This window comes from Lentzea sp. NPDC055074 (assembly GCF_053608005.1).
The window spans coordinates 56,373-145,137 of the sequence record NZ_JBSGUQ010000007.1 but is presented as its reverse complement, the minus strand read 5'-3'; the positions used below and the strand labels follow the sequence as shown (position 1 = coordinate 145,137).

Sequence of the window (88,765 nt, the reverse complement as noted above, 5' to 3'; positions counted from 1 at the left end):
CCGACCGGCCCACACGCTCGCTGGTTCGCACCCTGTTCACTAACCCACCCCCCGTGGTTTGGGGGCTGGGCGGGTTGGCCCCCCGGCCGAGCCCGCACGTCACTTGCCGGTGATCAGGTCCACGCCGAAGTACACGGCGAACATCAGGGCGAGGCCGGTCATCAGCCAGCCCGGCCAGCGGCCCTTGCAGACGCGCAGCACGACGAAGGACACGAGGCCCGCGCCGATGCCGTTGGTGATCGAGTAGGTGAACGGGATGATCGCGATCGTGAGGAAGACCGGGATCGTGTAGTCCGTCTCCTGCCAGGGGATCCGGCGGATCTGGGTCATCATCAGTCCGCCGATCACCACCAGCGCCGGGGCCGCCGCCTGCGCGGGCACCACCGTCGCGAGCGGCGTGAAGAGCAGTGCCACCAGGAACAGACCGCCGGTCACCACCGAGGCCAGACCGGTGCGGGCGCCTTCGCCAACGCCCGCCGCCGACTCCAGGAACACGGTGTTCGGGGCGGACCCCGTGACGCCACCGGCGATCGCGCCCGCGCCGTCGACCATCAGGATCCTGCCCATGCCCTCGACCTTGCCGTCCTTGGTGAGCCCGGCCTCGTCCGACACCGACGTGATCGTGCCCATGGCGTCGAAGAAGCCGGACAGCACCAGCGTGAACAGGAAGATCGTCGCCGCGATCACGCCGGCGGACACGAAGCCGCCGAACAGGTCCACGCGCCCGAACAACCCGAAGTCCGGTGAGCTGACCACTGAGTCCGGCAGCGACGGGGTCACGAGCCCCCAGCCCTCGACGTCGAACGCGGCGTTCACGCCGATCGCGACGAGGGTCGCCACCACGATGCTGATCAGCACGGCACCGGGCACTCCGCGCGCCATCAGCACGATCATCAGCAGCAGGCCCAGGCAGAAGATCGCGATCGGCCAGCCGCTCAGGTGGCCGTCGATCCCCATCCGCACCGGCACCGTCGAGCGCGCCGCGTCCGGCGTGCGGGTCACGAAGCCGGCCGAGACCAGTCCCACCAGTGCGATGTAGAGCCCGATGCCCACGGTGATCGCGATCTTCAACGGCTCCGGGATCGCGTTGATGATCCGCTCGCGGACCCCCGACGCGGCCATGATCACGATGCAGATGCCTTCCAGCACCACGAGACCGAAGGCCTGCGCCCACGTCATCTCGGGTGCCATCTGGAAGGCCACCACGCCGTTGACGCCGAGACCGGCGGCGATGGCGAGGGGTGCGTTGCCGACGAGTCCCATGAGGACGGTCATCACGCCGGCGGCCAGCGCCGTCGCGGTGGTGATCTCGGCGATGGTGAGCTTGGCCCCGGTGATGTCCGCGGACGCGCCGAGGATCAACGGGTTCAGCAGCACGATGTACGACATCGCGACGAACGTCGTGATGCCACCGCGCACCTCACGGCCCAAAGAGCTGCCACGTTCGGTGATGCGGAAGAACTGGTCGAGGGCCGACGTCGATTGTCGGCTCCGTAACTGGGTCATGGAGGACGGCCTTTCCCATGCCGGTGGGCGCGTTCCAACGCCGGAACGCGTTTGTGCGATGCAAGCTCCGGTCAGCAGAAGGCTTGTGGCCTAGTAGTCGATGCGAGTCGCGAGGCCCAACCACGCGGTGAACGGGGCGTTGTCCTCACCCGTGGAGATCTGGTGCACAGGAAGGTCCCAGTCGGAACGGGACTTGCTGAACAGCTCGTAGAACTCCCGGTCGTCGAACCCGGCCGCCGCCGCGTCGTGGCGGTCGGCGGCGTAGATCACCTTGTCCACGCGCGCCCAGAGCGCGGCGGACAGGCACAGGGGACACGGCTCGCACGAGGAGATCAGCGTGCAGCCGGTCAGCTTGAAGTCACCGAGCGCCTGGCAGGCCGCGCGGATGGCGACGACCTCGGCGTGGGCGGTCGGGTCGAGGTTCGGCGTCACCTGGTTCACGCCGGTGGCGATCACCTCGCCGTCGCGGACGATCATCGCGCCGAACGGGCCTCCGCCGGAGGCCACGTTCTGGGTCGCGAGGTCGATGGTGGCGAGCAGATGTGCTTTCACAGCAACGAACTCCAGAGATTCTAAGTACCGGTGAGGTGTTCCGGACGGACCGGGACGCGGGTGAGCGCCAGGCCGGTCGCCGCGCGGATCGCCGCCACGATCGCCGGGGTCGACGAGATGGTGGGTGGTTCGCCGACGCCGCGGATGCCGTACGGGGCGTGCGGGTCGGCCAGCTCGAGCACGTCGATGCTCATCGGCGGCATGTCGAGCACGGTGGGAATGAGGTAGTCGGTGAAGGACGGGTTGCGCACCTTGCCGCCGGAGGTCTGGATCTCCTCCATCACCGCGAGGCCGAGGCCCTGGGCGGACCCGCCCTGGATCTGGCCCACGACGGCCTGCGGGTTCAGCGCCTTGCCCACGTCCTGCGCGCAGTCCAGCGCCACCACGCGCACCAGGCCGAGGTCGACGTCCACGTCCACGACGGCGCGGTGGGCGGCGAACCCGTACTGGACGTGGGCGTTGCCTTGTCCCGTCTCGGGATCGAGCGCCTCGGTCGCGCGGTGCCGCCACTCGGTGGTCTCGTCGATGATCTCGTCGCCGATGTCCGTGCGACCGGCCAGACGATCGAGCACCAGAGCGCAGGCGGCCTTCACAGCACCGCCGGTGACGTACGTCTGGCGCGAGGCCGAGGTCGAGCCGCCGTTGCCGATCGTGGTGTCCATCGGCAGCACGGTCACGCGCTCGATGCCGAGCTCGGTCCGCACGATCTGCTGCATGATCGTCACCAGGCCCTGGCCGACCTCGCACGCGGCGGTGTGCACCGCGGCGGCCAGCTCGCCGTTGACCATCGAGACCCGGACGCGGGCGGTCGAGTAGTCGTCGTAGCCCTCGGAGAAGCAGATGTTCTTGATGCCGACCGCGAACCCGACGCCGCGGACGACGCCCTCGCCGTGCGTGGTGTTCGAGACGCCTCCCGGCAGCTCGCGGATGTCCGACGACGTGCTCGCGGGCAGTGGCTTGTCCTGCACCAGCTTCAGCAGTTGCGCGACGGGCGCGGCCGAGTCGACGACCTGGCCGGTCGGCATCACCGAGCCCTCGGTCATCGCGTTCCGGACGCGGATGTCGACCGGCGACATGCCGAGCGCCTCGGCGAGCTTGTCCATCTGGGACTCGTAGGCGAAACCTGCCTGCACAGCGCCGAATCCGCGCATCGCGCCGCACGGCGGGTTGTTCGTGTAGAGGCCGTACGCGTCGATCGTGACGTTGTCGACCTCGTACGGACCGACGCCGAGCGTCGCCGCGTTCGCCACGACAGCCGGAGTCGAGGAGGCGTATGCGCCACCGTCGAGGTACATGCGAGTGCGGATGTAGACGAGCTTGCCGGTGTGGTCCGCGCCGTGCTCGTAGTACAGCACGGCCGGGTGCCGGTGCACGTGCCCGTAGAACGACTCCTCGCGGTTGTAGACCATCTTCACGGGCTTGCCGGTGTGCAGGGCCAGCAGGCACGCGTGCACCTGCATCGACAGGTCCTCACGGCCACCGAACGCGCCGCCGACGCCCGACAGCGTCAGCCGCACCTGTTCCTGCGGCAGGCCCAGGGCGGCCGCGATCTGGTCGCGGTCGACGTGCAGCCACTGCGTCGCGATGTACAGGTCGACCGAGCCGTCCTCGGCCGGCACCGCGAGCCCGGACTCCGGCCCGAGGAACGCCTGGTCCTGCATCCCGACCTCGTACCGCCCGGACACCACGACCTCGGCCTCGACGTCCTGCGAGCCGCGCCGGATCGGCACGTGCCGCACCAGGTTCCCGCCGGGGTGCAACGGGGTGTCCTGCGCCGCGGTCTCCATGTCCACCACGGGTTCCAGCACGTCGTAGGTCACGACGATCTTCTTCATCGCCCGCTGCGCGGTCTCCGGGTGGTCCGCGCCGACCAGCGCGATCGGCTCACCCTGGTAGCGCACGACGTCCACGGCGAGCACCGGCTGGTCCTTGTGCTCCAGGCCGTACAGGTTGCGGCCGGGTACGTCGGAGTGCGTCAGCACCGCGTACACACCCGGCGTCTTGAGCGCCTCGGTGATGTCCACCGACGTGATGCGGGCGTACGGGTGCGGTGAGCGCAGGGTCGCGCCCCAGATCATGTCCTCGTGCCACAGGTCGGACGCGTAGGCGAACTCGCCGCGCACCTTGAGGTTGCCGTCCGGGCGCTGCGGCGACGTCCCGATGCCACCCGACACCGCGGAGGTGAGTTCGGCGGGAGTGAGGGTCATCGCGCTGCCTCCTGGAGCTTCAGGCTGGCCGCGGAGAGCTCACGCGCCAGTTCGTCGGTCGACGCCGTGAGCAGAACTCCGTCCCGCACCACGACCTCACCGCCCACGATCAAGAGTTTCAACGGCGGGGGAGTCCCCAGCACGAGTGCCGCGACCGGGTCCGCGATCCCCGCGTGGTCCAGTCCGGACAGGTCCCACACGGCGAGGTCCGCGACCTTGCCCGGTTCGATCGAGCCCAGCGAGTCCGCGCGGCCCAGCACCTGTGCGCCGCCCATCGTGCCCATCCGCAACGCCTCGCGGGCGTTCATCGCGGCAGGTCCGCCTCGCTGGCGTGCCTGGTAGAGAGCGGAACGCAGCTCGACGACCAGCCCACCGTCCTCATTGGACGCGGCGCCGTCGACGCCGAGCCCGACCGGGGCGCCGGCGTCCAGCAGGTCGCGGACCGGAGCGATCCCGGTGCCCAGCCGCCCGTTGGACGTCGGGCAGTGCGCGGACCCGGTCGAGGTCGCGCCGAGCCTCTTCACCGCGTCGGAGTTGAGGTGCACGGTGTGCGCGAGCCACACGTCCGGGCCGAGCCAGCCGAGCTGCTCGGCGTACTCCGTCGGCGTGCAACCGTTCTCCGCCAGGCACTGCTCCTCCTCGTCCACGGTCTCGGCGAGGTGCGTGTGCAGCCGGACGCCGTGACGACGGGCCAGCGAGGCCGCGCCGGTCATCAGCTCGCGGGACACGGAGAAAGGTGAGCACGGTCCGACGGCCACCCTCACCAGCGCGTCGTCCGCGGTCGAGTGGTGGTCGCCGATCGCCTGCTCGGTCGCGATCAGCGCGGCCTCGGTCTCCTCGACCAGGTTGTCCGGCGGCAGTCCGCCGTGCGACTGGCCGCGGTCCATCGACCCGCGGATCGCCTCCAGCCGGATGCCGATCCGCCGCCCCGCCGACACCAGCGCGTCGAACACGTCGCCGCCGCCGGACGGGAAGACGTAGTGGTGGTCGGCGGCCAGCGTGCAGCCCGTCAGAGCGAGCTTCGCGAGGCCTGCCGACGCCGCCGCGTGCGTCACGGTGTCGTCCAGCCCGCGCCACACCGGGTACAGCGCGGTCAGCCACTCGAACAACGTGGCGTCGGTCGCGAGCCCGCGCGTCGCCCACTGGTAGAGGTGGTGGTGGGTGTTGATCAGCCCCGGCGTGACCAGGCACGACGACGCGTCGACGTAGGTGTGCGACTCGTGGGGGCGAGGCGCGGGACCGGAGCCGACCGACACGATCCGGCCGCCGTCGACCACGACGTGCCCGGACGCGTGCTCCGTCCCTGCCTCGTCCACGGTGGACACCGCGCAGCGGTCGAGGACGATCATCGGCGCGACGCCGCCAATCGCACGGCGTCCAGGATCTTCTCGTAGCCCGTGCACCGGCAGAGGTTTCCGGCGAGCGCCTCGCGGATCTCCGGGTCGGACGGGTTCGGCACGCGGTCGAGCAGGTCGTGCGCCTGCACGACGAGTCCGGGCGTGCAGAACCCGCACTGCACCGCGCCCGCCTCGACGAACGCCTCCTGCACCGGGTCGAGCTTCTCGCCCTCGGCCAGGCCCTCGACCGTGCGCACCTCGCGGTCCTGCACCTGCCCGGCCGCGACCAGGCACGCGCACACCGGCACCTTGTCCAGGTACACCGTGCACGACCCGCACTCGCCCTGTTCGCAGGCGTTCTTCGAGCCGGGCAGTCCGAGCCGCTCGCGCAGCACGTACAGCAGCGACTCGCCCTCCCACACGTCGTCGGCCTGGCGCTGCTCGCCGTTGACCGTCACGTTCACGCGCATGCCCGCTCCCCGTCCAAGAGTTCCTGCCAAGCCCAGCCGAGCGTCCTGCGAGCCATCACGGCCAGGGCGTGCTTGCGATACGCCGCCGACCCGCGCACGTCGTCGATCGGCGACGCGGCCCGCGAGACCAGCTCGCCGAACTCGCGCTTCACCGAGTCGAGCAACGGCTGGGGGTTCCTGAAGTCCACCGCCGAGGCCAGGAACTGCTCGGCCTCGGGAGCTCGTCGCGGCGTCGGAGCGGCGGACCCGACCGCCGCGCCGACGCGGTTCTCCTCGGGGAACAGCGAGATCCCGAACGAGCACACCGCGATCACCATGGCGTTGCGCGTGCCGACCTTCGAGAACTGCTGTGGCCCCTGGGCAGGCGTGAGGTGAACGGCCACGATCAGTTCGTCCTGCTCCAGCGCGTTCCTCTTCACCCCCAGGTAGAACTCGGCGGCGGGGATCATCCGCGTGCCGCGCACGGAGGCCACCTCGATGACCGCGTCGGACGCCAGCAGCACCGGGTGCGTGTCCCCGGCGGGCGAGGCCGCGCCCAGGTTGCCGCCGACCGTGCCGCGGTTGCGGATCTGCGGCGACCCGACCGTGCGCGAGGCCATGGCGAGTCCGGGCAGCTGGGCGCCGAGCTCGTCGATGATCCGCGCGTACGGCACGCCCGCGCCGACGCGCAGGCCGTCCGACCACTGCTGGAGCTCGGGGACCCTGGTGAGGTCGAGCAGGGCGGAGGGCCGTCGGTGGTCGTAGTTCAGCTCCACCATGACGTCCGTGCCGCCGGCGATCGGCACGGCGTCAGGGCGCTGGGCTTTCAGCTCCAACGCCTCCGCAAGCGTTTCCGGTCGAAGGAAGTCCATCGTCAGCTACCTCGGTAGGTGGAGTAGGCGAACGGCGACAGCAGCAACGGCACGTGGTAGTGCTGCGCCGGATCGGAGTAGTCGAAGGTGAGCACGACCTCGGGGAAGAACGGCGCCGCCTCCGAGGTGTCGAACACCAGCCGGTAGACCCCGGCTTCCAGGCCTTCACCCCAACCGGTGATCCGGCCGTCGGTGTTCGTCTCGGCGTTCGCCACTTCCGACCCGTCGCGGCGTCGCAGCGACACGGCGATGCCGGCGAACGGCCTGCCGCGTGCCGCGTCCAGCACGTGCGTGGAGATCGTCACTCGCCCTCCCATCTGGTTGTGAGCCAGTACACAGAGGCACGGCTGTCTTCCTCTACGGCAGAAGTACATGAATCGCCGGGCTCCTGCATGACGAGTATTTGTGCTTTCCTACAAACACGAATGGACGAAAGTGACCTGTCATGTTGCTGCTGCGGACGTTGCTGCAGATGCCGGAACTGCGCCTGAGCCTGCACACCGGTGAGGACCAGCTCGACCGCACCGTCACCCGCGTGTACGGAACGGAGCTGCCCGACCCCAGCCGGTACCTGTCCGGAGGGGAGCTCGTGCTGTCCGGCCTGCTCTGGCACCACGGCCCGCAGGACTCCGAGACGTTCGTCCGCTCGCTCGCCTCGGCCCGCGTCGCCGGTCTGGCCGCGTCCGAGACCGAGAACCGCGCGTTGCCCGACGACCTGGTCGACGCCTGCGAACGCCACCACGTGCCGTTGCTCGAGGTGCCCGTCGACCTGTCGTTCGCGACCATCACCGAACGCGTCTCTATGGAACTGGTGGGGCTCTCCCGCCACCGCCGCCTGCTCAACGTCGTCGCGGAGGGCTCCGGCCTACCCGCGCTGCTGCTCGCCGGCGGCCACGAGCTCGGCGCGTCGTGCTGGGTGCTCTCGACGGCGGGCCGGGTCGTCGCGGGCGGCGAACTGCCGGACCGCCTCGCCCTGGTGAAGGAGTTCCTGCAGGCCGACCGCCTCCCGAAGACGGTCAAGGGAGTCACCCTCGTGCCCGTCTCCGAACGCGGCGGCACCCGGCTCACCAGCTGGATCCTCGTCGTCGGCGGCAGCGCCCAGCAGGAGGCCGCCACCGAGCTCGCGTCGCTCGTCGGCCTGGAGAGGCTGCGCGAGGCGCAGGGCCGCCAGATCGAGAACCGCACGGCCGCGCCCCTGGTGTCCGCCGTGCTCAGCGGCTCGGCCGACGTCGAGTCCAGGCTCGCGGCGGCCGGCCTGGAACGCGCCCAGCTGAGGATGATCAGCGCGGTGACCTCCGACCAGCGGACCGACCTCGCCGCGGCCGTGCTGGAGGAGGCGCTGCCGCAGGCCCTCGTGACCCCCGTCGGCGACACCGTCTACGCGGTGGCGAAGGCCGGCGACTCGCAGCCCGACGACCTCCGCGAGTCGATGCGCGTGATGGAACCGGGCCTCGGCTCCTCCCGAGTGCTCGTCGGCATCAGCTCGCCCGTCACGTCCCGCGGTCTCCGCGGCGCCGCGGAGGAAGCCACGCACGCGCGCCGGTTGGGCGAACGCCGTGGCGGCCGCACGTGTGTGGTGGCGGGCGAAGAGATCGCACTGCACCAACTGCTGCTCGCGGGCGTGCCGGAGGAGCTGCGCACCTCGTTGCGGCGCCGGCTCCTCGGGCCCGTGCTGGACTACGACGCCGAGCACGGGTCGGATCTCGTGGGCACGCTGAAGGTGTTCCTGGACTGCTCCGGCTCGTGGACGGCGGCCGCGGCCCGGTTGCACGTCCACGTCAACACGTTGCGCTACCGGGTGGGCCGCGTGGAGGAGCTGCTCGGCGCGGACCTCGCGGAGTTCGAGGCGCGCGTGGACCTCTTCCTGGCGTTGCAGGCGGGGTAGCTTGGCACGGTGCCCGACCATCGGCCGATAGAACGAATCGCGGCCGACCTTCGTCGCGTGCGCCGGACGCGGGCCGGGTTCGAACCCGGGGCGTCGGCCGCGAAGAAGATCGGTGCTCGTCAGGCCTACGACGCGCTGCTCGTGCAGGCCTGCGCGGCGCTGGAGGTCGAGCACCACCTGCTCTCCCTGCCCGAGGGCGTGGACCGCGAGATCGAGCGGTTCCGGGTCGAGGAGCGTCTGAGGAGTCTCGGTTTGTCACTCTGATGGCTGATGTCACTTGAGCCTTCAGGCTGATGCTGGGGCGGCCGTGCGCTTCCTACTGTTCCGGGCATGAAGACCGCCGCCTTGCTCGTGGGCCTGCTGCTGGCCGGGATCTCCGGCTGCGCCGTAGCGCCCAGCATCCGCGTGGTGGTCGAGGGAACGGGCACGACCGACCAGCTCACCTACACGTTCCCCGGTGAGGAGGAACGGACCCTGCGCAACCCCGACCTGCCGTTCGAGCGCATGGGCAAGCGCAAGGGGAGGGTCGTCGTGCGGCTCGAAGGGGTGCACGGCGAGCTCACCTGCAAGATCATCGTCAACGGCCGGCAGGTGCGGTCGTCGACCTCGAGGTCCGGTGCCGCGCTCACGTGCGATCACTCTATGGCCGTCTGATGAAAGCGGAGGAAAGCCCGTAGCTTCAACGTGTCGGGGAGGTACGGGTGAACAGTGACGTGCTGGCTGTCGAAGCCATCGGGGTCATCAGGGGCAAGAACGACGTACCACCGCGCTTGCGGCCGCCCGCGCCGCCGCGGCACTTCGTGGGCAGGGACGCCGAGCTGGCGGGCATCAGGGCCGGGGTGACGGTGCTGCACGGCGCGGCCGGGGCGGGCAAGACCGCGCTCGCGTTGAAGTGGTTGCGGGACAGGGGATCCGGTGCCCAGCTCTACCTCGACCTGGCCGCGCACGACCTCGGCCGGGTGCTGCGGGCGTTCGGCCTGAACGCCGACCCCGCCGACGAACCGGCGGTGTTCCGCAGTCTCGTGCTGCGTCGCCAGTTCACCCTGTTGCTGGACAACGCGGACTCGGCCGAGCAGGTGACGCCGCTGCTGCCGGCGTCCGGCACCGTGCTCGTGACGAGCCGCCGGAAACTCGACCTGGGGCAGGAGATCGAGGTCGGTCCGCTGCCCGACGACGGACGGCTCGGGCCGCTGCTCGATCTGTCCTATGTGGAGCTACCGGAACGGCAGGCGCGGCTCTACCGGCTCTGCGCGTGGGAGCCGGACGCGTTCGGCGTGCCGGTGGCGGCGGCGATCGCGGGGGAGCCCGAATGCGACGTCGAGGACGCGCTGGACGACCTGGTGGAGAAGTCGTTGCTGACCGAGGTCGGCGACTACGCGTTCCGGTTCCATGATCTCGTGCGTGCCCATGCGCGCGCACAGCGCTATCACTAGAGAAGTAGGCTCGGAGCGCTGAACGCCAAGCGCTCCGGTGAACGAACTTCCTTGCCAGTAAAGGGTTGTCCACACCGCCCGTCCCTTTCGGGGATCCGAATTGGTCATATCCTTCGCGTCATGCCGAAGGATTTCCGGGCCACGACGCTCGAACGCGCCATCGGGCGGCAGCTGGCCGGGTGGCGCGCCGAACGCGAGCTGAGCCTCACCGAGGCCGGCCAGCGCGTGGGGTTCAGCAGCGCCAAGCTGTCCATGATGGAGAACGCGGTGCAGCCGTCGGCGCCCGTCGACGTCATGGCGCTCGGGTACGTCTACAAGGTGCCCGCGGTGGAGTGGCAGGCCGTGGTGTCGCGGGCGCAGCACGCGGAACGGGAGCGAGCGCGCTCGTCGGGCGGCGGGGTGGTGTTCGACCCGGCGGCGGACTTCGCGAACCTCGTGTTCGAGGCGACGCTGCTGCGGGTGTTCACGACGGACCTCGTCCCGGCGGTGTTCCAGCTCCCCGGCTACACGGACGCGGTGCTGCAGTCCGACGACCCGGTGCGCACGGCGCGGCTCGCGATGGTGCGGGAGGCGTGGGCCTCACGGCGGCACGACAAGGACCCGTTGGTCGCGCACGCCGTGTTCCCGGAGGCGGTGCTGCGGCACGTGATCGGCGGGCCGCGGGTGATGAAGGCGCAGCTGCTGCACCTGATGGAGGTCAGCGAGCACCCGGCGGTGAGCGTGCGGGTGGTGCCGAGGGGCGCGGGGGCGTACCCGGCGATGGGGTCGCCGTTCACGTTGCTCGGGTTCCCGCACCGGCAGCACAACGACGTGGCCTACCTGGAGACGTTCATCAAGGGGGAGTACGTCGAGGATCCGGAGCTGACGCAGGAGTGCGCGTCGAGGTTCGCGAGCCTGCAGGAGGCGGCACTCGGGGAGGGCGAGTCGCTGGAACTGATCGCCGAGGCCGCGGCTGACCTGTAGAGATGTCGGATTCCTGAGAAAACTCCTGTTCGCCGCCCAGCAGGGGAAGGATCAGGGCGCACGCGATCCGACAGACATCCTCTGGCAAGGAGGCGGCATGTACCGCAGATTCGGTGTCCTGCTCGCGGCGGTCCTGGGCGTCACGCTCACCGCCGCGGCGCCGGCCACCGCAGACGGTTCGAAGAGTTTCCCGACCGAGTTCGCGCTGCCCAACGGCTGGCAACCGGAAGGCATCGCGATCAGCGGCACCAAGGCCTACTTCGGGTCACGGGCCGACGGGTCGATCTACGCGGCCGACCTGCGCACCGGCAAGGGCAAGGTGCTCGCGCAGGGGCCCGGCACGCCGTCGCTCGGCCTGAAGGTCGACGACCGCAAGCGGCTGTGGGTCGCGGGCGGCACCGGTGGCGACGCGCGGGTCTACGACACCCGGTCGGGCAGGTTGCTGGCGAAGTTCCAGTTCGCGACCGCGGACACGTTCGTCAACGACGTCGTGCTGACCGAGAGGTCGGCGTGGTTCACGGACTCCCGCAAGGCAGTGCTCTACGAGGTGCCGTTGAGCCTCAAACCGCACCGCACGCTCGCGCTGACCGGCGACCTCGTCGTCACCCCCGGTGCGACGAACCTCAACGGCATCGTCACCGGGCTCGACGGCGGACTGATCGTCGTGCAGAGCAACACCGGAAAGCTGTTCCGGGCCGATCCTCGGAGCGGGAAAACGGCCGAGATCAATTTGAGCGGTCAAACACTCACCAATGGCGACGGTCTGTTGCGTGAGGGGCGGCAGTTGTACGTGGTGCAAAACCGCCTGAACAAAGTCGCGCGCTACACGCTGAGCCGTGATGGCGCGACGCTCGCGGCGGAACGCACGGACCCGCGGTTCGACGTTCCCACGACGGTGGCGGCGTTCGGCAAGCGGCTCTACCTGCCGAATGCCCGGTTCAGCACGCCTCCGACGCCGGAGACGACCTACACCGTCGTCGCGGTCGAGCGGCCGTAGGAACGGGACGACGGAACTAGCCCGTACGGGGGTTCTCACTAGGGAAGAACCCCCGTACCGGGTGTTGCTGCAGTCACTCGACTGGGTAGCCTGCCAACCGCGTAGTGCGTGTGATCGCTGTCATTGGGTAACGATGATCTCTCGCCGTAACCTAATTACAGCCGAAGGAGTTACTCAGGTAACCCGCAGCGCTAGCCGTGGGACACAGGAGACCGTGAGAGCGCTGTGAACGAGAAGAGCGGTTACACACCGACCAACTACCGGACCATTCGGTCCCGGCTGGCCGGTGTCGTGGTCGTTCCCAGCGTGGTGCTGCTGGTCATGTGGGCCGTTTTCTCCTCTTACACCCTTTTCGACGGTTTCTACATGCGGTCGGTCGCGGCCGGGGTGAAGGGCGCGACGATCCCGTCCGTCGATGCGCTCGCGGGCCTGCAGAAGGAACGGCAGCTGACCCTGGAGGTCCTCAGCGACGCCGAGGGCGTCGACAAGGGCGGCCTGAAGCGCCAGCAGGGCGTCACGGACGAAGCGGTGCGCAAGATGAAGGACGCGCTCGCCGAGCTCTCCGAACCCCAGGACACCGTCGACCGGGTCAACGCGCTGAACTCCGTGCTGGGCGAGCTGCCGCAGCAGCGCGCGAACGTCGACTCGGGGTCGGCGAACCAGCAGGCGGTCTACGACTACTACAACAGCCTCCTCGACTCGGGCATCGCGCTGCTGTCCCGGCAGGCGCGTCTCGTGCCCGATTCGGAGGCGAGCCAGGCGAGCGTCCAGGCCATCACGATCTTCCAGGCCTCGGACTGGCTCTCGCGCGCCGCCACGATCGGGTCGCGCGGGTTGCTCAACGGCACGCTCACCGCTCCCGAACGCGTCGAGTTCGCCCGGCTGACCGGCGCCTACCACTCGGGCCTCGACGCCACGATCCCGTTCGCGCTCGAGCAGCCGCGCGTTCAGTACGACCTGCTGCGCGGCAGCGCCGAGTACCGGACGCTGCTCGACCTCGAAGGCAAGATCATCAACGGCGACACGGCGGTCACCGACGCGCGGTGGCGCGGGGCCGCGAGCCCCGTGCACGACAACCTCGTCGGGCTCGCCGTCACGCAGGCCCGCGACGCCGCCGACCTCGGTCTCGACAAGGCCGACAGCCGGGTCGCCGCGGTGCTGATCGGCAGCCTCATCGCGTTGCTCGCGGTCGTCGTCGGCATCGTGCTCGCGTTGCGCATCTCGAACCGGCTCGTGTCGAAGGCCCTCGTGACGCGGCTCGCGTCGCTGCGGGAGGACACGCTGCGGCTCGCGCAGGAACGGCTGCCGCACATCGTCGCGCGCCTGCGCGGCGGCGAGCAGGTGGACGTCCACCGCGACATGCCGCCGCTCGACTACGGCAACGACGAGATCGGGCAGGTCGCCGACGCGTTCAACGCCGCCCAGTACACGGCCGTGGCAGCGGCGGTGAAGGAGACGCAGGCACGCGAGGGCGTGAACCGGGTCTTCCTCGACATCGCGCACCGCAACCAGGGGCTCGTGCACCGGCAGATCAAGCTCCTCGACAAGCTCGAACGCGAGGAGGAGCACCCCGAACGGCTCGACTCGCTCTTCCAGCTCGACCACCTGGCGACCCGCGCCCGCCGCAACGCGGAGAACCTGATCATCCTCGCCGGCGAGCAGCCGGGCAGGCAGTGGCGCAAGCCGGTGCGGCTGAGCGACGTCATCCGCTCCGCCGTGGCCGAGACCGAGCAGTACGTCCGGGTCAGGGTCAACCCGGTGCCCGACCGCGCCCTGGTGGGGGTGGCCGTCGCCGACACCATCCACCTGCTCGCGGAGCTCGTCGACAACGCGACGGCGTTCTCGTCGCCCCGCTCGGAAGTGACCGTCCACTCGAACGCCGCGCCGCACGGCCTCGTGGTGGAGATCGAGGACCACGGCCTCGGCATGACGCAGGAAGAACGTCTCCAGGCCAACGCGAAGCTCTCCAACCCGCCCGACTTCGAGACGATGGCGTTCCGCGGCGAGTCCCGCCTCGGGCTGTTCGTCGTCGCCCGGCTGGCCGCACGGCGGGGCATCAAGGTCGAGCTGCGCGACTCGCCCTACGGCGGCACGGTCGCGTTGTGCGTGCTGCCGCCGAACATCGTCGCCCCGCACAACACCGCGGGGGACATCACCGAGACCACGCAGATGCCGGTGCGGTCGTTCCACGACACGTACCACGGGCACACCGAGGACCACCCGAGCTTTCCCGTGAAGGTGAATCCCGAAGTGCAGGAGGCACTGAACGCGGGGCTGAACGCGCTCGTAGAACCTGGTATGAGCGCACTCGCACCCGCGGCAGGTCCCGCAGCAGATGCATCGGTGGACGAATCGACCCCCGCGGCACCTCCGGCCCAGGACGGGAAGGCACCCCTTCCCCGCAGGAAGAAGCGGCAGAACCTCGCGCCGCAGCTCATGCAGTCCTCGGAGGAGCCGCCACACGCCGAGCCGGTGATCGGCGACAGGTCGGCCGAGCGCACCCGTGACGGGTTCGCCGCGTTCCAGCGGGGTACCCGTGACGCCCGGCTGACCGACGACTGGAGATCAGAAGGAGCCCCCTCGTCATGAAGGACACTGCAAGCCAGCACGGCGAACTGAACTGGTTGCTGGAGGACCTGATCCAGCGAGTGGTCGGCGCCCGCCACGCGGTCGTGCTGTCGGCGGACGGACTCCTGCTCGGCCGTTCGGCCGGGCTGTCCCGCGACGACTCGGAGCACCTGTCCGCGATGGCGTCGGCGTTCCAGTCGCTCGCCCGCGGGACCGGCCGCCATTTCGGTGGTGGAGCCGTTCGGCAGACCATCGTGGAGATGGAGCACGCATACTTGTTCGTGACCGCTGCCGGTCACGGCGCCTGCCTGGCCGTGCTGGGTGAGGAGGACGCGGACATGGGCATGATCGCGTACGAGATGAACATGCTGGTCAAACGCGTTGGCACGTACCTCTCGTCGGCTCCTCGCGCGGAGACCGCGACCGTGCCCTCGGCGCGTGAGTCGCGCTGATGACCGCGCGGGAGGACTGGTGGTACGACGAGGCCGCGGGGCCGCTGGTGCGGCCCTACGCGATGGTGCGTGGCCGCACCCGGCCGAACGCGCCTGACCTCCACCTCGTGACGCAGGTCCGGGCGTCCTCGTTTGCGTCCGACCAGACGTCGCTGACGGTCGAACATCGCGAGATCATGGCCCTGTGCGCACGCCCGCTCTCGGTCGCCGAGGTAGCCGCCTACCTCGACGTGCCGCTCGTCGTGGTGAAGGTCCTGCTGTCGGACCTCATCGAGCGCGGTGACGTGCTCGTGCAGACTTCCTCCCCCAAGGTTCCCGACAGGGATCTCCTGCAGGCCGTACTGGATGGTGTTCGTGGGATCTGATGGCCAGCTGACCGTGCCGACCGCGGTCAAGATCGTCATCGCGGGCGGGTTCGGCACCGGCAAGACCACGATGGTCGCGTCGGTGTCCGAGATCCCGCCGCTCCGGACCGAGGAGCTGCTCACCGAGGCCGGCGTGCACGTCGACGACCTCGCCGGCATCGAGGGCAAGGACACCACCACCGTCGCCCTCGACTTCGGTCGCATCACCATCAACACCAAGGTGGTGCTGTACCTGTTCGGCACGCCCGGACAGAACAGGTTCTGGTTCATGTGGGACGAGCTGGCGACCGGTGCGATCGGCGCCGTCGTGCTCGTCGACACCCGGCGGCTCGACTCGTCGTTCCCGTCGATCGACTTCTTCGAGCACCGCGGGATCCCGTTCATCGTCGCCGTGAACTGCTTCGACGGGTCGCAGCTGTACGCGGTGGACGAGGTTCGGCACGCGCTGGACCTCGACGAGCAGATCCCGGTGGTGCTGTGCGACGCGCGGAACCGGGAGTCGTCCAAGGCGGTGCTGGTCGAGCTGATCCAGCACTCGATGAACCGGCTGGCCGCGGTCTAGCGGTCGCTGACGTGGTGCGCGTCCGCCGGCCAGGTGCCCGTGCGGACGACGTGCCCGGCGATGCGCAGCGCCTCGGGCAGCGGGACCGTGTCCGCGTCCGGGTACTCGTCGGACTGGCCGTTGGACAGCACGAAGCCGTCGCTGGTCGCCGAGGCGCCGGGATCGGTGGCGTGCTCGCCCGCGTCGCCCTCGCCGTCCAGCAGCACGAGCATCGCGCGTTCGGTGTTGGTGACGAACGTGAGGGAGCGGCCGGACCCGCTGGTGAGCCAGGTTTCGAGGTGTCCGGCGTCGATGCGGGCGCGAAGAACGGCGCCCACCTCGTCTGGTGCGAGGGGGACGCCGTCCAGGGCCCAGCTGTCGGTCACTTCGGTTCGTCGCCGCGGAGGCGGCGCACTTCCTGGAGGAGCTGCCGCACGTCGTCAGCGGCGTGTCCCACGAAGTCGACGACCGCGTCGAGCCTGGCGTCGGGGGACGTCCACTTGTCCTGCCCGACGAAGACCTCCACGTACATCTCGTGATCGAGATCCGGGTCGCCGTCGAGACGAACGAAGCTCGGACCGCCGGTCGCTCCGCGGGTTTCGAGGAACGTCGTCCACGGCCGCGGCGCCACTTCGAGAGCGCGCCGCAACCTGTGTTCGATCTCGTCGAGGTCGTTGACCGTGAGCCCGTCGCTCATGCCGCTACTTCGCGTAGTTGTGGAACCCGCGGCCCGACTTCTTGCCCAGCAGGCCCGCGTCCACCATGCGCAGCAGCAACGGCGGCGGCGAGTAGAGCGGCTCCTTGAACTCGTCGTACATCGACTCGGCGATGGCCTTCGTGGTGTCGAGGCCGATCAGGTCGGTGAGGCGCAGCGGGCCCATCGGGTGCGCGCAGCCGAGCACCATGCCGTTGTCGATGTCGTCGGCCGAGGCGAAGCCGGACTCGAGCATGCGGATCGAGGAGAGCAGGTAGGGGATCAGCAGCGCGTTGACCACGAAGCCGGCGCGGTCCTGCGAGCGGATGACCTCCTTGTGCAGGGTCTCGCGCACGAACGTCTCGGCGCGGTCCTGCGTGGCGGCGCCGGTCAGCAGGGACGGCACGATCTCCACGAGCTTGAGGACGGGCACCGGGTTGAAGAAGTGCACGCCGATGACCTGCTCCGGGCGGCCGGTGGCCATGCCCAGCTTCATGATCGGGATGGACGACGTGTTGGACGCGAAGATGGCGTCCTCGTCCGTCACGACCTTGTCGAGCGTGGTGAAGACGTCGGTCTTGATCTGCTCGTTCTCGGCGACCGCCTCGACCACGAACTGCCGGTCGGCGAACTCGCCGATGTCGGTGGTGAACCGGATGCGCCCCAGAGCGCCGTCGCGGTCCTCCTCGCTGAGCTTGCCGGACTTGACGCCCCTGGCGAGCGAGGTGGCGATCCGCCCCTGCGCTGCCTCGGCCGCGCCCGCGTTGACCTCGACGACGATGACGTCGAGACCGGCGCGTGCGCTCACTTCGGCGATTCCGGAGCCCATGAGGCCGGAACCGACGACTCCCACACGTTGAATGTCACTCACGCGACCGATCCTGCCACGAGTGGCTCGAAACGAGGTCGCGGAGCGTCTCCTGCACGGTGAACGCGTAGTCGCCGACCGGCCGGTAGCCGAGGCGCTCGGCCGCGGAGGTGTCCAGGACGAAGCCGCGGTGCCACGGGTGCAGGCCCGCTTCGGCGTGGTCCAGCAGGATCTCGTGCCACGACCAGCCGAGCGAGCCAGCGATGATCCGCGAGATCTGCAGGCCGTTCGGGGCGTCCGGGTCGGCGGCGTTCAGCACCCGCGCGCCGGGGCGCAGAGCGGCCGTCTCGATCAGCGCGGCCAGGTTCGCGGCGGCGGTCGGGTGGTCGACGCCCTCGCCGCGGGAGGCCAGCACGACGACCCGGTTCCCGGCGAGGATCCGTTCGACGAAGTACCGCTCCAGCGGGCGCTTGTTGCCCGGACCGTGCACTTTGGACGGTCGCAGCACGGTGACCGGCAGGCCGCTGTCGAGCAACGTCCGTTCCGCCGCGACCTTGTTCGGCCCGTAGCCCTCGCGCGTGAACGGGTCCGAGTCGAGCGGCGCGAGCGTCGGCTGGTCCTCGGTGACCGGGCCGTCGAAGCGGGGAGCTTCGGCGGAGTTGACGTGCCTGCCGCGGGAGTCCGCGTACACGGCCTTGGCGGAGATCATCACGGTCGAGACCGCCTTGCGCGCCAACGGCAACAGCGTGCGTGCGTCGGCGGCCGAGTAGCAGAGGGTGTCGACCAGGAGGTCGGCTCCGTCGCCCATCGCCCGGGCCAGGGCGCGGGGATCGGTGCGGTCGACCTCGCGGCCGGGGGCGTCGACGGTCCAGCCCGCCTGCCGCAGACGCCGAGCGGCGGCACGGCCGATGAGGCCCGTGCCGCCGAGGATCAACGCTCGCCCGCTCATGCGGGCCATCAGATCAGAGGCCGAGACCCAGGCCCTCGGTCAGGCCGCCGACGCCGTCGAGCAGGTCGAGGTCGGTGACGCCGCCCAGGACATCGCCACCCAGCACGTCGCCACCCAGCACGTCGCCGCCGAGGACGGTGCCGACGGTGCCGTCGACGACGCCGTGGACGGTGTCGTGCACACCGTTGACCGGCGCGACGTCCGGGACGACGTCGTGGACGAGGTCGGTGACGGTCGTGACGTCGGTGGTGACGGCGCCGAGCACGCCGGGCACGCCGTCGACGGAGACGACGTCGGTCACGCCGGTGACGGTGCCGATGACGCCGCCGACGTCCGCCACCCCGGTCACCGTGCCGAGCACGTCGCCGGTGCCGGCGAGACCCGTGACGCCGGACAGGTCGGTGACGTCGCCGAGGTTCGCGACGTTGCCGAGGTCCGCGACGCCGCCCAGGCCGGCCACGTCGCCGAGGCCGGGGACGCTGCCGGTGACACCGTCGAGGGTGTTCGACACGTCGCAGTGGCCGGACAGGTCGCCGGCGAAGCCGTTGGCGGCGTCGAGGTTCGCGAGACCCGTGAGGGCGTTGTAGGACGAGAGTCCGTCGACGTCCGCGATCGAGGCGGCGTCGAGCACCAGCGGGAGGATCTCGTGAACGTCACCGGGGGTGATGTCGCTCAGGCCGCAGGCACCCAGGACGCCCTCGGGGTCGAGGTCGAACGCCTGCAGGGCCGCCGGGTCGTTCAGGAGGTTCAGGGCGAACTCCTGCAGCGTGGCCGGCTGGGCCTCCTGCGGCACGGCCGCCGGGGTGACCGGGGCGGGCGCGGCGGGCTGGACGGGCTGCTGCGGCGTGGCCAGCTGGATGTCCTGCTGCATCATGGAGTGGAGCTCCTAGGCGGGGTCGGGGGATGTCGCCAGGAACCGTATTGAGATCAACATCCCCTCACATCGGGTGTGATCCCTAGACTTCGGGCGGCTGAAGTCCTTAGGGGCCGAAGGTCACCCGTTAGGGGGACGCGGCACCTCGTTAGGGGCACCGCGTCCACCCGAACCGCTCGCCTGCTCAGTCGAGCTCGGCCTCCGCCTTCGCAATCGCCGCGAACTCCTCCTCCGGAGCGTTCGCGACCAGGTGGTGTCGACTGTAGAACCAGTAGTACGCCACGGCGACGAGCACGATGCCCGCCGTCACAGCAGCAGCGACCTCGTCCACGAAGAACGTCGCGATGACGGCCGCGACGGCGAGAACGAGAGCCACGCTCGTGGTCACCACGCCGCCCGGAGTCCGGTACGGGCGAGGCAGGTCCGGCGCCGTCTTCCGCAACACGATGTGCGACACCATCATCAGCACGTAGGACAGCGCGGCACCGAACACCGCGATGTTGATGAGCCGCGCGCCACCGGTCACCGGGTCGATCGTCTTCATCGTCGTCGCCAGGACGAAGCCGATCGTGCCGGGCACGATCAACGCCAGGTACGGCGTCTTGCGCTTGCCGGTCTTCGACAGCCAGCGCGGCAGGTATCCCGCGCGGGACAACGCGAACAGCTGGCGCGAGTACGCGTAGATGATCGAGAAGAACGACGCGACCAGACCCGCGAGGCCGACGTAGTTCACGAGCTGCGCCAGGAACGTGTCCCCGCCGTAGGCCGCCCGCACCGCCTCGGGCAACGGGTTGCCGGACGCCTCCAACACCTTCGAGCCCGCACCGCCGGGCGCCACGAGCAGGATCGCCGCCGCGAACACCAGCAGCACGACCATCGCGCCGATGATGCCGCGAGGCATGTCCCGCTTGGGATCCCGCGCCTCCTCGGCGGCCAGCGGCACGCCCTCCACCGCGAGGAAGAACCAGATCGCGAACACGATCGCGCCCCACGCCCCGGTGACGCCCATCGGCAGGAACGAGCCGTCGCCGATGTCGAAGAGCTTCGCCGAGTCGAACTTCGGGATCATGCCCGCCACGAACGCGACCAGCGCCACCACCGCGACACCGGTGATCACGAACATCACCCGCAGCGCCTCGCCGACGCCGTAGAGGTGGATGCCGACGAACACGATGTAGCAGGCGAGGTACACCGGCCAGGTGGCGTCGAGCAGACCGAGAGCCTTGATGTAGTCGCCGATGAACACCGAGATCGCCGCGGGAGCGATGGCGTACTCGATCAAGATGGCGATCCCTGTCGCGTACCCGCCCAACGGGCCGAGCGCGCGCCTCGCGAATCCGTAGCCAGCGCCCGCGACGGGCAGCGCTGAGGCCAGTTCGGCGAGACCGAACACCATGCACGTGTACATCGTCGCCATCAGGATCGTGGCGACCAGCATCCCGCCCCAGCCGCCCTGGGCGAGGCCGAAGTTCCACCCGGCGAAGTCGCCGGAGATCACGTACGAGACTCCCAGCCCGGCCAGCAGGACCCACCCCGCCGCGCCACGTTTGAGCTGTCGGTGCTCCAGGTAGTCGCTGCTCACCTTCTCGTACTCGACGTGCTTGGCCATATGGACTCCTAATAGTCCTTTAAGCGGTGGTTGAGGGTGGCGCTCGTCACCCGGCGGTGTCAAGATGGAGCCGTCAATGGCTCGCAGACATACCTTTGGAGGAACGCGGAGATGCTGACCGTCGAGGAGTTGCGCGTGGCCGTGGACGCCGGTGAGATCGACACCGTCCTGGTCGCGATCGTGGACATGCAGGGTCGCCTGCAGGGCAAGCGGTGTGCCGCGCAGTACTTCCTCGACGAGGTCCTCGGCCACTCCGCGGAGGGCTGCAACTACCTGATGGCCGTCGACGTCGAGATGAACCCGGTCAGCGGCTTCGAGATGTCGAGCTGGGAGCGCGGGTACGGCGACTTCGTGATGAAGCCGGACGTCGAGACCCTGCGCCGGGTGCCGTGGCAGGAGGGCACCGCGCTCGTCATGTGCGACGTCGTCTGGGAGAACGGCGACCCGGTCGTCGCCTCGCCGCGCCAGGTCCTGCGCAAGCAGCTCGACCGGCTCGCCGCGCTCGGCCTCGACTGCTACGTCGGCACCGAGCTCGAGTTCATCCTCTTCGACGACTCCTACGAGCAGGCCTGGAACGCGGGCTACCGCAACCTCACACCGTCCAACCAGTACAACGTCGACTACTCGTTGCTCGGCACCGCGCGCGTGGAACCGTTGCTGCGCGCCATCCGCAACGGCATGACGGGCGCCGGCATGGTCGTCGAGTCGGCCAAGGGGGAGTGCAACCCCGGCCAGCACGAGATCGCGTTCAAGTACACGACGGCGCTGCGCACGTGCGACCAGCACGCGATCTACAAGAACGGCTCCAAGGAGATCGCGTCGCAGCAGGGCAAGGCGCTCACGTTCATGGCGAAGTACAACGAACGCGAGGGCAACTCCTGCCACATCCACCTCTCCTTGCGCTCCAAGGAGGGCGAGCCGGTCTTCGCCGAGGGCCACGGCATGTCGAAGCTGATGAAGCACTTCCTCGCGGGCCAGCTGGCCGCGTTGCGGGAGTTCACCTACTTCCTCGCCCCGAACATCAACTCCTACAAGCGTTACGTGCAGGGCTCCTTCGCGCCGACGGCTGTCGCGTGGGGACGGGACAACCGCACGTGCGCGCTGCGCGTCGTCGGCCACGGGCACTCCCTGCGGTTCGAGAACCGGGTGCCCGGCGGTGACGTCAACCCGTACCTCGCGGTGGCGGCGCTGATCGCGGCCGGCCTGCACGGCGTCGAGCAGGAGCTGGAGCTCGAGGACGAGTTCGTCGGCAACGCCTACGCGTCCGACCGCCCGACGGTGCCGACGACGCTGCGCGAGGCCGCGGACCTGTTCGCGGCCAGCGAGATCGCGCGGTCGGCGTTCGGCAAGGAGGTCGTCGACCACTACCTGAACGCGGCGAAGGTCGAGCTGGCCGCGTTCGACGCGGCGGTCACGGACTGGGAGAAGGTACGCGGGTTTGAGCGCCTCTAAGCCCCTCATCGGCATCAGCACGTACCTGGAGCGCACGCGCTTCGGGCACTGGGACGTGGAGGCCGCGGTGCTCTACCGCGGCTACCTCGACTGCGTGGTCCAGGCGGGCGGCAACCCCGTCATGCTGCCGCCGGTCGGCACCTGGAACGCCGAGACCCTCGGGTTCCTCGACGGCCTGGTGATCGCGGGTGGCGCCGACATCGACCCCGCCACCTACGGCGCCGAGAAGCACGAGCTGACCGGCGAGCCGCGCCGGGACCGCGACGAGGCCGAGTTCTCGATGGTCGAGGCCGCGCTGAAGCTCGACCTGCCGGTGCTCGGCGTGTGCCGGGGCATGCAGGTCCTCAACGTCGCGCTGGGCGGCACGCTGCACCAGCACGTCGAGGGCCACAATCCGGCGCCCGCCGTGTTCGAGCACACCGAGATCGCCGTCGCGCCGGGCACCGCGCTGCACCGCGTCCTCGGCGATCGAACGACCGTTCAATGTCATCACCACCAGTCGCTGGACCGGATAGCCGACGGCCTCAAGGTGACGGCGCAGGCCCCCGACGGCACGGTCGAGGCCGTCGAACTGGAGGGCGCGCGGTTCGTCGTCGGCGTCCAGTCGCACCCGGAGCAGGACATCGAGGACCTCAGGCTGTTCGAAGCACTCGTCGACGTTTCAAGGAGCAAAGCGTGACCTTCGACGTCATCAACCCGGCCACCGAGAAGGTCGTGCGGACCGTTGCGCACACCACTCTCGGCGACACGGACGCGGCGATCGGCCGGGCGCAGAAGGCGTTCGAGAGCTGGCGGACCGTCGCCCCCGGCGACCGCGCCCGGCTGCTGCGGAAGTTCGCGGAGATCGTCGACTCCCACGTCGAGGAGCTCGCGCTGCTGGAGGTCGAGAACTCCGGCCACACCATCGGCAACGCGCGCTGGGAGGCGGGCAACGTCCGGGACGTGCTGCAGTACTACTCGGCCGCGCCGGAACGCCTGTTCGGCAAGCAGATCCCGGTCGCGGGCGGGCTCGACGTCACGTTCCACGAGCCGCTCGGCGTCGTCGGCGTGATCGTGCCGTGGAACTTCCCGATGCCCATCGCGGGCTGGGGGTTCGCGCCCGCGCTCGCGGCCGGCAACACCGTCGTGCTCAAGCCCGCCGAGATCACCCCGCTGACCGCGATCCGCCTCGGCGAGCTCGCGCTCGAGGCGGGCATCCCCGAGGGCGTCCTCCAGGTGCTGCCGGGCAAGGGCAGCGTCGTCGGCAACCGGTTCGTCACGCATCCGTTGGTGCGCAAGGTCGTCTTCACCGGCTCGACCGAGGTCGGCAAGCAGATCATGGCGGGCTGCGCGTCGCAGGTGAAGCGGGTGACGCTGGAGCTGGGCGGCAAGTCGGCGAACATCGTCTTCGCCGACTCCGATCTGGAGAAGGCCGCCGCCACCGCGCCGTACGGGGTGTTCGACAACGCCGGGCAGGACTGCTGCGCGCGCTCGCGGATCCTCGTGCAGGCCGGCGTCTACGACCGGTTCATGGAGCTGCTGGAGCCCGCGGTCAAGGGCGTGAAGGTCGGCGAGCCCGGCGACGATGCGACCGAGATGGGGCCGCTCATCAGCGCGGCGCACCTGCGCAAGGTCGCGTCTTACGTCCAAGACGACGCCCCGATCGCGTTCCAGGGCGCCGCGCCGGAAGGACCGGGGTTCTGGTTCCCGCCGACGGTCCTCACACCCGCCTACGACCACCCGACCGTCTCCGAGGAGATCTTCGGCCCGGTCGTCGTCGTGCTGCCGTTCACCGACGAGGCCGACGCCATCCGGATCGCGAACGACTCCGAGTACGGCCTGTCCGGTTCCATCTGGACTCAGGACGTCGGCCGTGCGATCCGCGTCTCGCGGGCCGTCGAGGCCGGGAACCTGTCGGTGAACTCGCACTCGTCCGTGCGCTACTCGACGCCGTTCGGTGGCGTGAAGCAGTCCGGGCTGGGCCGTGAGCTCGGTCCCGACGCGCTCGACTCGTTCACCGAAGTCAAGAACGTCTTCATCGCCACCTGATGCCGGGCAAGTCCGAGCAACGAGGAGAACAAGAGATGGTGCAGCGACTCGAGGGCCGCGTGGCCGTCGTGACGGGTGGCGGCAGCGGGATCGGACTCGCGACCGCGCGGAGGTTCGCGAGCGAGGGCGCGAAGGTCGTCGTCGCCGATCTCGACCCCGCGTCCGGCAAGGCCGCGGCGGACGAGGTGGCCGGGCTGTTCGTCCAGGTCGACGTGACCGACGAGGAACAGGTCAAAGCGCTTTTCCAGACCACTGTGGACACTTACGGCAAGCTGGACATCGCGTTCAACAACGCCGGTATCTCGCCGCCCGACGACGACTCGATCCTCACCACGGGGCTCGAAGCGTGGGAGCGCGTCCAGAAGGTGAACCTCACGTCGGTTTATTTGTGTTGCAAGTACGCCATTCCGCACATGCAGGCCAACGGCAAGGGCTCCATCATCAACACGGCGTCGTTCGTGGCGACGATGGGCGCGGCGACGTCGCAGATCTCCTACACGGCGTCGAAGGGCGGCGTGCTCGCGATGTCGCGTGAGCTCGGCGTGCAGTTCGCGCGCGAGGGCATCCGCGTCAACGCCCTGTCTCCCGGCCCGGTGAACACCCCGCTGCTGCGGGAGCTGTTCGCGAAGGACCCCGAGCGCGCGGCGCGGCGGCTCGTCCACGTACCGCTCGGTCGGTTCGCCGAACCCGAGGAGATCGCCGCGGCGGTCGCGTTTCTCGCGTCCGACGACTCGTCGTTCATGACCGCGTCGAACTTCCTCGTGGACGGCGGCATCGCCGGCGCGTACGTGACACCGCTCTAGCCGTGGTGGAGCACGCGCAGGAGGCGTTGTTCCGCCCGGTGCGGGCGGGCAACGCCTTCGAGGAGACCGTCGAACGGCTCATGCAGTCCATCCGGCTCGGCGTCGTCGCGCCGGGGGAGCGGCTGCCGTCCGAACGGGAGCTGGCCACCCGGCTCGGCGTGAGCCGGGTGACCGTGCGCGAGGCCATCAGGTCGTTGCAGGAGAACCATTTCGTGGAGTCCCGAAGGGGACGGTACGGCGGCACGTTCGTCAACGAGGTGCTGCCGAAGTCCGCGCCCGGCAAGGAGTTCGGCGACCTCCACGACGTGCTGACGCTGCGCAGGGTGCTCGAGACCGGTGCCGCGGAGACGGCCGCGGGACGGTCGCTGGGCCCCGCCGAACGGCGCGGGCTGCGCGCCCGCCTGGAGGAGGCGTCCACTTCAACGCTCGCGGAATATCGGCGCAAGGACTCGCGGCTGCACCTCGCGATCGCCGAGGCCACCGGATCCGCGGCGCTGACCGCCGCCGTCGCCGAGTCGCGGATGCGCGCGAACGAGCTGCTGGACCACATCCCGCTGCTCGAACCGAACCTCGCGCACTCCAACGCCCAGCACGAGCGCATCATCGCCTCCATTTTGGACGGAGACCCCGTCACGGCGCGTCAGGCGATGGCCGAACACCTCGACGGCACCGCGTCGTTGTTGCGCGGCTTCCTGGTCTGACCGGTCAGACTCCGTCGATTGCAGCAGTGTGGGAGAGTGGCCAGGCAGGTTGCGGGCAACATGAAAACGTTTACAGGTTCAAATGTCCTGTTGTCATGCGAATTCCGCATGGGACAAGGCTTGGCCTGAGCCTTGCGGACAGTTACCGTCCGAATACCTCGGGGACTTGCAGCGCGAGGAGCTGTTGATGCCAGGGTTGCGCAAGGTGTTTCGCGACGCCATGGGCCGGGTGCACTCACTCCGTGTTCTGTCCGCCGCGGGCATGGTGAGTCTCACGAACTTCAGGATGTCCGTGGAGGCGCTCAGAGAGGTCAAGATCTGGGGGCCGAACGTGACGGCGCTGCGCCGTTCCGTCCGGCTGAACCCCGACGGCGTCGCGATCGTCGACGACCGCGGGTCGGTCACGTACCGGCAGCTCGACCGGCGTTCCAACGCGATCGCGCAGGGGCTGCGCTCGCTCGGCGTGCAGCACATGCACGTCGTCGCGCTGATGTGCCGCAACCACCGCGGCATGGTCGAGTCCCTGCTGGCGTGCGCGAAGCTCGGCGTGCGCGTGCTGCTCGTGAACACGGGCTTCGGCGCGCCGGTCGTCCTGGACCTCCTGCAACGTGAGCGCGCGTCAGTCGTCATTCACGACGAGGAGTTCACGCCGCTGTTCCACCAGCTGCCTCCGTCGATCCCGCGCTGGCTGTCGTGGTCGCGCGACGGGCTCGACCGTCGCACGCCGACACTCGACCAGCTGGTCGCCAAGGCGCCCCGCGGCGAACTGGAACCCCCGCGCGAACCGGGCGTCGTGATCCAGCTGACCTCCGGCACGACCGGCACCCCCAAGGGCACCGCCCGCGAGATCAAGTCGGTGCTCACCGCCTCGGACTTCCTCGACCGGATCCCGATGCGCTCGGGCGAGTCGACGTTCATCGCCGCGCCGATCTTCCACTCCGTCGGCTACTCGCACCTGACCCTCGCGATGTCGCTCGGCTCGCGCGCGGTGCTGCACCGCCGCTTCGACCCGCGCAAGACGCTGTGGTCGGTGCAGGGCCAGCGCTGCACGACGCTCGTGCTGGTGCCGACGATGCTGCAGCGGATCATGGAGCTCGACCGGCACGTGATCGACTCGTTCGACCTGTCGCACCTGGACGTCGTGTTCTCCTCCGGCGCCCCCATCGCGCCCGACCTCGTGCAGCGCACCCAGGCCGTCCTCGGCCCGGTGCTCTACAACCTCTACGGCTCAACGGAAGTCGCCGTCGCCACCGTCGCCACACCGGAGGACCTGGCGGCCGCGCCGTCCAGCGTCGGCCTGCCGCCGCACAACTGCGTGGTGCGCATCTACGACGACGAGGGCAACCGCGTCACGCGGTCGTTCGTGACGGGCAAGATCTACGTGCGCGGCTCCCTGACCGTCGACCTGTACACGGACGGCTCGCAGAAGGAGTCCATCGAAGGGCTCGTCGCGACCGGCGACCTCGGGCACTTCGACCCCAGCGGCCGGCTGTACTTCGACGGCCGCGAGGACGACATGATCGTGTCCGGCGGCGAGAACGTGTACCCGGTCGAGGTCGAGAACCTGCTCATGACGCACTACCGCGTGCGCGACGCGGCGGTGCTCGGCGTGCCGGACCCCGAGTACGGGCAACGGTTGCGCGCGTTCGTGGTGCCGGTGGCGGGGACGCGGATCGACGTCCGCGAGCTGCGCGAGTTCGTGCGCACCCGGCTGGCCCGGCACAAGGTGCCGCGGGAGGTCGTGGTCGTGCCGCAGCTGCCCCGCAACGCGACCGGGAAGGTGCTGCGGCGCCAGCTGCTGGCGATCAGGCTCGGGCCGCAACCGCACTGACGGATGGGCGGAACGCACGCCACCGCAGAACGAGGGGACTAATCCGGCGGGGGCGCGCGTTCCTGGTCTTGGGGAGCGCACGACCCGTGTCGGTCGTCGGGGAATCGGATGACACGGGTCGTGCGCTCGGTCGGTCACCGCTCGAAGCGGTCACCCCTGTCGCCGCGATCGCCGAACGGACCGCGCTGCTCGAAGCGGTCGTTCCCGCGATCCGGTCCGCGTTCGCCGCGCTCGTACATCCGCACCTGGCCGGGTCCGCCGCGGTGGTCGAACCTGTTCGCGGCGACCGCTCCCACGATGCCGCCGCCGAGGACGAGCCCGAGCAGGCCCACGGCGACCAGCTGGGTGGCGCGGTGGCGCACGAAACGCCTGCCTCGGCCCGGAGACGCTGGCACGGCGGCCACGGGGGCCGCGGGTGGAGGAGGCGGTGGTCCCGTCGGTGCCTCCGCGGTGGTGGCGGTGGCGGGTGCGGGTTCCGCGGGTGCGGGCTGCGCCGCGGGTTGCTGGGCTGTCGGTTGCTGGGCCGGAAGCTCGGCGGTCGGCTGCTGACCAGGTGTGGCCGGTGCTTCGGCCGGCAGCGGGGTCGTCGCCTGGTCCCGTGCAGGCTGGGCGGCCTGCGGTTCGTCTCGTGACGGCTCCCTCGGTGGAGGCGTCTGTCCCTGCTCGCTCATGTCCTCAACGATGCGCCGTTCGGCTGAGCTGGGGCTGACAGCCACCTGTTCGTTTCCTGAAGCCCTCCAGGATCGCGCTGGGAGTTCATCACGGGCCTGGAACCAGCGAAAACGTGCCGCTGGTCGGCGTAGGTGGCGCCGAAGAGCTCCTCGTCGAGCACCCCGGTCCACAGGAAGTGCAACGTCGTGCGCGTGCCGTCGCGGGCGTCGCGGCGGGCGTAGTGGTCGCGCAGATCGGCGTAGAGGAGGCGCAGTTCGTCCCGGTTGGACTCGGTGAGGCGGACCGGGCATTTGACGACCAGGTCGTACATGTCGGTGCTCCATTCGGCGGGCCGGGGACACCAGCGTGCTCGCCCCGGGCTCTCGGTCGCATCCGAAAAACCACTCAGAAGCGTGTACGTAGGTGTCGCGCCGAGAATCCGGTTGCGCCGACCGGCTTCAATCGGGGGCATGGAACTCGTACCCCTGCGCAGGGAGTTCGCCGCCGCGATGGCCACGGCCAGGCCGAACGACGCCGAGGTCGACCGGCTCACCGGCACCCACGCGACGTTCACGCTGGAGGACTACGAGGCGTACATCGAGCGCACGCTGAACGACCCGAACCGCTACACACGTGCGATAACGGAGGACGGCGAGTTCCTCGGCGAGGTCGTTCTCACCGTCAACCCGCCCAACCGGTCGGCGGGCCTGCGGATCGCGATGTGGGACGGCTTCGGCAAGGGGTACGGCTCGCTCGCCGTCCGGCACGTCCTCGACCACGCGTTCGGCGAGCTCGGCCTGCACCGGGTCGACCTGGAGGTGTACGACTTCAACGACCGGGCGATCCACGTCTACGAGAAGCTGGGCTTCCGCGAGGAGGGCCGGTTGAGGGACGCCCTGCTCTGGGACGGCGTCTTCCACGACGCGATCGTCATGTCCATCTTGAGCACCGATAACATCTGAACCGCAATCATCATCTCTGATCTAGGAGTCACCGTGTCCGAGTCGCGCCCAGCAGTCGCCCAGAACCCGCCGCGCGTGGTGGTTCCGGCTGGGACGACGGCGGGCACGGCCGTGCGCGAAGCCGGCCTGCCGGGCAAGGGCTCCGACGCGATCGTCGTCGTGCGCGACGCCGAGGGCCACCTGCGTGACCTGTCGTGGACCCCGCAGGTGGACGTCGAGGTCGAGGCCGTCGCGGCCGACACCGAGGACGGCCGCAGCGTCGTGCGCCACTCCGCCGCGCACGTGCTGGCGCAGGCCGTGCAGCAGCAGTTCCCCGAGGCCAAGCTCGGCATCGGCCCGCCCGTGAAGGACGGCTTCTACTACGACTTCCAGGTCGAGAAGCCCTTCACCCCCGAGGACCTGCAGGCGCTCGAGAAGCGCATGAAGCAGATCATCAAGTCCTCGCAGCGGTTCTCGCGCCGGGTCGTCGAGTCGGTCGGCTCCGCGAAGACCGAGCTCGCGTCCGAGCCGTTCAAGCTCGAGCTCGTCGACATCAAGAGCGACGTCGACACGAGCGAGGTCATGGAGGTCGGCGGCGGCGAGCTGACGATCTACGACAACCTCGACCCGCGTTCCGGTGAGCAGGTCTGGGGCGACCTGTGCCGCGGCCCGCACGTGCCGACGACCAAGCACATCCCGGCGTTCAAGCTCACCCGCGTGGCCGCCGCGTACTGGCGCGGCAACGAGAACAACCCGCAGCTGCAGCGCATCTACGGCACCGCGTGGGAGTCGCAGGAGGCGCAGGACGCGTACCTGGAGCGCCTGGCCGAGGCCGAGCGCCGCGACCACCGCAAGCTCGGCGTGGAGCTCGACCTGTTCTCGTTCCCGGACGAGATCGGCTCCGGCCTCGCGGTGTTCCACCCCAAGGGCGGCATCATCCGCAAGGCGATGGAGGACTACTCCCGCCAGCGGCACACCGAAGAGGGCTACGAGTTCGTCTACTCGCCCCACATCACCAAGGGCAACCTGTTCGAGGTCTCCGGCCACCTCGACTGGTACAAGGACGGCATGTACCCGGCGATGCACCTCGACGCCGAGCTGAACGAGGACGGCACCGTCCGCAAGCCGGGCCAGGACTACTACCTCAAGCCGATGAACTGCCCGTTCCACGACCTGATCTTCAAGTCGCGGGGCCGTTCGTACCGCGAGCTGCCGCTGCGCATGTTCGAGTTCGGTGGCGTCTACCGGTACGAGAAGTCCGGTGTGGTGCACGGCCTGACCCGCGTGCGCGGCATGACGCAGGACGACGCGCACATCTTCTGCACCCGCGACCAGGTGCGCGACGAGCTGAAGTCGCTGCTGACGTTCGTGCTGGACCTGCTGCGCGACTACGGCCTCGACGACTTCTACCTGGAGCTCTCGACCAAGAACCCCGAGAAGTACGTGGGTGCGGACGAGATCTGGGACGAGGCGACGGAGACCCTGGCGTCGGTGGCCCGCGAGTCCGGTCTGGAGCTCGTGCCCGACCCCGGTGGCGCCGCGTTCTACGGTCCGAAGATCTCGGTGCAGTGCCGTGACGCGCTGGGCCGCACCTGGCAGATGTCGACGATCCAGCTCGACTTCAACCTGCCGGAGCGGTTCGAGCTCGAGTACACCGGGCCCGACGGCTCGCGCGTGCGCCCGGTCATGATCCACCGCGCGCTGTTCGGTTCGGTGGAGCGCTTCTTCGGCGTGATGACCGAGCACTACGCGGGCGCGTTCCCGGCGTGGCTCGCGCCGGTGCAGGTCATGGGCATCCCGGTGACGTCCGAGAACGCCGACCACCTGTTCGCCGTTCGCGAGGTGCTGCGCAAGAAGGGCATCCGGGTCGACGTGGACGCCTCGGACGACCGCATGCAGAAGAAGATCCGCAACCACACCATGCAGAAGGTGCCGTTCATGCTCCTGGCCGGCGCCAAGGACGTGGAGGCGAACGCGGTGTCGTTCCGGTTCCGCGACGGCACGCAGATCAACGGCGTGCCGGTGGAGCGGGCCGTCGAGCAGATCGTCGAGTGGGTCGGCCGTCGCGAGAACGCCTCGCCCACGGCGGAACTGCTCTCGTGACGCCTGAGTTCTCCGAGCAGGCCGGTGTGGGGGTCCACGACGCGTTGCAGCGTCTGTGGACCCCGCACCGCCTGTCGTACGTGCAGGGCGCGGGCAAGGCCGACGGTGACGAGCCCGCCGGCTGCCCGTTCTGCCGCGTGGTGGAACTGTCCGACGAGGACGGTCTGATCATCGCGCGCGGGGCCGAGGTGTTCGCGCTGCTGAACCTGTACCCGTACAACCCCGGCCACCTGATGGTGCTGCCGTACCGGCACGTGGCGGACTACACCGAGCTGACGGTCGCGGAGACCGCCGAGCTCGCGGCGTTCACGCAGAGGGCCATGAAGGTCGCGCGGCACGTGGCGTCGCCGCACGGGTTCAACATCGGCATGAACCAGGGCGTCGTCGCCGGCGCCGGGATCGCCGCCCACCTGCACCAGCACGTGGTGCCGCGGTGGGGCGGGGACGCGAACTTCATGCCGGTCATCGGGCACACCAAGGTGCTGCCGCAGCTGCTGGGGGAGACCCGTCAGCTGCTGGCGGACGGCTGGAAGGCCGTCGACTGATCGCTTAGCGGTGCTTATCTGTTGACTTTCGATAGATCGCAGGCGACAGTAGGGCCTATGCCTCGCCTACTGCTGCCCTTGATCGGTTGCGTCCTCCTCGCCGCGCTCGGCGTCGGCGCGCTCATGTACGCCCAGTACGACGATGCCCCGGGCCTCGGGCTCATCGCGTTCGTGCTGATTTTCGGTGCCATCGCTCTCGCTGTTCGCGCGGTATTGCGAGCTAAACGAGGCGTTTAGTCGGCGTGCCCGTGATTGAAAGCCGTACTAATTCTTGGACAAAAGAGTGACAAAAACCACTCACGTTGTCCTGCCTGGACAATCAAGGTTGTTTCCACATGGCAAGTAATAGGTTTCGGTTGCTTCTTTCGGGTGCATTTGACCAGTCGATCGAGACGTAACAGCAGCACAAAGCGATTCCAGGTAGGTGAGATCACCCACCTGGAGGTGTCAACTGCGAGTCAAGTCCCCGCCTATGGCCGATCGTCTCACCGTGTGCGAATGGTTACGGTGCGAACATGACCGCACCTGAGCGTTCGCGATTAGCGAGAGAGCGGCTTTCGCGTGAACTACGCCGGTTGCGCACCGAGGCGAAGATGACCGGCACGGCCACCGCCCGTGCCACCGGGATGAGCCAGTCAAAGCTGTCGAAGATCGAGAACGGCATGCTGCTCCCGTCTGTGACGGACGTGGAGCGTCTCGTGGCGGAACTGGCCGCCGCGAGGGAGACGCGCATCGAACTGGTCGAACTCGCCAGGTCGCTGCACGCGGAGGCGGAGACCCGCCGCGTCGTGCTGCACCGAGGAGCGCACCGCCACCAGCAGACGATAAGCCGTGTGGAGGCGCGGGCCGCGACGTCGAGGTTCTTCCAGGTCAACCTGGTGCCCTCGCTGCTGCAGTCCGAGTCCTACCTGCGGATCGTGCTGGGGACGATGCCGCATTCGGAGCAGGAGGCCGCGGTGGCCGCCCTGCGCACCCGCCGTTCCCGGATGGACGACCTGGCGAAGCAGTTCGTGTTCGTGCTCAACGAAAGCGCGCTGCGCTGGCGGATGGGCTCGGCCGAGTTGATGGCGGAACAGGTGGAACACCTGGCCGCGATCCAGCGCCGCCCGAACGTCCGTCTCGGCGTGGTGCCGTGGTCGGCCGACGCGAACGTCGTCGCCCTGCACGGATTCCACATCTACGACGAGCGCGTCGTCACGGTCAGCGTGCTGACCGGCAACGCCACCATCACCGACCCGTTGGACGTGCGGGAGTACCTCGCGCTGTTCGGGCGGCTGGAGCGGCTGGCGGTGCGAGGGGAGGAGTTGCAGGGGTTGCTCAAGCGCATCGCCGAGGACCACCGCCGGCTCGGGTAGTACGCCGCGGCCGGCGAGGGGTCCTGGGGGAAGGATCCGAGGAGAGGGGGCGGGCGGGCTGTTCGCGGGTGCCGGGTGGCGCCTGACGGCCCGCCTCCCGGCTTCGGCCGGAAGCGGGGGTTCGTGTGGTCGCCGTCGCTCGGCTGCCCTGCGAGGGTCCGCTCACCGGTGCCTGCCGCCCCGCTTGTCGGTCGTCCTATCCGTCTGCTGTCCCGCCCGTCTGCTGTCCCGCCCGTCGGTCGTTCCGCTTGTCGGTCGTTCCGCTTGTCGGTCGTCCTACCCGCCTGCCGTCCCGCCTGTCTGCCGTCCCGCCCGCGCCCACGCGCGTGATTCCCGGACGTTCCGCGTCAGGTCCGCCCAGCGGGCACCCATCCCCGCCGATCCACCCGTCGCGCCTCACCCGCGAGCGGTGCGTTTCACCAGTCCAGCTAGGCTGCGACTGCCATGCTGAACATCTTCGCTCGCGCGTCCGTCTCGCGCGTCACCGATCCGATCGGGGCGTGGCTGCTGGCGCGTGGCCTCACGCCCAACGCCGTGACCGTGGGCGGCACGATCGGTGCCGTCGCGAGCGCGCTGTGGTTCATTCCCCGCGGGCAGCTGTTCCTGGGCTGCGCGCTGGTGACCTTCTTCGTGCTGCTCGACCTCATCGACGGCGCCATGGCGAGAGCGCAGGGGCCCACGAGGTTCGGGGCCGTGCTCGACGCCACCTGCGACCGCATCGCGGACGGGGCGTTGTTCGCGGCGCTCACCTGGTACGCGTTCGACACCGGTGACCGGTGGACGGCGGCGGCCGGGTTCATCTGCCTGGTGGCCTCGCAGGTCATCTCCTACGTCAAGGCTCGCGCCGACGCGTCCGGGCTCTCCGCGGACGGCGGGCTGGCCGAGCGGGCCGAGCGGTTCATCGTCGCGCTGATCGGCGCCGGGGTGCAGGGGCTGGGTGTGCCCTACCTGATGGCCATCTCGCTGTGGCTGCTCGCGGCGATGACGGTCGTGACGGTGCTGCAGCGGATCCTCGCCGTCGCGAAGTCCGCGCGGGAGGCGGCGTGAACCTCGCGACCCTCGGGTACAGCGCCGGGTGGCGGCTGATCCGCCTGCTGCCGGAGTCGTGGGCGCGCGGGCTGTTCCGGGCCGGCGCCGACTACGCGGTGAAGCGCGGTGGCGCGAGCATCGAGCAGTTGCGCACGAACCTGAAGCGCGTCGTGCCGCAGGCCGGTGAGGACGAGCTCGACGACATGGTGCGCGACTCGCTGCGGTCGTACGCGCGGTACTGGTGCGAGGCGTTCCGCCTGCCGTCGATGGACCTCAAGGCGGCCTACGAGAAGTGCGACTCGCAGGTGTCCGGCGTGGAGAACCTCGACGCGGCTCTCGCAAACGGCACCGGCGCGGTCGTGGCGCTGCCGCACAGCGGCAACTGGGACATGGCGGGTGTCTGGCTCGTCGGCCACTCCGGCACGTTCACGACGGTCGCCGAGCGGCTCAAGCCCGAGTCGCTCTACCGCAAGTTCGTGGAGTTCCGCGAGACGCTCGGCTTCGAGGTGCTGCCGCTGCACGGCGGCGACCGTCCACCCGCGACGGTGCTGGCCGAACGCCTGCGCGCCAACAAGGTCGTGTGTCTGCTGGCGGACCGGGACCTGACGTCGTCCGGTGTGCCGGTGACGTTCTTCGGCGAGCAGACCCTGATGCCCGCGGGCCCGGCGCACCTGGCCTCGACGACGGGCGCCGCGCTGCTGCCGGTCGGCTGCTGGTTCACCGAGGACGGCTGGCACTTCCGCATCCACCCGCCGATCAAGGTCAGCAACGTCCAGACCGCCACGCAGGCCGTCGCGGACGTCTTCGCCGCCGACATCGCCGCGCACCCCGCCGACTGGCACATGCTGCAGAAGCTCTGGCTCGCCGACCTGCCGGAGAAGCGCCGCGCCGCCCTGGCCAGGAGGCTCGCCCGGTGAAGGTCGGGATCGTCTGCCCGTACTCGCTCGACGTGCCGGGGGGAGTGCAGGCGCACGTCGTCGACCTCGCGCGCGCCCTCATCGGCCTCGGGCACGACGTCAACGTCTTCGCGCCGGCCGACGACGACCAGGCGCTGCCGCCGTTCGTCACCTCCGCCGGCCGCGCGGTCGCCATCCCCTACAACGGGTCCGTGGCACGCCTGAGCTTCGGTCCGGTCTCCTACGCGCGGGTCCGCCGCTGGATCGACGAGCACCAGTTCGACGTCCTGCACCTGCACGAGCCGACGGCGCCGTCCCTGTCGTTCCTGGCGCTGGTGGTCGCGGACGGCCCGATCGTCGCCACCTTCCACACCTCGACGCCGCGCTCCAAGATGCTGTCGGCGTTCCAGCCCGTGCTGCAGCCGTTCCTCGAGAAGGTCACCGCCCGCATCGCCGTCTCCGCGCTCGCGCGGCGCGTCCAGGTCGAGCACCTCGGCGGCGACGCGGTGGAGATCCCGAACGGCGTCGACGTCGACTTCTTCGCCTCCGCGTCCACTTTGGACGGCTACCCGCGCTCCGGCGGCACGATCGGCTTCGTCGGCCGCTACGACGAACCGCGCAAGGGCATGCCGATCCTGTGGGAGGCGTTCGGCCTGATCGCCGACGAGTTCCCGGACGTGCGCCTGCTCGTCGTGGGCCGCGGCGACAACCCGTTCGACGGCCCGCACTCCGACCGCGTGGACCTGCTCGGCCAGGTCAGCGACGAGGACAAGGCCCGCATGCTGCGCTCGCTCGACGTCTACGTCGCCCCGAACACCGGCGGCGAGTCGTTCGGCATCATCCTGACCGAGGCCATGTCCGCCGGCACCGCCGTGGTGGCGAGCGACCTCGACGCGTTCCGCCGCGTGCTCGACGACGGCAAGGCGGGCGCGCTGTTCCCGGTCGGCGACGCGCACGCCCTGGCCGACGCGCTGCGCTCGGTGCTGCGCGACTCCGCCCTGCGCGCCGAGTACGTCGACCTCGCCTCCCAGCGGGTGCAGGCGTTCGACTGGTCGGTCGTCGCGAGCCAGGTGCTGCGCGTCTACGAGAGCGCCATCGCCGCCGACCCGCGCCGGGTGAGCGAGGCATGACCACGTTGATCATCCGATCGGACACCGGCCAGCCATGACCACCGCCGTCGTCGTTGTCGTCCTGACCCTGCTGTTCGCCGCCTGGGTCCTGTCGATCGCGAACCGCCTCGACCGCCTGCACGTCCGCACCGACGCCGCCTGGGCCGCGCTGGACGCCGCCCTCGCCCGCCGGGCCGTCGTCGTCCGGGCGCTGCTGGACCCCGCGCTCTCCGCCGCCGCGTCGAAGGCCGAGGCGGCGTCCCGCGCCGACCGCGAACAGGCCGAGAACGAACTCTCCGGCCTGCTCGGCGCCCTGGACCGCTCGGCCGTGGCGCAGGCACTGGCCTTCGAGCTCGCCGACGCCGAGGAACGCGTGGTGCTCGCCCGCCGCGTCCACAACGACGCCGTCCGCGACACCCTGCTGCTGCGCCGCCGCCGGGTGGTCCGGTGGCTGAGGCTCGCGGGCACCGCTCCGCAGCCGTCGTACTTCGAGATCGCCGAACCCACGGCCCCTTCCGACGCGGTGATGCTCAAGCCCCGCCCGTCCGCACGGGTGGTCCTGACCGACGCCGGGGGCCGCGTGCTGCTGTTCCACGGCTTCGACCCCGCCCGCCCCCAGGAGCTGTTCTGGTTCACCGTCGGCGGCGGCGTCGAGGAGGGCGAGGAACTGCGCGAGGCCGCGGTCCGCGAGGCCTTCGAGGAGACCGGCCTGAAGCTCACGTCCGAGGAGCTGGTCGGCCCGATCTGGCGTCGCCGCGCGGTGTTCAGCTTCGACGGCGAGACGTTCGACGCCGAGGAGTGGTTCTTCCACGCCTCCGTCGAGGGCGACCTGACGATCGACACGTCGGGGTTCAACGACGTCGAGGAGACCAGCATCTCCGGCCACCGCTGGTGGAGCGCGGAGGAGCTGGAGTCCACAGAGGACACGGTGTACCCGGTGCAGCTGGCCGAACTGCTGCCCGCGCTCAGCCAGGACTGGGACGGTCAGACCCGTCCTGTGCGCTGACGTCGCGCCAGTGGTCGAGCTTCGCCCGGGTGGAACGCACGTCGGGATGACGCTCGCCGAGCACCCTGATCTGGTCCGCCAGCAGGATCTCGAACTCCTCCACGGCCTCGGTGTGCCGGCCTGAGAGCCCCAGGTGCTGCGCGAGGCTCCACCGGTTCAGCAGCGTGCGCTGGTGGTCCGGGCCGAGCACCCGGAGCTGGTCCTCCAGCAGGTCTTCCAGCCGGTCCGCCGCGTCGTCGATGTCGCCGGCGGAGGCCAGGACGGCGGCGAGGCCGTAACGCGCGTCCAGCGTCCTCTCGTCATCGGGACCCACCGCGCGTTCCAGGTCGCGCACCAGCATCTCGAAGGACTCCACCGCACGGTCGTGGAAACCGGCCTTCGCCTGCGCGTACGCGAGGTTGTGGCGGGTGGTCCAGGTGATCGTGTCGTGCGGGCCGAGCACCCGCACCTGGTCGAAGTACAGGTCGCGCAACGCCTTGGCCGCCCGCGCCCGGTCACCCGACTCGCCGATCCAGTGGGCCAGGTTGTTGCGGACCCTCAGCGTCTCGCGGTGGTCCTGCCCGAACACCCGGGTCACGTCGTGGAGCAGGCCCTCGTACTCCCGCAGCGCCCCGGCCGCGTCGCCTCCCTCGCCACGCCAGGCGGCCGCGTTGTTGCGGCTGAGCAAGGTGTCGAGGTGGTCGGGACCCAGGTTCGCCGACGCGGTGGCCCGGAGGTCGTCGAAGTACCGGGCGGCCTCCGCGTGGTGGCCCGACTCGCCGAGGCTCCGTCCCGCGCGGAACAGCACGAAGTGGGCGGTCGGGCTCCACAGGCGGGTGCCGCCCGCGTCGGCGAGCGCCTTGGCGTTGGCTCGCAGCACCTGACCCCGCAACGGATCCGTCACGCCGTCCGGCCACGCCTGCTCCAGCGCGTCCGCGGCGGCCCTGACCACCGCGCCGGCCCGTTCGCCCGACAGGGCCTCACGGGTGGCGCGCTGCACGAGCGCGTGCACCCGCACCGACCCCTCGCTGAAGCCGACGAGGCTCAACCGGTGCAGGCAGCTGAGCCCGTCGCGGGCGTCGAGCTCGTCCACGCCGAGGAAGGCGAGCATCACCGGCGTGGTGAAGACCGCGACCGGGATCCCGTTGGGGTCCAGCACACTCGCGACGTCGAGCAGCGGCCGTACCACCGCGGTCCGGGCGAGCCGGTCGGCCTGCTCGACCGCGAGCGACCAGGTCGCCGCGCTGGGGTCGAGCCGCCGCGGCAGCAGGGCCCGGTACTGCGCGCACGACACGTGCTCGTCCAGCATGTTCGCCGCGGCCTGGGCCAGCGCGACCGGCAACCCGCCGAGGTCGCGCACCAGCCCGTCGTCGTCGAGCAGCTCGGGCCGGTCGGCCAGAGCCGTGCGCAGGTAGGCGATCCCCTCGGCCTCGGTGAACGCCTCGACGTCGACCAGCCTGCGCTGGTGCCCGCGCAGCACGGCGTCGCGGCGCAGCGTCGTCACGACGACCTGACCGTTCGCCGGAGGCCACAGGTCGTCGAGGTCGGCGGGCGTCCTCAGGTCGTCCAGCACCACGAGCCACGGTTCGTGCGTGCCCGCCAGCCACTCCAGGAACGTCCGCGCGCCCCGCTCGGGGTCCTCGACGCCGAACAGCTTCGCGGCCACGTCGGCGTACCCGGCGACGATCGCCTCGCGCGAGCTCGCCGTGACCCACACCAGCAGGTCGACCTCACCGGCGGCCCACTCCCGTTCGGCGTGGTCGGCGGCGAGCTGGCTCTTGCCCACCCCGGACAGTCCGGACAGCACCGTCACCGGCGCGCCGAGGTCGGCGGACCGCTGCTGGAACGCGGCCGCGCGCGGAGGCACCAGGCCGCACCGCAGCGGGAGGGTGGCCCGCTGCGGAACGGGGTGCTGGTGGTGGTGGAAGTCGCCGGTGAACGCGCCGACCTGCAGGACCATGCCGCTCACGTCTCCGTGCACGGTGTTCTCCACGGACTGCGCGGGCAGGTCGGCGTCGTCAGGCATCAAGAACCATTATCACCACTAGACGGCGGGGATGACCGCCGACCCGTAGGCGTCCCGCGTCTTGTCCTTCTCGTCGTGCATCAGGTAGAGCGCGAAGTTGTCGACCCCGATCTCCTTCAGCTCCTGCAACCGTTCGACGTGCGCCGACTCCGGCCCGACGAGGCAGAACCGGTCCACGATCGCGTCCGGCACGAAGTCCGTGGACCGGTTGCCCGCCTTGCCGTGGTGGGAGTAGTCGTAGCCCTCGCGGTCCTTGATGTAGTCCGTCAGGGTCTTGGGCACGGCGCCCGAGTCCCCGTACCGCGCCACCAGGTCCGCGACGTGGTTGCCGACCATGCCGCCGAACCACCGCAGCTGGTCGCGCTGGTGCGCGAGGTCCGTGCCCACGTAGGCCGGTGCCGCCACGCACATCGTGATGGCCGACGGGTCCCGTCCGGCGGCCTGCGCGGCCTCGCGGACCGAGCCGATCGTCCAGCGGGCGATGTCCGGGTCGGCGGTCTGCAGGATGAAGCCGTCGGCCTGCTCGCCGACCATCTTCAGCGCCTTGGGACCGTACGCGGCCATCCACATCTCGAGCTTTCCGTTGCGCACCCAGGGGATCTGCACCGCGGTGCCGTGGTGCTCGACCTCCCGTCCCTCGGCCAGCTCCTTGATCACGTGCATCGCCTCGCCCAGCGTCGCGAGCGTCGCGGGCTTCTGGCCGATCACGCGGCGGGCCGAGTCACCCCGGCCGATGCCGCAGACGGTGCGGTTGCCGAACATGTCGTTCAGCGTCGCGAACAGGGAGGCCGTCACGGACCAGTCGCGCGTGGACGGGTTCGTGACCATCGGGCCGATGATCAGGTCGCGGGTGGCGGAGAGCACCTGCGAGTAGATGACGAACGGCTCCTGCCAGAGCACGCAGGAGTCGAACGTCCAGCCGTAGCGGAAGCCGCAGTCCTCGGCCGCCCGGAGGCCCTCCACCACGTCCCGCGCCGGCGGGTCGGTCTGCAGCACTACACCGAAGTCCACGGGTGACCGCCTTTCTCAGACGAGGTACTGGTTGAGGTCGCGGGACACGAAGCGGCCGTGGCCCGTCGAACCGTGGTAGGCGCCGTCCGCGATCACCTTGCGGCCGCGGGAGAACACGGTGTCGACCTTGCCGGTGACCTCGAAGCCCTCGTAGGCCGAGTAGTCCACGGCCATGTGGTGGGTCTCCGCGGAGATCGTCTGCGACGCCTTCGGGTCGTAGATCACGACGTCCGCGTCGGCTCCCGGTGCGATCACGCCCTTGCGCGGGTACATGCCGAACATCCGCGCGGGAGTCGTGGAGACGATCTCGACCCAGCGTTCGCGGGTGATCTCGCCCTTCACGACGCCCTGGTGCAGCAGGTCGACGCGGTGCTCGACGCCGGGCATGCCGTTGGGGATCTTGGAGAAGTCGCCGACGCCGAGCTGCTTCTGGTCCTTGAAGCAGAACGGGCAGTGGTCGGTGCTCACGACCGAGAGGTCGTTGGTCCGCAGCCCCCGCCACAGCGACGACTGGTGTTCCTTGGGCCGCAACGGCGGCGAGGCGACGTACTTGGCACCCTCGAAACCGGGCTTGGCCAGGTCCTCCAGCGACAGGTAGAGGTACTGCGGGCACGTCTCGGCGAACACGTTCTGGCCGGTGTCCCGGGCGGCCGTGACGGCGTCGAGAGCCTGCGACGCCGAGAGGTGCACGATGTAGAGCGGGGAGCCCGTCACCTTCGCGAGCTGGATCGCGCGGGACGTCGCCTCGCCCTCCAGCTCCGGTGGCCGGGTCAGGCCGTGCTGCACCGGGTCGCCCAGGCCCGAGGCCAGCGCCTGCGCGACGAGCTGGTCGATCGCGATGCCGTTCTCCGCGTGCATCATGATCGTGGCACCGGTCTCGCGCGCCTTCTGCATGGCGCGCAGGATCTCGCCGTCCGTCGCGTAGAAGACGCCGGGGTAGGCCATGAACATCTTGAAGCTGTTCACGCCCGCCGCGATGCAGGAGTCCATCTCCTTGAGCGACTCGTCGGTCACGTCGGAGATGATCATGTGGAAGCCGTAGTCGACCGCGCAGTTGCCGTCGGCCTTGGTGTGCCACTTGTCCAGAGTGGACAACAGGCTGCTTCCCTTGGGCTGCACGGCGAAGTCGACGATGGTGGTCGTGCCGCCCCACGCCGCCGCGGTCGTGCCCGTCTCGAACGTGTCGGCGGACTGGGTGCCGCCGAACGGCATCTCCATGTGCGTGTGCGCGTCGATGCCACCGGGGATGACGTACTTCCCGGCGGCGTCGATCACCTCGTCGGCCTGCACCTCGAACCCCGGCGTCACCAGGGCGGCGACGTGCTCGCCCTGGATGAGCACGTCGGCGGCGTGCGAGCCGGTCGCGTTGATGACCAGGCCGTTGCGGATCAGAGTGCTCACGGGTTCACCAGGCCCTCGTAGGTGTCGGGGCGGCGGTCGCGGTAGAACGCCCACGTGTCGCGGACCTCGGTCAGCAGGTCCAGGTCGAGGTCGCGCACCACGAGCTCTTCCTCGGTGTCCGACGCGGCGTCGCCGACGAGCTGCCCGCGCGGCGAGACGAAGTACGTCTGGCCGTAGAAGTCGTTGTCGCCCAGCGGTTCCACGCCCACCCGGTTGATCGCGCCGACGAAGTACTCGTTCGCGACGGCCGCGGCGGGCTGCTCCAGCCGCCACAGGTACTCGCTCAACGACCTGCTCGTGGCCGACGGGTTGAACACGATCTTCGCGCCCGCGAGGCCGAGTGCGCGCCAGCCCTCGGGGAAGTGGCGTTCGTAGCAGATGTAGACGCCGATCCGGCCGACCGCGGTGTCGAACACTGGGTACCCGAGGTTGCCGGGCTTGAAGTAGAACTTCTCCCAGAAGCCCTTCACCTGCGGGATGTGGTTCTTGCGGTACTTGCCGAGGTACGTGCCGTCCGCGTCGATCACGGCCGCGGTGTTGTAGTAGACGCCGGGCTGTTCGACCTCGTACATCGGCACGATCAGCACGATGTTGTTCTGCGCGGCCACTTCCTGCATCAGCGCCGTCGTGGGCCCGTCCGGGATCGACTCGGTGTAGGAGTAGTAGTCCGCGTCCTGGACCTGGCAGAAGTACGGGCCGTAGAAGAGTTCCTGGAGGCAGAGCACCTGTGCGCCCTGGGATGCGGCAGCGCGGATGTGCTCGACCGCGTTCGCGATCATCGACTCCTTGTCGCCCGTCCACTTCTGCTGGACGAGCGCCGCCCGGATGATGTTGCTCACCTGGTCGTCTCCTTTGCCGAGTTGTCCTTCAGAGCGAGGAAGACCAGGAAGCCGGCCGCGAAGCCGACGACCCAGTTGTAGTCGTAGAGGGGCTTGAGGAACCCGATCAGCCCGCCCTCGGGGAACGGCCCGCCGTGGGCGCCGCCGACCGCGAGCACCGAGCCCACGAGCGTCGCCACGACCGCGCGCCAGTTCCAGCCGCTGTTGAACCAGTAGGCGCCCTTGCCGTCCATGTAGAGGTCGGCGAGCTCCAGCCGCGTCTTCTTGATCACCCAGTACCCGGCGACGAACACGCCGGCCACCGAGGCCAGCAGGCCGCCGTAGAACCCGAGCCACGCGAAGATGTAGATGTTCGGGTCGGAGATCAGCCGCCACGGCTGGATCACGATGCCGATGACACCGGTGATCAGGCCGCCGACCGCGAACGTGATCTTGCGCGGGAAGGCGTTCGAGAAGTCGTAGGAGGGGCTGACGACGTTCGCCGCGAGGTTCGCCGAGATCGTGGCGAGCACCAGCGAGACCAGCGCGACGACCACGAGGAACGTGTTGTCGAAGCGCGAGGCGAGCTCCGCCGGGTCCCAGATCGGCTCGCCGTACAGCGCCTGCGCGCCCGACGTCGTCAGGATCGCCACGATCGCGATGAACGACATCGTGGTCGGCAGACCGAGGATCTGGCCGGTCACCTGCTTGCGCTGGCTGCCGCCGAACCGCGTGAAGTCCGGCATGTTGAGGCTGAGCGTCGACCAGAACGCGATCATGCCCATCAGCGCGGGGAAGAAGAGCTTCCAGAAGTCAGGGCCCCAGCCGAGCTTGCTGGGCGCGTCGAGGATCGGCCCGAAGCCGCCCGCCTTCACCAGCACGTAGCCCAGCAGGATCAGGAACCCGACGCTCACGAGCGGCGCCGTCCAGTTCTCGAACCGCCGGATCGCCTCCATGCCGCGCCAGATCACCAGCATCTGCACGACCCAGAAACCGAAGAAGCACAACCACAACGTCCACGGCTGGCCGCCGATCGACGACGCCTTGGTCCACCCCTCCCCGGTCAGCCGACCGATGATCACGTGCAGCGCCTTGCCGCCGACCCACGTCTGGATGCCGAACCAGGCGCAGGCGATGAACGCTCGGAGGAGTGCGACGAGGTTCGCGCCGCGGACGCCGTAGAAGGCGCGGGCGAACACGGGGAACGGGATGCCGTACTTCGTGCCCGCGTGGCTGTTGAGCAGCATGGGGACGAGCACGATCAGGTTGCCGAGCGTGATCGTCAGGAACGCCTGCACCCAGTCCATGCCGATCGCGATCAACGACGCCGCGAGCGTGTAACTGGGGATGTTGTGCGCCATGCCCATCCACAGCGCGAAGAAGTTGTACGTCGACCATGTCCGCTTCTCGACGGGCACGGGGGCGAGTTCGGGGTTGAAGAACCTGCTGTCCTTGATGGGACCTGTGTCGCTCAGTTCGACGCGGCCATCGGGTGTGACCTGGGGCGGTGAGGACTCGACTGCCATCGTTCAACCCCCTGTTACGCTGCTGAAACAACGCCATCCCGGTCGGATTCCATCCCGGAATCCTGGGTCCGCCGCTGCAGGTGTGGCAGTGTCAGAGTGTCCACTCTTGTCATGATCGGCGCACATTGTGTTCCACTGGCGTGCATGGGGATGTCACGGCGGGCCTTGCTGGCGGCGGGCGCGGGCCTGGTGGGAGCGGCCGGAACGTACGGCGCGCTGACCCCGCGAGGCCGTCGTCTGCTCGGGTGGACCGGCCCCGACGGAGTGGTGCCTTCGGTCGAGGCCGTACCCGTTCAGCCCACGCCGTGGGGCGCGTGGATGGGTGCTTCCGGCCCCGTCGTGCTCGTGCTGCACGGGCGCGGCGGCAGCGTGGCGTGGTGGGAGGAGCTGGGGCTGCCCCGGTTCCTGAACGGGCGCGGGTTCCGGTGTGCGGTGCTCAACGGTCGTAACGACTACTGGGTCTCGTTGGAGCCGCCCGTGCCGTTCGAGGCCGCGTTGGGGGTGTCGATGGGCGGGTTCGGGGTGCTGGACCTCGCGTCCCGGCAGCCGGTGAAGGCCGTGGCGGCGATCAGCCCGGCGGTGTTTCCGTCGTGGGAGGACGCCGAGCGGATCGACGGGTTCGCTTCGCGTGAGGTGTGGGAGGCGCACGAACCGTTGCGGCACACGGACAGGATCACGTCACCGGTCGGTGTGTGGTGCGGGCGGGAGGATCCGTTCCACGATCCTGCGCGGGAACTGGCGGGCGCCGTGGGTGCTGTTGGCTCGTTCGAGCACGGTGAGCACGACGTCGGCTATTGGCGGCGGGTGCTGCCGGAGGCGTTGGAGTTCATCGGGCGGCGACTTTGAGCCGCACCACGGCCGTGCCCGCCTTGCGGTCGTGCCACGTCCGCGTGCCGCGCAGGTCCAGCGCCTCCGCCACGGACAGCACCAGCAGCACGAACCCGGCCACCAGCAGCAACGACCCCGCCGGCCCCGTGCTGATGTGCTCGCCGACGACCACCCAGGGCTGCTGCCACCCGAGGCCCGCCATCAGCGCCGGCTCCCGCCACCCCAGCCCGGTCAGCACGAGCACCACGCCCGCACCGGGCAGCGCGGTCGTGATGAGCGTGCGCGCCAGCGCCCGCCTGAAGGTCAGGCCGGACGCGGGACCCACGACCCGCAGCCCCGTCAGGGCCTTGCCGAGGGTGTTCAGCCGGAGCAGCAGTGCGTCGTACACCGCCGCGCAGAGCACCACCAGCACGGGTTCGTGGACCAACGGCCACGCCACGACCAGCACCAAGAGCCAGTCGAGCACACGGGCGATCAGCCGACGAACGAGCATGATTCACGCTAAGCGGCGAAAGTCCGTCATAAGTGGTCAGTTCATGGCCAGTTGGCGAGCGAACTCGGCGACCCACCTGCCGTTGTCGCGCCTGGTCGAACGCGAGGTCAGGCCGTCGGCCGCGAACGCCTCGACCTCGGCGGGCGTGAGCGGCCACGGCGGACCGTCCGGGTCGGGACCCTCGTCGCGCGCCACCGCGAGGACCAGCAGCGTCGAGCCGGTCAGCGACGAGACCCGCTCTGCCGCCTCGGCGTGCAGGTTCACCGGAAGCGCCTGCACCGTCATGTTCTCCACGACGAGGTCGAACGCGCGGTGCCACTCGGCGGGCGGGTCCAGCAGGTCGGCGACCACGTAGGACACGGAGGACGACGGGTAGCGCTCCTGGACGGTCGCCACGGCGGTGGGGGAGATGTCGAACGCGGTCACCTCGAACCCGAGCGAGGCCAGGAACTCCGCGTCACGGCCGTAGCCGCAGCCCACGACCAGCGCGCGCTGGCCGGTGCCGTCGACGCCGTTCGCCCACTCGACGAGGTGCGGTTGCGGATGGGGAACGTCCCAGGGGACGGAGGCGGTGCCGGCGACCGCCTCCGCGTAGAGGTTCTCGAACCATCCGGTGGGGTTGGCGGCCTGCAGGCGGCGAGCGTCGTCATCAGCGGACATGACGACAACCCTGTCAGGTCACCGCGCGGCGCGCGCCCGAGTTACGTACTCCACCAGGCCGTCGTCCGCCGGCCACCCGATCTGCGAGCTGATCGACGCCTTGTTCTCGTCCCACGACCGCTGCGCCGCCGCCTGCACGGCCGGGTCGCCGCCGGTGAACCTCGCACCCAGCTCGTCCCACTGCCGCGCCAGCTCGACGACGCGCGGGTCGTCCGGGGGAGTGCCGTCGGCCAGGTGCCGACGCAGCTGCCCGACCAGGTCCAGCCACGACGCCTTCAGCGCCTCCACCGCCTCCGGGCCCATCGCCGCCGCACGCGACCGGAGGTCACCCAGCTGGTCGGCGGTGAAGTAGCTCTCCTACACGGACATCATCTCCAAAGTGGACAGAAGGGACTCGGTGGTGTGCCCGTCGAGCAACGCGGTCAGCCGCGACCGCAGTGCGTCCACCTGTCGTGCTCGCGCGTTCAAGGAAGCCAGCTGGGCCTCGAAGAGCGGGCGCAGCGAGTCCGAACGGGACAGTGCCGATCGGACGTCTTCCGGAGAAAGACCGAGCTGGCGCAACGATCTCACCTGATAGAGGCGGCGGACGTCGTCCGGTGTGTACCGACGGTGACCGGATGGCGTGCGCTCGGAGGCGACGACCAGTCCGATCTCGTCGTGGTGGTGCCGCGTGCGGACTGTCAGTCCGCTCGCTTTGGCCAGGTCACCGACGCTCCAACGGGTCACACCACGACCGTAGGACCTCCCGTGGCGGGAGGTTCGACCCCTGAACACCCGATCGAGCGGGTTAATTCGCGAACCGAACGCGCCGATGAAATCGAAGATCGGTCCCCAAACCAGATTGAGGAAAACTGTGTCTCGTTCCGGACTGTTCCGTGCCGCCGCCCTGCTCGCCGCCAGCGCCGCCCCGCTCCTCGCGGGTTCCGCCAGCGCCGCGGAGCTTCCCCAGCTGGGCGCCGGCGTTCCCGAGGTCGGCGCGGACAAGCTGATCGGCGACGCCTCCCAGCACGCCAACCCGCTCGAGTCGGCCAGCGCCGTCCAGCTGCCGCACGTCGGTACGCCCGTCGGTGCCGACCTGCCGGTTCCCGCGCTTCCGGGCGCCGCGCAGGAGCGCACCATCCCGGCCCCCGCCGTCCCGCAGCTCGGCACCCTCCCGTCCGTGCCGCACGCCCAGGACCTGACCGGCAACGCGCACGTCGGCGACCTGCGGGCCCCGGCCCTGCAGGACCTGCCGACCAACGGCGTCGTGCCGAACGCAGGCGTTCTCTCGGGTGTTCACCCGACGATCAACGGCTGAGTTCCCACGTCGAAAATGGGCCCGTGCGCGCTCACGGGCCCATTTCGTGGACCAGCAGGGCGACGTACAGCGAGAGCACGGACTCCGGGTCCTCCAGCGAGACGCCGAGAACCTGCTCGATCCGCCCCAGCTGCTGGTAGTAGGCAGTGCGCGAGAGGTGGGCCGCCGCGGCCGCCGCCGACTTGTTGCCGCCGTTCTCGCACAGGCACCGCAGCAGCTCGACCAGCCGGGAGCCCTGCGCCGAGTCCCGCGCCAGCAACGGCCCGAGCTCGCGGTCCGCGAACGCCCGCACCCGTTCGTCCTCGCGCAGCAGGTGCAGCAGCCCGCGCAGCCGCACGTCGTCGAGCCGGTGGTAGAGCTGCGATCCCGGTGCCCGCAACGCCGCCCCGGCCACGTGCGCGGCCTCGCCGAGCGAGCGCCGAACGTCCGTTGTGGACGTCACGGTCGTGCCGACGGCGATGACGACGGAGGACGCCGCCGTGCGGTGCACCTCGCGTGCGACCTTGCGCAGAACCCCTTCCACACCAATGGTCATCGGCACCGAGAGCAGCGCACGCACCGAGGTGTCGTCCACGACGCCGACGAGTGCCGCGACCGTGACCCGCCGTGCGGCCAGCGCCGTCGCCTCCGCGAGATCACGCAGAACCTCCTGCGTGGCCAGCGTTTGTCCCTGCAGCACGGACACCGGGCGGACCGCGACGCCGATCAGCTGCCGTCGTTCCAACGGCACGCCGAGCGCCGCCGCCCGCGCGCCGAGGTCCGGTGACTGGGGCGACTGACCGAGCAGCTGGGCCAGCAACGTCCGGTGCGTCTGCCGTTCCAGCGACTCCCGGTCGCGCGCCACGAGCCGATGCACGGCCAAAGCCGACGCGGCGCGCTCGGCCACCACGACGTGCCGGTGCGGTGGTGGCTCGGGCGAGACCATCACGAGCCGGCCCCAGTCCGCGCCCCGCGCCCCGACGATCGTGATCAGCCAGCCGGACGCGGTGTCGTAGGCGGTCCGCTCGGACACCGTGACCGCACGGGAGCGCGCCGCCCAGTCGTCCAGCAGCGCCGCGGGGTCGTGCCCGGCCGCGTCGTAGGCGAGCACGTCGTGGCCGAGCGTCTCCAGCACGACCGCCAGCCCGGACGTCCGCGCCACCTCGCGCAGCACCTCGGACGGTTCGGCGCCCGCGACCGTCAGCGCCGTGAACGTCTCGTGCACCTGCTCGGCCGCTCGCAGCTCGGCGAGCTGGGCCTCCACGATCAGCCCCACGACGGCCTCGGTCACGGCGACGTACCTGGTCTCCTCGGTGAGCGTGACCAGCGGCAACCCGTGCCGCTCGGCCTCGGTGACGAGCGCGGCGGGCACGTCGTCGCGCCACCTCCGGCCGAGCTCGACGATCAACCCGGCGCAGCCCACGGCGGCCAGTTCCTCGACGTACCGGGCGAGGCCGGACTCGGGCAGCATCACGCCCGTCGTGAGCACCAGCTCGCCGCCGCGCAGCAACGGCGCGATGTCTGCGATCTCCGCCACATGCACCCATCGCACGCGTCGCGACAGACCGGCGGACCCCGCCACCAAACGCGGCCTTCCCTGCCGGATGACCGGCAGAGCGACGACTTCGGCGACCGTCGGGTACATGGACACAACGTAATGCCAACCAGCCGATCCGGGTACAGGTTGTGCATGGCGGCGAACTGCGGACCCCAGCAGACTCCGAAGTGAGGCGGAGACCCCCTGGAGGACGTGATGGCCCACAAGGAGCTGCTGGCACGACACCGCGCGGTGATGCCGAAGTGGCTGGCCCTCTACTACGACGAGCCCATCGAGATCGCGAGCGCCAGCGGGCGCCGGGTGACCGACCGCGAGGGCACGACCTACCTGGACTTCTTCGCGGGCATCCTGACCAACGCCATCGGCTACGACGTCGCGGAGATCAGCGACGCGATCCGCAGGCAGGTCGACACGGGCGTGTTCCACAGCTCGACGCTGTACCTGATCAAGAACCAGATCGAGCTCGCGGAGAAGGTCGCCGAGCTGTCCGGCATCCCGGACGCCAAGGTCTTCTTCACCAACTCCGGCACCGAGGCCAACGAGACCGCGCTGATGCTCGCCACCCAGGCGCGCCGCAGCGAACAGGTCCTGGCGCTGCGCAACAGCTACCACGGTCGTGCGTTCGCCACGATCGCCATCACGGGCAACCGCGGCTGGTCGGCGTCCGCGTTGTCGCCGATCAAGGTCAGCTGGGTGCACGGCGGCTACCGCTACCGCGGTCCGTTCAAGGCGTTGAACGACAAGGACTACATCAAGGCGTGCGTCGAGGACCTGCGCGAGGTCATCGAGGTCACCACGTCCGGCGACGTCGCGTGCATGATCGTCGAGCCGATCCAGGGCGTCGGCGGCTTCACCTCCCCGCCCGACGGGCTGTTCCGCGCGTTCAAGGACGTGCTGGACGAGTACGGCATCCTCTTCGTCTCCGACGAGGTGCAGACCGGCTGGGGCCGCACCGGTGAGCACTTCTGGGGCATCCAGGCGCACGACGTGGTGCCGGACGCGATGACGTTCGCCAAGGGCCTCGGCAACGGCCTGGCGATCGGCGGCCTCGTCGCGCGCGGCGACCTGATGGACACGCTCAACGCGAACTCGATCTCCACGTTCGGTGGCAACCCGATCTCCACGGCCGGCGCGCTCGCCACCATCGACTACCTGCTGAGCCACGACCTGCAGGCCAACGCGGCCAAGCTCGGTTCGCGACTGCTCGGCGGCCTGCGCGAGCTCGCGGAGAAGCACCCGGTGATCGGTGACGTGCGCGGCAAGGGCCTGATGGTCGGCGTCGAGTTCGTCGGTCCCGAGGGCGAGCCGAACGCCGGTGCCGCGGCCACCGTGCTGGCGGAGTCGAAGGCGCTCGGGCTGCTCGTCGGCAAGGGTGGCCTGTACGGCAACGTGATCCGGCTGGCCCCGCCGATGACGGTCACCGAGGACGAGCTCGAAGAGGCGCTCGGAATCCTCGCGCAGGCGGTGGAACGGGCGTGATCAAGCACTGGATCAACGGCAAGCCCTGGGACGACGCGCCTGAAAGGCTCGGCGACGTCTACGACCCGACGACCGGCAAGGTCGCGCAGCAGGTCGCCTTCGCCTCGGTGTCCGAAGTGGACGCTGCCGTCGACGCGGCTGCGGAAGCGTTTGCGTCGTGGCGCACCGCGTCCCTGGCCCAGCGCTCGACGGTGATGTTCAAGTTCCGCGAGCTGTTCAACGAACGCAAGGGCGACCTGGCGAAGATCGTCTCGGCGGAGCACGGCAAGGTCGTGTCCGACGCGGCCGGTGAGATCCAGCGCGCGCTGGAGTCGGTCGAGTACGCGTGCGGCATACCTCAGTTGCTCAAGGGCGGCTTCAGCGAGAACGCGTCGACCCGCGTCGACGTCTACTCGATCCAGCAGCCGGTCGGCGTGGTCGGCGTGATCTCGCCGTTCAACTTCCCGGCCATGGTCCCGCTCTGGTTCGTGCCCACCGCAATCGCTTGCGGCAACACCGTGGTGCTCAAACCGTCCGAAAAGGACCCATCCTCGTCGAACTTCATCGCCGAGCTGTTCGCCGAGGCCGGGCTCCCGGACGGCGTCCTCAACGTCGTGCACGGCGACAAGGTGGCCGTCGACCGGCTGCTCGAACACCCGACGGTGAAGGCGATCTCGTTCGTCGGCTCGACCCCGATCGCCCGCTACGTCTACGAGACCGGCACCGCGCACGGCAAGCGCGTGCAGGCCTTGGGTGGCGCCAAGAACCACATGGTCGTCCTGCCCGACGCCGACCTCGACCTGGCCGCGGACGCCGCGGTGTCCGCCGGTTTCGGCTCGGCGGGGGAGCGGTGCATGGCGATCTCCGTCGTCGTCGCCGTGGGCGAGGTCGGCGACTCGCTGGTCGACCGGATCAAGTCGCGGATCGCGGACGTGAAGGTCGGTTCCGGCTCGTCCTGCGAGATGGGACCACTCGTCACCGGCGTGCACCGCGACAAGGTCACGTCCTATTTGGACGCCGGCGTGACGGCGGGGGCGGTGCTCGCGGTCGACGGCCGCGACCACCCGATCGACGGCGACGACGGCGGGTTCTGGCTCGGCCCGACGCTCTTCGACCACGTCGGCACGGACATGACGATCTACACCGACGAGATCTTCGGCCCGGTCCTCTCGGTCGTGCGCTGCGGCACGTACGAGGAGGCCGTCGAGATGGTGAACTCGAACCGCTACGGCAACGGCACCGCGATCTTCACCAACGACGGGGGCGCGGCCCGCCGGTTCCAGAACGAGATCGAGGTCGGCATGGTCGGCGTGAACGTGCCGATCCCTGTGCCGGTGGCCTACTACTCGTTCGGCGGATGGAAGGAATCACTGTTCGGCGACGCACACGCGTACGGGCCGCACGGCGTGCACTTCTTCACGCGCTCGAAGGTCGTCACCTCGCGTTGGCTCGACCCTTCGCACGGCGGCGTCAACCTCGGGTTCCCGCAGAACACCTAGGCGCTGTCCTGCAAGTTCGTTCGGTGACAGGCGCGGGCGAGAGACCCGGAGGCGGTGCCGCTGCGATGCCCTCATACCGGGCGTATTCGGGCGTTGCCGCCTCCGGGTCCCTCGGCCGCTACTGCCGCCCAACGAGACTTGCAGGACAGCGCCTGGAGGCCTGCCCTCTCATCGGTCCGTCTTCGCACGCGAAGATGGACCGATGAGTTTTGTGGAGAGGGTCCAGCGGGCGATCAGGCTGACCGAGGAGCTCAACCTGCTGCGGTACGCCGAGCAGGAGGCGATCCGCGCGGCGTGGAGCGAGCTCACCGGCCAAGTCGTCGACGAGAAGTTCCACCTCATCCCGCCCGTGTACTCCGACCACGGCGTCAACATCCGGGTCGGGCGCAACGTCTTCGTCAACCAGGGCTGCCGTTTCAACGACATCGGCGGGATCGAGATCGGCGACGACGTGATGCTCGGCCCGAACGTCAGCCTCGTCAGCTCCGGCCACCCGCTCGAGCCGGACCGGCGCCGCACCGGCATCACCGCGGCGCCGATCCGGATCGGGCGCAACGTCTGGATCGGCGCCTCCGCGATGGTGCTGCAGGGCGTGACGGTCGGCGAGGACGCCGTCGTCGCCGCCGGAGCCGTGGTCACCCGCGACGTCCCCGTCCGCACCCTCGTGGCCGGCGTGCCGGCGGTGGTCGTGAAGGAGATCGCCTGAGTCACCTCGCCCGTGCCGCCAGCCCTTCCGGCAGCGGGTCGTAGCGAGAGAAGTGGCGCGTGAACGTGCCCGTGCCCGACGTCAGCGACCGCAGCTCGATCGCGTACCGCAGCAGCTCCGACGACGGCACCTCGGCGCGGATCACCGTGCGCCCGCCCTCGCCCGCCTCGGTCCCGAGCACCCGCCCGCGCCGTCCGGACAGGTCGCCCAGGACCGTGCCCAGGTGTTCGTCGGGCAACCGGATCGAGACCTCGTCCATCGGCTCCAGCAGCTGGGTGCGCGCGGCGGACGCGGCCTCCTTCAACGCCAGCGCGCCCGCTGTCTGGAACGCCGCGTCCGACGAGTCGACGGAGTGCGCCTTGCCGTCCACGAGCGTCACGCGGACGTCCACCACGGGCGTGCCGTCGTTGAGGCCGCGTTCGAGCTGGGCGCGGACGCCCTTCTCCACGGACGGGATGAACTGGTGGGGGACCGAGCCGCCGACGATCTTGTCCACGAACTCGAAGCCGGAGCCGCGGGGGAGCGGTTCGACCACGATGTCGCACACCGCGTACTGGCCGTGACCTCCAGATTGCTTGACGTGCCGGCCGTGGCCTTTCGCCGGTCCGGCAAAGGTCTCGCGGAACGGCACGCGCACCGGTTCGGTGTCGATCTCCGCTCCTCCGGCGCGGAGGCGGGCCAGCACGACGTCGGCGTGCGCCTCGCCCATGCACCACAGGACCATCTGGTGCGTCTCGGCGTTGCGGTCGAGGCGCAGGGTCGGGTCGCTCGCCACCAGGCGGCTCAGGTTCCGGGCCAGGTTGTCCTCGTCGCTGCGTGTGCGGGGCACGACGGCGATGGGCAGCAACGGTTCTGGCATGTCCCACGGCGCCATGAGCAGCGGCTGCTCGGGCGCGGACACGGTGTCACCGGTCTCGGCGGTGGTGAGCTTGGTGAGAGCGCACAGGTCGCCGGCCACGCAGTACGGCACCTCGCGCAGCGTCGAACCCAGCGGCGAGTAGATGTGGGCGACGCGTTCGTCGGCGTCGTGGTCCTCGTGGCCCCGGTCGGCCATGCCGTGGCCGGAGACGTGCACGGGACGTTCGGGGCGCAGGGTGCCGGAGAAGACGCGGACCAGCGACACGCGGCCGACGTAGGAGTCCACCGCGGTGCGGACCACCTCGGCGACGAGTGGCCCGTCCGGGTCGGCGGCCATGCGGGGCTGCGGAATGCCCTCGACGGACGTCACGTCGGGAACCTGGTGCTCCAGCGGTGACGGGAATGCGCGCGCGATGCCGTCCATCAACTCCGTGAGCCCCATGCCGGTCGCGGCGCACACGGGCATCACGGGGTGGAACGAGCCGCGCGAGACGGCGGTCTCCAGGTCGGCGATCAACGTGTCCTGGTCGATCTCCTCGCCGGACAGGTAGCGGTCCATGAGGGTCTCGTCCTCGCTCTCGGCGATGATCCCCTCGATCAACGCCGCGCGCTCGTCCGGGTAGTTGTCACCGGACGTCAGCAGCCCGACGAGAGAGTCGTCCTCCTGCATGTACAACGGCACTACGCCCGCGCCGAACGCCGCCTGGCACTCGATGACCTCGTTGCCGAAGTTCGCACGGTGGTGGTCGGTGCGTGTGATGACCACAGCGCGGGGCATGCCGACGAGAGCGCACTCCTCCCACAACGCGATGGTGGCCGCGTCGACGCCCTCGAAAGCGTTGACAACAAAAAGGGCCGCGTCCGCGGCCCGTAAACCTGCCCTGAGCTCACCCACGAAGTCGACGTAGCCGGGGGTGTCGATCAGGTTGATCTTGATGTCCCCGTGCTGGATCGGGGCCACGGCGAGGCCGACCGATCGTTGTTGTCGCACGGCGGCCGGGTCGTGGTCGCAGACCGTGGTGCCCTCAGTGACCGATCCCGCGCGGGTCAGGACACCGGTGGCGGCGAGCAGGGCCTCGGTGAGCGTCGTCTTGCCCGCGCCGGAGGGGCCCACGAGCACGACGTTGCGGACCTTGGCCGGGTCGTCCACAGCGACCGCGCCTGCCGATGAGCCGTTGTCGGAGTGCTTGCTTCCCATGGCGACCTCCGTCAAGTCGTAGTGTTCGATCTCACACCCGTTGACGGTCGGGGACAACCCCGCAGACCCGACTGGTCGCCCACCGACGTTCACAGTCACCCGAGTGAGCAGGCTCACCACCTGCGGTTGATCAGTAAGTGGCCTTCTGTTTCGGGGCGCCAGTGGCTTGGGCGAGGGGGCCACACCGGACGTACGCTCGCCTCACCAAGACTTCCCCTCGGAAAGGTTGCCCAGGTGAGCACTGATCAGGTCACGGGTACTGCCCGCGTCAAGCGCGGCATGGCCGAGATGCTCAAGGGCGGCGTGATCATGGACGTGGTCGACGCCACCCAGGCGAAGATCGCGGAGGACGCGGGCGCCGTCGCCGTCATGGCCCTCGAGCGCGTGCCCGCCGACATCCGCTCCCAGGGCGGCGTCGCGCGCATGAGCGACCCCGACCTGATCGACGGAATCATCGACGCCGTCTCCATCCCGGTCATGGCGAAGGCCCGCATCGGTCACTTCGTCGAGGCCCAGGTGCTCGCGTCGCTCGGTGTCGACTACATCGACGAGTCCGAGGTGCTCACCCCGGCCGACTACGCGAACCACATCGACAAGTGGGCCTTCACGGTCCCCTTCGTCTGCGGCGCGACGAACCTCGGCGAGGCCCTGCGCCGCATCACCGAGGGCGCGGCCATGATCCGCTCCAAGGGCGAGGCCGGCACCGGTGACGTCTCGAACGCCACCACGCACATGCGCAAGATCCGCCAGGAGATCCGCCGGCTGCAGAACCTCCCCGAGGACGAGCTCTACGTGGCCGCCAAGGAGCTCCAGGCCCCGTACGACCTGGTGGTCGAGGTCGCCCGCGACGGCAAGCTCCCCGTCGTGCTGTTCACCGCCGGCGGCATCGCCACCCCGGCCGACGCCGCGATGATGATGCAGCTCGGCGCCGAGGGCGTGTTCGTCGGTTCGGGCATCTTCAAGTCCGGCAACCCGGCCCAGCGCGCCGAGGCCATCGTGAAGGCGACCACCTTCCACGACGACCCCGACGTCATCGCGAAGGTGTCGCGCGGCCTGGGCGAGGCCATGGTCGGGATCAACGTGGACGAGATCCCGGAGCCGCACCGTCTCGCGGAGCGCGGCTGGTAGGTCTCTGACGAGAGAGGCGCGTCCCCACATCCAGGGGACGCGCCTCTCTCGTTGTCAGGAGCCGGACGTGAAGCAGTACAAGGTCTTCGTCTCCGGGTAGCCCAGCGCCAGCACGGCGTCCTCGCCGCACAGGTACTCGTCCGAGGCGCCCGGCACCACCTTGGCCTTGATCGCCTCGGGCGTGCCGCAGTCCACCGCCCTGTTGTCGATCTTGAGCTCGTCGCCGCTGAAGTCGTAGCAGTGGCCGTCGAGGTAGACCGGGATCAGGCAGAGGTTCTCGTCGCTGAACACGCCGCCGCTGTAGGTCGCGTACTCGCCGGGGTCGGCGCCACAGCTCTCGGTCGCGGAGCCCAGGACCTTGCTGACCGTGTAGTTGTGCTGCCCGTCCCCGCACGGGAGCTTCTCGTACCTCATGCGGGCCTCGGTGCCGGTCAGATTCAGGCAGTCGCCCGCCGCCGTGCCCCCGGACGCCACGGTCAGGTAGGCGGCCGTGGACAGCGCCACGAGCAGCAGGACACCGCAGAGCGAGGCGACGACGAGGCCGGCCCGGGAGGTCCTGCGCGCCGGTGGTGGCGGGGCCGGGGCACCGGCAGGCGGCGCGATTTGGGCGGGAGGTGCCCAGGGGTTCGCCGGCTCGGCCGGCACCCGCTCAGGCGACTCGGCTCTGTCCGGATCGGACGCGTCGTCGCCGGACGGCGGGGTGGGCGGAGTCATGGAAGCCCCCAGGGCGGCTCGGACGCGGATGTGGTCGTCTGGCCGACGTGAGCCGTCCCCCCAGACGACCACATCCTAAGGTCACGTGCGCGCCGGTTCCGAGAGGCCGGACAACGACTTCGGCAGCGGTTCGTGGTGCAGCACGCCGAGCCGTTGCGTGGCACGGGTGAGTGCCACGTAGAGCTCGGCGGCACCGCGCGGGCCGTCGGCCAGGATGCGTTCCGGGGCAACGACCAGCACCGAGTCGTACTCCAGGCCCTTGGTCTCCGAGGCGGGCACGGTGCCGGGGACGCCGGGCGGTCCGATCACGACGCTCGTGCCCTCGAACTCCGCCTCCTGCTTGGAGAACTCCTCGATGGCGGCGGGCAGCTCGTCCGCGGTCACCTGGCGCGACCACGGCTGCACGCCGTTGGCGCGCACCGACTCCGGCGCCCGGACGTCCGGTGCGAAGTCGGCCAGCACCTGGGCGGCCACCGCCATGATCTCGGCCGGCGTGCGGTAGTTCACCGTCAGCGAGCGGTACTCCCAGCGGCCCGGCACGTACGGGTCGAGCATCTGGCCCCACGACGTGGCACCCGCCGGCGCACGACGCTGTGCGAGGTCGCCCACCACCGTGAAGGAACGGCCCGGGCAGCGGCGCATCAGCACCCGCCAGTCCATTTCGGACAGTTCCTGCGCCTCGTCGACCACGACGTGCCGGTAGGTCCAGGCGCGGTCGGCCAGGGCCCGTTCGACGAGCGTGCGCTGTTCGTGGTCCTCGAAGCGCTCGGCGAGGTCCTCGGCGAACATCATGTCCGAGGCGAAGAGGTGGTCCTCGTCGTCCATGTGGTCGAAGCGGCCGACCATGCCGTCGAGCACCTCGGACGCGTAGCGGGCCTCGGCGGCGCGTTCGGCGGAGGCGGCCTGGTCCTCGGCCTGCTCGGTGCCGTCCTTGCCCAGCAGGTCGTGCAGCTCGTCGAGCAGCGGCACGTCCGAGATCGTCCACGGCTCGCCCTCGGCGCGCAGCAGCGACGGGTCCGCGCCCGCCGTCGCGAGCTCCTCGGCGGACGCGTACAGCGTGCCGAGCAGCTCGAACGGCGTCATGATCGGCCACAGGAAGTCGAGCGCGGCGATGAACGAGTCGTCGTCGGCGAGGTCCTTGACGAGGCCCGAGCGCATGTCCTCCCAGGCCTGCTTGTCGGAGCGGGACATCCAGCCCTTGCCGATGCGGCCGATGGCGCGCTCGGTCAGGACGTACGTGACGATCTCGCGGAACACCGCGCGGGCCTCGTTGTGCGGCAGGCCGCTGTCGCGCGCCTCCTGCCGGGCCCACTCGGCGACGTCCGCGCCGATCTCGACGACGACGTCCTTCATGCCGATCGGGATCGGCTCGGCGGGCACGCGCTGCCGGGCCGCCACAGCGGCCTTCAGCACGTCCACCATCGTGCGCGACCCCTTGATCCGGGCGACTGCCGGTGTGTCCTCGGCGGTCGCGAGCAGGCCGGGCAGCAGGCTGCCGGTGGTCGAGAACACCACGTCGGACTCGCCGAGCGACGGCAGCACCCGGCTGATGTGGTTGAGGAACGCCGGGTTCGGGCCCACGACGAGCACGCCGTGCCGTTCCATGCGCTCCCGTTGGGTGTACATCAGGTACGCGACGCGGTGCAGCGCCACGACGGTCTTGCCGGTGCCGGGGCCGCCCTCGATCACCAGCACGCCGGGGTGGTCGAGCCGGATGATCGCGTCCTGCTCGGACTGGATGGTCGCGACGATGTCCCGCATGCCCGCGCCGCGCGGCGCGTTCAGCGCCTCCAGCAGGGCCACGTCGCCCTGCTCCTCGCCGAGCTTGCCGAACACCTCGTCGGTGAAGCCGGCCACCGAGCGGCGGCGGGTGAGGAACTGACGGCGCCGGCGCATGCCCTCGGGCGTCGCGCCGGTCGCGGTGTAGAACGGCCGCGCCGCCGGTGCCCGCCAGTCGAGCAGCAACGGCTCGAAGTCGTCGAACTCGTCGAACAGGCCGATCCTGCCGATGTAGGAGATGGTCCCGTCGGCACCGTCGAGCCGGCCGAAGCACAGCCCGTAGTCGGCCACGTTCAGACGCTTCATCTCACGGTGACGGGCGCGCACCTCGTTGTCACGGTCCATCGCGGTCTCGCCGGTGCCACCCAGCGCTGACTGGTACGCCGCCTTCACGCGCGTACGTTCGCCATCAAGCCGTGCGTAGAGACCGGCCACGTAGTCGCGTTCGGACTGCAGTTCTTCTTCGTAACCCACGTGCTCCCCAGTGCGCCTGGTTTTCTTGCTTGAGGCGATGAGTGTGAACGATGGACGGGGTCTTGTGGCAAGGCCCCCTCTCTGCTATACGTTTGAATGGAAGAACGGGCCGGTCGCACGCGCGACCCGGCCCGTTTCTCGTTGGCGCGACGGCCGCGTCGCTGGTCATCATGGCCAGGTGAACGTGCCTTTCCGCTGGGACCTGGTGACGCCTGACCGGCTCGGGTCGCTGCTCGACGACGTCGCGGTCCCCGAGGTGGGCTACCTCACCGAGCTGTCCCGGTGCGCGGGCAAGGTCCTGGCGCGCGGCGGCAACGGGGACGCGGTGTTCGTCGGGCGGTCGCTCGACTCGATGTTCGACCTGCTCGGGGGCGCGCTGGAAGGCACTGACCAACGGCTCGCCCGGCTGCCGCTGTCGTTCCGGCGCCGCCACGACTACTCGCGTGCGGAGGTCCTGCGGGCCAGGGAGATCCTCGCGGACATCGGCGTCACACCCGCCTCGCTGGCCCGCCGCGCCCGGCCGGTGACGTTCGTCGACGTGGTCTCCTCGGGCTCGACGTTCACCAGCCTCTTCACCCTGCTGGACGACTGGGTCGCCGAGGAGCACGAGACCTGGCCGGTGATTCGCCTCAAGCTCCGCTTCGTCGGGGTGACGGCCGCGGGCCGGACCAGCCCGAACACGTGGCGGTGGCACGATCACGCCGACTGGACGAGCAGGCTGCCCGCCGCGTCGGTCGTGAACGTGTCGCTCGACAGGGCGACCTGGTCGTACTTCGCCGACCATCAGCGGAAGGTGACCAAGTCCTTCGGGCCGAACAGGTGGGTCGGCGGCGCGGCCGAGATCGGACGGGACGAACGCACCCGCGAGGCGCTGGCCGAGGCCGTGCAACTCGTGGCGCTCGGGCGCACCAAGGAGGTGCGCCGGATGATCGCCCGCGGCATGGACGGCGAACCCGCGCTCAGCGAACCGTGGCTGCGCACCCTCCAGAGCCGTCTGAGCTAGTGGTGTGGCTCAGAACGTGGGCGGCGCATCCGCGCCCAGCAGGGCGCCTCGCGGCACCGCCCCCACGCCCCCGTACAACCAGTACGAGGACGTGGGGGCGGCACCCCGAGACACCCGTCTGACCACGAATACACCGGCAACGTTCTGAGCCACACCACTAGACGGTGTGCTCCATGACCATCATCGCGGTCGTCCCAGGCTCCAGCGCCTTGCAGATGTGCGGCACGTCGCCGGGATACACGATGTAGTCACCGGGCCCGAGCTCGATCGGGTCGTCGGCGAGACCAGCCAAGCACCGGCCGGTCGCCACGATCATGTGCTCGATGCTGCCCGGCACGTGCGGCAGCGACTCGCGGGCCCCGCCCGGTTCGAGGGCCAGCCAGTAGATGTCGTGCTTGGTGCCCGGACGGCACGCCGCCAGTAGCGTCGCCGAGTAGTGCGCGCGCTCGGAGTGGATGACCGGGCCTTCGCCCGCGCGGATGACCTGCACGCGCGGGACGGCGGGTTCGACGAGCCGGCTGAACGGGACGCCCAAGGCCACGCCGAGTGCCCACAGGGTCTCCACGCTGGGGTTTCCGGCGCCGGACTCCAGCTGGGAGAGCGTCGACTTCGCCACGCCGGCCTTCTTCGCGACCTCGCTCAGCGACATGCCGGTGCGATCGCGCTCACGCCGGAGGTTGGCCGCGATGAGGTCGAGTGGTGCGTTCGACACAGAAGTCCATCCGTTCGTCTTGACGAACACCGATCCCAGGTGTTCATCTTAATGGGTGGTGCGTTCGATCTGGCGAACTCTTGATGCTGTGCTCCTGCGTGACGTGGCCGCAGTGGCGTTGGGTGCCGCGGTGACCGGTGCCTCCTTCGGCGCGATCTCGGTCGGTTCCGGCCTGCCGTGGTGGATGCCGGTACTGATGTCGCTGGTGATCTTCGCGGGCGGCTCGCAGTTCATGGCCGTGGGGATCGTCGCCGCTGGTGGCAGCCCTGCCGCCGCGGTGCTGGCCGGGCTCGTGCTCAACGCGCGGCACCTGCCGTTCGGGCTCGCGATCGGGGACGTGCTGGGCAAGAGCCCGCTCGCCCGGATCGTCGGCAGCCACCTGCTGATCGACGAGTCGACGGCCTTCGCGATGGCGCAGAAGGACCCCGCGAGAGCGCGTGCGGCCTACTGGGCGTGCGGCGTGGCGTTGTTCTTCAGCTGGAACACCGGGGTGCTCGTCGGTGCGCTGGTGGGGCAGGCGATCGGCGACCCGATGACGTTCGGTCTGGACGCGGCGTTCCCGGCGGCACTTCTCGCGCTCACGCTCCCCGCCCTCAAAGACAAGGCGACGCGCAATGCGGCGCTCGCGGGCGGTGCGATCGCATTGGCGACGACGCCGTTCCTGCCCGCAGGGGTGCCCGTGCTGCTCGCGCTCGCCGGACTGTTCGTGTTCAAGACGAAGAAGGAAGAGCCGTGCCCGTCACCGCAGTCCTGATCCTGGCCGCCGGCACCTTCGCGATCCGCCTGGCCGGACCGTTGTTGCGCGACCGCGTCACGTTGCCCGAGAAGGTCCGCGAACTGATGTCGGCGAGCGCCACCGTGCTGCTGTTCGCATTGGTGGCGGTCTCGGCGCTGACGAACGGCAAGCAGTTCGGCGGTTGGGCGCTCGCCGCCGGAGTCGCGGTCGGCGGGCTCGCGGCGTGGCGGAAACTGCCTTTTGTCGCAGTGATTGTTCTTGCTGCGGTGACGACTGCGGGACTGAGGTTCGCGGGCGTGGCGTAGAACTTCTGAGGAAATGGAGTACCGGCTATGGGGGACATCGCGCCGAGGGAGCTCATCACTCTCGCCGATGGCGAGGGGAACAGCGTCACCGTCACCGTTCTGGGGCGCGATTTCCGGCGGGGCGGCGCGCTCGACGCCGAGATCGTGGTCAGGACACCTTTCGTGTCCGGCCGCGTCGATTTGTGGCTGACCACCTCGAAACTGCGGAGGTGGGCGGACGCGGTGAACAGGCTCGGTGCCGGCGAGGACGTCGCCTGGATGGAGATGGACAGGGGGCCGTCCGTCTGGATCAAGCTCAGTGGCGAGCGTGACTGCCCAGAGGTCGTGGTGGAGGACGAGACGACGTCCATGGTCACCGTGCGAGTGCCGATCGCCCCTCCGGACGACTGGATCGCCGACCACCAGCAGCGGGTGCGCCGGGTGATGGCGCACTGGGTCCCGCTGTTGTCGGCGGATGAGCTCAGTGCTTTCTGACGTGTGAGAAAAGCAGGTTCGTGTGCACCTCCGTCACCTCGCGCCGGCTCGTGAACTTGTCGAGCACGAGCCGTTGCAGATGACCGACGTCGGACACCGCGACGTGCACCAGGAAATCCTCGGGACCCGTCACGTGGGACAGCGCGAGCGTTTCCGGGAGTGAGAGCACGTACGCCATGAACGGGTCGACGATCTCCTTGGTGTGCGGCCGGATCTTCACCGCGAGCATCGCCTGGACGTGCTGCCCGACCGCGTTCGGATCCACCTCGGCGTGGTAGCCGGTGATCACGCCGCGCTCCCGCAACGCCCGGTGCCGCACGACCGCCGTGGACTGCGCGACGTTGACGCGTTCGGCCAGGTCCTTGTTCTGCAGCCGCGCGTCCTTCCGCAGCTCCCGCACGATGGCCTCGTCGATCGAATCCAGCACGGCTGTTCTCTCTTCCGCCGAATCGCCTGCGGTGTTTCGCCCGCCCTCCCGAGGAAGTCTCCACCATTCGGGCCATGACGCGCATCGAGACCATCGCAGTGCACGGCGGCCGCGACGACCTCGCGGAGCTCGGCGTGCACGCTCCTCCCATCGACCTGTCCACCACCTACCCCGTGCCCGACCAGGCGCTCGGCGGGGAGGCACTGGGTGAGTGGGCCACCGGGGCCGCGCGGGCCACCTCGCCCGTCTACGCGCGGCTGCACAACCCGACCGTGGCCCGTTTCGAACAGGCGCTCGCGGCTCTCGAGCACACCGAGACGTCCGTGGCGTTCGGCAGCGGCATGGCAGCGGTCACCGCCGTCATCCAGGCCGCCTGCGTGATGGCGGGGAAACCGCACGTCGTAGCCGTGCGACCGTTGTACGGCGGCACTGACCACCTGCTGTCGTCCGGTCTGCTGGGCGTCACGACCACGTACGTGGAAGCGGGTCTGGTGTCCTCCGCGATCCGGCCGGACACCGGGCTCGTGGTCGTCGAGACCCCGGCCAACCCCAACCTCGACCTGGTCGACATCGAGCACGTCGTGCGCCAGGCAGGCTCCGTGCCGGTCATGGTCGACAACACCTTCGCGACGCCGATCCTGCAGAACCCGGCGCTGCACGGCGCCTCCTACGTGCTGCACTCCGGCACCAAGTACCTGGGCGGGCACGGCGACGTGCTCGGCGGTGTCGTGGCCTGCTCCGAGGAACGCGCGGCCGCGTTGCGGCAGGTCAGGATCATCACCGGCGCCGTGCTGCACCCGCTCGGGGGCTACCTGCTGCACCGCGGGCTCGCCACACTGCCGTTGCGCGTCCAGGCGGCCTCGAAGTCCGCGGCGGTGCTGGCCTCGCGACTGGCCGAGCACGACGCCGTGGAGTTCGTGCGCTACCCGTCCGCGTCGCTGCAGATGCGCGGCACGGGCGCGATGATCGCGTTCGGCGTGCACGGCGATCCCGTCGAGGTGGTACGCCGGCTGAAGCTCATCACCCCGGCCGTCTCACTGGGCTCGGTCGACACGTTGATCGAGCACCCCTCGGCTTTGACCCATCGCCTGGTTCCCGGCGAAGAACTGCGGGCATCCGGCGTTCCGGACAATTTGCTGCGCATTTCCGTGGGACTCGAGCACGTCGAGGACATTTGGTCGGATCTGAACGCGGCACTCTGTGACGTCGCTTACGTTAAGTCTTCCCCAGGTGATTTCTTGGTGATGACCGCCACTCGCTAGGGTTCCCCGCAATCGGCGCGTCGGGGCGCGGGAGGTTCCGACGCGAGCATTTTTCCGTTTTCGGAAGGAACCTCCTCGTGAGTTCTGTGGAAACTGATGCGGACGGCTACACCAAGGCGCTGAGCAAGCGTCAGGTGCAGATGATCGCAATCGGTGGCGCTATCGGCGTCGGCCTTTTCCTGGGTGCGGGCGGACGTCTCGCCACAGCGGGGCCGTCGCTGATCCTGTCTTATGCGGTGTGCGGCCTCGCGGCGTTCTTCGTCATGCGCGCGCTGGGCGAGCTGGTGCTCCATCGGCCCGTGTCCGGCAGCTTCGTCGAGTACGCCCGCGAGTTCATCGGCCCGTGGGCCGGCTTCACGTCGGGCTGGCTGTACTGGCTGAACTGGGCGATGACGGGCATCGCCGAGATCACCGCCATCGCGATCTACATGCACAAGTGGTTCCCGGACCTGCCGCAGTGGATCACCGCTCTCGTCGCACTGGTGGTCCTCGTGGCCATCAACCTGCTGTCGGTGAAGCTCTTCGGTGAGCTGGAGTTCTGGTTCTCCGTCATCAAGGTGACCGCGATCGTGGTCTTCCTGGTGGTGGGCACGGGCCTGGTCATCGGCAACGCGGACATCGGCGGCACCACGGCGTCGGTCTCGAACACCCTCGGCCACGGCGGGCTCTTCCCGGCAGGCGTCGGCATCGCCCTCATGACGTTGCAGGCCGTCGTCTTCGCCTACGCGGCCATCGAGCTCGTCGGTATCGCCGCGGGCGAGACCAAGGACCCCGAGAAGGTCATGCCGCGCGCCATCAACGGCGTGGTCTACCGCATCGCGGTCTTCTACGTCGGTTCGGTGCTGCTGCTGACGATGTTGTTGCCGTGGGACCACTTCACCGGTACCGAGTCGCCGTTCGTGACCGTGTTCTCGGCGCTGGGCATCCCGGTGGTCGGCGACATCATGAACGCCGTCGTGCTCACCGCCGCGCTGTCCTCGTGCAACTCCGGTCTCTACTCGACCGGCCGCATCCTGAGGTCGCTCGCGCAGAAGGGCGAGGCGCCCGCGGTCACCGGCCGCATGAACTCCCGGCACGTGCCCTACGGCGGCATCCTCTTCACCGGTGTCGCCTACCTCTTCGGCGTGGTGCTCAACTACATCGTGCCGAAGGAGGCCTTCGACATCGCGATCGCCGTCGCCTCGCTCGGCGTCGTGTCGACCTGGGCCACGCTGATCATCTGCCAGCTGCGGTTGCGCAAGAAGGCACTGGCGGGCGAGATCGAACGGCCCTCCTATCGGATGCCCGGCGCGCCTTACACCTCGTACGGAACGCTGGCGTTCCTCGCGCTGGTCATCGGGCAGATGGCCTTTGCCGGAACAGCCGAGAAGATCGCGTTCTGGTCCATTCCGGTGCTGGCACTGCTGCTGTTCCTCGGATGGCGCTTCGTGAAGTCGCGCGAGACGCAGCAGAAGGAACTCGTCAGCGTCGACTGACCTCGCGTTTTCAAGGCCTCCTCGTCCCGGGGCGAGGAGGCCTTTTTGTACCCACTAATGTTCCTCCATGACTTTCGACTTCACCGACCGTCTGGCCCCGTTCCGCGACAAGGCCGTCGAGCGAGGAATCCCCGAAGAAGACGTGGATCGGTGGTTAACGCTGACGCGTCCCTGCGCGACGCTGACGCAGAGCGGGGAGGGACCGGTTGTGGGCCGGTTCGGGGGCCCGCTCCTGCTCCCGGCGGACGTCCCGGACCCCGCCGAGCCCTTCGTCGCCACCATCGACCTCGCCGCACTGCCTTCCGGCTTCACGGACCTGGCGCTCCCACGAGACGGCCAGTTGCTGCTGTTCGCCTTCCCCGAGGACGAGGGTGAGTCCGTGAGCATGGGCAGCGCGATCTACGTCCCCGTCGGCACGGCCGTGGTGGAGCGGGACCTCCACGCCTGGAACGAGCACGACATCGACGACTACGAGACGATGTTCAAGGAGTTCCCGCAGGGGCCGATGCGCGCGATGGCCGATGTCTCCTTGCCCAACCACCACGCGTTCCCTGTCCGCGGGGAGAACAGGGCCGGCCCGATCCCCGGCCACCCACGTGCCGAGGACCTCGTCGACGTCTGGCAGGACACCCGTGAGGGCATCAACACCGAAGGGTCGCTGCAGATCGGCGGCTACGCGGACGAGGAAGCCGTCTACACCGATCCGCTCGGCGCCGTCGTGCGTCGTGCCGTGAGGTCGGCGGAGAAGGGCAACTGGGACGGCCCGGTGTCGGATGACGTCGCCGATTGGGTGCTCCTCGCCGACTGGTACGCCGGTGCGGACGTGTACGGCTGGGAGAGCGCCACCGTCCACTGGGGGATCCAGCGCGAGGACTTGGACGCGCGACGTTTCGACCGCGCCTTCGCCCAGGTCTTCTACAACCCCTGATCCGGCTCGAATATGCTGGTGAACATGGTTGTCGCTGCTCCTCCCGTCATCGGCGTGCTCGCCCTTCAGGGTGATGTTCAAGAACATCTCGTGTCGCTCGCGAAATGCGATGTGACCGCACGGCCCGTGCGGCGCGCCGAAGAGTTGGACGAACTGGACGGGATCGTCATCCCCGGCGGCGAGTCGACGACCATGAGCAAGCTGCTCGACACCTTCGAGCTGCTGGAGCCGCTGCGCGCGAAGATCAAGGCGGGCTTCCCGGCGTACGGGTCGTGCGCGGGCATGATCCTGCTGGCCAACGACGTGCTCGACGGCCGCGAGGACCAGCATCAGCTCGGTGGCCTGGACATCACCGTGCGTCGCAACGCGTTCGGCCGGCAGATCGACTCGTTCGAGACGGACCTCGATCTGGCCGGTGAGACCGTGCACGCCGTGTTCATCCGTGCGCCGTGGGTGGAGGCGGTGAGCGGGGACGTGGAGGTCCTCGCTACGGTGCCTGTTACGGCTGAGGCGGGCGATGCCGCCGGTAGGATCGTCGCGGTCAGGCAGGGCACCGTGCTGGCCACGGCGTTTCATCCGGAGCTCACGGGGGATGAGCGCGTCCATCGCCTGTTCGTGGACATGGTTCGTGGTTTGACTGGTTCGGAGGAGAAATGAGCGGCCACTCCAAGTGGGCGACCACCAAGCACAAGAAGGCCGCCATCGACGCCAAGCGCGGCAAGCTCTTCGCGCGGCTGATCAAGAACATCGAGGTGGCGGCCCGCACCGGTGGTGGTGACCCGGACGGCAACCCGACGCTGTTCGACGCCATCCAGAAGGCCCGCAAGAACTCGGTGCCGCTGGACAACATCGAGCGCGCCCGCAAGCGCGGCGGCGGTGAAGAAGCCGGTGGCGCCGACTGGCAGACCATCATGTACGAGGGTTACGGCCCCAACGGTGTCGCGGTGCTCATCGAGTGCCTCACGGACAACCGCAACCGCGCCGCCACGGAAGTCCGCACGGCGATGACGCGCAACGGCGGTTCGATGGCCGACCCGGGCTCCGTGTCGTACATGTTCAGCCGCAAGGGCGTCGTGATCGTGCCGAAGGCGGGCACGACCGAGGACGACGTGATGATGTCGGTGCTCGAGGCCGGTGCCGAGGAGGTCAACGACCTGGGCGAGGCCTTCGAGGTCGTGTCCGAGGCGGGCGACCTGATCCCGGTCCGCAAGGCGCTGCAGGACGCCGGCATCGACTACGAGTCGGCCGAGTCGAGCTTCCTGCCGTCCGTGTCGGTGCAGCTCGAGGCCGAGGGCGCCAAGAAGATCTTCAAGCTGATCGACGCGCTGGAGGACTGCGACGACGTGCAGAACGTCTTCGCGAACTTCGACGTGTCGGACGAGGTCATGGCCGAGGTCGGCTGACCTTCGAACGCCAGGGAACGCCGGTCACGCGAGTGGCCGGCGTTCTCTGCTTCTCACCTGAGTTCGAGGCGGCCGCCGTCGAGGTCCTCGGCCTGCACCTGCTTCCACGCGACGTCGTCGACGCCGAGCGCGTCGAGCAGGAACGCCCACGCCACCCGCCGGATCACCGCGACGCGCTCGGGGTTCTCGTCGGTCGTGTCGGTGGCGTTGTAGCGGTGGATGCCGCCGAGCGAGTGCTCCCCGCCGAACAGGGTCAGCAGGGCGCGGGAGCCGGGGCTGTGGTGGTGCACGTCGGTGAACCAGTCCGGGCCGCGCTTGCCGAGCAGCGACTGGTCCTGGTCACCGGCGACCGTGAGGAACGGCGTGGTCTGCCGGGTGAAGTCCGGCGACATGAACGAGCCGAAGTTCTCCTGCGCGAACGGCGTCAGGTTGTCGCCGCCCAGGCCCGTCGCCGCGAAGAGCACGCCGGCCTTCACGCGGGGGTCGGTCAGATCCGGGCCGGGGCGCCCGTCCGCGTCGAGGACGCGTGCGCCCAGCAGCATGCCGACGGTCTGCGCGCCCCACGAGTGGCCTGCGACGGCGATGCGGTCGCGGTCGGCGCGCTCGGAGAGGCCGGGTACGGCGGCGAGGAGCTGGTCCAGGTCGTCGAGCACCCGCTGGACGTCCTGGACCCGGAACTTCCAGATGTCCGGGTGGCGGGGGTCCGCGGGCGTGACGCCGAGGCTGCGCGAGTCGAGGAACGTCGGCTGGACGACCACGAAACCGTTGGCGGCCCAGTGGTCCACCAACGGGTCGTAGTACGTCATCGACCCGCCGAAGCCGTGCGCCAGCACGACGATCGGGAGGCCGGTGCCGGTGACCGGCGCGGACACCCGCACCTGGAGGTCGTCTCCGCGGTCCGGCGTGGGCAGGACGACCGGCTTGACGCTGATGATTCCGGGCATGGCAGATTTCCCCCAGCGATGAGGAGTGGCTGTTAAGCTCCTAAGTGGAGCGCAGTTCCGAATATACGGAGCAGTGTTCCGCTTGGCAAGCGTGCTGGTGGAGAGGAGCCCGCGTGGGTGCAGGGGAGTCGGCGACCGCGAAGCGCGCGGACGCGCGGCGCAACGAGAAGGCGCTGCTCGACGCGGCCGCGGCGGTGTTCGTCAGCGACGGTGTGGACGCACCGGTGCGCCGCATCGCCGCCGAGGCGGGCGTGGGCATGGGGACGATCTACCGGCACTTCCCGACGCGCGCGGACCTGGTCGTGGCCGTGTACCGGCACCAGATCGACGCGTGCGCCGAGGCGGGACCCGCGCTGCTCGCGTCGGCGGAGACGCCGTTCGCCGCGCTGCGGGACTGGGTGGGCCTGTTCGTCGACTTCCTCGTGACCAAGCACGGGCTCAGCGCCGCGATGCGCAGCGATCCCGACGGTTTCGCCGCACTGCACGGGCTGTTCCTCGACCGGCTGCTGCCGGTGCTCGCCGAGATCCTCGACGCGGCGCGCGAAGCGGGCGAGGTGACGCGGGACATCGCCGCGTACCAACTGCTTCGCGCCATCGGCGACGTGTGCGCGGGGGCCGAACGGGTCGACCCCGACTACGACGCGCGAACGACCATCGGGCTACTGCTCGACGGGTGCCGGCGCGGCTGAGGCCATCTTCAGGAACGCCGACCACGCGTCCGCGCTCACGGGCAGGTGGGTGGTGGGCGCCTTGCTGTCCCGGATTCCGATGCCTTGGCCGACCTCCACACAGTTGTTGCCGTCACCGGTGTAGCTGCTCGTGCGCCAGGCGGTCATTGGAGGCCCTCCAAGATGCTGTTGATCACCGCCCTCGATTCTTCCTCATCCAGGGCGACGGCTGCGAGGTCCTTCAGGATGTTCTCGTAGACCAGAACGGTCGCCCCGTCGTCGAAGAACAAGCCGCACTTGACGCTCTCGATGTAGACGACCGGCGGGTACTTCGGAAACCTCATCAGCCGGAAGTCTCCCGCCGCCCCGGCGTGCATGCCGATGGACCTCGGGACGACCCGGATGCTGATGTACTTCCGCACGGACAGCCGCAGCAGGTGAGCGAGCTGCTCGCGCCACACCTCCTCGCCGCCGACCGGAAGCAGCAGTGCCTGCTCGTGGATGTAGAAGGTGAACGTCCGGCTGTACTCGAGGATCTCTGCCCTGGCGGCCCTCGCGGCGACCGTCGCCGGAATCTTCTCCGCCGGCACCGTCCGGGCCTTGGCGGTGATGGCGGCGATGTACTCGCGGATCTGGCAGAGGCCCGGCACCACGATCATCGACCAGTCGATGATCTCGATCGCGTCCCTCTCCTGGTTGATGAGCGTGCGGGCCTGGTCGGGCAGGCCGTCGTCCGGGACCTCCACGTAGAAGCTGCCCGACTCGCGGAAGAGGGCGAGCAGGTGTTCGCGTTCGGCGAGCGGTGTGCGGCAGTAGGCGAGCAGGGTGGCGACCTCCATCTCGGTGACGCCGCCCTTGCCGGCGAGCATGTCGGAGAGCTTGGCCTCCTGCCAGCCGAGCAACTCGGCGAGCCTGCGCTGGAAGAGTCCGGTGCTCTCGACAGCGGCGCGGACACCGTTGCCGAACTCGCGGCCCACCACGCTGGACGATCTCTTGGGCATGGACGGAAGGTAGGGGCAGCGACCGCGAATCCTCTATCGTTTCCGGCCAAATCTGCCTGAAGGTGGGAGCCTTGGACCAGCTCCAAGCAGGCATAAGGCGCCGGGAGGGTGCCGTAGGCTGGGTGCCGTGCTTTCCGACGAAGACATCGAACTGCGGGCGCGGCTGCTGTCCGCGGCCGACCGGTTCGGCCACACGAACATCGTTGTGAACCCCGACGCCGAGGGGCCGGGGTACGTGTTCTCGGTGGGGGCCTGGCGGCGGTTCGGCGTGGCCGAGGCGGTCGTGATCGGGCTGCCGCAGGGCATGGGCGAGAACCTGATCAACCTGTACGTGCGGCGGGCCAGCGAGGGTGAGCGGTTCCAGCCCGGCAAGCTCTACGACGACTTCTTCGACGGCGTGCCGGTCGCGTTCGAGCGGGTCTACAAGGGGTTCTACCCGGAGTTCTTCGGCAGCGCGTACCTGCTCTACGACGGGTCGGACTTCGCGGCCGTGCAGATCATCGTGCCGACGCCGCAGGGGCACTGGCCGTGGCAGCCGGACGCGCCGGAGGGGTTCGCGGACCACCAGATGGTCCTCACGGAGAGCGGCCTGCCGGAGAGCTGGACGCCCGGGGTCACCGGGCCGTGAGCGTCCACATCGGACCGCTGACGCCGGAGCACGCCGGTGAGGTCATGACGATCCAGCGCGCCGCGTACCTGCAGGAGGCCCGCCGGTACGGGGCGTGGGACCTGCCGCCGCTCGTCGAGACGCTGGAGGAGATCCGCCGCCACCTCGCCGACGGCACGCCCGCGTTCGGTGCGTTCGACGGGCCGCGGCTGATCGGGTCGGTGCGCAGCCGGGTCGACGGCGAGCGGATGGAGGTCGCGCGGCTGTCCGTCGCGCCCGACGTCCAGGGCGGCGGGGTCGGCCGCCGGCTGCTGCGGGCGATCAGCGAGCGGACACCGGGAGAAGTGCGGGTCGTGTGGTTGTTCACCGGAGCCGAGAGCGACGGGAACATCCGGTTCTACGAGAGCGCCGGGTTCGTCCGGGTGAGCGAGCACCTCGACGCCGTCGGCATCAGGTGCGTGACCCTGGAACACCAGCTCCAGAAACGTTGTCCGGAAGTCGTTGTCCGCTGATTCACCGCCGACACCGGACAACGATCTACCTGTAGAAATGCGGTGCGGTCAACGGTCCGGGGGGATCCGGTGACCGTGGCCGGGGGAGGAACGCCCCGCCCTGCAGGAGCGAGGGGGATGCGGAGCGGGGCGTTTCGGCACGACGGCCGGGAGATCTGGTTCTGGGCGGCAGGATCAGAGTTCGCACCCGCGCAACGCCCGGCAAGGGGCTATGGCTTACGTCCCAGGAGTCCGATCAGTCGTGTCTGGTCGTCCGCGTCCGGTGACACCGGAACGGCCGAGTCGAACATGGACGAACCACTCCACTCGTCGACGTTGCTCTCGACATAACGCAGCACCGCCGACGCGAGATCGGGATCGATGCGCTCGTCGGCACCGATCGACCGAGCCAGATCCCAGGCGTGGACCGCGAGATCCGTGGTCATCTGCCAGCAGTACTCCTCGGCGTCGAGCTTCCCCGACGACACCGTCACGGGTTTCGCCAGCGCGTGCGGACCCAGCCAGGCCTCGCGCGCCGCCGCGGCCGCCACGACCCAGGACACGAGCGGGTCGTCGCCCAGGTTGTCGTGGTCGAAGCGGTCGCCGACCTGCTCCGCCGTGCAGCCCGCCAGCAGTTCGGGCGCCCAGAGCTGCTCGTAGACCAGGTGGCCGACGAGGTCTCTGACCGACCACTCCCGGCAGGGGGTGCCGAGCGACCACTGGTCGGGAGCGATCTCCCGCACCCGGCGGTCGAACTCGGTCATCGCCACTCCGTGCGCCTGGATCAAATCCATCCCAGCAGTGCATCAAATCTCGCCCAGGAGCGCATCCTGGCGTGAGAGTTGGGCCACTCGGACGCAACCCCGATTTCAAACAGTACGAGCGTTCGGCGTAATCTCGACCAGATCCGCCGTGACATCGTTGACACGAAGGGAAGATGACTGTGAGCGCTCCTAGCGCCAGCATCTCCGGGCAGGACAAGGGATTCTTCGGGCATCCCCGAGGCCTGTCCACGCTGTTCTTCACCGAACTCTGGGAACGGTTCTCGTTCTACGGGATGAAGGCCATCCTCGGCCTCTACCTGTGGACGGCCGTGTCCGAGGGCGGCCTCGGCGTCGACAAGGCGCTCGCCCTGTCGATCGTCGCCATCTACGGCACAGCGGTCTACATGTCCGGTGTCGCGGGCGGCTGGCTCGCCGACCGGGTCTGGGGCGGGCAGCGCTCGACGTTCAACGGCGGCGTGCTGATCATGTGCGGTCACATCGCGCTGGCCCTGCCGATCGGCATCACGGGCGTGTACCTCGGCCTGATCTTCATCGTCTTCGGCACGGGCCTGCTCAAGCCGAACATCTCGACCGTCGTCGGCGGCCTCTACGACCGCGACGACTCGCGCCGTGACGCCGGCTTCACGGTCTTCTACATGGCGATCAACATCGGCGGGTTCATCTCGCCGCTGATCACCGGCGCGCTCGCGGACGGCTTCGGCTTCCACGCCGGGTTCGCCGTCGCCGCGGTCGGCATGGCGCTCGGCCTGGTCCAGTACCGGATGGGCCGCAAGCACCTGCGCGGCTCGGCCGCCGTGGCCCCGAACCCGTTGCACCCGCAGGAGAAGGGCCGCGTCTACGGCCTCATCGCCCTGGTCGCGGTCGTGATCGCCGGGCTCGGTGTCGTCTCGTACCTGCTCGGTGGCGTCGAGGGCGTCATCCTGATGATCAGCATCATGTCGATCGTCCTGCCGATCACGTACTTCACCGTCATGTACCGCAGCAAGAAGACGCTGCCGGTGGAGAAGCCGCGCGTCCTCGCGTACATCCCGCTGTTCGTCGCGGCGGCGATGTTCTGGCTGATCTTCGAGCAGAGCGCGTCGGTGATCGCGGAGTTCGCCGACTCGCACGTCGACAACCACGTGTTCGGCTGGGAGTTCCCGGTCGCCTGGTTCCAGTCGATCAACCCGATCATGATCATCGCGCTGGCCCCGGTGTTCGCGTGGCTGTGGCTGAAGCTCAAGGACCGCGCGCCGTCCACGCCGCGCAAGTTCGCGGGCGCCCTCGTGCTCGTCGGCCTGTCGTTCGTGCTCATGTACTTCGCGAGCAACTCGGCCGCCGACGGCAAGGTGACGCCGCTGTGGCTCGTGGTGATGTTCCTGATCATGACCGCGGGTGAGCTGATGCTCTCGCCGGTCGGCCTGTCGGTCACGACGAAGCTGGCGCCCAAGGCGTTCGCGTCGCAGACGATGAGCCTGTGGTTCCTCGCGGTGTCGGCCGGAACCGGTGTGGCCGCGCAGCTCGTGAAGTTCTACACGACGAGCCCCTCGGCGTACTTCTTCACGCTGGGCGGGGCGGCGATCGTGCTCGGTGTGGCGCTCGCGGTGGCGGCTCCGGCGATCAAGAAGCTGATGGCCGGCGTCGAGTAGGGCCCCGAACGAAGGTGAGAGGGAGGCCCGTCGCGGCGGCGGTGCGGCGGGTCTCCCTCTCGCTTCTAAGAATGCACTACGCAGATGTGTCATTGGGGCACGAACATTGCTCCACGCGGGTGAAGTCGAGCACGCGCCGCAACAAATTTCGCCCCAGGTCAGCGTCAGTTCACTGCGAGTGACCGAGTGGTCTCGTTCGCTCGTACCGGAAGTCGCAACGCGCCGCGGATGAGCTTCGACTTGCGGCGCGTCACCGGGCCGTCGGCCGCGAGGTGCGGGAAGCGCTTGAAGAGCTCGTGCAGCGCGAGCGTCCCCTCGATGCGGCTCAGTCCCGCGCCGATGCAGTAGTGGATGCCCGCGCTGAACGCGAGGTGCTCGCGCGCGTTGGACCGCGTCGGGTCGAACTTCAGCGGGTCCTTGAAGACGCGCGGGTCGCGGTTCGCCGCCGCCAGCATCAGCATCACCGGCATGCCCTTCGGCAGGCTCACCCCGGCGAGCTCGAGGCGTTCCCCTGGCCAGCGGATCGTGTACTGCACGGGTGGGTCGAGCCGGAGCGTCTCCTCGACGAACCCCTCGGCGTACTCGGGGCTCTGCGACAGCGGCGCGATGGTGTGCGGGTTCTCGAACGCCTTCAGCACGCCGTTGCTGATCAGGTTGACCGTCGTCTCGAAGCCCGCGAAGAGCAGCAGGCCCGTCGTGGCGACGAGATCCTCGCGGCTGAGGTCGTCGTGCTGCGTGACGAGGTGGCTGACGATGTCGTCCTTGGGGGCGCGGCGGCGTTGCTCGATCAGGACGTCGATGAAGTCGTTGTACTCGATGATCGTGGCGTGCAGGTCCTTGAGCTGCTGGTGCGACCACACGCCGTCGAGCGTCTCGGCCAGCGAGCTTCCCCAGCGCGCGAAGAGGTCCTTGTTCTCGTCCGGCACGCCCAGGAGGTCCGCGATCACCTGGATCGGCACCTGCGACGCGAACTCCGTGACGACGTCGAACCGGTCGCCGAGCCGGTCGAGGTGGTCGGTGACGATCTTCTGGATGGACGCGGTGCGGTCCTTGAGAGCGCGCGGCGTGAAGAACGGCTGGACGAGCTTGCGCAGTCGCGTGTGGTCCGGCGGGTTCTTCATCAGGAACGAGTCCTGCACCGGGTTGACGATCTTCTCGCCGTTCTTGACCAGCGTGATCGGCACCATCGACGCCTCGTCGAAGGTCGCGGTGACGAACCTGTTGTCCCGCAGCACCGAATCGCAGATCTCGCGGCTCGGCGTGACGTACGCGCCCATGCGGCTGCGCACCATGTCGCCCTTGGCGCGCACCTTCTCGTACAGGGGGTACGGATCGCGGGTCGGCGGCGAGGCCATGACGCCCGCGTACGGGTCGCCGAGCAGCGCGTAGCCGCGAACGAGCGTGCGCAGCGCGAAGAACTGGGCGGCGGTCTTCAGCGTGGACATGTGTCCACAGTGAGGTTTGCGCTGGGAAGTCTCAAGAGCTGCGACGGTGTCGCCGCACGGTTTCCTCTACCAGATCGAGTACCGGCTCCATGTCGTCCGCCGGCAGCCCCATCGCGAGGTGCGAGACGAGGCCTTCGAGGACGAGCTCGAGGAAGTTGGTCAGCACCGTCACGTCGACGTCGTCGCGCAGGTTGCCGGCCTCGCGCTGCCGGATGAGCCGCTGCCGGGTCGCGGCCGTGAGCTGTTCCGACCGCTCGGCCCACCGCGCCCGGAAGTCGGGGTCGGTGCGCAGGCGACGCGACACCTCGAGGCGCGTGCCGAGCCAGTCGGCGGCGTGCTCCTCGGTCCGCTTCTCCGGCTCGTCGAGCAGGTCGCGCATGACCTGGACGAGGCCCTGCTCGGCGACCACGTCCGCCATTCGGAGCGCGTCGTCCTCGGCCAGTGCGAGGAAGAGCGACTCCTTGTCGCGGAAGTGGTGGAAAATCGCGCCGCGAGAGAGGCTCGTGGCCTCTTCCAGACGGCGTACCGTGGCACCCTCGTAGCCGTGTCGCGCGAAACAGGCACGCGCACCGTCGAGGATCTGACGGCGGCGGGCGTCGAGGTGGTCCTGACTCACCCTGGGCACCTGTAGATGGTCGCAGGGAGAGGGTGGGAAATCCAATCCGTACGTACGGATTGGACAGGTCCATCTGTGTGATCTTCGACCTTGATCCCTTTCGTGTGGATCATCGGGCGGGCCTGCGGTGACGGGCGGGGCTCGGGCCATATTCTCTGCCGCCATGGACACGCAGGAGATCATCAAGCTGTCGACGCTCGCTGAGCGCCTGGGGTGGCAGCGGCGTGAGTCCAGAGGCGTGCACATCGTGGATCTGCTGCTGGGGCGGACGGTGTCGGATCTGATCACTGCTCTGGCGGAGAACCGGGATCGGTGATTCCGGGTGCGGTCGCGCGCGGGGTGCCGGAGGACCGGGATAGGTGCCGGGTTCCTGGTAAGCGCTTTCCGCTCCGTTCGAGACGGGGTTGACTCGGCTGCCGCGTGGTGGTGTGATCTGCGCGACAGTCAGGAAACTTTCCTGTCTAATAATTGAATCCGCCGCCGCTCCGTCGTGATCCCCTACCCCGTCTTGTGGGAGGCACAACAGTGGCACCGAGTAGAAGCCGGGCGTTGCGCACGTTCGGCGCGATGGGTGTTGCCTGCACAACAGCCATAGCGGTGATGTCGGTACCGGAGTCGGCCCTCGCGGCGCCGGTGCGGTACGAAGCGGAGAACGCGACCCTCTCGCAGGGCGTGGTGGAGTCGAACCACGCCGGGTTCTCCGGGGCCGGGTTCGTGAACGTCGACAACGTCGCGGGGAGCTCGGTCGAGTTCACCGTCACCGCGTCGAAGGCGGGCCAGGCGAAGCTGGTCTTCCGCTACGCCAACGGAACCGCGGACAACCGGCCGGCCGACGTGAGCGTCAACGGTGCCCTCGCCGTGGACGAACGCGCGTTCGCGGGCACGGGTGCGTGGACGACGTGGGTGTCGGCCGAGAACACGGTGAGCCTCACCGCGGGCTCCAACAAGATCAAGGTCACGTCTACCGGTGCCACCGGTGGCCCCAATCTCGACTACCTGGAGGTCGAGGAGATCGCGTCGGTCCCGGCTCTGGAGCAGGAAGCCGAGGACGCGACGATCAGCCAGGGCGTCGTGGAGTCGAACTGGACCGGGTTCTCCGGCCGCGGGTTCGTGAACTACGACAACGTCATCGGCTCGTCGGTCGAGTACGTGATCAACGCCGAGTCCGGTGGTGAGCACGACCTGACCTTCCGCTACGCCAACGGCACGACGGCCGACCGTCCCGTCTCGGTGACCGTGGACGGCGCCGGCGCGCAGACCGTCTCGTTCCCCGGCACGGGTGCGTGGACGACGTGGCAGACGCGCACCCTCAAGGTCGTGCTGCACGCCGGGGCGAACCGGATCAAGGCGACCGCGACGACCGCGAACGGCGGGCCGAACGCGGACAAGCTGACCGCCGTGCTGGTCGGGCCGCCCGACAACGAGGCGCCGACGCCGCCGCGCAACCTGCAGTTCGTCAGCTCCACCCACAACTCCGTGACGCTGAAGTGGGAGGCGGCCACCGACAACGTGGGCGTCACCGGCTACGACATCTACCAGCACGGCCAGCTCGTCACGAGCGTCGGCAACGTCCTGGAGGCGACGGCGACGGGCCTGCGTCCCGACGTCGAGTACGACTGGACCGTGTTCGCGAAGGACCGCGCGGGCAACGTCTCGCAGGCCTCGAACAACGTGCCGGGCCGCACCCAGCCCGCGCCCGTCGACAACCAGGCGCCCACCACCCCCGGCACGCTGCGCTCGACCGGCGCCACCTCGACCAGCGTCTCCGTCGCGTGGGGTGCTTCGAGCGACAACGTGGCCGTCACCGGCTACGAGATCCACTTCGACGGCGCGCTGAAGCAGACCGCCGACGGCTCCGCGACGAGCGCGACCGTCGCCGGTCTCGTCACCGGCCAGACGTACGCGGTGAAGGTGCGGGCCAAGGACGCGGCGGGCAACCTCTCGGCGTTCTCCAACGAGATCTCCGTCAAGCCGGCGGCGGGCGGGGGCACCGGCGTGCCGAACCCCGGCACGGTCAAGCAGATCGCGTCCGGCGTCGACGTGGCGTGGGGCCTCGCGTTCCTGCCTGACGGCTCGGCGCTGGTGACCGAGCGCGAGACGTTCAACGTGCTGCGCGTGACCGAGGCCGGTGCCAAGACCGTCGTCGGCAAGGTGCCCGGCGCGGTGGGCACGAACGGTGAGGGCGGCGCGCTCGGCATCGAGGTGTCGCGCACCTTCGCCAGCGACCGGTTCATCTACGTCTATCACACGTATGCCGACGGAAACCGCCTGGTCAGGGCTCAGTTCGACGGCGCGGGCCTCTCCGGCTGGACGACGTTGCTCTCCGGGGTGCCGAAGAACCGGTACCACAACGGCGGGCGCCTGCGGTTCAGCCCGGACGGCCGGTACCTGTTCATCTCGACCGGTGACGCGCAGAACGGCAACAACGCGCAGAACCTCAACACCAACGCCGGCAAGATCCTGCGCCTCAACGCGGACGGCTCCATCCCGTCCGACAACCCGTTCCCCGGCAAGGCGATCTGGAGCTACGGCCACCGCAACGTGCAGGGCCTCGACTTCGACTCGCAGGGACGGCTCTGGGCCTCGGAGTTCGGCAACTCGCAGCAGGACGAGGTCAACCTGATCACCAAGGGCGGCAACTACGGCTGGGAGCCCTGCGAGGGCACCATCGGCAGCTGCGCCGGGACCGTCGCGCCCAAGAAGACCTGGTCGACCTCGCAGGCCTCGCCCTCGGGTCTGACGATCATCAACGACTACGTCTTCGTCGCGACCACCGTCGGCCAGCGCATCTACCGGATGCGCATCGACGCCAACGGCAACCTAGTGGACCAGCAGATCTACTTCCAGGGCACCTACAACCGCCTGCGGACGGTCGAGGTGGACTCCGAGGGCGACATCTGGCTCACGACCACGACCGACAAGGACGGGTCGGCCGGCAACGACCGGATCCTGCACATCGACATCGTCTACGAAGGTGGCAGCGCTTTTAAGCTTTCGTCCACAGCCTTTGCAGACGACGCGATGATTCCGGCCAGGCACACCTGCGCCGGGGACGGTACCGCTGGACAGGACCCGTCGCCGCCGTTCGCGTGGGGCGAGTCCTCCGGGGCCGCCGGATACGCGATCGTGTTCGCGGATCGCGTGAACAACGGGAACAAGCTGCATTGGGCGATCTGGGACATTCCGGGAGCTTCTCGTTCATTGCCGGAGAACCTCGGGTCCGGATTCGCCGTGCCTGGCCAGGGCGGGGCGAAGCAGAAAGCCATGGAGTCGGGCGCCAACGCCCTGAAGTACTTCGGTCCCTGTCCTGGAGGATCGACCAACCCGTACACGTTCACGTTGTACGCGTTGAACACCGCGACGGTGCCCGGAATCACCTCCGGGTCGTCGATGGCGCAGATCGAGACGGCCATCAAGAACGCGTCAACCGCCAACACGGTGCTGCGCGGCCGTTCGAATGCCAGGACGTAGCTCCACCCAGTGAGACAAGTGCCCGTGTGCACGCGTGCACACGGGCACTTGTCTTGTTTCGTAAGGATTCGAGGGCTGCGAGTGTCAGACCCCGCGTGTAGCGTCGAACGGGCCAGACGATCACGGGGAGTGTGGCAGCGTGACTGCGTTGCGTAATCAACCGGCGCCGGCGAGGTTCGCCGACCGCGCCGAGGCCGAGGCTTATGTGGCCTCGGTCTGTTTCAAGCACGGGCCTCCGAGGCTGTTCGGCGTGGAGCTCGAGTGGACCGTTCACCACGCCGAAGACCCTGCTCAGGTCCTCGATCGTCACCGGCTCGCCGCAGCGCTCGGCGAGCACGCACCACCCACGCTAGTACCGGACAGCCCCCAGCGGCCGCTTCCCAGCGGCACCCCGCTGACGGTCGAACCCGGCGGGCAGGTCGAGATCTCCACTCCTCCCTGCGCCAGCCTCCCGGACCTCTTCCGGACGGTCTCCCAGGACATATCCCAGCTCACCGCCATGCTCGCCGACCACGGTCTCGTGCTCGGCGACAAGGGCGCTGACCTGCATCGACGGCCTACGCGCATGCTGCAGGTGCCCCGGTACGCCGCGATGGAGCACGCGTTCGGCGCGCTCGGCGACGACGGCATCTCGATGATGTGCAACACCGCGGGCCTGCAGGTGTGCCTCGACTTCGGCGAGGCCAAGCACCTGCAGGACAGATGGGCGGCCGTGCACCAGCTCGGGCCGGTGATGATCGCGTTGTTCGCGAACTCGCCGAGCATCGGTGGCATGCACCAGGGCTGGCAGTCCGCCCGCATGCGCGCCCTGTACGGCTGTGATCCCGTGCGCACCAGACCGAGTGCCGTGTGCGCCGATCCGGCCCAGGCCTACGCGCGCAGAGTCGTCGACACGCCCGTGATCGTCGTGCGCGGTCCGAGCGCCAACTGGATCCCCCAGCGCCGCTTCACGTTTGCGGAGTGGCTGAACGGGGCACACGATCGTGCTCCTACCAGCGACGACCTGGATTACCACATGTCCCTGATGTTCCCGCCGGTCCGGCCGCGCGGGTACATCGAGATCAGATACCTCGACACGCCCGAGCCGGGCGGGTGGATCGCGCCGAGTGCGCTGCTCGTCGCGCTGTTCAGCGACCCGTCCGTTGTGGACGGTGTGCTGGCGGCGACGGAACGGGCCGCCGGGCGGTGGCTCGTCGCCGCGCGGCACGGGTTGGCGGACGAACGCATCGCGCGTGCCGCGAAAGACGTCGTGGCGCTGGGCATCGAGGCGTTGCCTCGCACCGGCCTCTCCCACGACCAGATCAGCACCATCAGCCGGGAGCTTGAGGGGAAGCTGTGACCGAAGAACTCCGCGAGCAGGTGGCGGGGGAACTGTTGCGCTCGCGCGCGCGTTCCATCGCCCTGACTGACGCCGTCGACGAGCACGACCTCGTCCGGCAGCACTCGAAACTGATGTCGCCGCTGGTCTGGGACCTGGCGCACATCGGCAACCAGGAAGAGCTGTGGCTCGTTCGCGACGTCGGCGGACGCGAACCGGTGCGCAGCGACATCGACGAGTACTACGACGCGTTCAAGTTCTCCCGCAGCGTGCGGCCCGAGTTGCCGCTGCTCAACCCGCGCGAGGCCCGGCAGTACGTCGGGGACGTGCGCGGCAAGGTGTTCGACGTGCTGGAGAAGGTGCCGCTGCAGGGACGCAGGCTCGTCGAGAACGGGTTCGCGTTCGGCATGATCGTGCAGCACGAGCAGCAGCACGACGAGACGATGCTCGCGACGCACCAGCTCCGCACGGGCGAACCGGTGCTGCACGCGCCCGCGCCGCCGCCCGGAAGCCTTGTGCCCACAACGGAAGTGTTCATTCCGGGCGGACCGTTCGAAATGGGCACTTCGGACGAACCGTGGGCGCTCGACAACGAACGGCCCGCGCACGCCGTGCACGTCGACTCGTTCTTCATCGACACGACACCGGTCACGAACGGCGAGTACGCCCAGTTCATCCTCGCCGGCGGGTACGACGACCGTCGCTTGTGGACCGACGAGGGCTGGGAGCACCGCACGACGGCCAAGCTCGTCGCGCCCCGGTTCTGGCAGCGCGAGGAGAACTCGTTCGTGCGCACGGCGTTCGGCGTGACGGAGCCGATCGTGCCGGACGAGCCCGTGGTGCACGTGTGCTTCCACGAGGCCCAGGCGTACGCGACGTGGGCCGGCAAGCGCCTGCCGACGGAGGCGGAGTGGGAGAAGGCGGCCCGCTTCGACACCGCGGCCGGCAAGACCCGCCGCTACCCGTGGGGCGACGAGGAGCTGACCGACGAGCACGCGAACCTCAACCAGCGCCACCTGCGCCCGGCCCCGGTCGGCGCCTACCCGGCGGGAGCGTCCCCCGCGGGCGTGCACCAGCTGATCGGTGACGTGTGGGAGTGGACGTCGAGCGACTTCGGGCCGTACCCGGGGTTCGAGGTGTTCCCGTACGAGGAGTACTCGAAGGTCTTCTTCGGACCGGACTACAAGGTGCTGCGCGGAGGCTCGTTCGGCACCGACAAGTCCGCGATCCGCGCGACGTTCCGGAACTGGGACTACCCGATCCGAAGGCAGATCTTCGCCGGCTTCCGCTGCGCCAGGGACGCCTAGACCGATGTGCCGCCACCTGGCGTACCTGGGCGCCGCCGTGCCCGTCTCCGGGCCGCTCTACGACGCACCGCACTCGCTGGAGCACCAGTCGTACGCGCCGGCGGACATGCGGGCCGGCGGAACCGTCAACGTCGACGGCTACGGCGTCGGCTGGTTCCCCGGTCCGGTGCGATACCGGCGGGCCGGGACGTTGTGGAGCGACGCGAACCTGCGTCAACTGGCGTCGGTGCGGTCCACGGCGTTCCTGGCGGCGGTCCGGTCGGCCACGACGGGCATGCCGGTCGCCGACGCGGCGTGCGCGCCGTTCACCGACGGCACGTGGTTGTTCAGCCACAACGGACGCGTCGACGGCTGGCCGCACACCGTCGCGGGGCTGGCGAAGACGCTCGACGTGACCGACCTGCTCACGATGGACGCGCCGACCGACTCGGCGCTGTTGTGGACGGTCCTCCGACGCCGTCTGGAGACGGGGAAGAACCCCGTCGAGGTGCTTGTTGAACTCGTGCGGGAGGTAGCGGACGTGGCGCCGAAGTCACGCCTGAACTTCTTGCTGACCAACGGAGAAGTGCTCGTGGGGACGACGTGGACACACGCCCTGTGGGTGCTTCGACGAGGCGAGGGCGTGACACTCGCGTCCGAACCGCTCGACGACGACCCGGGCTGGCGGGAGATCCCCGACCGGCACGTGGTCACCGCCGTTCCATCCACTGTGGAGGTTCGACCGATATGACCGAGCCGGTGCTGGACGTTCATCTCACTCCGGAGGACGCCGCACACGCGCTACGTGCCGACGTGCGGGCCGGACTGACCGCGGACCCCAAGTGGGTCTCGCCGAAGTGGTTCTACGACGCCGTCGGCAGCGCGTTGTTCGAGGACATCACGAGGTTGCCCGAGTACTACCCGACCCGTGCCGAACGGGAGGTGCTCGCGGAACGCGCGGGCGACATCGCGGTGGCGACGGGCGCGCATTCGTTGGTGGAGCTGGGTTCCGGCTCGTCGGAGAAGACGAGGCTGTTGCTCAGTGCTCTGAGGGAACACGGCACGCTGCAGGAGTTCGTGCCTCAGGACGTGTCGGTGTCGGCGCTGACCGAGGCCGCGCACGCGATCATGGCGGACTACCCGGGGCTGCGGGTGCACGGCGTGGTCGGCGACTTCACGCAGCACCTGTCGTTGCTTCCGGGTGAGTCGCCGCGCGTGGTCGCGTTCCTGGGCGGCACGATCGGCAACCTGATCCCGGAGGAGCGCGAGAAGTTCCTGCGCACGGTCCGGGACGTGCTGGAGCCGGGGGAGTGGCTGCTGCTCGGCACGGACCTGGTGAAGGACCGGGACACGCTGGTGCGCGCGTACGACGACGCGCAGGGCGTGACGGCGGAGTTCAACCGCAACGTGCTGAACGTGCTGAACCGCGAGGTCGGCGGGGACTTCGACGTCGAGGCGTTCGAGCACGTGGCGTTGTGGAACGCCGAGCAGGAGTGGATCGAGATGCGGCTGCGGGCGAAGCGGGCGATGACCGTGACGCTCGCCGAGCTCGGCCTGACCGTCGAGTTCCGCGAGGGTGAGGAGCTGCGGACCGAGGTCTCGGCCAAGTTCCGCGAGGAGGGCGTCAAGCAGGAGCTCGAGGACGCCGGATTTTCGCTGCACCGCTGGTGGACCGACTCGCAGGGCCGGTTCGCGGTCTCGCTGGCCCAAGCGGTGTAACCCGGGTCACAACCCGACGATAGGCGGGTACACGCGGCTCACGGTCAGTGGTGGGCTGGATCGATGACTCCTGCATCAACGCGTGCCGTGCGCGTGGCGCTCGTCAGTGCGCTCGCGCTCGGCACCGTCATCACCGGCCTGGGCAGCGCGTCGGCCCAGCCCGAAGCCACCACTGCCGTGAGACCCGCCGCCTGGGGTCCGTGCGCGGCCGACGTGCTCGCCGAGATCCCGGCCGCCGAACGCACGAAGGTCAGCTGTGCCATCCAGACGGTGCCCGTCGACCACTCGCGGCCGCGCGGGGACTCGACCGGCGTCGTCATGATGAAGCGCCCCGCCGGCGACCCGGCGAAGAAGATCGGCTCGCTGTTCATCAACCCCGGCGGTCCCGGTGGCGCCGGCCTGATCTACAGCGCCTACGGCTCCAGCTTCTTCACGCCGGAGATCCTCGAGAAGTTCGACCTCATCGGCTTCGACCCGCGCGGTGTCGGCCGCAGCGCGCCGCTGCGCTGCTTCCGCACGCAGGAGGAGGCCGACGCGGTCAACGACGGCTGGTACGCGTTGCCGATCACGCGCGACGAGATCGCCAGCTCGATCCGCCAGTCCAAGGTCTACACGGACTACTGCAAGATCAACGCCGGTCCGCTGCTCAACCACATGTCGACGGAAGCGGTCGCACGCGACCTCGACGTGATGCGCGAAGCCGTGGGGGACAGGCAGCTCACGTACGTCGGCTTCTCGTACGGCACGCTGCTCGGCGCGACCTACGCGAACATCTTCCCGTCGAAGTCGCGCGCCCTGGTGCTGGACGGCAACGTCGACCCGCAGCTGCGCCTGACCAACGGCGCGCAGTACGACCGTGAACGCGCTCGTGGCTTCGAGATCGCACTCGACGCCATGCTGAAGCGCTGTGACTCCGTCGGTGTCGAGAAGTGCGCGTTCGCCGGTGGTGCGCGCAAGAAGTTCGACGACATCCGCGAGTCGTTGCGCAAGGCCCCGACCACGTTGCCCGGCGGGGTCGAGGTCACGCTGACCGGGCTCGTCGGCCGCACGGCGAGCAACCTGTACAGCCCGACGACGTTCAAGGCGCTCACCACGTGGCTGCAGTCGATCCACGCCGTGCAGAACCCCGGTGTCCTGGCCGTTCAGTCCGTTGTGGACGTTCCGATGCTGAACAACCTGGGTGGCAAGGCGGACGTCCGCGTGCTGCCGGAGACGCCCTACACGAGCGACGACTCGTACTACGCCGTCAACTGCATCGACAAGCCGTTCGTGCGCTCGAACCGCAACTGGGCCCAGACGGCCGACAGGTGGGAGCGCGAGTCGCGGACGTTCGGCCGCTACCAGGCCGCGTCCGACCTGCTCACGTGCCCGACGTGGCCGACCCGCAACCCGGACCGCTGGATCGGGCCGTGGAACAAGCGCACCAAGAACCCGATCGTCGTGGTGGGCAACTACTACGACCCGGCGACGCAGTACCTGTTCGCGGAGCGCATGGCCAAGCAGCTCGGCAACGCGCGGCTGATCAGCGTCGACGCGTTCGGTCACTGCATCCTCGGTGACTCGGCCGGTGCCGACGCGGCGGTGACCCGCTACCTCGTCGACCTGGTGGCGCCGGCCAACGGCCAGGTCTTCCAGCCGAACGCCCAACCGTTCTGATCTTCGGCACGCCCGCCTGTCGCCGGGACACAACCCGACGATAGGCGGGTACAAACGGTGCACGGTCGGTGATGGGGTGCATCCGTGACGTCATCATCTCCAGTGCGAGTCGTGCTCGCGGGCGCGCTCGTGCTCGGCACCATCGCGTCCGGCCTGGGCGTGTCCTCCGCCCAGGCCGAGGCCTCTGTCAGTCCCGCTGCCTGGGGGCAGTGCGCGGCGGACGTTCTCGCCACCCTTCCCGCGTCCGTGACGCCCGAGGAGCGCGCGAAGCTCACCTGCGCCGTCCAGGAGGTGCCCGTCGACCACTCGCGCCCGCGCGGGGAGAAGACCGGCATCGCCATGATGAAGCGCCCGGCGAACGACCCGTCGCGCAAGATCGGTTCGATCTTCCTGAACCCCGGTGGACCCGGCGGTTCCGGCCTGGTCCGCGGCGCCGTCTCGAAGAACTACTTCCAGCCCTCCGTGCTGGACCGGTTCGACGTCATCGGCTTCGACCCGCGCGGCGTGGCCCGCAGCGCGCCGATGCGTTGCTTCCGCACGCAGGAGGAGGCCGACTCGGTCAACGAGGGCTGGTACGCGTTGCCGATCACGCGTGACGAGATCGCCAGCTCGATCCGCCAGTCCAAGGTCTACACGGACTACTGCAAGATCAACGCCGGCCCGTTGCTCAACCACATGTCGACCGAGGCCGTCGCCCGTGACCTCGACATCATGCGTGAGTCGGTGGGGGACAGGCAGCTCAACTTCGTCGGCTTCTCCTACGGCACGCTGATCGGCTCGACGTACGCGAACATCTTCCCCTCCAAGACGCGCGCGATGGTGATCGACGGCAACGTCGACCCGCAGCTGCGCCTGACCAACGGCGCCGAGTACGACCGCCAGCGCGCCGACGGCTTCGAGATCGCGCTCGACGCGATGCTGAAGCGCTGCGACTCGGTCGGCGTGACGAAGTGCGCGTTCGCCGGCGACGCCCGCGGCAAGTTCGAGGCGATGAAGAAGGCGCTGGCCAAGGGCCCGGCGACGTTGCCGAACGGCTCGAAGGTGACGCTGTCCGACGTCGTCGGTCGCGTCGCCGGTGACCTGTACTCGATCGCCCGGATCGCGCCGCTGGCCGCGTGGCTGCAGAGCGTCCACAACGCGCTCAACCCGTCGCCGGCCTTCAGCGTCCAGTCCACTGTGGAGCTCGCCGCGCCGTTGAACAACGCCGGTGGCCGCATGGACGTCGACCCGCTGCCGGACACCCCGTACACCGCGGACGACTCGTACTACGGCGTCAACTGCACCGACAAGCCGTTCTCCCGCACGAACCGCAACTGGGAGAGGACCGCGGCGAAGTGGGAGAAGGAGTCGCCGACGTTCGGCCGCTACCAGGCCGCGTCCGACCTGCTGACCTGCCCGACGTGGCCGACCCGCAACCCGGACCGGTGGATCGGGCCGTGGAACAAGCGCACGAAGAACCCGATCGTCGTGGTGGGCAACTACTACGACCCCGCCACGCAGTACCTGTTCGCGCAGCGCATGGCCAAGCAGCTCGGCAACGCACGGCTGATCAGCGTCGACGCGTTCGGCCACTGCATCCTCGGCCGCTCGGCGGGCACGGACGCGGTGGTCGCGAAGTACCTGGTGGACCTCACTCCGCCGGCTGAAGGCCAGGTGTTCCAGCCGAACGTCCAGCCGTTCGCCTGATCACAGGGCTCACCAGCAACACCCCCGCACCGAGGAACGGCGTCAGCGGGGCCACCGCCAGGGCGACCAGGGCGATGGCCGCGTTGGCGCCGTTCTTCTTCACGAGGGCCCAGATTCCGAGGCCGAGCGCGGCGACGATCGAGATGAGCGTGACGAGCAGGGTCCACGCGTCGTACCGATCGGCCAGTGCCAGAGCCAGAATCCCGGCACCCGCCAGGTAGTGCGCGTCCTTGCGCGGGCCGATCGCCGCTGCCGCCGCCGCGAAGACGACCAGCGGAGCCATGTGCCCGCCCAGCCACACCAGTGCCGCGCCGTAGCAGGCCGCCGCCACCGCGACACGCCAGCTCAGCCTTCTGACCGCCCAGCCGAGCAGCCCGGCGACCAGCAGCCACGCTGGGAGGAACGGCAGGTCGAACCACGGCTCCAGCGGGGTCGTGGCGGGGTTCTCCTGGGTGAGGAACCGGGGAGTGGTCGTGGTGATCGTGATCTGGACGCACTGGCCGGGCACGTTGCAGAGCTTGTCGTACTCGCTGAACGGAACGGCGACAACCGCCGTGTGCACGGCCATCGCCGCACAGGCCGTGGCGAGGAGTGCGACCCATACGGGCCTTGGCGCCACGGCGATCAGCGCGACCGCCACGGCCGCGGCGCCGACGTGCATGGGGGAGAGCCAGCGGAACTCGTCGTCGAGCAGCGTGACACCGCTGAGAACCGCGACGAGGCCCAGCGCCCACCAGTTCCGGCGCCACACCGCCCACGTGCCCAACACCAGCAGTGACCCCCAGAACCACGTCACAGCAGTGCGCTCCTCACGATCAGCACGACAGCGCTCGTTCCCGCGACGACCAGCATGGGCGTGCGGATCCCCTTGGCGTCGAACTTCTTGCGCAACGGCCCCGAAAGCAGGAACCCGGCGACCAGGAACGGGATCAGCAGCACGCCGCTCCACAGCTGGTGCGCGGTGACGTTGCCCGCGACGGTCAGGCCGAGGATCGACGCGCCGGAGCCCAGCACGAAGAACGCCCCGAGCGTCGCCCTCACCTGCGGTCCCGCCTGGTTCTGGTAGAGCAGCGCGACCATCGGGCCGCCCACCGCCGTCGCCGTGCCGAACGAGCCGCTCGCGAACCCGGCCGTGACGAGGGACCCGGGCCGGGGTTGCGGGCGCCAGGCCGTGATCGAGAGCAGCACACAGGCCAGCACCGAGCCGCCGACCACGAGGCCGAAGCCCTTCGGGTCGAGCGCGTCGACGATCAGGATGCCCACCACCGTGCCGGGCAGGCGGCCGAGCATCGCCCAGCCGACACCGCGCCAGTCGACGTGGCCGAACTCCCGCACGAGCGACAGCGACGCGTGCGCGGTGGCGATCATCAGGACCGGCACCGGCAGCAGCGCCGGGTCGAGCAACGCGAGCAGCGGCACGGCGACCAGGGCCAGGCCGAAACCGATCAGGCCCTGCAGCAACCCTCCGAGAGCGACGACGAACCCGGCCGCCGCGAGCAACCCCCAGGACATGCTTAGCTACGCTACACATCGGTGCCAGAGGTTTTCCTCGCCGTTCGCCTGGTGTTGGTGCGGCGCACCTACGCTCCGCGCCATGACCGCGTCCCGCCGTTCCTTCCTGCTCGGCACCGGTGCGACCGCCGCCGCTGCCGCCCTGGTCACGCCTGGTTCCGCAGCCGCGGACAACGTTGTCGGCGGCCGTCCGGACCCCGAGTCGCGGCGCTTCACGCTCGCCGTGATCCCGGACACGCAGTACATGTTCGACCTCGACCGCGGTGACTCGGCGCCGTTGAAGGCCACGCTGCAGTACCTGATCGA

At 69.5% G+C, this 88,765-nt stretch carries 91 protein-coding genes (1 of these 91 running past the window's edge); 53 read left to right on the top strand and 38 right to left on the bottom strand.

The window, feature by feature from the left end; all coding sequences use genetic code 11:
* Positions 1 to 99: 99 nt before the first annotated feature.
* The 7 genes from ACWF7A_RS18585 to uraH all read right to left on the bottom strand — a co-directional run bounded on the left by ACWF7A_RS18585 (position 100) and on the right by uraH (position 7,240).
* On the bottom strand, positions 100 to 1,506 hold the full coding sequence (locus ACWF7A_RS18585) for an NCS2 family permease (RefSeq protein WP_452251677.1): 1,407 nt from the start codon (positions 1,504 to 1,506) through the stop codon (positions 100 to 102).
* 90 nt (positions 1,507 to 1,596) lie between these two features.
* Positions 1,597 to 2,058, bottom strand: a complete 462-nt coding sequence (locus ACWF7A_RS18580) for a nucleoside deaminase (protein ID WP_452251676.1) — start codon at positions 2,056 to 2,058, stop codon at positions 1,597 to 1,599.
* A 20-nt stretch (positions 2,059 to 2,078) separates the two neighbouring features.
* The gene (locus tag ACWF7A_RS18575; protein WP_452251675.1) at positions 2,079 to 4,265 is read right to left on the bottom strand and encodes a molybdopterin cofactor-binding domain-containing protein; all 2,187 of its coding nucleotides are present in this window, start codon (positions 4,263 to 4,265) and stop codon (positions 2,079 to 2,081) included.
* Complete coding sequence (locus ACWF7A_RS18570) at positions 4,262 to 5,614, bottom strand: 8-oxoguanine deaminase (protein WP_452251674.1); 1,353 nt, start codon at positions 5,612 to 5,614, stop codon at positions 4,262 to 4,264. Before ACWF7A_RS18570 ends, ACWF7A_RS18575 begins: the two co-directional genes overlap by 4 nt.
* Positions 5,611 to 6,072, bottom strand: a complete 462-nt coding sequence (locus ACWF7A_RS18565; protein ID WP_452251673.1) for a (2Fe-2S)-binding protein — start codon at positions 6,070 to 6,072, stop codon at positions 5,611 to 5,613. The genes ACWF7A_RS18570 and ACWF7A_RS18565 overlap by 4 nt, the downstream gene beginning before the upstream one ends.
* On the bottom strand, positions 6,063 to 6,923 hold the full coding sequence (locus ACWF7A_RS18560) for an FAD binding domain-containing protein (RefSeq protein ID WP_452251672.1): 861 nt from the start codon (positions 6,921 to 6,923) through the stop codon (positions 6,063 to 6,065). The genes ACWF7A_RS18565 and ACWF7A_RS18560 overlap by 10 nt, the downstream gene beginning before the upstream one ends.
* A gap of 2 nt (positions 6,924 to 6,925) precedes the next feature.
* Entirely contained in the window at positions 6,926 to 7,240 is a 315-nt protein-coding gene (gene uraH, locus ACWF7A_RS18555; protein WP_229693486.1) for a hydroxyisourate hydrolase, read from the bottom strand.
* A 128-nt stretch (positions 7,241 to 7,368) separates the two neighbouring features.
* On the opposite strand from uraH, the gene ACWF7A_RS18550 reads away from it, so the two are divergent.
* The 10 genes from ACWF7A_RS18550 (at position 7,369) to ACWF7A_RS18505 (ending at position 16,148) form a co-directional block, all read left to right on the top strand.
* The gene (locus ACWF7A_RS18550) at positions 7,369 to 8,808 is read left to right on the top strand and encodes a PucR family transcriptional regulator (protein WP_452251671.1); all 1,440 of its coding nucleotides are present in this window, start codon (positions 7,369 to 7,371) and stop codon (positions 8,806 to 8,808) included.
* A 57-nt stretch (positions 8,809 to 8,865) separates the two neighbouring features.
* Positions 8,866 to 9,072, top strand: coding sequence for a hypothetical protein (locus tag ACWF7A_RS18545; RefSeq protein WP_452251670.1), 207 nt, complete (start codon positions 8,866 to 8,868; stop codon positions 9,070 to 9,072).
* Between the two features lie 66 nt (positions 9,073 to 9,138).
* The gene (locus ACWF7A_RS18540; protein ID WP_452251669.1) at positions 9,139 to 9,462 is read left to right on the top strand and encodes a hypothetical protein; all 324 of its coding nucleotides are present in this window, start codon (positions 9,139 to 9,141) and stop codon (positions 9,460 to 9,462) included.
* Between the two features lie 47 nt (positions 9,463 to 9,509).
* A complete protein-coding gene (locus ACWF7A_RS18535) occupies positions 9,510 to 10,241 on the top strand; it encodes a hypothetical protein (RefSeq protein WP_452251668.1) in 732 nt (243 codons plus the stop codon).
* A 120-nt stretch (positions 10,242 to 10,361) separates the two neighbouring features.
* The gene (locus ACWF7A_RS18530; protein ID WP_452251667.1) at positions 10,362 to 11,204 is read left to right on the top strand and encodes a helix-turn-helix domain-containing protein; all 843 of its coding nucleotides are present in this window, start codon (positions 10,362 to 10,364) and stop codon (positions 11,202 to 11,204) included.
* 97 nt (positions 11,205 to 11,301) lie between these two features.
* Positions 11,302 to 12,201, top strand: a complete 900-nt coding sequence (locus ACWF7A_RS18525; protein WP_452251666.1) for a superoxide dismutase — start codon at positions 11,302 to 11,304, stop codon at positions 12,199 to 12,201.
* Between the two features lie 225 nt (positions 12,202 to 12,426).
* A complete protein-coding gene (locus ACWF7A_RS18520) occupies positions 12,427 to 14,790 on the top strand; it encodes a nitrate- and nitrite sensing domain-containing protein (protein WP_452251665.1) in 2,364 nt (787 codons plus the stop codon).
* Positions 14,787 to 15,221: a roadblock/LC7 domain-containing protein gene (locus ACWF7A_RS18515; protein ID WP_189155882.1), complete on the top strand. Its 435-nt coding sequence runs from the start codon at positions 14,787 to 14,789 to the stop codon at positions 15,219 to 15,221. Before ACWF7A_RS18520 ends, ACWF7A_RS18515 begins: the two co-directional genes overlap by 4 nt.
* Positions 15,221 to 15,586, top strand: a complete 366-nt coding sequence (locus ACWF7A_RS18510) for a DUF742 domain-containing protein (protein ID WP_452251664.1) — start codon at positions 15,221 to 15,223, stop codon at positions 15,584 to 15,586. Before ACWF7A_RS18515 ends, ACWF7A_RS18510 begins: the two co-directional genes overlap by 1 nt.
* Positions 15,567 to 16,148, top strand: coding sequence for a GTP-binding protein (locus tag ACWF7A_RS18505; protein WP_452251663.1), 582 nt, complete (start codon positions 15,567 to 15,569; stop codon positions 16,146 to 16,148). The genes ACWF7A_RS18510 and ACWF7A_RS18505 overlap by 20 nt, the downstream gene beginning before the upstream one ends.
* Here the strand turns inward: ACWF7A_RS18505 and ACWF7A_RS18500 are convergent.
* The 6 genes from ACWF7A_RS18500 to eat form a co-directional block, all read right to left on the bottom strand.
* Positions 16,145 to 16,513 carry a hypothetical protein gene (locus ACWF7A_RS18500; RefSeq protein ID WP_452251662.1) on the bottom strand — a complete coding sequence of 123 codons (369 nt, stop codon included), beginning with the start codon at positions 16,511 to 16,513 and terminating at the stop codon, positions 16,145 to 16,147. The genes ACWF7A_RS18505 and ACWF7A_RS18500 overlap by 4 nt on opposite strands.
* Positions 16,510 to 16,824, bottom strand: coding sequence for a hypothetical protein (locus ACWF7A_RS18495; RefSeq protein WP_452251661.1), 315 nt, complete (start codon positions 16,822 to 16,824; stop codon positions 16,510 to 16,512). Before ACWF7A_RS18495 ends, ACWF7A_RS18500 begins: the two co-directional genes overlap by 4 nt.
* Before the next feature lie 4 nt (positions 16,825 to 16,828).
* A complete protein-coding gene (locus ACWF7A_RS18490; RefSeq protein WP_452251660.1) occupies positions 16,829 to 17,692 on the bottom strand; it encodes a 3-hydroxybutyryl-CoA dehydrogenase in 864 nt (287 codons plus the stop codon).
* Positions 17,685 to 18,578 (bottom strand): NAD-dependent epimerase/dehydratase family protein, encoded by an 894-nt coding sequence (locus ACWF7A_RS18485; RefSeq protein WP_452251659.1) that lies wholly within the window; start codon positions 18,576 to 18,578, stop codon positions 17,685 to 17,687. Before ACWF7A_RS18485 ends, ACWF7A_RS18490 begins: the two co-directional genes overlap by 8 nt.
* Positions 18,579 to 18,591: 13 nt before the next feature.
* Positions 18,592 to 19,452: an IniB N-terminal domain-containing protein gene (locus tag ACWF7A_RS18480; protein WP_452251658.1), complete on the bottom strand. Its 861-nt coding sequence runs from the start codon at positions 19,450 to 19,452 to the stop codon at positions 18,592 to 18,594.
* A gap of 184 nt (positions 19,453 to 19,636) precedes the next feature.
* Positions 19,637 to 21,061 carry an ethanolamine permease gene (eat, locus tag ACWF7A_RS18475; protein WP_452251657.1) on the bottom strand — a complete coding sequence of 475 codons (1,425 nt, stop codon included), beginning with the start codon at positions 21,059 to 21,061 and terminating at the stop codon, positions 19,637 to 19,639.
* A gap of 111 nt (positions 21,062 to 21,172) precedes the next feature.
* Between eat and ACWF7A_RS18470 the strand changes: the two genes are divergently transcribed.
* From ACWF7A_RS18470 to ACWF7A_RS18445, 6 genes are all read left to right on the top strand, one after another.
* On the top strand, positions 21,173 to 22,513 hold the full coding sequence (locus tag ACWF7A_RS18470) for a glutamine synthetase family protein (protein WP_452251656.1): 1,341 nt from the start codon (positions 21,173 to 21,175) through the stop codon (positions 22,511 to 22,513).
* Positions 22,500 to 23,192, top strand: a complete 693-nt coding sequence (locus ACWF7A_RS18465; protein ID WP_452251655.1) for a gamma-glutamyl-gamma-aminobutyrate hydrolase family protein — start codon at positions 22,500 to 22,502, stop codon at positions 23,190 to 23,192. The genes ACWF7A_RS18470 and ACWF7A_RS18465 overlap by 14 nt, the downstream gene beginning before the upstream one ends.
* A complete protein-coding gene (locus tag ACWF7A_RS18460) occupies positions 23,189 to 24,541 on the top strand; it encodes an aldehyde dehydrogenase family protein (RefSeq protein WP_452251654.1) in 1,353 nt (450 codons plus the stop codon). The genes ACWF7A_RS18465 and ACWF7A_RS18460 overlap by 4 nt, the downstream gene beginning before the upstream one ends.
* Positions 24,542 to 24,576: 35 nt before the next feature.
* Positions 24,577 to 25,344, top strand: a complete 768-nt coding sequence (locus ACWF7A_RS18455; protein ID WP_452251653.1) for a 3-oxoacyl-ACP reductase — start codon at positions 24,577 to 24,579, stop codon at positions 25,342 to 25,344.
* 2 nt (positions 25,345 to 25,346) lie between these two features.
* A complete protein-coding gene (locus ACWF7A_RS18450; protein WP_452251652.1) occupies positions 25,347 to 26,045 on the top strand; it encodes a FadR/GntR family transcriptional regulator in 699 nt (232 codons plus the stop codon).
* A 187-nt stretch (positions 26,046 to 26,232) separates the two neighbouring features.
* On the top strand, positions 26,233 to 27,876 hold the full coding sequence (locus tag ACWF7A_RS18445; RefSeq protein ID WP_452251651.1) for an AMP-binding protein: 1,644 nt from the start codon (positions 26,233 to 26,235) through the stop codon (positions 27,874 to 27,876).
* A 134-nt stretch (positions 27,877 to 28,010) separates the two neighbouring features.
* On the opposite strand, the gene ACWF7A_RS18440 is transcribed toward ACWF7A_RS18445, so the two are convergent.
* Complete coding sequence (locus tag ACWF7A_RS18440) at positions 28,011 to 28,547, bottom strand: hypothetical protein (RefSeq protein ID WP_452251650.1); 537 nt, start codon at positions 28,545 to 28,547, stop codon at positions 28,011 to 28,013.
* Positions 28,544 to 28,858, bottom strand: coding sequence for a hypothetical protein (locus ACWF7A_RS18435; protein WP_452251649.1), 315 nt, complete (start codon positions 28,856 to 28,858; stop codon positions 28,544 to 28,546). The genes ACWF7A_RS18440 and ACWF7A_RS18435 overlap by 4 nt, the downstream gene beginning before the upstream one ends.
* Positions 28,859 to 28,997: 139 nt before the next feature.
* Between ACWF7A_RS18435 and ACWF7A_RS18430 the strand changes: the two genes are divergently transcribed.
* From ACWF7A_RS18430 to ACWF7A_RS18390, 9 genes are all read left to right on the top strand, one after another.
* Positions 28,998 to 29,489, top strand: coding sequence for a GNAT family N-acetyltransferase (locus ACWF7A_RS18430; protein WP_452251648.1), 492 nt, complete (start codon positions 28,998 to 29,000; stop codon positions 29,487 to 29,489).
* Positions 29,490 to 29,522: 33 nt separating this feature from the next.
* Positions 29,523 to 31,571, top strand: coding sequence for a threonine--tRNA ligase (gene thrS / locus ACWF7A_RS18425; protein ID WP_452251647.1), 2,049 nt, complete (start codon positions 29,523 to 29,525; stop codon positions 31,569 to 31,571).
* Positions 31,568 to 32,116 carry an HIT family protein gene (locus tag ACWF7A_RS18420; RefSeq protein ID WP_452251646.1) on the top strand — a complete coding sequence of 183 codons (549 nt, stop codon included), beginning with the start codon at positions 31,568 to 31,570 and terminating at the stop codon, positions 32,114 to 32,116. The genes thrS and ACWF7A_RS18420 overlap by 4 nt, the downstream gene beginning before the upstream one ends.
* A 57-nt stretch (positions 32,117 to 32,173) precedes the next feature.
* Positions 32,174 to 32,353 (top strand): hypothetical protein, encoded by a 180-nt coding sequence (locus tag ACWF7A_RS18415; protein WP_452251645.1) that lies wholly within the window; start codon positions 32,174 to 32,176, stop codon positions 32,351 to 32,353.
* Between the two features lie 278 nt (positions 32,354 to 32,631).
* Positions 32,632 to 33,471 (top strand): helix-turn-helix domain-containing protein, encoded by an 840-nt coding sequence (locus ACWF7A_RS18410; protein ID WP_452251644.1) that lies wholly within the window; start codon positions 32,632 to 32,634, stop codon positions 33,469 to 33,471.
* Positions 33,472 to 33,915: 444 nt separating this feature from the next.
* Positions 33,916 to 34,518 (top strand): phosphatidylinositol phosphate synthase, encoded by a 603-nt coding sequence (gene pgsA, locus ACWF7A_RS18405; RefSeq protein ID WP_452251643.1) that lies wholly within the window; start codon positions 33,916 to 33,918, stop codon positions 34,516 to 34,518.
* Positions 34,515 to 35,417: a phosphatidylinositol mannoside acyltransferase gene (locus tag ACWF7A_RS18400; RefSeq protein ID WP_452251642.1), complete on the top strand. Its 903-nt coding sequence runs from the start codon at positions 34,515 to 34,517 to the stop codon at positions 35,415 to 35,417. The genes pgsA and ACWF7A_RS18400 overlap by 4 nt, the downstream gene beginning before the upstream one ends.
* Complete coding sequence (locus ACWF7A_RS18395; RefSeq protein ID WP_452251641.1) at positions 35,414 to 36,526, top strand: glycosyltransferase family 4 protein; 1,113 nt, start codon at positions 35,414 to 35,416, stop codon at positions 36,524 to 36,526. Before ACWF7A_RS18400 ends, ACWF7A_RS18395 begins: the two co-directional genes overlap by 4 nt.
* 34 nt (positions 36,527 to 36,560) lie before the next feature.
* Entirely contained in the window at positions 36,561 to 37,511 is a 951-nt protein-coding gene (locus ACWF7A_RS18390; RefSeq protein ID WP_452251640.1) for an NUDIX hydrolase, read from the top strand.
* Here ACWF7A_RS18390 and ACWF7A_RS18385 read toward each other — a convergent pair.
* Genes ACWF7A_RS18385 through ACWF7A_RS18365 form a run of 5 tightly spaced genes read right to left on the bottom strand, consistent with a single transcriptional unit; the run spans position 37,471 to position 44,272 of the window.
* Entirely contained in the window at positions 37,471 to 39,516 is a 2,046-nt protein-coding gene (locus ACWF7A_RS18385) for a tetratricopeptide repeat protein (RefSeq protein WP_452251639.1), read from the bottom strand. The two genes, ACWF7A_RS18390 and ACWF7A_RS18385, sit on opposite strands and share 41 nt — an antisense overlap.
* 18 nt (positions 39,517 to 39,534) lie before the next feature.
* On the bottom strand, positions 39,535 to 40,527 hold the full coding sequence (locus ACWF7A_RS18380; RefSeq protein WP_452251638.1) for a TIGR03842 family LLM class F420-dependent oxidoreductase: 993 nt from the start codon (positions 40,525 to 40,527) through the stop codon (positions 39,535 to 39,537).
* Between the two features lie 15 nt (positions 40,528 to 40,542).
* A complete protein-coding gene (hydA, locus tag ACWF7A_RS18375) occupies positions 40,543 to 41,928 on the bottom strand; it encodes a dihydropyrimidinase (RefSeq protein ID WP_452251637.1) in 1,386 nt (461 codons plus the stop codon).
* Positions 41,925 to 42,767: a nitrilase-related carbon-nitrogen hydrolase gene (locus ACWF7A_RS18370; protein ID WP_452251636.1), complete on the bottom strand. Its 843-nt coding sequence runs from the start codon at positions 42,765 to 42,767 to the stop codon at positions 41,925 to 41,927. Before ACWF7A_RS18370 ends, hydA begins: the two co-directional genes overlap by 4 nt.
* Positions 42,764 to 44,272 (bottom strand): NCS1 family nucleobase:cation symporter-1, encoded by a 1,509-nt coding sequence (locus ACWF7A_RS18365; protein WP_452251635.1) that lies wholly within the window; start codon positions 44,270 to 44,272, stop codon positions 42,764 to 42,766. The genes ACWF7A_RS18370 and ACWF7A_RS18365 overlap by 4 nt, the downstream gene beginning before the upstream one ends.
* Before the next feature lie 144 nt (positions 44,273 to 44,416).
* Here ACWF7A_RS18365 and ACWF7A_RS18360 point away from each other — a divergent pair, with 144 nt between their 5' ends.
* A complete protein-coding gene (locus tag ACWF7A_RS18360; protein ID WP_452251634.1) occupies positions 44,417 to 45,118 on the top strand; it encodes a hypothetical protein in 702 nt (233 codons plus the stop codon).
* Here ACWF7A_RS18360 and ACWF7A_RS18355 read toward each other — a convergent pair.
* The 4 genes from ACWF7A_RS18355 to ACWF7A_RS18340 are packed head-to-tail and all read right to left on the bottom strand — an operon-like array spanning position 45,099 to position 46,979.
* Complete coding sequence (locus ACWF7A_RS18355) at positions 45,099 to 45,593, bottom strand: RDD family protein (protein ID WP_452251633.1); 495 nt, start codon at positions 45,591 to 45,593, stop codon at positions 45,099 to 45,101. The genes ACWF7A_RS18360 and ACWF7A_RS18355 overlap by 20 nt on opposite strands.
* A gap of 36 nt (positions 45,594 to 45,629) precedes the next feature.
* Positions 45,630 to 46,253, bottom strand: coding sequence for a class I SAM-dependent methyltransferase (locus ACWF7A_RS18350; protein ID WP_452251632.1), 624 nt, complete (start codon positions 46,251 to 46,253; stop codon positions 45,630 to 45,632).
* Positions 46,254 to 46,271: 18 nt separating this feature from the next.
* A complete protein-coding gene (locus tag ACWF7A_RS18345; RefSeq protein WP_452251870.1) occupies positions 46,272 to 46,586 on the bottom strand; it encodes a TipAS antibiotic-recognition domain-containing protein in 315 nt (104 codons plus the stop codon).
* Positions 46,587 to 46,610: 24 nt separating this feature from the next.
* The gene (locus tag ACWF7A_RS18340) at positions 46,611 to 46,979 is read right to left on the bottom strand and encodes a MerR family transcriptional regulator (RefSeq protein ID WP_452251631.1); all 369 of its coding nucleotides are present in this window, start codon (positions 46,977 to 46,979) and stop codon (positions 46,611 to 46,613) included.
* Between the two features lie 127 nt (positions 46,980 to 47,106).
* On the opposite strand from ACWF7A_RS18340, the gene ACWF7A_RS18335 reads away from it, so the two are divergent.
* Positions 47,107 to 47,550 carry a hypothetical protein gene (locus tag ACWF7A_RS18335; protein ID WP_452251630.1) on the top strand — a complete coding sequence of 148 codons (444 nt, stop codon included), beginning with the start codon at positions 47,107 to 47,109 and terminating at the stop codon, positions 47,548 to 47,550.
* Positions 47,551 to 47,581: 31 nt separating this feature from the next.
* Here ACWF7A_RS18335 and ACWF7A_RS18330 read toward each other — a convergent pair whose 3' ends face one another.
* The gene (locus ACWF7A_RS18330; RefSeq protein WP_452251629.1) at positions 47,582 to 49,174 is read right to left on the bottom strand and encodes a PucR family transcriptional regulator; all 1,593 of its coding nucleotides are present in this window, start codon (positions 49,172 to 49,174) and stop codon (positions 47,582 to 47,584) included.
* A gap of 108 nt (positions 49,175 to 49,282) precedes the next feature.
* Here ACWF7A_RS18330 and ACWF7A_RS18325 point away from each other — a divergent pair, with 108 nt between their 5' ends.
* From ACWF7A_RS18325 to ACWF7A_RS18315, 3 genes are all read left to right on the top strand, one after another.
* A complete protein-coding gene (locus tag ACWF7A_RS18325) occupies positions 49,283 to 50,566 on the top strand; it encodes an aspartate aminotransferase family protein (protein WP_452251628.1) in 1,284 nt (427 codons plus the stop codon).
* Positions 50,563 to 52,044: a CoA-acylating methylmalonate-semialdehyde dehydrogenase gene (locus ACWF7A_RS18320; RefSeq protein ID WP_452251627.1), complete on the top strand. Its 1,482-nt coding sequence runs from the start codon at positions 50,563 to 50,565 to the stop codon at positions 52,042 to 52,044. The genes ACWF7A_RS18325 and ACWF7A_RS18320 overlap by 4 nt, the downstream gene beginning before the upstream one ends.
* Positions 52,045 to 52,246: 202 nt before the next feature.
* Positions 52,247 to 52,750 (top strand): DapH/DapD/GlmU-related protein, encoded by a 504-nt coding sequence (locus tag ACWF7A_RS18315; RefSeq protein ID WP_452251626.1) that lies wholly within the window; start codon positions 52,247 to 52,249, stop codon positions 52,748 to 52,750.
* 1 nt (position 52,751) lies between these two features.
* On the opposite strand, the gene ACWF7A_RS18310 is transcribed toward ACWF7A_RS18315, so the two are convergent.
* Positions 52,752 to 54,806 carry an elongation factor G-like protein EF-G2 gene (locus ACWF7A_RS18310; RefSeq protein ID WP_452251625.1) on the bottom strand — a complete coding sequence of 685 codons (2,055 nt, stop codon included), beginning with the start codon at positions 54,804 to 54,806 and terminating at the stop codon, positions 52,752 to 52,754.
* Between the two features lie 234 nt (positions 54,807 to 55,040).
* Between ACWF7A_RS18310 and pdxS the strand changes: the two genes are divergently transcribed.
* Positions 55,041 to 55,934 (top strand): pyridoxal 5'-phosphate synthase lyase subunit PdxS, encoded by an 894-nt coding sequence (pdxS, locus tag ACWF7A_RS18305; protein WP_452251624.1) that lies wholly within the window; start codon positions 55,041 to 55,043, stop codon positions 55,932 to 55,934.
* Positions 55,935 to 55,988: 54 nt separating this feature from the next.
* Here pdxS and ACWF7A_RS18300 read toward each other — a convergent pair whose 3' ends face one another.
* Positions 55,989 to 56,648, bottom strand: a complete 660-nt coding sequence (locus ACWF7A_RS18300) for an LppU/SCO3897 family protein (protein WP_452251623.1) — start codon at positions 56,646 to 56,648, stop codon at positions 55,989 to 55,991.
* Positions 56,649 to 56,729: 81 nt separating this feature from the next.
* Positions 56,730 to 58,901 carry an RNA polymerase recycling motor ATPase HelR gene (gene helR / locus ACWF7A_RS18295; RefSeq protein WP_452251622.1) on the bottom strand — a complete coding sequence of 724 codons (2,172 nt, stop codon included), beginning with the start codon at positions 58,899 to 58,901 and terminating at the stop codon, positions 56,730 to 56,732.
* Positions 58,902 to 59,079: 178 nt separating this feature from the next.
* On the opposite strand from helR, the gene ACWF7A_RS18290 reads away from it, so the two are divergent.
* Positions 59,080 to 59,904: a hypothetical protein gene (locus tag ACWF7A_RS18290; protein WP_452251621.1), complete on the top strand. Its 825-nt coding sequence runs from the start codon at positions 59,080 to 59,082 to the stop codon at positions 59,902 to 59,904.
* Positions 59,905 to 60,061: 157 nt separating this feature from the next.
* Here the strand turns inward: ACWF7A_RS18290 and ACWF7A_RS18285 are convergent, their stop codons facing one another.
* Complete coding sequence (locus tag ACWF7A_RS18285; protein WP_452251620.1) at positions 60,062 to 60,616, bottom strand: helix-turn-helix domain-containing protein; 555 nt, start codon at positions 60,614 to 60,616, stop codon at positions 60,062 to 60,064.
* 58 nt (positions 60,617 to 60,674) lie between these two features.
* Between ACWF7A_RS18285 and ACWF7A_RS18280 the strand changes: the two genes are divergently transcribed.
* From ACWF7A_RS18280 to ACWF7A_RS18270, 3 genes are read left to right on the top strand one after another with little or no spacing between them, the layout of a single operon-like run.
* On the top strand, positions 60,675 to 61,370 hold the full coding sequence (locus ACWF7A_RS18280; protein WP_452251619.1) for an AzlC family ABC transporter permease: 696 nt from the start codon (positions 60,675 to 60,677) through the stop codon (positions 61,368 to 61,370).
* Positions 61,349 to 61,657: an AzlD domain-containing protein gene (locus ACWF7A_RS18275; RefSeq protein WP_452251618.1), complete on the top strand. Its 309-nt coding sequence runs from the start codon at positions 61,349 to 61,351 to the stop codon at positions 61,655 to 61,657. The genes ACWF7A_RS18280 and ACWF7A_RS18275 overlap by 22 nt, the downstream gene beginning before the upstream one ends.
* Positions 61,658 to 61,684: 27 nt before the next feature.
* Positions 61,685 to 62,131 (top strand): DUF5959 family protein, encoded by a 447-nt coding sequence (locus ACWF7A_RS18270; RefSeq protein WP_452251617.1) that lies wholly within the window; start codon positions 61,685 to 61,687, stop codon positions 62,129 to 62,131.
* On the opposite strand, the gene ACWF7A_RS18265 is transcribed toward ACWF7A_RS18270, so the two are convergent.
* Positions 62,118 to 62,558 carry an Lrp/AsnC family transcriptional regulator gene (locus ACWF7A_RS18265; protein WP_452251616.1) on the bottom strand — a complete coding sequence of 147 codons (441 nt, stop codon included), beginning with the start codon at positions 62,556 to 62,558 and terminating at the stop codon, positions 62,118 to 62,120. The genes ACWF7A_RS18270 and ACWF7A_RS18265 overlap by 14 nt on opposite strands.
* 74 nt (positions 62,559 to 62,632) lie before the next feature.
* On the opposite strand from ACWF7A_RS18265, the gene ACWF7A_RS18260 reads away from it, so the two are divergent.
* From ACWF7A_RS18260 to ACWF7A_RS18240, 5 genes are all read left to right on the top strand, one after another.
* Positions 62,633 to 63,820, top strand: coding sequence for a trans-sulfuration enzyme family protein (locus tag ACWF7A_RS18260; RefSeq protein WP_452251615.1), 1,188 nt, complete (start codon positions 62,633 to 62,635; stop codon positions 63,818 to 63,820).
* A 140-nt stretch (positions 63,821 to 63,960) separates the two neighbouring features.
* The gene (locus ACWF7A_RS18255) at positions 63,961 to 65,295 is read left to right on the top strand and encodes an amino acid permease (protein WP_452251869.1); all 1,335 of its coding nucleotides are present in this window, start codon (positions 63,961 to 63,963) and stop codon (positions 65,293 to 65,295) included.
* Between the two features lie 67 nt (positions 65,296 to 65,362).
* Positions 65,363 to 66,223, top strand: coding sequence for a DUF1963 domain-containing protein (locus tag ACWF7A_RS18250; RefSeq protein ID WP_452251614.1), 861 nt, complete (start codon positions 65,363 to 65,365; stop codon positions 66,221 to 66,223).
* A gap of 24 nt (positions 66,224 to 66,247) precedes the next feature.
* Positions 66,248 to 66,880, top strand: coding sequence for a pyridoxal 5'-phosphate synthase glutaminase subunit PdxT (gene pdxT, locus ACWF7A_RS18245; protein ID WP_452251613.1), 633 nt, complete (start codon positions 66,248 to 66,250; stop codon positions 66,878 to 66,880).
* Positions 66,877 to 67,626 carry a YebC/PmpR family DNA-binding transcriptional regulator gene (locus ACWF7A_RS18240; RefSeq protein ID WP_089913043.1) on the top strand — a complete coding sequence of 250 codons (750 nt, stop codon included), beginning with the start codon at positions 66,877 to 66,879 and terminating at the stop codon, positions 67,624 to 67,626. Before pdxT ends, ACWF7A_RS18240 begins: the two co-directional genes overlap by 4 nt.
* 53 nt (positions 67,627 to 67,679) lie before the next feature.
* On the opposite strand, the gene ACWF7A_RS18235 is transcribed toward ACWF7A_RS18240, so the two are convergent.
* Complete coding sequence (locus ACWF7A_RS18235) at positions 67,680 to 68,570, bottom strand: alpha/beta hydrolase family protein (RefSeq protein WP_452251612.1); 891 nt, start codon at positions 68,568 to 68,570, stop codon at positions 67,680 to 67,682.
* Between the two features lie 113 nt (positions 68,571 to 68,683).
* On the opposite strand from ACWF7A_RS18235, the gene ACWF7A_RS18230 reads away from it, so the two are divergent.
* On the top strand, positions 68,684 to 69,259 hold the full coding sequence (locus ACWF7A_RS18230; protein ID WP_452251611.1) for a TetR/AcrR family transcriptional regulator: 576 nt from the start codon (positions 68,684 to 68,686) through the stop codon (positions 69,257 to 69,259).
* Here ACWF7A_RS18230 and ACWF7A_RS18225 read toward each other — a convergent pair.
* Both ACWF7A_RS18225 and ACWF7A_RS18220 read right to left on the bottom strand, forming a co-directional pair.
* Positions 69,230 to 69,406: a DUF397 domain-containing protein gene (locus ACWF7A_RS18225; protein WP_452251610.1), complete on the bottom strand. Its 177-nt coding sequence runs from the start codon at positions 69,404 to 69,406 to the stop codon at positions 69,230 to 69,232. The genes ACWF7A_RS18230 and ACWF7A_RS18225 overlap by 30 nt on opposite strands.
* Positions 69,403 to 70,239, bottom strand: a complete 837-nt coding sequence (locus tag ACWF7A_RS18220; RefSeq protein WP_452251609.1) for a helix-turn-helix domain-containing protein — start codon at positions 70,237 to 70,239, stop codon at positions 69,403 to 69,405. Before ACWF7A_RS18220 ends, ACWF7A_RS18225 begins: the two co-directional genes overlap by 4 nt.
* 118 nt (positions 70,240 to 70,357) lie before the next feature.
* Between ACWF7A_RS18220 and ACWF7A_RS18215 the strand changes: the two genes are divergently transcribed.
* Together ACWF7A_RS18215 and ACWF7A_RS18210 are read left to right on the top strand one after the other, a co-directional pair.
* On the top strand, positions 70,358 to 70,867 hold the full coding sequence (locus ACWF7A_RS18215; RefSeq protein WP_452251868.1) for a DUF4262 domain-containing protein: 510 nt from the start codon (positions 70,358 to 70,360) through the stop codon (positions 70,865 to 70,867).
* Positions 70,864 to 71,358 (top strand): GNAT family N-acetyltransferase, encoded by a 495-nt coding sequence (locus ACWF7A_RS18210; RefSeq protein ID WP_452251608.1) that lies wholly within the window; start codon positions 70,864 to 70,866, stop codon positions 71,356 to 71,358. Before ACWF7A_RS18215 ends, ACWF7A_RS18210 begins: the two co-directional genes overlap by 4 nt.
* A 209-nt stretch (positions 71,359 to 71,567) precedes the next feature.
* Here ACWF7A_RS18210 and ACWF7A_RS18205 read toward each other — a convergent pair whose 3' ends face one another.
* A complete protein-coding gene (locus ACWF7A_RS18205) occupies positions 71,568 to 72,101 on the bottom strand; it encodes a TIGR03086 family metal-binding protein (RefSeq protein ID WP_452251607.1) in 534 nt (177 codons plus the stop codon).
* 173 nt (positions 72,102 to 72,274) lie between these two features.
* On the opposite strand from ACWF7A_RS18205, the gene ACWF7A_RS18200 reads away from it, so the two are divergent.
* The gene (locus ACWF7A_RS18200) at positions 72,275 to 73,750 is read left to right on the top strand and encodes a peptide MFS transporter (protein ID WP_452251606.1); all 1,476 of its coding nucleotides are present in this window, start codon (positions 72,275 to 72,277) and stop codon (positions 73,748 to 73,750) included.
* A 164-nt stretch (positions 73,751 to 73,914) separates the two neighbouring features.
* Here ACWF7A_RS18200 and ACWF7A_RS18195 read toward each other — a convergent pair whose 3' ends face one another.
* Both ACWF7A_RS18195 and ACWF7A_RS18190 read right to left on the bottom strand, forming a co-directional pair.
* A complete protein-coding gene (locus ACWF7A_RS18195; RefSeq protein ID WP_452251605.1) occupies positions 73,915 to 75,195 on the bottom strand; it encodes a cytochrome P450 in 1,281 nt (426 codons plus the stop codon).
* A 31-nt stretch (positions 75,196 to 75,226) separates the two neighbouring features.
* Positions 75,227 to 75,820, bottom strand: coding sequence for a TetR/AcrR family transcriptional regulator (locus tag ACWF7A_RS18190; RefSeq protein WP_189155934.1), 594 nt, complete (start codon positions 75,818 to 75,820; stop codon positions 75,227 to 75,229).
* Positions 75,821 to 75,974: 154 nt separating this feature from the next.
* Here ACWF7A_RS18190 and ACWF7A_RS18185 point away from each other — a divergent pair, with 154 nt between their 5' ends.
* The 8 genes from ACWF7A_RS18185 to ACWF7A_RS18150 all read left to right on the top strand — a co-directional run bounded on the left by ACWF7A_RS18185 (position 75,975) and on the right by ACWF7A_RS18150 (position 86,947).
* Positions 75,975 to 76,127, top strand: a complete 153-nt coding sequence (locus ACWF7A_RS18185; protein WP_452251604.1) for a hypothetical protein — start codon at positions 75,975 to 75,977, stop codon at positions 76,125 to 76,127.
* Positions 76,128 to 76,411: 284 nt separating this feature from the next.
* Positions 76,412 to 79,282, top strand: a complete 2,871-nt coding sequence (locus ACWF7A_RS18180) for a PQQ-dependent sugar dehydrogenase (protein ID WP_452251603.1) — start codon at positions 76,412 to 76,414, stop codon at positions 79,280 to 79,282.
* Positions 79,283 to 79,421: 139 nt separating this feature from the next.
* Positions 79,422 to 80,621: a glutamate-cysteine ligase family protein gene (locus ACWF7A_RS18175; protein WP_452251602.1), complete on the top strand. Its 1,200-nt coding sequence runs from the start codon at positions 79,422 to 79,424 to the stop codon at positions 80,619 to 80,621.
* Positions 80,618 to 81,907: an ergothioneine biosynthesis protein EgtB gene (egtB, locus tag ACWF7A_RS18170; protein WP_452251601.1), complete on the top strand. Its 1,290-nt coding sequence runs from the start codon at positions 80,618 to 80,620 to the stop codon at positions 81,905 to 81,907. Before ACWF7A_RS18175 ends, egtB begins: the two co-directional genes overlap by 4 nt.
* Positions 81,908 to 81,911: 4 nt before the next feature.
* Complete coding sequence (gene egtC, locus ACWF7A_RS18165) at positions 81,912 to 82,637, top strand: ergothioneine biosynthesis protein EgtC (RefSeq protein ID WP_452251600.1); 726 nt, start codon at positions 81,912 to 81,914, stop codon at positions 82,635 to 82,637.
* Positions 82,634 to 83,605 carry an L-histidine N(alpha)-methyltransferase gene (gene egtD / locus ACWF7A_RS18160; RefSeq protein ID WP_452251599.1) on the top strand — a complete coding sequence of 324 codons (972 nt, stop codon included), beginning with the start codon at positions 82,634 to 82,636 and terminating at the stop codon, positions 83,603 to 83,605. Before egtC ends, egtD begins: the two co-directional genes overlap by 4 nt.
* A gap of 63 nt (positions 83,606 to 83,668) precedes the next feature.
* Positions 83,669 to 85,261 carry an alpha/beta hydrolase gene (locus tag ACWF7A_RS18155; protein WP_452251598.1) on the top strand — a complete coding sequence of 531 codons (1,593 nt, stop codon included), beginning with the start codon at positions 83,669 to 83,671 and terminating at the stop codon, positions 85,259 to 85,261.
* A 102-nt stretch (positions 85,262 to 85,363) separates the two neighbouring features.
* Positions 85,364 to 86,947, top strand: a complete 1,584-nt coding sequence (locus tag ACWF7A_RS18150; protein ID WP_452251597.1) for an alpha/beta hydrolase — start codon at positions 85,364 to 85,366, stop codon at positions 86,945 to 86,947.
* On the opposite strand, the gene ACWF7A_RS18145 is transcribed toward ACWF7A_RS18150, so the two are convergent.
* Together ACWF7A_RS18145 and ACWF7A_RS18140 are read right to left on the bottom strand one after the other, a co-directional pair.
* Positions 86,892 to 87,743 carry a hypothetical protein gene (locus ACWF7A_RS18145; protein ID WP_452251596.1) on the bottom strand — a complete coding sequence of 284 codons (852 nt, stop codon included), beginning with the start codon at positions 87,741 to 87,743 and terminating at the stop codon, positions 86,892 to 86,894. The genes ACWF7A_RS18150 and ACWF7A_RS18145 overlap by 56 nt on opposite strands.
* Positions 87,740 to 88,459, bottom strand: a complete 720-nt coding sequence (locus ACWF7A_RS18140; protein WP_452251595.1) for a sulfite exporter TauE/SafE family protein — start codon at positions 88,457 to 88,459, stop codon at positions 87,740 to 87,742. Before ACWF7A_RS18140 ends, ACWF7A_RS18145 begins: the two co-directional genes overlap by 4 nt.
* An 82-nt stretch (positions 88,460 to 88,541) precedes the next feature.
* On the opposite strand from ACWF7A_RS18140, the gene ACWF7A_RS18135 reads away from it, so the two are divergent.
* Positions 88,542 to 88,765 carry the 5' end (the start) of a LamG-like jellyroll fold domain-containing protein gene (locus ACWF7A_RS18135; protein ID WP_452251594.1) on the top strand. The gene runs 1,540 nt beyond the window's last position, so the window shows 224 of its 1,764 coding nt (coding positions 1-224); its start codon is at positions 88,542 to 88,544; the stop codon falls past the right edge of the window.

Bases quoted from the DNA above. Each gene is read 5' to 3' on its own strand.
- ACWF7A_RS18585 (WP_452251677.1), bottom strand. From the start codon at position 1,506: ATGACCCAGTTACGGAGCCGACAATCGACGTCGGCCCTCGACCAGTTC.
- ACWF7A_RS18575 (WP_452251675.1), bottom strand. From the start codon at position 4,265: ATGACCCTCACTCCCGCCGAACTCACCTCCGCGGTGTCGGGTGGCATC.
- ACWF7A_RS18570 (WP_452251674.1), bottom strand. From the start codon at position 5,614: ATGATCGTCCTCGACCGCTGCGCGGTGTCCACCGTGGACGAGGCAGGG.
- ACWF7A_RS18565 (WP_452251673.1), bottom strand. From the start codon at position 6,072: ATGCGCGTGAACGTGACGGTCAACGGCGAGCAGCGCCAGGCCGACGAC.
- ACWF7A_RS18560 (WP_452251672.1), bottom strand. From the start codon at position 6,923: ATGGACTTCCTTCGACCGGAAACGCTTGCGGAGGCGTTGGAGCTGAAA.
- uraH (WP_229693486.1), bottom strand. From the start codon at position 7,240: ATGGGAGGGCGAGTGACGATCTCCACGCACGTGCTGGACGCGGCACGC.
- ACWF7A_RS18550 (WP_452251671.1), top strand. From the start codon at position 7,369: ATGTTGCTGCTGCGGACGTTGCTGCAGATGCCGGAACTGCGCCTGAGC.
- ACWF7A_RS18540 (WP_452251669.1), top strand. From the start codon at position 9,139: ATGAAGACCGCCGCCTTGCTCGTGGGCCTGCTGCTGGCCGGGATCTCC.
- ACWF7A_RS18530 (WP_452251667.1), top strand. From the start codon at position 10,362: ATGCCGAAGGATTTCCGGGCCACGACGCTCGAACGCGCCATCGGGCGG.
- ACWF7A_RS18525 (WP_452251666.1), top strand. From the start codon at position 11,302: ATGTACCGCAGATTCGGTGTCCTGCTCGCGGCGGTCCTGGGCGTCACG.
- ACWF7A_RS18515 (WP_189155882.1), top strand. From the start codon at position 14,787: ATGAAGGACACTGCAAGCCAGCACGGCGAACTGAACTGGTTGCTGGAG.
- ACWF7A_RS18510 (WP_452251664.1), top strand. From the start codon at position 15,221: ATGACCGCGCGGGAGGACTGGTGGTACGACGAGGCCGCGGGGCCGCTG.
- ACWF7A_RS18505 (WP_452251663.1), top strand. From the start codon at position 15,567: ATGGTGTTCGTGGGATCTGATGGCCAGCTGACCGTGCCGACCGCGGTC.
- ACWF7A_RS18495 (WP_452251661.1), bottom strand. From the start codon at position 16,824: ATGAGCGACGGGCTCACGGTCAACGACCTCGACGAGATCGAACACAGG.
- ACWF7A_RS18485 (WP_452251659.1), bottom strand. From the start codon at position 18,578: ATGAGCGGGCGAGCGTTGATCCTCGGCGGCACGGGCCTCATCGGCCGT.
- ACWF7A_RS18480 (WP_452251658.1), bottom strand. From the start codon at position 19,452: ATGATGCAGCAGGACATCCAGCTGGCCACGCCGCAGCAGCCCGTCCAG.
- eat (WP_452251657.1), bottom strand. From the start codon at position 21,061: ATGGCCAAGCACGTCGAGTACGAGAAGGTGAGCAGCGACTACCTGGAG.
- ACWF7A_RS18470 (WP_452251656.1), top strand. From the start codon at position 21,173: ATGCTGACCGTCGAGGAGTTGCGCGTGGCCGTGGACGCCGGTGAGATC.
- ACWF7A_RS18455 (WP_452251653.1), top strand. From the start codon at position 24,577: ATGGTGCAGCGACTCGAGGGCCGCGTGGCCGTCGTGACGGGTGGCGGC.
- ACWF7A_RS18445 (WP_452251651.1), top strand. From the start codon at position 26,233: ATGCCAGGGTTGCGCAAGGTGTTTCGCGACGCCATGGGCCGGGTGCAC.
- ACWF7A_RS18440 (WP_452251650.1), bottom strand. From the start codon at position 28,547: ATGAGCGAGCAGGGACAGACGCCTCCACCGAGGGAGCCGTCACGAGAC.
- ACWF7A_RS18435 (WP_452251649.1), bottom strand. From the start codon at position 28,858: ATGTACGACCTGGTCGTCAAATGCCCGGTCCGCCTCACCGAGTCCAAC.
- ACWF7A_RS18430 (WP_452251648.1), top strand. From the start codon at position 28,998: ATGGAACTCGTACCCCTGCGCAGGGAGTTCGCCGCCGCGATGGCCACG.
- ACWF7A_RS18415 (WP_452251645.1), top strand. From the start codon at position 32,174: ATGCCTCGCCTACTGCTGCCCTTGATCGGTTGCGTCCTCCTCGCCGCG.
- ACWF7A_RS18410 (WP_452251644.1), top strand. From the start codon at position 32,632: ATGACCGCACCTGAGCGTTCGCGATTAGCGAGAGAGCGGCTTTCGCGT.
- pgsA (WP_452251643.1), top strand. From the start codon at position 33,916: ATGCTGAACATCTTCGCTCGCGCGTCCGTCTCGCGCGTCACCGATCCG.
- ACWF7A_RS18390 (WP_452251640.1), top strand. From the start codon at position 36,561: ATGACCACCGCCGTCGTCGTTGTCGTCCTGACCCTGCTGTTCGCCGCC.
- ACWF7A_RS18385 (WP_452251639.1), bottom strand. From the start codon at position 39,516: ATGCCTGACGACGCCGACCTGCCCGCGCAGTCCGTGGAGAACACCGTG.
- ACWF7A_RS18365 (WP_452251635.1), bottom strand. From the start codon at position 44,272: ATGGCAGTCGAGTCCTCACCGCCCCAGGTCACACCCGATGGCCGCGTC.
- ACWF7A_RS18360 (WP_452251634.1), top strand. From the start codon at position 44,417: ATGGGGATGTCACGGCGGGCCTTGCTGGCGGCGGGCGCGGGCCTGGTG.
- ACWF7A_RS18355 (WP_452251633.1), bottom strand. From the start codon at position 45,593: ATGCTCGTTCGTCGGCTGATCGCCCGTGTGCTCGACTGGCTCTTGGTG.
- ACWF7A_RS18350 (WP_452251632.1), bottom strand. From the start codon at position 46,253: ATGTCCGCTGATGACGACGCTCGCCGCCTGCAGGCCGCCAACCCCACC.
- ACWF7A_RS18330 (WP_452251629.1), bottom strand. From the start codon at position 49,174: ATGTACCCGACGGTCGCCGAAGTCGTCGCTCTGCCGGTCATCCGGCAG.
- ACWF7A_RS18325 (WP_452251628.1), top strand. From the start codon at position 49,283: ATGGCCCACAAGGAGCTGCTGGCACGACACCGCGCGGTGATGCCGAAG.
- ACWF7A_RS18315 (WP_452251626.1), top strand. From the start codon at position 52,247: ATGAGTTTTGTGGAGAGGGTCCAGCGGGCGATCAGGCTGACCGAGGAG.
- ACWF7A_RS18310 (WP_452251625.1), bottom strand. From the start codon at position 54,806: ATGGGAAGCAAGCACTCCGACAACGGCTCATCGGCAGGCGCGGTCGCT.
- ACWF7A_RS18300 (WP_452251623.1), bottom strand. From the start codon at position 56,648: ATGACTCCGCCCACCCCGCCGTCCGGCGACGACGCGTCCGATCCGGAC.
- ACWF7A_RS18270 (WP_452251617.1), top strand. From the start codon at position 61,685: ATGGGGGACATCGCGCCGAGGGAGCTCATCACTCTCGCCGATGGCGAG.
- ACWF7A_RS18260 (WP_452251615.1), top strand. From the start codon at position 62,633: ATGACGCGCATCGAGACCATCGCAGTGCACGGCGGCCGCGACGACCTC.
- ACWF7A_RS18255 (WP_452251869.1), top strand. From the start codon at position 63,961: ATGATCGCAATCGGTGGCGCTATCGGCGTCGGCCTTTTCCTGGGTGCG.
- ACWF7A_RS18250 (WP_452251614.1), top strand. From the start codon at position 65,363: ATGACTTTCGACTTCACCGACCGTCTGGCCCCGTTCCGCGACAAGGCC.
- pdxT (WP_452251613.1), top strand. From the start codon at position 66,248: ATGGTTGTCGCTGCTCCTCCCGTCATCGGCGTGCTCGCCCTTCAGGGT.
- ACWF7A_RS18240 (WP_089913043.1), top strand. From the start codon at position 66,877: ATGAGCGGCCACTCCAAGTGGGCGACCACCAAGCACAAGAAGGCCGCC.
- ACWF7A_RS18235 (WP_452251612.1), bottom strand. From the start codon at position 68,570: ATGCCCGGAATCATCAGCGTCAAGCCGGTCGTCCTGCCCACGCCGGAC.
- ACWF7A_RS18225 (WP_452251610.1), bottom strand. From the start codon at position 69,406: ATGACCGCCTGGCGCACGAGCAGCTACACCGGTGACGGCAACAACTGT.
- ACWF7A_RS18220 (WP_452251609.1), bottom strand. From the start codon at position 70,239: ATGCCCAAGAGATCGTCCAGCGTGGTGGGCCGCGAGTTCGGCAACGGT.
- ACWF7A_RS18205 (WP_452251607.1), bottom strand. From the start codon at position 72,101: ATGACCGAGTTCGACCGCCGGGTGCGGGAGATCGCTCCCGACCAGTGG.
- ACWF7A_RS18200 (WP_452251606.1), top strand. From the start codon at position 72,275: ATGACTGTGAGCGCTCCTAGCGCCAGCATCTCCGGGCAGGACAAGGGA.
- ACWF7A_RS18195 (WP_452251605.1), bottom strand. From the start codon at position 75,195: ATGTCCACGCTGAAGACCGCCGCCCAGTTCTTCGCGCTGCGCACGCTC.
- ACWF7A_RS18185 (WP_452251604.1), top strand. From the start codon at position 75,975: ATGGACACGCAGGAGATCATCAAGCTGTCGACGCTCGCTGAGCGCCTG.
- ACWF7A_RS18180 (WP_452251603.1), top strand. From the start codon at position 76,412: ATGTCGGTACCGGAGTCGGCCCTCGCGGCGCCGGTGCGGTACGAAGCG.
- egtC (WP_452251600.1), top strand. From the start codon at position 81,912: ATGTGCCGCCACCTGGCGTACCTGGGCGCCGCCGTGCCCGTCTCCGGG.
- egtD (WP_452251599.1), top strand. From the start codon at position 82,634: ATGACCGAGCCGGTGCTGGACGTTCATCTCACTCCGGAGGACGCCGCA.
- ACWF7A_RS18155 (WP_452251598.1), top strand. From the start codon at position 83,669: ATGACTCCTGCATCAACGCGTGCCGTGCGCGTGGCGCTCGTCAGTGCG.
- ACWF7A_RS18140 (WP_452251595.1), bottom strand. From the start codon at position 88,459: ATGTCCTGGGGGTTGCTCGCGGCGGCCGGGTTCGTCGTCGCTCTCGGA.